The sequence below is a fragment of the Spirosoma arboris genome (genome assembly GCF_009754945.1).
Taxonomy (GTDB): domain Bacteria; phylum Bacteroidota; class Bacteroidia; order Cytophagales; family Spirosomataceae; genus Spirosoma; species Spirosoma arboris.
Genome location: NZ_WPIN01000003.1, coordinates 1 through 115,343 on the forward strand (window position 1 = coordinate 1; position 115,343 = coordinate 115,343).

110 protein-coding genes and 2 pseudogenes are annotated in these 115,343 nt (G+C 45.5%); 55 read left to right on the plus strand and 57 right to left on the minus strand.

The window, feature by feature from the left end; all coding sequences use genetic code 11:
• Positions 1-107: 107 nt before the first annotated feature.
• The 4 genes from GO755_RS07680 to GO755_RS07695 all read right to left on the minus strand — a co-directional run bounded on the left by GO755_RS07680 (position 108) and on the right by GO755_RS07695 (position 1,440).
• Complete coding sequence (locus GO755_RS07680; RefSeq protein ID WP_157584171.1) at positions 108-311, minus strand: hypothetical protein; 204 nt, start codon at positions 309-311, stop codon at positions 108-110.
• Between the two features lie 146 nt (positions 312-457).
• Positions 458-724: a hypothetical protein gene (locus GO755_RS07685; RefSeq protein WP_157584172.1), complete on the minus strand. Its 267-nt coding sequence runs from the start codon at positions 722-724 to the stop codon at positions 458-460.
• 28 nt (positions 725-752) lie between these two features.
• A complete protein-coding gene (locus tag GO755_RS07690; RefSeq protein ID WP_198174776.1) occupies positions 753-1,184 on the minus strand; it encodes a hypothetical protein in 432 nt (143 codons plus the stop codon).
• On the minus strand, positions 1,069-1,440 hold the full coding sequence (locus tag GO755_RS07695; RefSeq protein ID WP_157584174.1) for a hypothetical protein: 372 nt from the start codon (positions 1,438-1,440) through the stop codon (positions 1,069-1,071). Before GO755_RS07695 ends, GO755_RS07690 begins: the two co-directional genes overlap by 116 nt.
• A gap of 221 nt (positions 1,441-1,661) precedes the next feature.
• On the opposite strand from GO755_RS07695, the gene GO755_RS07700 reads away from it, so the two are divergent.
• A complete protein-coding gene (locus GO755_RS07700; protein WP_157584175.1) occupies positions 1,662-2,651 on the plus strand; it encodes a hypothetical protein in 990 nt (329 codons plus the stop codon).
• A 210-nt stretch (positions 2,652-2,861) separates the two neighbouring features.
• On the opposite strand, the gene GO755_RS07705 is transcribed toward GO755_RS07700, so the two are convergent.
• The 8 genes from GO755_RS07705 to GO755_RS07740 form a co-directional block, all read right to left on the minus strand.
• Positions 2,862-3,164, minus strand: a complete 303-nt coding sequence (locus GO755_RS07705; protein ID WP_157584176.1) for a hypothetical protein — start codon at positions 3,162-3,164, stop codon at positions 2,862-2,864.
• Positions 3,165-3,208: 44 nt separating this feature from the next.
• Positions 3,209-3,619 (minus strand): hypothetical protein, encoded by a 411-nt coding sequence (locus tag GO755_RS07710; protein WP_157584177.1) that lies wholly within the window; start codon positions 3,617-3,619, stop codon positions 3,209-3,211.
• A 251-nt stretch (positions 3,620-3,870) separates the two neighbouring features.
• A complete protein-coding gene (locus tag GO755_RS07715; protein WP_157584178.1) occupies positions 3,871-4,125 on the minus strand; it encodes a hypothetical protein in 255 nt (84 codons plus the stop codon).
• The gene (locus tag GO755_RS07720; RefSeq protein WP_157584179.1) at positions 4,112-4,291 is read right to left on the minus strand and encodes a hypothetical protein; all 180 of its coding nucleotides are present in this window, start codon (positions 4,289-4,291) and stop codon (positions 4,112-4,114) included. Before GO755_RS07720 ends, GO755_RS07715 begins: the two co-directional genes overlap by 14 nt.
• Positions 4,288-4,638 (minus strand): hypothetical protein, encoded by a 351-nt coding sequence (locus GO755_RS07725; RefSeq protein ID WP_157584180.1) that lies wholly within the window; start codon positions 4,636-4,638, stop codon positions 4,288-4,290. Before GO755_RS07725 ends, GO755_RS07720 begins: the two co-directional genes overlap by 4 nt.
• Before the next feature lie 4 nt (positions 4,639-4,642).
• Complete coding sequence (locus tag GO755_RS07730) at positions 4,643-5,374, minus strand: hypothetical protein (protein ID WP_157584181.1); 732 nt, start codon at positions 5,372-5,374, stop codon at positions 4,643-4,645.
• 647 nt (positions 5,375-6,021) lie between these two features.
• Positions 6,022-6,273, minus strand: a complete 252-nt coding sequence (locus GO755_RS07735; protein ID WP_157584182.1) for a hypothetical protein — start codon at positions 6,271-6,273, stop codon at positions 6,022-6,024.
• Entirely contained in the window at positions 6,237-6,794 is a 558-nt protein-coding gene (locus GO755_RS07740) for a transposase (protein WP_227686893.1), read from the minus strand. Before GO755_RS07740 ends, GO755_RS07735 begins: the two co-directional genes overlap by 37 nt.
• A 73-nt stretch (positions 6,795-6,867) precedes the next feature.
• Here GO755_RS07740 and GO755_RS07745 point away from each other — a divergent pair, with 73 nt between their 5' ends.
• The 8 genes and pseudogenes from GO755_RS07745 to GO755_RS07785 all read left to right on the plus strand — a co-directional run bounded on the left by GO755_RS07745 (position 6,868) and on the right by GO755_RS07785 (position 12,576).
• Entirely contained in the window at positions 6,868-7,233 is a 366-nt protein-coding gene (locus GO755_RS07745; protein WP_157584183.1) for a hypothetical protein, read from the plus strand.
• 313 nt (positions 7,234-7,546) lie between these two features.
• Complete coding sequence (locus GO755_RS07750; RefSeq protein WP_157584184.1) at positions 7,547-7,924, plus strand: hypothetical protein; 378 nt, start codon at positions 7,547-7,549, stop codon at positions 7,922-7,924.
• Between the two features lie 233 nt (positions 7,925-8,157).
• Positions 8,158-8,904 carry a hypothetical protein gene (locus GO755_RS07755; protein WP_157584185.1) on the plus strand — a complete coding sequence of 249 codons (747 nt, stop codon included), beginning with the start codon at positions 8,158-8,160 and terminating at the stop codon, positions 8,902-8,904.
• Between the two features lie 391 nt (positions 8,905-9,295).
• Positions 9,296-9,587: pseudogene (locus GO755_RS07760) on the plus strand (transposase); the annotation flags it as partial.
• A gap of 451 nt (positions 9,588-10,038) precedes the next feature.
• Positions 10,039-10,389, plus strand: a complete 351-nt coding sequence (locus GO755_RS07770) for a YrhB domain-containing protein (RefSeq protein WP_157584188.1) — start codon at positions 10,039-10,041, stop codon at positions 10,387-10,389.
• A 21-nt stretch (positions 10,390-10,410) separates the two neighbouring features.
• Positions 10,411-10,872: a hypothetical protein gene (locus tag GO755_RS07775; RefSeq protein ID WP_157584189.1), complete on the plus strand. Its 462-nt coding sequence runs from the start codon at positions 10,411-10,413 to the stop codon at positions 10,870-10,872.
• Positions 10,873-11,246: 374 nt separating this feature from the next.
• Positions 11,247-11,675 (plus strand): hypothetical protein, encoded by a 429-nt coding sequence (locus GO755_RS07780; RefSeq protein WP_157584190.1) that lies wholly within the window; start codon positions 11,247-11,249, stop codon positions 11,673-11,675.
• A 574-nt stretch (positions 11,676-12,249) separates the two neighbouring features.
• Positions 12,250-12,576, plus strand: coding sequence for a hypothetical protein (locus tag GO755_RS07785; RefSeq protein ID WP_157584191.1), 327 nt, complete (start codon positions 12,250-12,252; stop codon positions 12,574-12,576).
• Positions 12,577-12,710: 134 nt separating this feature from the next.
• Here GO755_RS07785 and GO755_RS07790 read toward each other — a convergent pair whose 3' ends face one another.
• The 4 genes from GO755_RS07790 to GO755_RS07805 all read right to left on the minus strand — a co-directional run bounded on the left by GO755_RS07790 (position 12,711) and on the right by GO755_RS07805 (position 14,525).
• Positions 12,711-13,118, minus strand: coding sequence for a DUF1353 domain-containing protein (locus tag GO755_RS07790; RefSeq protein ID WP_157584192.1), 408 nt, complete (start codon positions 13,116-13,118; stop codon positions 12,711-12,713).
• A 43-nt stretch (positions 13,119-13,161) separates the two neighbouring features.
• Positions 13,162-13,611 (minus strand): hypothetical protein, encoded by a 450-nt coding sequence (locus tag GO755_RS07795; protein ID WP_157584193.1) that lies wholly within the window; start codon positions 13,609-13,611, stop codon positions 13,162-13,164.
• 353 nt (positions 13,612-13,964) lie between these two features.
• Positions 13,965-14,279, minus strand: coding sequence for a hypothetical protein (locus GO755_RS07800; protein WP_157584194.1), 315 nt, complete (start codon positions 14,277-14,279; stop codon positions 13,965-13,967).
• A gap of 21 nt (positions 14,280-14,300) precedes the next feature.
• Positions 14,301-14,525, minus strand: coding sequence for a hypothetical protein (locus GO755_RS07805; RefSeq protein WP_157584195.1), 225 nt, complete (start codon positions 14,523-14,525; stop codon positions 14,301-14,303).
• Between the two features lie 393 nt (positions 14,526-14,918).
• Here GO755_RS07805 and GO755_RS07810 point away from each other — a divergent pair, with 393 nt between their 5' ends.
• The 3 genes from GO755_RS07810 to GO755_RS41810 all read left to right on the plus strand — a co-directional run bounded on the left by GO755_RS07810 (position 14,919) and on the right by GO755_RS41810 (position 17,879).
• Entirely contained in the window at positions 14,919-16,772 is a 1,854-nt protein-coding gene (locus tag GO755_RS07810; RefSeq protein WP_157584196.1) for a leucine-rich repeat domain-containing protein, read from the plus strand.
• Between the two features lie 161 nt (positions 16,773-16,933).
• Complete coding sequence (locus GO755_RS07815) at positions 16,934-17,524, plus strand: outer membrane beta-barrel protein (RefSeq protein ID WP_157584197.1); 591 nt, start codon at positions 16,934-16,936, stop codon at positions 17,522-17,524.
• Positions 17,525-17,747: 223 nt separating this feature from the next.
• Complete coding sequence (locus tag GO755_RS41810; protein WP_262886987.1) at positions 17,748-17,879, plus strand: hypothetical protein; 132 nt, start codon at positions 17,748-17,750, stop codon at positions 17,877-17,879.
• Between the two features lie 914 nt (positions 17,880-18,793).
• Here the strand turns inward: GO755_RS41810 and GO755_RS07820 are convergent.
• The gene (locus tag GO755_RS07820; protein ID WP_157584198.1) at positions 18,794-22,165 is read right to left on the minus strand and encodes an ELWxxDGT repeat protein; all 3,372 of its coding nucleotides are present in this window, start codon (positions 22,163-22,165) and stop codon (positions 18,794-18,796) included.
• An 849-nt stretch (positions 22,166-23,014) separates the two neighbouring features.
• Here GO755_RS07820 and GO755_RS07825 point away from each other — a divergent pair.
• On the plus strand, positions 23,015-23,416 hold the full coding sequence (locus GO755_RS07825; protein WP_157584199.1) for a response regulator: 402 nt from the start codon (positions 23,015-23,017) through the stop codon (positions 23,414-23,416).
• A 102-nt stretch (positions 23,417-23,518) separates the two neighbouring features.
• On the opposite strand, the gene GO755_RS07830 is transcribed toward GO755_RS07825, so the two are convergent.
• Positions 23,519-23,953, minus strand: a complete 435-nt coding sequence (locus GO755_RS07830; RefSeq protein WP_157584200.1) for a response regulator — start codon at positions 23,951-23,953, stop codon at positions 23,519-23,521.
• Between the two features lie 135 nt (positions 23,954-24,088).
• On the opposite strand from GO755_RS07830, the gene GO755_RS07835 reads away from it, so the two are divergent.
• Positions 24,089-24,469: a hypothetical protein gene (locus tag GO755_RS07835; RefSeq protein ID WP_157584201.1), complete on the plus strand. Its 381-nt coding sequence runs from the start codon at positions 24,089-24,091 to the stop codon at positions 24,467-24,469.
• Between the two features lie 102 nt (positions 24,470-24,571).
• A complete protein-coding gene (locus tag GO755_RS07840; protein ID WP_157584202.1) occupies positions 24,572-25,165 on the plus strand; it encodes an outer membrane beta-barrel protein in 594 nt (197 codons plus the stop codon).
• Positions 25,166-25,231: 66 nt separating this feature from the next.
• Here the strand turns inward: GO755_RS07840 and GO755_RS07845 are convergent, their stop codons facing one another.
• The gene (locus tag GO755_RS07845; RefSeq protein ID WP_157584203.1) at positions 25,232-25,441 is read right to left on the minus strand and encodes a helix-turn-helix domain-containing protein; all 210 of its coding nucleotides are present in this window, start codon (positions 25,439-25,441) and stop codon (positions 25,232-25,234) included.
• A 3-nt stretch (positions 25,442-25,444) separates the two neighbouring features.
• Positions 25,445-25,978, minus strand: a complete 534-nt coding sequence (locus tag GO755_RS07850) for a DUF2975 domain-containing protein (RefSeq protein ID WP_157584204.1) — start codon at positions 25,976-25,978, stop codon at positions 25,445-25,447.
• Positions 25,979-26,269: 291 nt separating this feature from the next.
• Between GO755_RS07850 and GO755_RS07855 the strand changes: the two genes are divergently transcribed.
• The 6 genes from GO755_RS07855 to GO755_RS07880 all read left to right on the plus strand — a co-directional run bounded on the left by GO755_RS07855 (position 26,270) and on the right by GO755_RS07880 (position 32,056).
• The gene (locus tag GO755_RS07855; RefSeq protein ID WP_157584205.1) at positions 26,270-26,578 is read left to right on the plus strand and encodes a hypothetical protein; all 309 of its coding nucleotides are present in this window, start codon (positions 26,270-26,272) and stop codon (positions 26,576-26,578) included.
• Positions 26,579-27,113: 535 nt separating this feature from the next.
• The gene (locus GO755_RS07860) at positions 27,114-27,461 is read left to right on the plus strand and encodes a hypothetical protein (RefSeq protein ID WP_157584206.1); all 348 of its coding nucleotides are present in this window, start codon (positions 27,114-27,116) and stop codon (positions 27,459-27,461) included.
• Positions 27,462-27,604: 143 nt separating this feature from the next.
• The gene (locus GO755_RS07865) at positions 27,605-28,129 is read left to right on the plus strand and encodes a hypothetical protein (RefSeq protein ID WP_157584207.1); all 525 of its coding nucleotides are present in this window, start codon (positions 27,605-27,607) and stop codon (positions 28,127-28,129) included.
• 46 nt (positions 28,130-28,175) lie between these two features.
• Positions 28,176-30,101 (plus strand): sensor histidine kinase, encoded by a 1,926-nt coding sequence (locus GO755_RS07870; protein ID WP_157584208.1) that lies wholly within the window; start codon positions 28,176-28,178, stop codon positions 30,099-30,101.
• A 44-nt stretch (positions 30,102-30,145) separates the two neighbouring features.
• On the plus strand, positions 30,146-31,072 hold the full coding sequence (locus GO755_RS07875; protein ID WP_157584209.1) for a sugar phosphate isomerase/epimerase family protein: 927 nt from the start codon (positions 30,146-30,148) through the stop codon (positions 31,070-31,072).
• Positions 31,073-31,117: 45 nt separating this feature from the next.
• Positions 31,118-32,056, plus strand: a complete 939-nt coding sequence (locus GO755_RS07880) for a dienelactone hydrolase family protein (RefSeq protein WP_157584210.1) — start codon at positions 31,118-31,120, stop codon at positions 32,054-32,056.
• A 481-nt stretch (positions 32,057-32,537) separates the two neighbouring features.
• On the opposite strand, the gene GO755_RS07885 is transcribed toward GO755_RS07880, so the two are convergent.
• The 4 genes from GO755_RS07885 to holA all read right to left on the minus strand — a co-directional run bounded on the left by GO755_RS07885 (position 32,538) and on the right by holA (position 37,239).
• On the minus strand, positions 32,538-32,768 hold the full coding sequence (locus GO755_RS07885) for a hypothetical protein (protein ID WP_157584211.1): 231 nt from the start codon (positions 32,766-32,768) through the stop codon (positions 32,538-32,540).
• A gap of 162 nt (positions 32,769-32,930) precedes the next feature.
• Positions 32,931-33,488 carry a hypothetical protein gene (locus tag GO755_RS07890; protein WP_157584212.1) on the minus strand — a complete coding sequence of 186 codons (558 nt, stop codon included), beginning with the start codon at positions 33,486-33,488 and terminating at the stop codon, positions 32,931-32,933.
• A 127-nt stretch (positions 33,489-33,615) separates the two neighbouring features.
• Complete coding sequence (locus tag GO755_RS07895; protein ID WP_157584213.1) at positions 33,616-36,012, minus strand: TonB-dependent receptor; 2,397 nt, start codon at positions 36,010-36,012, stop codon at positions 33,616-33,618.
• 192 nt (positions 36,013-36,204) lie between these two features.
• The gene (gene holA / locus GO755_RS07900) at positions 36,205-37,239 is read right to left on the minus strand and encodes a DNA polymerase III subunit delta (RefSeq protein ID WP_157584214.1); all 1,035 of its coding nucleotides are present in this window, start codon (positions 37,237-37,239) and stop codon (positions 36,205-36,207) included.
• 301 nt (positions 37,240-37,540) lie between these two features.
• On the opposite strand from holA, the pseudogene GO755_RS40870 reads away from it, so the two are divergent.
• The 3 genes and pseudogenes from GO755_RS40870 to GO755_RS07915 all read left to right on the plus strand — a co-directional run bounded on the left by GO755_RS40870 (position 37,541) and on the right by GO755_RS07915 (position 41,977).
• Positions 37,541-39,259 (plus strand): annotated as a pseudogene (locus GO755_RS40870) (CocE/NonD family hydrolase).
• Between the two features lie 348 nt (positions 39,260-39,607).
• A complete protein-coding gene (locus GO755_RS07910) occupies positions 39,608-41,362 on the plus strand; it encodes an SMP-30/gluconolactonase/LRE family protein (RefSeq protein ID WP_157584215.1) in 1,755 nt (584 codons plus the stop codon).
• A 225-nt stretch (positions 41,363-41,587) separates the two neighbouring features.
• Positions 41,588-41,977 carry a DoxX family protein gene (locus tag GO755_RS07915; RefSeq protein ID WP_157584831.1) on the plus strand — a complete coding sequence of 130 codons (390 nt, stop codon included), beginning with the start codon at positions 41,588-41,590 and terminating at the stop codon, positions 41,975-41,977.
• A 116-nt stretch (positions 41,978-42,093) separates the two neighbouring features.
• Here GO755_RS07915 and GO755_RS07920 read toward each other — a convergent pair whose 3' ends face one another.
• Positions 42,094-43,488, minus strand: coding sequence for a glucuronyl esterase domain-containing protein (locus GO755_RS07920; protein WP_157584216.1), 1,395 nt, complete (start codon positions 43,486-43,488; stop codon positions 42,094-42,096).
• 94 nt (positions 43,489-43,582) lie between these two features.
• Between GO755_RS07920 and GO755_RS07925 the strand changes: the two genes are divergently transcribed.
• Positions 43,583-44,320 (plus strand): carbon-nitrogen hydrolase family protein, encoded by a 738-nt coding sequence (locus tag GO755_RS07925; RefSeq protein ID WP_157584217.1) that lies wholly within the window; start codon positions 43,583-43,585, stop codon positions 44,318-44,320.
• A 14-nt stretch (positions 44,321-44,334) separates the two neighbouring features.
• Here the strand turns inward: GO755_RS07925 and GO755_RS07930 are convergent, their stop codons facing one another.
• Positions 44,335-44,715 (minus strand): winged helix-turn-helix transcriptional regulator, encoded by a 381-nt coding sequence (locus GO755_RS07930; protein WP_157584218.1) that lies wholly within the window; start codon positions 44,713-44,715, stop codon positions 44,335-44,337.
• A gap of 107 nt (positions 44,716-44,822) precedes the next feature.
• On the opposite strand from GO755_RS07930, the gene GO755_RS07935 reads away from it, so the two are divergent.
• The 3 genes from GO755_RS07935 to GO755_RS07945 all read left to right on the plus strand — a co-directional run bounded on the left by GO755_RS07935 (position 44,823) and on the right by GO755_RS07945 (position 47,565).
• The gene (locus GO755_RS07935; RefSeq protein ID WP_157584219.1) at positions 44,823-45,389 is read left to right on the plus strand and encodes a hypothetical protein; all 567 of its coding nucleotides are present in this window, start codon (positions 44,823-44,825) and stop codon (positions 45,387-45,389) included.
• A gap of 141 nt (positions 45,390-45,530) precedes the next feature.
• Positions 45,531-46,541 (plus strand): aldo/keto reductase, encoded by a 1,011-nt coding sequence (locus GO755_RS07940; RefSeq protein ID WP_157584220.1) that lies wholly within the window; start codon positions 45,531-45,533, stop codon positions 46,539-46,541.
• Positions 46,542-46,644: 103 nt separating this feature from the next.
• Entirely contained in the window at positions 46,645-47,565 is a 921-nt protein-coding gene (locus GO755_RS07945) for a helix-turn-helix domain-containing protein (RefSeq protein WP_157584221.1), read from the plus strand.
• 34 nt (positions 47,566-47,599) lie between these two features.
• Here the strand turns inward: GO755_RS07945 and GO755_RS07950 are convergent, their stop codons facing one another.
• The gene (locus tag GO755_RS07950; protein WP_157584222.1) at positions 47,600-50,131 is read right to left on the minus strand and encodes a serine hydrolase; all 2,532 of its coding nucleotides are present in this window, start codon (positions 50,129-50,131) and stop codon (positions 47,600-47,602) included.
• A complete protein-coding gene (locus tag GO755_RS07955; protein WP_157584223.1) occupies positions 50,128-50,601 on the minus strand; it encodes an Lrp/AsnC family transcriptional regulator in 474 nt (157 codons plus the stop codon). The genes GO755_RS07950 and GO755_RS07955 overlap by 4 nt, the downstream gene beginning before the upstream one ends.
• A gap of 156 nt (positions 50,602-50,757) precedes the next feature.
• Between GO755_RS07955 and GO755_RS07960 the strand changes: the two genes are divergently transcribed.
• From GO755_RS07960 to GO755_RS07980, 5 genes are all read left to right on the plus strand, one after another.
• A complete protein-coding gene (locus GO755_RS07960) occupies positions 50,758-51,822 on the plus strand; it encodes a DUF1611 domain-containing protein (RefSeq protein ID WP_157584224.1) in 1,065 nt (354 codons plus the stop codon).
• The gene (locus GO755_RS07965) at positions 51,812-52,879 is read left to right on the plus strand and encodes a mandelate racemase/muconate lactonizing enzyme family protein (protein WP_157584225.1); all 1,068 of its coding nucleotides are present in this window, start codon (positions 51,812-51,814) and stop codon (positions 52,877-52,879) included. Before GO755_RS07960 ends, GO755_RS07965 begins: the two co-directional genes overlap by 11 nt.
• A 42-nt stretch (positions 52,880-52,921) precedes the next feature.
• Positions 52,922-53,848: a heme-dependent oxidative N-demethylase family protein gene (locus GO755_RS07970; RefSeq protein ID WP_157584226.1), complete on the plus strand. Its 927-nt coding sequence runs from the start codon at positions 52,922-52,924 to the stop codon at positions 53,846-53,848.
• A 119-nt stretch (positions 53,849-53,967) separates the two neighbouring features.
• Complete coding sequence (locus GO755_RS07975) at positions 53,968-55,353, plus strand: APC family permease (protein ID WP_157584227.1); 1,386 nt, start codon at positions 53,968-53,970, stop codon at positions 55,351-55,353.
• A gap of 96 nt (positions 55,354-55,449) precedes the next feature.
• Positions 55,450-57,207, plus strand: a complete 1,758-nt coding sequence (locus GO755_RS07980; protein WP_157584228.1) for an alpha-L-fucosidase — start codon at positions 55,450-55,452, stop codon at positions 57,205-57,207.
• Positions 57,208-57,238: 31 nt separating this feature from the next.
• Here the strand turns inward: GO755_RS07980 and GO755_RS07985 are convergent, their stop codons facing one another.
• Genes GO755_RS07985 through GO755_RS07995 form a run of 3 tightly spaced genes read right to left on the minus strand, consistent with a single transcriptional unit; the run spans position 57,239 to position 58,820 of the window.
• Positions 57,239-57,688: a rhodanese-like domain-containing protein gene (locus GO755_RS07985; protein WP_157584229.1), complete on the minus strand. Its 450-nt coding sequence runs from the start codon at positions 57,686-57,688 to the stop codon at positions 57,239-57,241.
• Positions 57,685-58,290: an acyl carrier protein phosphodiesterase gene (locus tag GO755_RS07990; protein WP_157584230.1), complete on the minus strand. Its 606-nt coding sequence runs from the start codon at positions 58,288-58,290 to the stop codon at positions 57,685-57,687. The genes GO755_RS07985 and GO755_RS07990 overlap by 4 nt, the downstream gene beginning before the upstream one ends.
• On the minus strand, positions 58,287-58,820 hold the full coding sequence (locus tag GO755_RS07995; RefSeq protein WP_157584231.1) for a deoxycytidylate deaminase: 534 nt from the start codon (positions 58,818-58,820) through the stop codon (positions 58,287-58,289). The genes GO755_RS07990 and GO755_RS07995 overlap by 4 nt, the downstream gene beginning before the upstream one ends.
• A gap of 140 nt (positions 58,821-58,960) precedes the next feature.
• On the opposite strand from GO755_RS07995, the gene GO755_RS08000 reads away from it, so the two are divergent.
• Positions 58,961-59,950 (plus strand): lipid A deacylase LpxR family protein, encoded by a 990-nt coding sequence (locus GO755_RS08000; protein WP_157584232.1) that lies wholly within the window; start codon positions 58,961-58,963, stop codon positions 59,948-59,950.
• Between the two features lie 2 nt (positions 59,951-59,952).
• On the opposite strand, the gene GO755_RS08005 is transcribed toward GO755_RS08000, so the two are convergent.
• Positions 59,953-60,309, minus strand: coding sequence for a DUF5615 family PIN-like protein (locus tag GO755_RS08005; protein WP_317165816.1), 357 nt, complete (start codon positions 60,307-60,309; stop codon positions 59,953-59,955).
• Positions 60,310-60,315: 6 nt separating this feature from the next.
• Positions 60,316-60,555: a DUF433 domain-containing protein gene (locus tag GO755_RS08010; protein WP_157584234.1), complete on the minus strand. Its 240-nt coding sequence runs from the start codon at positions 60,553-60,555 to the stop codon at positions 60,316-60,318.
• A gap of 260 nt (positions 60,556-60,815) precedes the next feature.
• On the opposite strand from GO755_RS08010, the gene GO755_RS08015 reads away from it, so the two are divergent.
• The 4 genes from GO755_RS08015 (at position 60,816) to GO755_RS08030 (ending at position 65,993) form a co-directional block, all read left to right on the plus strand.
• Complete coding sequence (locus GO755_RS08015; RefSeq protein WP_157584235.1) at positions 60,816-61,778, plus strand: UTP--glucose-1-phosphate uridylyltransferase; 963 nt, start codon at positions 60,816-60,818, stop codon at positions 61,776-61,778.
• Between the two features lie 80 nt (positions 61,779-61,858).
• Positions 61,859-65,212: a UTP--glucose-1-phosphate uridylyltransferase gene (locus tag GO755_RS08020; protein WP_157584236.1), complete on the plus strand. Its 3,354-nt coding sequence runs from the start codon at positions 61,859-61,861 to the stop codon at positions 65,210-65,212.
• A 230-nt stretch (positions 65,213-65,442) separates the two neighbouring features.
• Positions 65,443-65,745 (plus strand): DUF4160 domain-containing protein, encoded by a 303-nt coding sequence (locus tag GO755_RS08025; protein ID WP_198174779.1) that lies wholly within the window; start codon positions 65,443-65,445, stop codon positions 65,743-65,745.
• Positions 65,682-65,993: a DUF2442 domain-containing protein gene (locus GO755_RS08030; protein ID WP_157584238.1), complete on the plus strand. Its 312-nt coding sequence runs from the start codon at positions 65,682-65,684 to the stop codon at positions 65,991-65,993. Before GO755_RS08025 ends, GO755_RS08030 begins: the two co-directional genes overlap by 64 nt.
• A gap of 246 nt (positions 65,994-66,239) precedes the next feature.
• On the opposite strand, the gene GO755_RS08035 is transcribed toward GO755_RS08030, so the two are convergent.
• The 4 genes from GO755_RS08035 to GO755_RS08050 form a co-directional block, all read right to left on the minus strand.
• Complete coding sequence (locus GO755_RS08035; protein ID WP_157584239.1) at positions 66,240-68,387, minus strand: hypothetical protein; 2,148 nt, start codon at positions 68,385-68,387, stop codon at positions 66,240-66,242.
• A 140-nt stretch (positions 68,388-68,527) separates the two neighbouring features.
• Complete coding sequence (gene dnaK, locus GO755_RS08040; RefSeq protein ID WP_157584240.1) at positions 68,528-70,453, minus strand: molecular chaperone DnaK; 1,926 nt, start codon at positions 70,451-70,453, stop codon at positions 68,528-68,530.
• A 199-nt stretch (positions 70,454-70,652) separates the two neighbouring features.
• Positions 70,653-71,498, minus strand: coding sequence for a class I SAM-dependent methyltransferase (locus tag GO755_RS08045; protein WP_157584241.1), 846 nt, complete (start codon positions 71,496-71,498; stop codon positions 70,653-70,655).
• 170 nt (positions 71,499-71,668) lie between these two features.
• Positions 71,669-72,211 carry a DUF937 domain-containing protein gene (locus GO755_RS08050; protein WP_157584242.1) on the minus strand — a complete coding sequence of 181 codons (543 nt, stop codon included), beginning with the start codon at positions 72,209-72,211 and terminating at the stop codon, positions 71,669-71,671.
• A gap of 123 nt (positions 72,212-72,334) precedes the next feature.
• Here GO755_RS08050 and GO755_RS08055 point away from each other — a divergent pair, with 123 nt between their 5' ends.
• Positions 72,335-72,775: a nuclease A inhibitor family protein gene (locus tag GO755_RS08055; RefSeq protein WP_157584243.1), complete on the plus strand. Its 441-nt coding sequence runs from the start codon at positions 72,335-72,337 to the stop codon at positions 72,773-72,775.
• Positions 72,776-72,873: 98 nt separating this feature from the next.
• Here the strand turns inward: GO755_RS08055 and rplT are convergent, their stop codons facing one another.
• From rplT to GO755_RS08095, 8 genes are all read right to left on the minus strand, one after another.
• Positions 72,874-73,218 carry a 50S ribosomal protein L20 gene (gene rplT, locus GO755_RS08060; protein ID WP_157584244.1) on the minus strand — a complete coding sequence of 115 codons (345 nt, stop codon included), beginning with the start codon at positions 73,216-73,218 and terminating at the stop codon, positions 72,874-72,876.
• 181 nt (positions 73,219-73,399) lie between these two features.
• The gene (gene rpmI, locus GO755_RS08065; protein ID WP_157584245.1) at positions 73,400-73,594 is read right to left on the minus strand and encodes a 50S ribosomal protein L35; all 195 of its coding nucleotides are present in this window, start codon (positions 73,592-73,594) and stop codon (positions 73,400-73,402) included.
• A 248-nt stretch (positions 73,595-73,842) separates the two neighbouring features.
• A complete protein-coding gene (gene infC, locus GO755_RS08070; protein WP_157584246.1) occupies positions 73,843-74,400 on the minus strand; it encodes a translation initiation factor IF-3 in 558 nt (185 codons plus the stop codon).
• Positions 74,401-74,601: 201 nt separating this feature from the next.
• Positions 74,602-76,545 (minus strand): threonine--tRNA ligase, encoded by a 1,944-nt coding sequence (gene thrS, locus GO755_RS08075; protein ID WP_157584247.1) that lies wholly within the window; start codon positions 76,543-76,545, stop codon positions 74,602-74,604.
• A gap of 146 nt (positions 76,546-76,691) precedes the next feature.
• Complete coding sequence (locus tag GO755_RS08080; protein ID WP_198174780.1) at positions 76,692-77,999, minus strand: tetratricopeptide repeat protein; 1,308 nt, start codon at positions 77,997-77,999, stop codon at positions 76,692-76,694.
• Positions 77,996-78,892, minus strand: a complete 897-nt coding sequence (locus GO755_RS08085; RefSeq protein WP_157584248.1) for a class I SAM-dependent methyltransferase — start codon at positions 78,890-78,892, stop codon at positions 77,996-77,998. Before GO755_RS08085 ends, GO755_RS08080 begins: the two co-directional genes overlap by 4 nt.
• A 108-nt stretch (positions 78,893-79,000) precedes the next feature.
• Positions 79,001-79,423: an EVE domain-containing protein gene (locus GO755_RS08090; protein ID WP_157584249.1), complete on the minus strand. Its 423-nt coding sequence runs from the start codon at positions 79,421-79,423 to the stop codon at positions 79,001-79,003.
• Between the two features lie 100 nt (positions 79,424-79,523).
• The gene (locus GO755_RS08095) at positions 79,524-80,099 is read right to left on the minus strand and encodes a DinB family protein (RefSeq protein WP_157584250.1); all 576 of its coding nucleotides are present in this window, start codon (positions 80,097-80,099) and stop codon (positions 79,524-79,526) included.
• Between the two features lie 422 nt (positions 80,100-80,521).
• Between GO755_RS08095 and GO755_RS08100 the strand changes: the two genes are divergently transcribed.
• A complete protein-coding gene (locus GO755_RS08100; protein WP_157584251.1) occupies positions 80,522-82,045 on the plus strand; it encodes a capsule assembly Wzi family protein in 1,524 nt (507 codons plus the stop codon).
• Between the two features lie 10 nt (positions 82,046-82,055).
• Here the strand turns inward: GO755_RS08100 and GO755_RS08105 are convergent, their stop codons facing one another.
• The 8 genes from GO755_RS08105 to GO755_RS08140 all read right to left on the minus strand — a co-directional run bounded on the left by GO755_RS08105 (position 82,056) and on the right by GO755_RS08140 (position 90,780).
• Positions 82,056-82,757: a SanA/YdcF family protein gene (locus GO755_RS08105; protein WP_157584252.1), complete on the minus strand. Its 702-nt coding sequence runs from the start codon at positions 82,755-82,757 to the stop codon at positions 82,056-82,058.
• A 1-nt stretch (position 82,758) separates the two neighbouring features.
• A complete protein-coding gene (locus GO755_RS08110) occupies positions 82,759-83,124 on the minus strand; it encodes a VOC family protein (protein ID WP_157584253.1) in 366 nt (121 codons plus the stop codon).
• A gap of 98 nt (positions 83,125-83,222) precedes the next feature.
• A complete protein-coding gene (locus tag GO755_RS08115; protein ID WP_157584254.1) occupies positions 83,223-85,937 on the minus strand; it encodes a DNA gyrase/topoisomerase IV subunit A in 2,715 nt (904 codons plus the stop codon).
• A gap of 154 nt (positions 85,938-86,091) precedes the next feature.
• A complete protein-coding gene (locus GO755_RS08120; RefSeq protein WP_157584255.1) occupies positions 86,092-87,024 on the minus strand; it encodes a D-2-hydroxyacid dehydrogenase in 933 nt (310 codons plus the stop codon).
• 108 nt (positions 87,025-87,132) lie between these two features.
• A complete protein-coding gene (locus GO755_RS08125) occupies positions 87,133-88,425 on the minus strand; it encodes an acetylxylan esterase (protein ID WP_157584256.1) in 1,293 nt (430 codons plus the stop codon).
• Between the two features lie 72 nt (positions 88,426-88,497).
• A complete protein-coding gene (locus GO755_RS08130) occupies positions 88,498-89,778 on the minus strand; it encodes a lipoprotein N-acyltransferase Lnb domain-containing protein (protein ID WP_317165817.1) in 1,281 nt (426 codons plus the stop codon).
• Positions 89,744-90,472, minus strand: coding sequence for a 16S rRNA (cytidine(1402)-2'-O)-methyltransferase (gene rsmI / locus GO755_RS08135; protein WP_157584257.1), 729 nt, complete (start codon positions 90,470-90,472; stop codon positions 89,744-89,746). Before rsmI ends, GO755_RS08130 begins: the two co-directional genes overlap by 35 nt.
• A gap of 77 nt (positions 90,473-90,549) precedes the next feature.
• The gene (locus tag GO755_RS08140; protein ID WP_157584258.1) at positions 90,550-90,780 is read right to left on the minus strand and encodes a 4a-hydroxytetrahydrobiopterin dehydratase; all 231 of its coding nucleotides are present in this window, start codon (positions 90,778-90,780) and stop codon (positions 90,550-90,552) included.
• 282 nt (positions 90,781-91,062) lie between these two features.
• On the opposite strand from GO755_RS08140, the gene GO755_RS08145 reads away from it, so the two are divergent.
• The 5 genes from GO755_RS08145 (at position 91,063) to GO755_RS08165 (ending at position 96,277) form a co-directional block, all read left to right on the plus strand.
• The gene (locus GO755_RS08145) at positions 91,063-92,376 is read left to right on the plus strand and encodes a glycoside hydrolase family 2 TIM barrel-domain containing protein (protein ID WP_157584259.1); all 1,314 of its coding nucleotides are present in this window, start codon (positions 91,063-91,065) and stop codon (positions 92,374-92,376) included.
• Positions 92,377-92,538: 162 nt separating this feature from the next.
• Positions 92,539-93,387: an FkbM family methyltransferase gene (locus tag GO755_RS08150; protein WP_157584260.1), complete on the plus strand. Its 849-nt coding sequence runs from the start codon at positions 92,539-92,541 to the stop codon at positions 93,385-93,387.
• An 860-nt stretch (positions 93,388-94,247) separates the two neighbouring features.
• On the plus strand, positions 94,248-94,667 hold the full coding sequence (locus tag GO755_RS08155) for a DUF3592 domain-containing protein (protein WP_157584261.1): 420 nt from the start codon (positions 94,248-94,250) through the stop codon (positions 94,665-94,667).
• Positions 94,668-94,825: 158 nt separating this feature from the next.
• Positions 94,826-95,416, plus strand: a complete 591-nt coding sequence (locus GO755_RS08160) for a hypothetical protein (protein ID WP_157584262.1) — start codon at positions 94,826-94,828, stop codon at positions 95,414-95,416.
• A gap of 54 nt (positions 95,417-95,470) precedes the next feature.
• Positions 95,471-96,277: an alpha/beta hydrolase gene (locus GO755_RS08165; RefSeq protein ID WP_157584263.1), complete on the plus strand. Its 807-nt coding sequence runs from the start codon at positions 95,471-95,473 to the stop codon at positions 96,275-96,277.
• A gap of 49 nt (positions 96,278-96,326) precedes the next feature.
• Here the strand turns inward: GO755_RS08165 and GO755_RS08170 are convergent, their stop codons facing one another.
• The 3 genes from GO755_RS08170 to GO755_RS08180 all read right to left on the minus strand — a co-directional run bounded on the left by GO755_RS08170 (position 96,327) and on the right by GO755_RS08180 (position 101,278).
• Positions 96,327-100,535, minus strand: coding sequence for a hybrid sensor histidine kinase/response regulator (locus tag GO755_RS08170; RefSeq protein WP_157584264.1), 4,209 nt, complete (start codon positions 100,533-100,535; stop codon positions 96,327-96,329).
• 139 nt (positions 100,536-100,674) lie between these two features.
• Complete coding sequence (locus GO755_RS08175) at positions 100,675-100,962, minus strand: hypothetical protein (protein WP_157584265.1); 288 nt, start codon at positions 100,960-100,962, stop codon at positions 100,675-100,677.
• A 49-nt stretch (positions 100,963-101,011) separates the two neighbouring features.
• Positions 101,012-101,278: a hypothetical protein gene (locus GO755_RS08180; RefSeq protein ID WP_198174782.1), complete on the minus strand. Its 267-nt coding sequence runs from the start codon at positions 101,276-101,278 to the stop codon at positions 101,012-101,014.
• 395 nt (positions 101,279-101,673) lie between these two features.
• On the opposite strand from GO755_RS08180, the gene GO755_RS08185 reads away from it, so the two are divergent.
• From GO755_RS08185 to GO755_RS08200, 4 genes are all read left to right on the plus strand, one after another.
• Entirely contained in the window at positions 101,674-102,975 is a 1,302-nt protein-coding gene (locus tag GO755_RS08185; RefSeq protein WP_157584267.1) for a spinster family MFS transporter, read from the plus strand.
• Positions 102,976-103,054: 79 nt separating this feature from the next.
• Positions 103,055-104,359 carry a serine hydrolase domain-containing protein gene (locus tag GO755_RS08190; RefSeq protein WP_157584268.1) on the plus strand — a complete coding sequence of 435 codons (1,305 nt, stop codon included), beginning with the start codon at positions 103,055-103,057 and terminating at the stop codon, positions 104,357-104,359.
• Between the two features lie 140 nt (positions 104,360-104,499).
• Positions 104,500-104,724 (plus strand): hypothetical protein, encoded by a 225-nt coding sequence (locus tag GO755_RS08195; RefSeq protein WP_157584269.1) that lies wholly within the window; start codon positions 104,500-104,502, stop codon positions 104,722-104,724.
• 159 nt (positions 104,725-104,883) lie between these two features.
• A complete protein-coding gene (locus tag GO755_RS08200) occupies positions 104,884-106,887 on the plus strand; it encodes an alpha-L-arabinofuranosidase C-terminal domain-containing protein (RefSeq protein ID WP_157584270.1) in 2,004 nt (667 codons plus the stop codon).
• Positions 106,888-107,000: 113 nt separating this feature from the next.
• On the opposite strand, the gene GO755_RS08205 is transcribed toward GO755_RS08200, so the two are convergent.
• Positions 107,001-107,390, minus strand: a complete 390-nt coding sequence (locus GO755_RS08205) for a hypothetical protein (protein ID WP_157584271.1) — start codon at positions 107,388-107,390, stop codon at positions 107,001-107,003.
• Positions 107,391-107,663: 273 nt separating this feature from the next.
• On the opposite strand from GO755_RS08205, the gene GO755_RS08210 reads away from it, so the two are divergent.
• The 6 genes from GO755_RS08210 to GO755_RS08235 all read left to right on the plus strand — a co-directional run bounded on the left by GO755_RS08210 (position 107,664) and on the right by GO755_RS08235 (position 115,235).
• A complete protein-coding gene (locus tag GO755_RS08210; RefSeq protein ID WP_157584272.1) occupies positions 107,664-108,212 on the plus strand; it encodes a hypothetical protein in 549 nt (182 codons plus the stop codon).
• 141 nt (positions 108,213-108,353) lie between these two features.
• Positions 108,354-108,599, plus strand: a complete 246-nt coding sequence (locus tag GO755_RS08215; protein ID WP_157584273.1) for a hypothetical protein — start codon at positions 108,354-108,356, stop codon at positions 108,597-108,599.
• A gap of 128 nt (positions 108,600-108,727) precedes the next feature.
• Positions 108,728-110,965: a TonB-dependent receptor family protein gene (locus GO755_RS08220; protein WP_157584274.1), complete on the plus strand. Its 2,238-nt coding sequence runs from the start codon at positions 108,728-108,730 to the stop codon at positions 110,963-110,965.
• A gap of 331 nt (positions 110,966-111,296) precedes the next feature.
• A complete protein-coding gene (locus GO755_RS08225) occupies positions 111,297-111,845 on the plus strand; it encodes a hypothetical protein (RefSeq protein ID WP_157584275.1) in 549 nt (182 codons plus the stop codon).
• Positions 111,846-112,077: 232 nt separating this feature from the next.
• Positions 112,078-114,861: a TonB-dependent receptor gene (locus GO755_RS08230; RefSeq protein WP_157584276.1), complete on the plus strand. Its 2,784-nt coding sequence runs from the start codon at positions 112,078-112,080 to the stop codon at positions 114,859-114,861.
• Between the two features lie 140 nt (positions 114,862-115,001).
• Complete coding sequence (locus GO755_RS08235; protein ID WP_157584277.1) at positions 115,002-115,235, plus strand: hypothetical protein; 234 nt, start codon at positions 115,002-115,004, stop codon at positions 115,233-115,235.
• The last annotated feature ends 108 nt before the right edge of the window (positions 115,236-115,343 follow it).

A 115,343-nucleotide genomic window follows, 5' to 3' on the forward strand; every position in this document is an offset into this window, starting at 1 on the left:
CTACCGTCGCATCCTTTTTGACGTACTTCAGGCTAAAAACGTGAGCCTTTCCACCGCCCAGGGTGTCCTGGTGGATTTCGGCAAACATGGCCCTGCGGGTAATGGTCTTAGAGGCCATACACTAAACGTTTGCTGGCATTTACCTCTGGCTCCAGAATCCGGTAGTAATGGCCCGTACAAAGGGTAATATGGCAAATCTGGTTGGGCTTGGCCATATCGGCCTCCACCGTGGCCACGTACTCCGGGTTGATATTCACGGCCCTGGTTGGCCCGTCTGAATCGGTAATGAATTTGACAAGTTTTAAGGCCATTAGCTCTGTGGGTTTTCTTGTTCGTGTTGTTTACTAGCTCAAAGTTGCACCCAGGCCAGGCCGCTGAAAAGGACGGTTTTGCAGCAACAAAAAAGCCACGACTAGTAGGCCGTGGCGGGTGATTTGGATCGAATGATTCAGAACCGTTATTTGGCTTGTGGCTCCAGGTCATTGAAATTAAACTTGGTGCGGGAGTTTTTTCCAACGCCATAGATCTGGATATACTGCCCGGTTTGGGTGTCTAAAATAAAACTCCCTCCTACGCCCGTAACGACCTGGTAGCGTCGATTCTCTGCCTGTTCGGGTTTATTGTTTGGCGAAGGGGTGAAATTAGCCAGTAGCAGAACCCCTAGCAGCGTTAGAGCACCCAGAAAGAACGAACGGAGGTCAATGGCAAAATGAAGCGTTTTCATCGTTGATAATTGGTTTAAATGTTCTTGCTTAAGGCAAAATGCCGTTTAGTTTACCCGCCAAATAGAGACCTACGGCCAGCCTCATAGCCCAAACTTCCACCCTGGCCGACTTGGTTTTTATCGCCTGTTCGCCAAGTTTTTGCTTTGTGTCGGCTAAGTCGGCAGATAGACTGCCGTTTGTTTTCGTAAGGCTGGCCAGTTCTGCTGCCTGCCGCTGGTTAGTGGCCTCCTGTTCGGAGAGTTGGGCTTTATAAACCACCTCGCGTTTAATCGCCCAATCCAATTTGATAAGATCCTGCTGGATCTGTTTGGCGTTATGGATGAACTCCACGGCCACGGCTAGACTATCGGTGTTTTGATTGCTCTTGGTAGCGCTGATTGATTGAGCGCATAGTGGCCAGTTCGGTAGCGTTAGCAGCAGAATCCAGAACGGTCTTTTCCCGTAGTTGGTTGTTTTCATTTTGGAGAGAGTTGATTTGTGTTCCCATTCGATTAATCACCTTGCTCCATTTGATGGAGTCTAAAACGGTTTGAGCGCTGGCCTTTTCCTGGAATAAAATAGTGCGCTCATCCTGGCAGGCTTTGAGTTCATTCTGGCCAGAGAAATGGCCGCTTAACCAGGTTACACCAATGGAGAGCAGGATGGCCGCAACCTCCCAGGCAAAGCGTTTGTAATTGCCTTTAATAAATTCCCAGAGGATTTTTAATATATTCATGCCTCAAAGCTCAGCATGAGAGAGGGTAGGCGAAAGGACTGTTTCGCTTACGGTAAAAAGCTATGGCTGGTCGTTAAGGATTAGGAGGCTAAACGGATGCTATTTTTACAATCGTTCAAATTTTGCAGAACGCATGTAAATTAGCTCATATCATTCATGAGACGATTTATTAATTAAGTTAAAAGATCTCAAAGAAACATCAATTCTTAATATTATATCAAATGGGCACAACAAAAACAGATCTCGACCTTAAAATGTTTTTGAGCTTGAATATTAAAGATAAAAACCAGATTGATAATATATTTTTATTCACAGATCAATATCTTAGGGAAATGCAAATCAAAAATTTCATTTCTCCTGAAATGATGTACCTAGAAGGAATAATTGATAAGTATATTCTCTATGCAAAGTACTACAAAGTGGATGATGAATTAACATCTACTTTATCAAATTCGCTAACTAGCTTCATAAGGTGTATTGGCTCTTTTAAAGATGCTGTGATAAATTTCCATTTAACGCCAGAAATAGAATATAGTGATGAAGAAAATTTAAAAACTATTAAAGAAAATATATCGCTAAAATGGTTTTGGTTAAAGGTTAAAAATTTTACTGGAGCTCTTACAAAAATCCAAGAAGATGCAATATATGATAATTCAGAGCGGGAAGTAAAATTTACACCTTTAATGGAAATATTTGTAGCTTTTCAAGCGCTTTATAGCAATACTTTTAAGATATACAATTCGGTAAAAGCTCAATACAATGAAAATGTTGATCCTGACATAATGCACATAGTTCTTGATGGAAATACAAAACAAAAACAAGAAGCGAAAGATTTGATATTTGAAGCTATCAATTTAATAAATATTGACTCTAGTTTACCTATGAAAGCTAAACAACAAATTATTGATTATTTATATAGAGCGCTAAGAGAAATTGATAGCACTAACACAGACTGGGCATCTTTTTGGGGTAGCATGAAAGAAGCTCTGATCGTAATAAGTGCTTTTGCGGCAATAATAAGTGGCGGTTCAGACATAGCACAATTACTTAAAGCCCAAGAAAAAATTGAAAAAGCTACTCAGATTGTGAATGATGCTGCTACAAGTAATATTACGCAACAAAGTCAATTTTATTTAATGCCATATAATCAACATATGGCATTGCCAAATAATAACATCAATTCTCAAAACAAAACCCAGCAAATGAAGTAAAGTAAGGTTTATCTATACTCATTTAAGTTTTAAAAATTGCCCTTTAATTGCTTTAAAGGATTAACTCATGTAAAATTAAGCAATATATTTAGGCACTCTAATCATATATAAATTTTAATCTTTTTATAAAGAGCAAGTCCCATCATCGATATTTTTCCAAGATTTACATTGTATTATGCAAGGCATTAAAAGGAAAATTTGGCTTATTAGTTACCTTGTAAGTTTATGTTCCAATAATTTTCCTATCCTAATCTGTTCCAGCATATCCAGTAGATCAATTTGGCCACTCTTCTGTATTCTACCTGAGAATTCTGTCTGTCGTTTGCCAGAACTTCTGGCAGATTTCTCTCTAATTGCATTTTCAATAAATGCCACTGGATTCTCTAGATTTGATAGTATTTGAATCACATCTATGGCCAGCTTTGAATAGATTTTTTTACCATCCTTTGCTTTTCGGCCAGAGTTGGCTGGTCTTACCTTCTTTGATCCGTCTTTATTATATCCCTTTGGCATCTTAGAAACAGGTTAAGCCTGGCCAGATCTGGCCAGGTTGGTGGTTAATCGTTTAATCCTGTTCTGTCTCTTTCGTGCTCTCCCAGCTCCACAACGATTGGCAAACGGTCTGCCTTATATCGTGCGTTAAGCTCGTTAACCATGTGCCACATAACCAGCTCAAAACAATCCGAATAGGTAACAAATGGAGCTTTTTGGATAAGTCGGCTGGCCACGTAAATGAGGTAATATGGCTTTCCTAAAATCGCCTTTTGTGATCGCTGTACAACATTTTCGCAAACCTTTGGAATGTTGATTTCTGGCCCTCTAAAGTCACAATTATTATAAAGGGTGCTTATCATATGCCGCTCATTTAGTGGCTGTATTTCCTTAAGCCCTGGAGAACTCATTATCCATCTTTCTGGCTCTGGAAACATGGCCAGATATTCTGCTAGTGTTATTGTAATCGTTTGCATCACTTCGGTTTGTTTAAGTTATCGGCGGATTTTGGTGGATATTTTGCCTCCTAATTGCGGGATAGCATTTGGCCCGTAGGTGTCGTCTGGATTGTCTAGGAGCTGGCCTGAAATCTGGTTTAGGCGTTTGCAGTGGCTACAATTGCAGGGTCTTTTACTGGTCAGCGGCAAACGGCTAAGTATTAATAAACCGGCCTGTATTTCCTGGTTGTCTTGTAGTTGTTCCTCGGTGGGTAAATTCATCAAAGTCATTAATTGAAAAGTGAAGTTTGTTTGCTTTTGGCCAGCTCAGCCTGGAGGTTGAAAATAATTGCCTGCTGCTCCTGGCAGTAGTCCACGACGGTGGCGAGTTGGTGCTGTAAATCCGTAGCCTGTTGGGTATTAATTAAGCCTTTTATAAAACCGGCCTGGATGCATCGCCAAACAGTGCCGGTGGGCTGTAAATCCTGTTTTAAGGCCTTGAGCTCCCTAGTACTTGGGACAATTAGTTGTTTAGTTGCTTCCATAATCGCAGTATTTGGAGGGTGTTTTAAACGAGTTTGAATACTTGTCGAGGAGGGACAAAAACGGGCTCATAATGAACGTTAGGGCGATTATGGCCAGCAGGAGCCAGAAGCCTAAAAACAGAGCTCCAGAAATGAGAATGGGGAGGCTTAAAAGCAGTTTAATCATAAGGAATAGGTGAGAAATTTGGGGGAAAGTCCACTGTTTACTAGTGCTCGGTCTAATTCGTTGTATACCTCCTGTAATTCGTTTTCCAAGTGAAGTCTTTTGAGTACTATTCTCAGCGCCACAGCTACCGAAAGGGGTAATTTTAAGCAGTATTTTTTGCGTCTATCGCGCAGCTTCCAGGTTAATAGGGTTTGGGGTGTTACTCGGCCCCGCCATTCCACCAGCGCTATTTCGGCCAGACTCAGCCTGTTGAGTGCTTCTCTGGTACTGTAGTCGCTGGGTAGGTGAATTAACTCCAAGAGCGCGGCCATACCAATCGGATAAATAGCCAAATCAATTTTGTGCATGGACTTATTTTCCGCGTGTAAATCTGGCCTGGAGGTTCATCATAGCCGTTTGCGCCAATTGTGCCGCCCGTTCGTTGTCTTTGTTTCCGCCAGCAACTACAGCCCCGGCAATCGGTTGTTGCTGACTTGTGCTGTAAATCACCTCTTTAGCGTTATACCAGGCTAAAACTTGATTGCGGCCATACTTCGCTAGGAGCACATTCCGGCAGTAATCGCCCAAATGGTTTTTTGTTGGAAAGCGCTCCAGCGTAAACTCAAAATCGGCCTTTCTAATCTGTTGGGGAGACAGTCGTTGTGGAAGTAAATCCTTATAATTTAGGATGCCTTGCGTATTGGTCTTGCGAGCGGTAAAGAGCCGATCTAACCAGCTAAGCGTGGAAATGTCCAGGGTTAGCGAATCGTGAGCCAAATACCCGTGGGGGTTTAGCTCCAGTATCATGGTATCCGTGTCCTTATGGGTGAATTGTCGCTTAAAAATGACCCAGTAATAGCATTTATCCAGATAGCCTTTATTGCCTAATCGGCTTATACAATCCTGGAGTAATTGCTGTTTGTCCTCCTTTTCGCAGCTGTTTACGTCCTTAGAATAGCCCTCAATTACGGTCTGTTTATCGTTGTTTAGCCATATTACCCAGCGGTAGGTGCTTAGTTCTCGGTCTCCTACGAATTTGTAGCCAGGTTGCCGGGCTGAACCGAGCGAGTGTTGTTTTGTGGCGTTGGTAGTGGTCGTTTGCATGATTGGAACTTGGTATTTTCTTCGTTTTAAGCCATTTAGGGGTTATTTGCCTAGTTGAATAGAGCAAAAAAAAGATCGTAGCGCAGGGAGGCTAATTCGGCTATAAGCGCCATTTTTTGGCTTTTGAGGTCATTTTGGGATTGCTTTTGTCTTCCTGACTTGCCCACTCAGGACAGTTATTCAGTTAGGGAAATAACTACTCAAAAAAAAGTTAATCTAATAGTTAATCTAGTTATCAATAAGTTTACAAAAAGTTTATATGTTATTGAATAACAAAGGATTAACACCTGGAGTAACTGCAAATCCGCCAAAAAAAGGTACAAAAAAGGCATAGTGGTAGCGGCCAGCCCATAAGGCTGTTTTTTTTCGCGGTTATCCTGTGATTTGCGGCTGTGTGCACCAAGCCGTAAAAAGAACCTAACGGTGAGATATATACGTAGATAGTTTGGAGGTTGATGGCCTGAATCGTTGCCGGGCCACCAATCCTACTACCTAAGTCTTATTCCTCGTTAGAATGGAAAGTTTTTCCATTGCAGGTGATAGGGAATCGAACCCAAAAAGCGCTGGCCCCTTGCCAGTTCGCTGCTCTCCACTAGAGCCAACCACCTTACCCTATATTTTTACCTATCTATCTGATAGTAAAGTTGTTAATCCTCAAAGTAATCTGGAAATTTCCGAGCTCGAAGCCATACGACTTGGCGCGTGAACGCCTGGATTTCCTCGGTGAGCTCGGCCAATAGACCACTATTATTCTGCACTCTCCTTTGCAGATTTGCCAATTGAATCTTAACGTTTTCATAAGCAGACTTAATGGCCGAATCAGGCATAGCCTCAATTTGGGCGTGGCTTAAAAATGGGCCTGTTAATTGGCCCGAAAGGTAGGATACACTGGTAGGCATGAAAAGGACGGATTTGAGGGTGTTGTCTCCATAGACCAAATGGAAGGCCTGGGCTTGAGCCGACTCATGGACGCATTAGCTTTAATGTAAGCCGAATCGATCACTTGAGTATGGCCGCTCACCAGTTCTTTCTGAATGCATAAGCCGACAATATGCGTAAAGCAGCCGGGCCGCATCCTGGTTTCAAAGATAGAAACCGGGATGCGGTGGCAGGTTCGGCAGAGGGTACTGTGCCAAGGCAAGGGCTGCTCTAACTCATAACCCAAAAACGCACAGATACCCAGATACAGGTTCGCCAGTTCCAGGCGCTTCCGATCCGAGGTAATGTTCTCCAGAGGTGCCACTAGTTGCAGCTTAACAAACACAATTGGGTCCAGCAAAGGCCGCCCCGTGGTGCTATAAAAGAGCTCAAAAAGCGGCCTGACAAAACGAAAGTCGACCGTTTTGAGCAGTTGCTGGTAAAAGTGGTGAACAGGCACCAGTTTCACCAGCGAAGTCTGGATCGAGTGAAAGCCTAGCATGAGCGAGCTGATAACTAACCTATCCCTCAATGGGTTACTTTTGCAATAGCCACCAGAATTATAAAACAAAAAAATGGCCTTTGTTATAGACAAGACTGCGGAACTAATCTTCTTACAGAAGGCATTAAGCTTTATTAAATTTCAAAGTGAAGACTATGAAGCTCACTACTTGGCAGTATCGCCTTACTCTGGTGATTTACTCAGACGAGTGCATGATGAATTGAGTGACTACTATAAGAGTAGTCGTGCAGATCACCAAACCCAATTCGGTCGTATTGAGGCAGTGCCCCATTACCTAGCAGGTTTAAGAACTCACCTGTCTCACATTGACAATTGGAGTACCTTAACGAAAGAAGTGCAGATGTCTGCTATCTTGGATTTAGCAGCCCCTTTTACCATTGATCAACAGACCCTAGATCAATTAATAGCAAGTGTCTAGCTAACTTATTGCCAGTACCTATTGCAAAAGTCGATGCCAACAAAGAAAGACTGAGTTAACAAGCCATTTTTAGCCGTTGACCAGTTGGAAATTGGCTGTGTAAACAAACACTCGGATTCCCGTCCAGGCTTTTGCAACAGCCACGTTTGTTAATGCACACGATTTATTGCAGTAATGAACTAGAAGCAACCCATAAAATAACAGTGTTAAAGAGTCTAATTGAAAAAGCCAGGCGTTTATAATACAATAGACGAGATTGTAAACCTGTAATGTTTCACATAATTAATATATTCGTACATATGCGACAATTACAATGAAGTATCATTATTTAAATGAGGTTTCTATTATTAGACAAAAACTCTCCGAGCCTGATTCATTAGAATCTTATCTAAAAGGAGTTCTGATAGATGCTAATGTTACTAATGAAAAGCGGCAAAAATCAGTTAACTTACTAGTAAATGAAGGTTGGAATAGAAGGATGTTTTATGACTTATGCATGTATATAAATCATAATGAAGACCTTCCAGAAGAACAGCACGATCTGATTCGTGAATTCATGGATGACCTTTCTGAATTCAGGTCGCTAGCCAATTTAGTAATGGTAGAAATTGCTGGTGAGACGCCCAAAGAGAAGGCAGATTTTATGGGCTTTATATATTCTCACAAGTGGTACGAAGAAAGTGAGGACTAGATACATTTATTAAACTTCCCCAAACTTACTGCCGTAATAAAAAAAATACTGACCTTCTAGCTTTAATCATATAAAATATCATGAATTATTAAACGCTAATAGAGAGAATACCATTTTTTGCCGATCAACCAAATTATACTCTTCTGAGAATTGCGCATCATTGAAATTCATAACCAAAAGTAGTATCGTAAGAAGGCAGGCTAATTTAAGTCGTGAAAATGATAAGATTATTTATGAAATCCATACTGAAGCTTTTGGCTGTAACATTTTCCATTGGAATTCAGCTTACACATGCGCAGATGAAGAGTATTGAAATACCCTTTAATAGAAGGGGCGATACAACAATTGCTTATACATTTGTAAAGGAAGATATCAAGAAAGTCGGATTGCAGGATTTGACTATGGACAGGCAAGCTCTGCACTTTCGCTTCTGGATAACAAATCAAGCTGTGGATATATGGACGACTGATAAACAAAGATTTGAGGGTAACCTAATCAGTTACACAACTCCATATAACCCCGAAGAATATAAAAAACCAAAAAAACGAAAGAAGTTTTATCATAATTCAACAAAAATAGACACCACTACCTCAAGACAGATTTACGAGTTAGCATGTAGTCTGTCGATTTTCGACATTCCGGTTCAGGATAGTATCAAAGGCTGGTCTTTAGGAAGCGATGGATATAGCGTTTCAGTAGAATTTTCTACTCCATTTCGCTATTCATTTAAACACTACTGGGGGCCTCATTTTCAACAAAATGTACGCGAAGCACATACAATTGATACTTTTTATCAATATCTAGATTCAACATTGGACATGAGTAAAGAATGGTCATCTTTTATTAGTAAATTACCTAAAGGGTGCTATCATACTGGCACCCTCAGTGTACATTGTAACAATCGGAAGAAGAGAAAAGAAACACCCCAAATTAAAACCGGAAATCTTCAATGTATAAATTCAGCTTCTTATAATAAATAAGCAAAAAAACAAGATATAATATTAGTAAATTTAGCTGACACAACTTTTCAAATTTGAAAGACTATTCAATAAAATTAAATTCATTTTCCGAGTAAAAAATCATACTTTTTCTGGAACAGTTATATAACTACCAATTTTGTTAGTTGGTCAAAGATTTTACCCAAGCCAAACACTTCTACAAGCTTTGTTTTAAGTGTTGCTATTATATACTCAGATGAATCATAGGATATGTTTATCGTCTGTTGCCTCAACCTTTCTTGCCCTAGCGAATCTAGTTCAATCACTAATTGATTGTTACCTAAGGATATCTGATGAACTCTGTAAGATTCCCCTAAAAGTGATCGGTTGAAAAATAGAGCCCCCCCCTAACTTTTCACAAAAGGGGAGAAAAATGAAAGCAAACCGATTCAGTGAAGCCCAAATCGTGGCTATCCTTAAACAACAGCAAAATGGCTACACCGTTGTACAAATCGCTCGTGAACATGGCATTAGTGAAGCCACCTTCTACAATTGGAGGCAGAAATACGGCTGCATGGAAGCTTCCGAGTTGAAACGGCTCAAAGATTTCGAAGACGAGAACCGACGGCTGAAGAAAATGTATGCCGAACTGAGCCTGGACCATGAAGTCATAAAAGAAGCCCTCAAAAAAAGGGGTAGGGCCTGCTCAACGTCGTCAGTTGGCTCAGTGGATTGACAAATCCTATAGCCAGCTCATAATAGGAGATGGTGCCCGCCATTACCTGGAGTCCTGTTGTCAACAGAATGGGCCGAATGGCCAGGCTAGGGTGCTCCGAGATTAGCCCTGGTGCAATTGGCTCTTTCCCGGCCAGGATCCGTGGCCTGGCTATTGCTTCCATTCGAGCTGCAAAGGAGGCTTCTACGTGCCAGAGTCCTGAGATACTTACATAACCGTTCATAGTGTTGTTTACCGCCTTACTTGGCGTTTCATTTGTAAAGTTGCTATCGCCAGTAGGCTCTGGAAAGGACATAAAAAAGCCAGCCGGTTCGGCGTTCCGATCTGGCTGGAGCTGGCGATGGATATATTCACTCAATTAATTACTTTGTGACTACTAAATAAATCGTATCAATTCGATGCTTCCTAACTTAAGATAGGATTATTCAACACTATGAGATATGCTAACTTTTGAATCAGCAAGGGAACTCGCTCAGTCTTACATTCATAAGATGAATGAGAATCATGTTGACTATGATCCGGTGTATTTATCTTATCTACGTCGAAATGACCCTACCTATACACAAGTAAAAACAACTTTAGTCTTAACAGATAGCCAAGAAGAATCCTTCGGCTGGATATTTTTCTATAATTCTAAAGAATTTTTAGAAACAGGTAATCTTAGCTATGCACTGGGGGGTAACTCGCCCATTATTATTAATAAACAAACCGGTGAATTATGGGAAACTGGTACAGCTCACCCTGTGGAATACTACATTGAGAAATATAAGGCAAAAATCAAAACTGTCTAACATAAAAGCACTTATAAAAAAATGAGAAAGAGTATGTTAATTGTGCTTACTTTGGCTGTTATATCTTCCGTAATATATTATTATCTAGCAGACACTTTTTTCTCAAAATCAGATGCTATTGAGGAATTGGCAAACATGAAAATAAAGATTAAAGATGATTTCACTGTAGTACAAAATGAGACTTCAAACGCACTTGGTGATTACTCTCACGTATTCAAGTTGAAAATATCTAAAAACGATGCACGGGCGGTTGATAAGACAATTCGGTTATCAACCGATTATGATACTACAGATCTAAACTCTTCTGCTTTTTTCCCGAAGTATACAGGTAATAGGTTGAAAACTTGGGTAATCAAAGATTACAAAAATGCACAAATGATAATACGAGATCAATATTTTCCAATTGATACAGGAATTATCGCCAGTTTTAAAAGAGTCAGCCTTAAGAGAGATACACTCACCTTTTATAACGTTATCGAGTAATTTAGACTATACTTATTTAATGAGTTAAATTGTATAATTTAACTATCTTATTTTATTTTATTGTAAGGGCCTTAATTGCAGGTTTATTCTCATAACATATTCTTAGTTATTCAACCGATTTAAGTGAAATGCAAAACGTGGCCCAGCCTGTCTCCTGAAGTTGCGCCAATTCCAGAACCCAAACAGCCGAACGGCCTCGTAATAAAACCCGTTTCGCCAGTGGCTCGTGATTTCGGTATTAAATTGTGTAGCTTTTGGCGATTAATTAGATAGTGTTGATTCGAAGCTTCTTACCATAACGTTTGATTATACAACAGGAGAATTCCCCTTTTACAGCTTTACTGTTCTAAACACATCACTCAATGAAGCACTCAATGCATACTCTTCTCGTTCTTGTGGGCGTGGCCTGCTCTACAACCTTGTTTGCTCAAGTTAAGGTCACTACCCAGATTAATGGTGACGCCACTACTGGCAAACAACTCATTCAAGCCACTGCCACTGGTGGATCAGGTAATTACAGTTACGCCTGGGGCCTCAATACGCCTGGTGTCGTTCCGCCAAATAATGCCTCGGAAGTTTTACTAGTTCCTGCTCAAGATGCGGAATACATTGTCTTTGTTAGAGACAAGCAAACTGGAGTTAGTGCTTATTCGACTATACTCGTGAAAGCACCAGTTGTCAACGAAAAGCACCTGCTCAAAATACCCGGTGAAGATTATAAAATGAAGTTTCAATACTCGGCAACAGGAGCAGTTCCGGATCAACGAGGAAATAAGTGGTTTCGCTATGACACTAGAGATTAATTAGTACCGTGAATTATAGTTAGGTTTACATATTGGTAGTTATCTAATCGATTTAAGAAAAATGCAAAATGGCCATTCCTAAATAAGATTGGCCATTTTGCATTTTATCTATTTTTCGCCTAGCTCCTGAATTTGCGCCAATTCCAGAAGCCAAACAGCCCCGTAATAAAGCCCGTTTCGCCAGTAGCTCGTGATTTCGGCATTAAATTGTGTAGCTTTTGGCGATTAATTAGATAGTGTTGATTCGAGGCTTCTTACCATAACGTTTGATTATACGACTTATAAATCTCTGGCAATTATGAAAATTAATTCTCTTGGCCTTATTGCTCTCAGCTTCGTATGTGTGGCTCTAATTGCTGTGACGGGTAATTATATATTCTCTCTACCGGCTGACTTTTTCGTTTTATTATCTATTTGGCAACGTCGTAGAGTAAATCAATAACCGCTTGGGTTTGAGCATTGACTGAATGCCAACAACGCTTGTTTTTATGTTATTAGGCTAACATATTGCCACTTATACGCCAACATTCTAGCTCAAAAATGGGTCTAGCTACAAACATGTAAATAACTGATTATGAAAACACTTACAACCTGGATAAGCTTACTGGTTTCCACAGCAGGTTTGGCTCAGCAGAGTCCAATCAAAGGACAAGGAAATTCAGTACCCAATATTGATAATATGCCCGTTCTCAAGGGTCGTGGCAGTGCATTGGATATGCCAACCCGAAATGGAAAGGGGGAAGCTATTCCCATGCCTAATCGACCTATGCCCGTTCCTACGACTTCGGAACAACAAGTTGCCACAAGTTTGAAAGCATTGGGAGAACCACTGAAGCCTTGGCCAACTGATTCATTAAATTGGCTAAACCCTACTATGACCCTACCTAGCAAGAAGAACTAAACTGTTACATTTCTTATAATGGCTAGCAGGAGTGTCAAGTTATAATCTTGAAAGAATCACCTTGCATAATCGGAGTTATTCAACTAATTTAAGAAAAATGCAAAACGGCTATTCCTAAATAAGATTGGCTCGGCCTAACGTGGCCCGGCCTGTCGCCTGAAGTTGCGCCAATTCCACCACCCAAACAGCCGAACCGCCCCGTAATAAAGCCCGTTTCGCCAGTGGCCAGGGTCAAACCGTTCCATTAGCGCTAAGTAAACATTATCTGCATACGCCCGGCCATCGGCTCCACAGAGTCCTGGATAGGTCAGGATAAACCGTTCCCATTCCAGGTACAGGCAATCGTGGGCAATGGCCGCTAAATTAGTGCGGTTGTTATAGGCAGGTAGTAGGCTCTGACTCCAGGGTGGCGTGCTGTGGCAATCGGTTAGAAAGTTAGCCTTTATCAGTACCATCCTGGTATCTTCTAGTTCTACCCAAACATCCTGTAAAACCGTCATTTGGTCGGTCTTCGGGAGCTGGCTATTGATCAGTATTGCCAAACTATAAGACCGATCCAACCGACTAATAAAAGTGCATCCATGCCTACAATTCGCCCCGGTGGTCGATGTTGGCTATTTCGCCCTGGGTAAGCGCGTAGATAAGCGTCGTGACCGGCGTTTTATCGGTTATGGGTAGGCCTATTTTCTTTAGGTCTCCTAGTGTAATTGCCTGGAAATAATCTCGCTGGCTAATGGCTCCCTCGGTTCCAGGCTCCACCACCTGGCCTGCTGCATTCACCAAAGAACCTACTGTTTGCCGGGTTACGATCTGATCGGCGTAGCGTTGCAGGCTGGCCTGACGCTGGACTGGGGTTAGGGTTTCATCGTCCGCTATGAGCTCGGTCATTGGCTTACTGGTGGCATTGTCCAGGGTGATTACCCGTACCTGTTGAACCATGTTCAAATCTGCCGTAATGACAAAATTCTCATGTTTGCCTACTCGTTTAAATCCGGTTGGCTTTTCGGGGCTGATGGATTGGCTAATTGACTCCATAAAGGGAAGTAAAAAAGGTTGTTAGAATGTAGTGAGGGCAGTCCGTTTCCAGCCTGCCGCTGTTTTGACATAGACATAGGTAGCATCCCAGGCCACTTGCCCTACTACTCCGTTGGTGTCGCTGGTGCTGGTGGCCAGTGGAGTCTTTTACGTGGAGCGCACTGGTAGGGGAGCTCGTATTGGCGCCCATTTTTCCATTGGTGGCATTGCCCGAATTAATGTTCACCGTAGACCCATCCAGGTTAAGATTCAGGTAAACACCATTCGTGCGGTCATAACACAAAATACCCCCATTCCCCGGTGAAGCCCCATAAATGATTTCTACCCCGGAATCCGAGGTGGGAACCCTGGACCTAGAGTCCTGACTGATAGAGGGCTGTAGTGCCCATTGTGGTCGCCGTCGATTGTACTTTGGTATCCAGACTGCCCGTCAGGGAAATTTTGCCCGCCCGGTAAATCGCATCGGTATTACTGCCACCAGGTTGATTATCGGATGTTCGTAGCCAGGTAGTCAGGTTGCCATTGATGGCAGTCGTTACCCAGTCAATCAGTTGATAAAGTAAATAGCGTACAAAAGAGGCCTTACTTCTCCGCTGTTGGGTCGGAGTGACATCGGGAATGTTGGAATCAATCAGGCTTTTTAACAGGGTGTCGCCGGGTGCTGCCATCGGCTGGGTTATTGGGGATTATTACGCGTTAAAAGAAATGTCAAAACTTAAGTCAAAATCGACGTCGGCAAAGATGCTGGCGCTGTCGAAGGTTTCCAGAAACCAGGTAGGGTGCCAGTTCCTGGCTTTGGCTGTTACCTGCACATAGTTGAGCGCTCCGATGGTTCGGCTTATTTCCAATCGAAAGCCATTGCCGGGCTCGCCAGCCAGATAGGCGTGGCCGTTTCGATCTAACCAAATGGCCAACCATCTCGAGGCCCGGTTCGTCTCTAGCCAGTCGGATCATATTGGATATCTGCGCTCGAATCAACGAACGCTCGCCAACATATTAAGCCACTATCGGGCTTGATACTACCAAAATCAGGGTTTAAAAAATACTTTTTTGAATGTTTTGGAACGTGTGAAACAATGCGCTTACGCATGAGTCAATTAGTAGTATTTTCATTATTAAAACGGTTAATGTCAAGACTTTAAGTGTACATAATATATTTTACATCCTACTGGTAAATTTATTTATTTACATTTTCAAATACGTAAAAGTGTAAATTTCGATCTTAATGGAAAATCTATATCACCTATTTTAATTTTGCATAACGTTTGACTATTCAACAGATTGGAAAGCCTTTTTACACACCAGCTATGAAAACTAAATTTCTATTGTCAGACCTTTTGATAGTTCTAGTTTTCCTGTGGCTATGTAGCTGCAAACACACAGACAACCTTGAGCCCAATCTACCCCCATTACCTTTTACCGTAAAGGCCACCTTATCAGCTACAAACACAGATGTGGTGTTGACTTGGAACAGCGCTAAAGACCCAAATGGCGATCCAGTCACTTACTCAGTAGTTTACAAAGATACTTTAGCAAAGAACCTGACTGATACTACATTTACCATTCTCAATGTAGGCTATGATATTTCCATCTCGGGTAGTGTAATAGCCAAAGACAGTCACGGAGCTTCAACATCCGCTATTTTTACAGTTACATCTGGCAGTAATCCATATGTACAAATACCCGATGTGAACTTTGAAAAAGCATTAATTAAACTTACTATAGATGATGTGGAAGATGGGAAGTTACTATTAGCAAGCGCTCTTAAAGTTACCGACCTGGATTTGTACTATTTAACCGGAGGCCAAATAGTTGACTTACATGGAATAGAAGCATTTAAGAACCTAAAAACGCTACGGTGTATTGGCCATAAAGTCAACGACGTGGATTTAAGTAATAATGTAGCCCTTACAAGTCTGATTATTGGTGCCAATCTCCTACAGAAGTTAGATGTATCAAACAATATAAATTTGCAAAATTTACATTGTTCTCAAAATCAGTTAACTAGTATAGATCTCTCAAAAAACACAAATTTACTAACTTTAAATTTGTGGGGAAATCAATTAACTAGTCTTGATCTTTCAAAAAATAAGCTTTTACAATCATTGGATTGTTTTAGCAATCCCTTATCAGTTTTAGATCTGAGTCAAAACACAAGCTTAACTTCATTGATATGCTATTCTACTAAACTAAATAATCTGGATGTCACGCCGTTAACTTCTTTAAAAACCTATGACTGTAGCTACACTAATACTACTAAGCTGGATTTAAGTAAGAATGTAGAATTACAGGAATTAAGTTTTTATGGCAATCCAATAACGGATTTAGACCTAAGTAAACAAATTAATTTAGTCAGTGTAGACTGTCGCTATACGAATTTAGTAAATTTAGATCTGAGCAAAAGTCCACTTTTACAAAAGCTAAAATGTTATGAAAGTAAACAATTAACCAATTTAAAATTAGGGCAAGGTCAAGCCATACTATCAGTAGAATGTTATAGCTGTCAGCTATCAACTTTAGACGTATCTGGCCGAGTAAACCTCCAAAATTTAAATTGTTATAATAATCTACTATCAAGTTTAGATCTAGGCGCTAACAGGTCATTGCAAACGTTAAACTGTTCATTTAATAAACTCACTAAATTAATATTAGAAACGAATACAACTTTACAAAACCTAGATTGTTCTTACAACAACTTAGTCACTTTAACAATCGGTGCAAATACGACTCTAAAAACTGCAAACTGCTTTTCCAATCAATTAACTACTATTGATATTAGTAAGAGTACAGCACTAGACAAATTCATTTGTAGTATTAATAAATTGACAGTGCTAGATATTACAAAAAACGTGTTATTGACTTCTTTAGGATGTTATACGAATAACTTAACTAACTTAGATACAAGTAATAATAAAAATCTAACCGTCTTAAGTTGCTCTCAAAATCAATTTACTGCATTAGACTTACGCGCCAATACCGGATTAACCACTCTCTATTGTGACGAAAATCAATTAACTGCTTTAGATTTACGCGCCAATACTAAATTGACTATTCTCTATAGTGATGGTAATAATATACAGACTATTTGCGTAGCTAATCTGAGTCAAGTTCAATATAATTGGAGAAAAGACAGTTTCACTAGTTATCAGGTATGTAATTAATTCTTAGTCTATTTTCTTTTCATAATTGACTAGTGTTATATATCACCCTTTAGCTTCATTAGTTACTGCTATTAACTTTTTTTAACTCAAGCAATTGAGTAATTAACATTTGCCTCTATATAATTGCAGAAAGATTCATCTTCATTTAAATTCGTTTAGTTATGAGAAACACTATTTTTACCGTTCTACTTCTATTAATCCAACTGTCAGTAAAGGCACAAACCCAGAAAGGCCGCTGGAATGCTGGCGTTAGTATTGGTCAGTTCTCTTACCAAAAAGACGATGTCAGTAATAGTTTTTCTGGTTCGATTAGTCCGACGGTAGGCTATTTCGTAGCGACTAATTTCTTGCTGGGAATAGGCGTTCCGCTTAGCTATAGTACTCAGAATTATTCGGGTTACTCTATTATCCGAAATGAGCATGCAATCAGTATAGGAGCTTCGCCGTTTGCCCGCTATTATGTAGGGTCATCTAAACTAAAGCCTTATGTCGGTATTTCATATTCATTGTCACACGCTAATTTTCACAATGAAAACTCTCTGAATACGCCTTCAGAATCAAATTCGGAGTCAAACTCGACAACGTTAACGCCTTCGTTGGGACTGGCTTATTTTTTGAATCAGAACATTTCACTAGATGCCCAATTAGGCTATAATTGGTATAGTTCGAAGGAAACTTTATTCGGTTCGTCTTCTTATACCTACCGAAATGCCACCCTAGGAATTGGCTTCAATATCTTCTTTGGTGGCTGATTGACTCGTTCACGTTATGGGTCAATTATTAACCTAGTACAAAACGCCCAACAAAATCTTAATGGACTTTTGTTGGGCGTTTCTATTGAATTTATTTAAGTCTCCCAAAGATGGAAATGGCGCCTATCAGGGTATCTAAACGCCCGACCTGGCTGGTATTATAAGCGGCATTGGTAGTACCATTGACCGAATCCCTTACCTGATAAACGGCCCCTCCACGGCATTGATCGAACTCTTTAAACTAGCTACCTGGCTACCCATTCCGTTTAGTCCCGTTTTGGTTGAAAAGGCCAGGTTATCCATTGCCTGCGCGTTGGATCGGGTGGATACATCCAGCGAATATTCCGATCCCTAACAACCAGTAAGTACAGGGTAATTCGAGCAAAGTCAGCGTGCTTGACCACCAGCCCACACTAATGCGTTTAGTGACTTTACGCGCTTTATCCTGCAACAGTTTATAGCCTTGGCAACTGCGAGCCAGCAGGTGAGTCTGTTTACTGCCTTTCAGGGCATGAGTCAGTAAGTGATTCCTTTTCCAGCGTACCAGAAAGTCCTGGTAAAAGGTAGCATCCACTCAATCGTCCAACTGCTGACATAGCCCCGATCCAGCACATGTAACACCGATCTTGATTTTGGTCAGCTGCTTTGCCTTACTGCTTTCGACCGAACAGAGTCACTCGACAAACTAGTTCTCAGGCTTCTCTAGGCAGCTATCGTCCCACAACAGTGGGGGCGTTTGCCCAGCGCTTATAGCTTATGGATACGTTGTTGTGCCTTGACAAAGAAGAACTCATCCACTAGGCAGGCCGTCCACTTCTTGCATCGTAAGAGGTTACTGATGCGCTTGGTTCCCGCCGGGGCATGCGCAAGGCCAGCGTGTATCCGCCTAACTCGCTAAGCAAGAGCCCCATCCTGGCATTACGGAATAGTAAGATACTCTTAAACAGGGTCGAGAAGGTGGCTACTAGCCGATTATCAATCTGCACAAGGAGTTTGCCTTCTAGGAGATAGTGCTGAACTTTGGTCTAAAAAGGTGGTACTGGTTGATTTTAGGGCATGAATAGCCGTATCTTGCGGGTATGGCTTGGCCATAAAAAGAGTTCCCTTCTGGTTTTGGCGTTGTGGCGATGCTCAAAACTAAGAAAGGAGGTTCTTTTTTAGACACCCTTACAAAATTCGGGATGACTCATGTTTCTTACCAACTAGAAAGCTCAGCCACCACTGACTAAGCTTTCTAGTTGGTAAGAAACATGTACAATTACTGGAGCCTTATTTGGTTGGGCTTAAAATTCGTAAGGTTTGCTTGCGAACTCCGTCGCTGACCTGCAATAGATAAACTCCCACCAATGAGCCTAACCGAAGCCGTACCCGCTGAACCTCATCCTGAACCTCCACAGATTGACTACTGATCTCATGCCCCGTAATGTCGTTTAAGGACAACTGTAAGGTTTGTCCCGCTGCATCCTGCACTTCAATCTCTGCATACTCATTAACAGGAGGGTTACCTAGCACCCGCACCTGCCAACTCTGAGTGGGCTCAGTGGCCGCCAGCCGAGGACTAGCCACCCCACTGACCGACATCACCACACTGGTGGTACGAGAACAGCCCGTTGCGACACTCCCCGTGACCGAGTAGGGTCCCGCTTGACTGACCACAATGGCCGGGGTGGTGGCCCCTGTACTCCACACGTAAGTCGTGGCGCCCGATGCGGTCAGGGTGGCACTGCTGCCCTGAGTGAGGGTCAGCGAGGGGCTCCCCTTAATAACGACCTTGGGCACGGCATTGACGCTCACCGTGCTACTTTTGGTGGCCTTACAGCCAGACTCATTAGTAACGGTGACTGAATAGACAGTGCTTAAGGTTGGACTCACCACCAGACTCGCCCCACTCTGGCCCGTTGACCACTGGTAGCCGACTCCTCCCGAAGCAGTCAGGGTGGTCGACTGGCCAGCACAGAGGTTGACATTGCCGCTCAGCCCAGGAGTGGGTCGGGCATTGGCGGTCACACTGATGGTGGCTGTACTGGTGGGTCCTCCTGCCGCACTGGCGACACGGACGGTGATGGTTCGAATTCCGGTGGCAATGGTGCTGGAAACTTGGCTGGTGTTTTTTGGGTTCAGGCTAACGCCGGATGGGGCCAGCCAGGTGTAGCTGTAGGGGGGCACCCCGCCGGTGACGGAGACCGACAGGATGCTCGATAAAGCGCCGGTTCCGTCCACGCAACCTGCCTGCACACTGGCTGATGGGATCAACACCAGGGGTGGAACGGTGACGGCTGTTGTTGCCGTGGCAGAGCATCCTCCCGAACTGATCCCCGTGACCGAGTAGGGGCCAGCTTGACTGACTACAATGGCCGGGGTGGTGGCCCCTGTACTCCACACGTAAGTCGTGGCGCCCGATGCGGTCAGGGTGGCACTGCTGCCCTGAGTGAGGGTCAGCGAGGGGCTCCCCTTAATAACGACCTTGGGCACGGCATTGACGCTCACCGTGCTACTTTTGGTGGCCTTACAGCCAGACTCATTGGTGACGGTGACTGAATAGACAGTGCTCAAGGTTGGACTCACCACCTGACTCGCCCCGCTCTGGCCCGTTGACCACTGGTAGCCGACTCCTCCCGAAGCAGTCAGGGTGGTCGACTGGCCAGCACAGAGGTTGACATTGCCGCTCAGCCCAGGAGTGGGTCGGGCATTGGCGGTCACACTGATGGTGGCTGTGCTGGTGGGTCCTCCTGCCGCACTGGCGACACGGACGGTGATGGTTCGAATTCCGGTGGCAATGGTGCTGGAAACTTGGCTGGTGTTTTTTGGGTTCAGGCTAACGCCGGATGGAGCCAGCCAGGTGTAGCTGTAGGGGGGCACCCCGCCGGTGACGGAGACCGACAGGATGCTCGATAAAGCGCCGGTTCCGTCCACGCAGCCTGCCTGCACACTGGCTGATGGGGTCAGTGTCAGACCGGGAACGGTGACGACTTCAACAGTGGTGGTGGCAGGACATCCTCCCGCACTGGTGCCGGTGACCGAGTAGGAACCGGCTTGTGAGACAGTGATGGATGCGGTTGTGGCGCCTGTATTCCATTTGTAGGTAGCGGCACCTGCTGCTTTGAGAGTGGTGGTAGTCCCCTGGGTGATGGTCAGGGAAGGGGTGGCGGTGATGGTTAGGTTGGGTGTCGATGCGCAGGTTGAGAACAAGCCCGGTTGGCTACCATTATTACCCCAGAAATAGTAGGTACTCCCAGCCGATATACCGTACAAATTGTCATTCGTTCCTCCATTTTCTATCTGCAAGGGTTGGCTACCCACCGGATTTAAGTCCTGAACCATTTGGGTGCCGTTGGTGGTGCCATCCGTTTTCCAGAGTTCAATACCATGAGTGCCATCATTGGCGAAAAAATAGGTAATGCCATTAACTGTGCGAAACTCACTTGGGTAAGAGTGATTTGTGCCAGGATTAATATCCTTGAGCATATACGTACCAGCTGGGGTACCATCACTCCGCCAAAGTTCGATTCCGGCAGCATCTGAATAGTTAGAGAAATAGACAATGTTACCGAAATTGAAGTCCCTTATTCCCCAAGTATCTATAAACATAGTACTAGCTACATTTGGATTACTGCCATAGGGGTAATCAATTAGCTGGATTGTCCCAGTTGTAGTCCCGTCGGTTCGCCAGATAGTATACTTTGTCTCGTTGCCAACTTGGTACTGAGCTCTGAAGTATAAATAATTACCAGCCTTGACAAATTTAGACGTATTAAGAAAAGTGTATCCAATCGGTTCAAGCGAGCAACTGGGATTGTCGTATGGATACACTTCAGCAGGGTATTTTAATATGCTCGCCACCCCATTCTCCACTTTCATCAATACGTTAGTAAGACTAGTATAACTTTCCCCCTGACAGGAAAACGTGTAAGGCATCCTGGCCGTATAAACTAGTTTATTACCGATAGCGGTCATCGCATAGGTATCGAAACCTCCATTTTCGACCTTGGTCGTACCAGCTGCTGTCCCATCGGTTCGGTATAGGGCATGACTATAGTTATAGTTCGATCCGTTGCTGGCGCATGGTCCATTGCAGGTGCCATTCCATTGCTCAGGCCCTAAAAAATAAAAGTAGCCATCCAGCACGGCTGCTTGTGGAGAATTGTAATAATAGCCATTGCCAGTACCCGGAATCAGGTCGGTCACCATATAGGTGCCAGCCTCTGTTCCATCACTCCGCCAAACCTCAACACCAGCTGCGGATGTACTAAAGGCAAATACCAGTAGGCCATTGACGTTTACCATAGGGCCACCATTGAAGCAGCAGCCTAAAGTTTTTACCATTACAGTACCTGCTACCGTACCATCCGTTTTCCATAGTTCCCTCGCCCCTTCAAACCAGAAAAAAATGGTATTACCAATCCTGCATCGATTATTACTACTGAGATCAAATCGGGCACTTGAGTTTAATCGAAAAGTACCAGCCTCTGTTCCATCACTGCGCCAGAGTTGATCATTGGCGTTAAAAATGACCAAATTATTCAGGGGCTCAAAAGGGGCAACGCGACAGCATGACCCAAACTCCTTAATTAATGAAATCTGAGCGTGTGCCGTGGTTAGTTGTAAACAGATAAAAAACAAGAGTAGATAGAGTTTTTTCATAGATACTGGGGTGTATTAAACTGGAACAATGTGTCAGATTACTGATGACATAACTGCTTTTCCATAGGCAATAAATGTGAGCGAATTAATATTAGCGAATTATACTTATTATACTTAGTTGAAATAAGTGATAGATGAGCGTGAAAATCGTTTGCTTATGAAGGTATTGGGTGACTTTAGATTAAAAAAAAACGATCAAAATTACTGAAAATGACCGACTAGAATTAGGGTATTTTTCCCCTAGTTTTTCTATTTTTTTTACCTATAAGAAGGTGGCTTAAGTATTCCTGTTAGGGCAGTAGCCTATAAGCGAGGGGAGAGAAATACTTCTGACAATGACTACCAGAGCAATCGGCGCACCAATGGGTCAGAAAAATCTTTCCGGTACGCCGTAATAAACCTGAGCAGTGGGTCAGACAGCGATTGGTTATCGAGTTTAAAAAATGGTCTTACAACTTGGCCGTGATTGCTTGTACTGGGTTAGGGCTGACAGGAAGTCAAAGAAGCCCTCAATGGTTGACCCTGGTACTTCAATGGTTGTTATCCCACTATGACCTAATCACGATTTAAACTCCTTAACCGGCAAACCGGCATAACGAGATTGAAACCAAGTAGCTCAAGGCGCGTCAATAGCGAGAGAATTCGCACGGTCTTCCAGTACGGGGTTTTTATCAGAGATTGACCAATAAACACTCGACAATTATCACCTTTTAGTAAGTATAATTACTTAAGTCATTTTAATACATTTTAATACCTAGCATTCAGTATTTCAATATCTTAGCAAATACTTAACTGCATACTGTATGAATTAGTAAGCAATTAACTGTCACAAAAACTCGCCGTACCCATATGAACCCTAAATTACCTGTCTGGATTGTTGAAGATGATGAAGATGACCAGTATATCATCAAATTAGCTTTTGAGTCTATAGTACCCCCTATTAATGTGAAGCTGTTGACGGATGGGGATCAGTTAGTGCCTACTCTAAAGCGGACTTCTGTTCTACCAAGGCTGGTTCTTCTTGATTTAAATATGCAACGCCAAAATGGCTTTGAAACATTAAAGGAAGTCCGGGCCATCCCAACTTTTCAAAGCTTGCCGATCGTCATTTTCACTACGTCAACCGATAGCAGTGATCTTGTAAAATCAATGCAATTAGGGGCCAGTGGTTTTGTAACAAAATCGTCAAATCAACTGGAACTTATGTCAACGGTAAAATCTTTCGCAGCTACCTGGGGACTACTTGAGTGACCCAATAAAGCGCCTACTGGACTGGCGCTTTATTGGGTCACTTGATTTTGGAAGACTACCAGCGGCTGGCGGCTTGTTGATGTGTTCGGCAGGCACTCCAATTCACTCTTTTTTGGCAAACTGATTCGGATATAAGCTAGTAGTCCAATAATCCAGGATTGCCTGGAATTGGCGCTTCATTTCCTCAAGACTGTGTTTCTTCTCAAAAATTCCTTGTACATGCCCCTTATAAGCTTCCTCAACCAGATGTTTATCAATTGGAGACGTGATCAGAATAAAGGGAATTGATTTAGCCTTTAAAGCAGAGAATTGATTTAAACGATCCAGTAGCTCCAGACCACTCATTAGCGGAGTAAAGACTTCGGAAATAATTAGAAACGGCGGTTCATCTGTATTATCTAAGTAATCCAACATTTGCTGTCCATTAGCAAAGTATATGATCTGATTATCAGGAGCAATTTGTTTTAAGATTGACGTAACCATTTCTTTGTCATCGTCGTCTTCATCTATAAAAATGATTGGGCCATGATTTTCCATGTTGCACTAAGTTGAGTAGATAATGCCTAGTACAACCATCTATATCGGTATTAGTTAAAAAAAGGGTTGTTTACATGCTGGAGATTTACAATCCAGCTATTACCTAACTTCAATGCTAACCAATTGCCTGTGCTTATGAAACAGGGCATCAAATACAATAAAATGAGAACGACTTCTTCGCTTTTTGCTGTAATGATCTTACTCGTAGCTGCTTGTACTAAAAGCCAGGACGATCAGGTAACATCAACTTTTGACGTGTCTGTACAAGGTATTGGCGGGGATTGTAAATTACCATTGCTCGATTTTGGGTCTCGAACCGCTGAAGTAGGCAAGCTTATTGGATTAACCTCTCCCAATACCTTGTATTACGCTATCAACCTCGACTCAATTTACTCGAAGGCTGGAACAAGCCTCCAGGTTACGATTCGTAAAGTGACAGCCAGTGAAGAGCGGGCCTGTACTACTATGGGTCCCTCCTATCCAAGTGTTGCAGTGACATCTACTCTTACTAAATAGAGGCTAGAATTAACTTTTTTTAAGTCTGGCAATAGCTCAATTAATTCTAGTTTTTATGTAATTGCACCAGAGATTTCAACTATAATCAACTACTTCTCAGTTATGAAAAACACCATTTATATAGTTCTGCTTCTCTTAATCCACTTTTCAGTAAAGGCACAAACCGAAAAAGGACGCTGGAACGCTGGTGTCAGCATTGGTTCATTTTCCTATCAAAAGAACGACTTTGGGAAAAGCTTTTCAGCATCAATAAGCCCCTCTGCGGGCTATTTTGTTGCCAAAAACTGGCTTTTAGGAATCGGTATCCCCTTTAGTTATGTTTCAGGAAACTACACTGGGTTTGTTAATAGCCAAAAGAACCAATCAACAACTATAGGCGTCTCTCCCTTCGCCCGCTACTACATCGGCCCGTCTAAGCTTAAGCCTTATCTAGACATTGCGTATACATTTTCGCATTCTAATTACCATACTGACAACAGTATTGACGAAATAAACTCGAAATCAAATTCTACGACATTGACACCCTCCTTAGGTTTGGCTTATTTTCTGAATCAGAACATTTCGTTAAATGCCCAGCTAGGCTACAATTGGTATAGCGTAAAAACGACGAACGACTCAGGTATAGGTGATGGGACCAATTATAGCTACAAAAATGCCACCTTAGGGATTGGTTTCAACATCTTCTTCGGTGGCTGATTTATGAAGATGGCTCCGCCCCCATCAGGGCTGGCTTTTTTATTAAAGATCCAGGTTGGGCTCACCTTAAACCTCATTCACATACTCCAGTAAATCGCCTGGCTGACAGTCCAATGCCTTGCAAATGGCCTCTAGGGTCGTGAATCGTATGGCTTTTGCTTTTCCGGTTTTGAGCACCGAAAGATTAGCCAGTGTAATGTCCACTTTTTCCGATAGTTCATTTAATGACATTTTCCGCTTGGCCATCATTACATCCAAGTTTACAGTAATTGGCATGGCTTATACGGTTAATTCATTTTCATTTTGGATTTCCACACCTCGTTTAAAGACCTGCGAGATAATAAACACCAGGCCAGCCATAAATAAGAAGTCATCCGTAGACCCACTGTCAAAAATCTCTCCGGTTCGTTTCAGCAACCAGGATGTGTAGGCATGGCTCAACATTCCGACAATCCAGGTTCCCAGTAAGAAGTAACTGACTTTCTCAAGGGTCTGGGCTACTTCCATTTTAAATGGATTTGCCAGGGTTATTTTAGATAAGATTTTGGTCACCAGATAAAAGACGTGTGCTTTCATCATCAATATAGCCACCATGAAGGAGACCAGCGCAGCATAGTAGGCAAAGTTTAGTTGCCGGAGGCTATCCAGATCCAGCCCCTTATAGAGATCCTTTGCGGCTTCGGGGTTTACAAAACTGACTCCAAAAGAAATCAGAATTGCGCCGGTTTTTATACAAAGCCCAATGTAAGCTATCCAGGTAATGATTTGCATTACACTCAGGATCTGTTTTGTGTTTGTTGGCTTGAGTTCCATCTTATTGATATTAAGTAAATATGCATCAAATATAGATAAATATTTATCTATAAACGATAAATTAAAAATAATTTTATTTTTTCACGGAGCGATTTCTGTAGGGTTTTCGCTGGGAGCCGTGCCACGGTTATCCAGGCAAACCAATTGAACCGTGGCACGGCTCCCAGCGAAAACCCTACTGGTATGCTGATGGGTACCTTTTCCGAAAGCATTTCAGTATTTACGAGTAGTAATCTGTTGCCTGTTTTCTTTATTTGGTGTCCTGTAGACTAGCCTACAGCCCTAATTCCAATGGAAATCCCTATTTACCAAAAAGCCGAAGTAGTCTATGCTGGTGTGAAAGAGGGGAATTATAGTTACGAGGATTTTAATGGGTTTCTGTATGAACTTCTGGCTGCGAACGTCCTCAAGGAACCAGCTCTGGCAATTGCCCAGCGAGCTTATGATCTAGGTACCGAATGCCTAAGCCCGGATGAACGGCACCTCTTAGTAGATGGAATAAAAGAGTACGGCATGGTGTATTGCGACACCTGTCGAACGGTGATCGTTGTAAAGAGAAATAGCATTAGCCCCTATCTCTTCAGTGTGCATAAACATTAATTAAAAACCTGTCTATGGCTTGTCAAGCGTGCAGGGCCCTGGAGGGTGACTGGACTTCTAAAGAGGAAGAATTTGATAAACTATTTCATATTCTGACCAGTATAGAGTCAGGGCTGGTTAGTACCGGTGTTGCCGAATGCAAAAACTGCCGACAACAAGTTGATTTTGAATTTGATTATACGCTGATCCCAAAATTGAAAGTTCAGTTTATCGAGGAAAAGGGCTAAGTCTGCGCGATAAAGAATTTATGAATTTCCAGACTGTTGATGTTTATCTGACTGCAATGTCGAAACAGTTGGATTTTATAGAACAAACAATTTTAGCCTGACATTAGCTGGCCAAATTCAGGCTAAGTGCTGTGCATTAGGCACGTACCAGTCGTAAAGTCCCGCTTTTAGAATCCATTTATTCAATTGCTCTTTGGTGATTCCGACTAGAAGTACCTTTATATAAGTTAATTTATTTGGCAGAAGCATAAATAATTTATTATCAGTTATTTCCAATAGCTTTAGAAAATAAAATTATAAAATAGCCCATGACAGATATTAATTTACACGATGCAGAAATAACTGGTATCGAGCATGATGAGGCCAGTCAAGAGCTCATCCTAAAAGCCACGCATCCTTCAGGAGAAAAATATCAGATTGTCTTTCTAACAGTTGAGTGGTGGGAGTTATGCTCTTTTGGCGTCCAAAATGTACTTTTTTCCATTGCTCCCTTCGACAAGCATTCATTAACTAAAGGAATTATAGTTGATCAGGATATACCTGATCAGTACGCAAAAATGGTTAGTGAAGGTGATTATGTATTTTTTATCATAAAGGCCTCTATAGGGCTGGAAGGATGGGTGCTTGCAGCAGAAATGCGTATCGACCCTGTATAAATTATTTACCATCTATCTATCCTAAAAAAGCTTTACTTTCTTATTTTGGCTAGTACAACGCATCCCAATGAAATAAAATAGACACATGGAAGTGTTATTGGGGCACACTATTTTGCAGAAAGCCTTTATTATTGACTTGCTTTATGAACAAGCTAACTCAACTTTCCTTCCTAAGCTTATTGCTAGTCAGCCGACTAACCATTGCTCAGTTTGCCTCTACAGCGCTGGATCAAGATCCGGTCTTTACGCAAGTAGCATCCCATCGCATTCACTATCCTGTTAACCCGGCCTCCAGAGCTATATATGGCCGCTTTTATGCTGGATTTGATATTGATCCACAGGGACACATTCGCAATATTTCAGTGCTTTACCCTAAAATGAGTACTCAAATGAGAAAACTCTATGGGTTTGACTACGAAATACAGACCGGTTTAAAACATATGCCTGCCCTAAAACCTAGTTTAGCCGGAAGCTATGTACTACCGATCGCTTTTTGTTTTACTCATTATGGAGAAGGGGCCAACCCGATTGTACCCACTAACGTACTACCTCACGGTTACCAGATAGGCGATCGTATTTTGTTGAGTGAAGTAAAGGTTTTTGCTTCTAGTCCTAGCAATTCAGCGGCCCTTAATCGATTTCCTCCCAGTAGACAGATTGGCCAATGAGCGTTGCTTTTGTTGTATAATCGTACGGTTTATTGATTGTTTACTCATGAAACAGCCTTCACCTTTTCGTATTTTCCTGCGTGTTACGCTGTTTCTAACTGTAACAGTAATTCCCTTACAGGCACAGGTAATTCAGACAGATAGTCTGTTAAGTGGTTTGCCCCAAATTCCAAAAAATGATATTAGTCGTTTGAAAGGAGCATTGAGTCAGCCTGTTAGCTCTGTTCAACTAGCTGATTCTTTGCTTACGCTAACCCGCCAGCTTGCCTATCCAGCTGGTCAGGTAATTGCTCTTTGTCAGTTAGCAGGCCTACGACTACAGCAACAGCAACCCCAGCAGGCAACAGCTCTTTTGCAGCAAGCCAGTCAAGTTGCAGAACAAATCCATGATTTAAAAGAAGCTGTCTGGACAATGAATCAGGTATCCCGGATTCAACGAACAAGCAGTCGAATTGCGCCCATATTTTCCGCATCGTTTGTCCCTGTCCTGGAATCATTGGGGTCAGCCCTAAAAGTCAGTGCATCGATGATGGGTAGAGGAAAATCCAGGTCGTTTCCTTTTGAAACGAACACGCAACCAGATAAACGACTAACTGACAGGCGCTCCTTCCAACCGAACCCCTACGAGTATACACCTCCGATACCCACAGCTCCCTACGAGCCCCCTCGGGAGCATCATTTTCATTTTAAGGCGGACATCGTCGATAGGTTACTCGACACGCTTATTCATTTTGATAAGAGTAATCCAGTGGTTGTGAGTCAACTTAAGGAACAACGGAAACGTCGTGACTCCAGTCAGGCGATGAGTAAGGCGTTCGCCCAAGAAGGTGACTATGCGAAGGCATACCAGTATTTTTTACAATACAGTGCCTATAAAGACAGCTTAACCGCCGAAACAACCACCCGGCGTCTGGCATCACTGGCTTACAAACAGAACCTACTCAAAAAGGAAGCCCAAATCAAACTACTGACTAAAGATCGGCAGTTGCGCGAACAGGAATCGAACCGACAACGGCAGTTTGTGCTAGCGCTTGTCGGAATCATCGTTCTTTTGATAGCGTTCGCGCTGATTTTGACCCGTAATAACCGGGCTAAGCATCTGGCAAATCAACAATTGCATGAGCAAAAAGAAGCCCTTCAACAAACGCTGGCCGAGTTAAAGACTACTCAGAATCAGCTTATTCAATCCGAAAAGATGGCTTCACTGGGCGAACTAACAGCAGGTATTGCCCACGAAATTCAGAATCCACTCAACTTTGTTAACAACTTTTCCGAAGTCAGCACCGAGTTAGTGGACGAATTAAAAGAAGGGCCTTTCCAACAGTTGTCTGATTCGGACAAAGAGTATGCTGACGAGATTCTAGGCGATCTTACGCTGAACCTCCAGAAAATTACGCATCATGGTGGCCGGGCCTCAGCCATCGTTAAAGGTATGCTCGAACACTCCCGCACCTCTACCGGCGAACGTGAATCAACAGATTTGAACGCACTCTGCGATGAATACATGCGGTTGTCTTACCACGGGTTACGCGCCAAAGACAAGACATTTAACGCTGAGTTAAAAACTGACTTCGATCCTGCCTTAGGTAAGGTGGCCGTCGTGTCACAGGATTTAGGTCGGGTGTTGCTCAATTTGTTAAACAATGCCTTCTACGCCGTTTCGGAAAAGAAAAAGCTGCAACCCGATAATTACCATCCATCCGTAAAAATTAGTACGAAACGACTGGGCAATCAGGTGGAGATTCGAATACGTGATAATGGGACGGGCATACCCCAGGCGGTCAAAGAGAAGATTTTCCAGCCATTCTTTACCACGAAGCCAAGTGGCGCAGGTACAGGCTTAGGCCTCTCCCTCTCTTACGATATCATTACCAAAGGGCACAATGGTTCCTTGCAGGTTCAGAGTCAGGAAGGAGAAGGTACCGAGTTCATCATCGAGTTACCTACGGCCAATGAAGCCGTTGCCGCCTAGTACATACGCAAAAACATTGTCTATAATTACCGACCCTTACTTGTATGAATTTACGAAAAACTGACCGAAGGGCTTTTTTTAGAATTGCCGTTGCCAGCCTCCCTCTGGCGGCAATTACAGAACAACCATTATTGGCGGCAGCAACGACTGGTACAGGCAAGGCAAAGAATCTCAAGCTCAGTTGCAACCTCTACTCGTTCAATGAGCCCCTGATGAGTGGTCAAATGACCCTCGAACAGGTACTCACATTTTGCGCTGAGCTTGGTTTCGACGCCGTTGATCCAACGGCCTATTACTTTCCGAATTACCCCGCTTTACCCGAGGACAATTACGTTTACCAGATCAAGCGCAAAGCCTTTCGATTAGGTCTCGACATTAGTGGAACAGGCGTACGAAACGATTTTACCCTGCCTGATCCAGGCCGAAGAAAAGCCGAAGTAGCCTTAGTTAACAAATGGACGGATCTGGCAGCTCGGCTGGGAGCACCTGTCCTGCGGGTGTTTGCCGGTATCGGCAAAGAGTTACCTGCGAACTATAATCGGGAAGAGGTTACGGGCTGGGTTGTCGATGCAATTCGTGAATGTACGGCGTATGCAGCTCAGAAAGGGATTATGATTGTTGTGCAAAATCATGCGGATTTCATTCAAACGGCCGATCATGTTCTGGACATTGTGCGTCGGGTCAATTCAGACTGGCTAGCCGTAAATCTGGATATTGGCAGTTTTAAACTAGGTGATCCTTACGAACAAATTGCCCGAGTGGCTCCTTACGCGGCTACCTGGCAACTCAAAGAAAATCTGTTTGTTGATGGTCGCGAGGTAGAAACCGACCTGAACAAGATTATGCAGATTGTTCGTAACTCAGGCTATCGGGGTTATTTGCCCATCGAAACGCTTGGCAAAGGCGATCCGCGCGAAAAAGTCCCTGTCTTTTACGAAAAAGTAAAGAAAGCATTGGCAGCCATTGGCTGAGCGAAGATTTGTAAAATTCTATAGTCAGTATAAGCGCCCTTTTTTATGTCCGGTAACTCTTCTATCCAATCGGTAGCGTCCAGCAAGGCCAAACAGCGGAAGGAGCTCTATCAGTTGTTAGGAAAACTCCCTGAACGGAAACGACCTATAACGGTAGAACTCATCTCTACGCAGGAAACCGATGAACTGATCACGGAAAAACTCCTTCTCGATATCAATGGGCTGGAAAAAGCAGCCGCTTATTTTACCAAACCAAAGAATAAACCGGGCCGACTGCCCATCGTTTTATTTAACCATTCGCATTTTGGACAGTATGGGGTCGGGAAAAATGAATTTGTTCTGGGCCGACCCGAAATGCAACAGCCACCCTATGCGCTGGCGCTGGCCCGAGCGGGTTATGCAGGCTTATGTATTGACAGTTGGTGCTTTGGCGAACGTCAGGGACGTGGAGAAATGGACACGTTTAAGGAGATGCTGTGGAATGGTCAGGTACTGTGGGGCATGATGGTGTATGACCATTTACGGGCTTTGGATTACCTGCAAACTCGCCCAGATATCGATGTCCGACGAATAGCCACAATGGGTATGTCTATGGGGAGCACAATGGCCTGGTGGCTGGCTGCATTAGACGAACGGATAAAGGTATGCGTTGACCTATGTTGCCTGACGGATTACCAGTCGCTTTTAGAGGCCAAAGGGCTTGGTTTACACGGCATTTACTATTACGTTCCCAGCTTACTGACTCAGTTTACCACCTGGCAAATCAATGGCCTGATTTCTCCCCGCCCCCATTTTAGTTTAGCTGGTCGATTCGACCCGTTAACACCATTGGCTGGTCTGGAAAAAATAAACCAGCATTTAACCGAAATTTACGCTCAGGACGGCAATCCAAGCGCCTGGAAATTAGTAATTTATGAATCTGGGCACCAGGAGACCGAAGCCATGCGGGCAGATATTATGTCCTTTTATCGCCAATGGCTATAAGCTAACGCAACCTTGAGGTTCATCCATCCGTATACTGAGTGAGTGGGCGTCACACCTTGGTCGAAACATATTGTGACGAAAGTTAGATTTGGGGTGAAAAACGCTGGGACTATTAGACCTGGCGTTTTTTGTTTTGGGTACTGCCATGTAGTCTCTTAGCTCTTATAGGACTAAATATGCTGCAAAATCTGATCAAACGGACGAGCCAATAATATATATTGGCTCAATTATTGCATATTAATTTATGCTCATTGGAAATCTGTTTACAGATTTCTTTGAGCTACATATATGGGTATATGGGAAACGCTGACTTGAATAAGGTCAGCGTTTTTTTATTATTTTATATTAAATGTTACCTTTTTACAGAAACTTAGTCTTAAATATGCGTTTCCTAAGATTGGCCCATATAAGCTTTGACAGATACGGCCCCATTATGAATAACGGGGCCGTATCTGTCAGTGAGTATTATGAACACTCGCTACTAGTAGCCAGTCTTTTTCTGCAATTCTTTCCGCACTTTATCAGCCGCAGCTAAATCCATTAGCGTAATATTAGCATTCTTCCTGAGTGTCGGAGAGGCAGTCAGTATTTCGGCTGCCATTTTAATTAGCAGGGCTGCCGTTGCCGATCCGTTTACCTTGCGACGGGTGGCGCGGGCAGGTCTCACATCTGACGTATTAGCCGCTACAGTATACAGGTGAATAGACTCCATTTTGCTTAAAAATTAGTTGTTTATGTTCTATCCTAAGAACAAAATAAACGCAACTTTCAGCATAAAAACAGGCACTTTTTAGGCAAATAAAGTCCATTATTAAGCGACTAAATCATCCTATTAACTCACTTATTATCAGCCACATAATATCCTTAATCGCTGCTATTTAACCACCACCGTAAAATCTGTATCTAAATCGGATGATCCCGGTGCAGCGGTACCATTTTTAGCGTTAGGCTGGTGTCGCAATACAACCTTTAGCTTACCAGAACCAGCAGCTCCGGTTTTCATTTCAGTTGTTAACCCGATGGGATACGGACCCGGTGAAGGATTGGTATCTATGTCAGTCAACGTTATCGTTAACAGATTCGAGGGCGTAGGTGTATATACGAATAAGTGTTCGTTCGCTTTCTCTCTAATTTCAGTTGTTGCGTCCAGCACCGGGGTTTTCGTTTTATCGAGTAAGGAGATGACGCCCGTGTAAGCCGTATTGGCCTTTAGATTCAAGGTAGCATTGCTAAAATCGGGGGTCGTATTCAGATTTTCGATGGTTGCCGTTACACTCTCAGTTGGAGTGGCCTTGTTCGTTAATGTGAGTGTAGCTGTTGTAATGGCCTCATTGTCATCGGTTGGCGCCACATTTTGCTCATCTTTATTACACGCTCCAGCCAGTAGTGCAACACCGGCGAGCCAGATCAACTGGTTTTTAAAGTACTTCATAACTTTCAAAGTTTAAACGTGAAACAGTTTGTTACTAATTGAAAAATGTTAATAAAGGCCCCTACCCTAGTTAGTCTAGGATCATCAGAAACTACAGTAAGTCATTGATTAAAAATCTGTTATCTATTCAGGAGTGTTTGCCTACAGAGAAAGGCAGCTTAATTTTCAAGAGTATATTACGGCCTGGCTCATCGGCGAAGTAGCGAAAGCGGTTCAGGTAGTCGCGGTAGGCTACATTGGCCAGATTGGACCCACTTAAACTAACATTCATTGACTGCCTGCCCACCTGCGTCATAAACCCAAGTTCGGCCCCTAACAGAAAATAAGCAGGTGGCGGAGCCAAAAAATCGCCGGTAAAGATGATCTGCCCGTTCTCCTGCCGGGTCGTTACAGCCGGAGCCCTATTCTGGCGGGCAACATACAATCCAGTCAGAGAGACGTAAAGGTTTGCTAGTTTTCCTACCCTTGACCAGTCGTAACGCAGGCTATTGTCAGACCGATTGGGTGGAATAAACACCAGGTATCCATGATCGGTGTGATTATAGGCGTACAACAGCGAGTTTTTAGTCGTTAGCGTTAGTTGATCGGTCAGTTTATAGTTCAGGGTAGCATCAATGCCGCGAAAGGTAGCCTGTACCTGCGTGTATGTATACGACGGGAAAGCACCTCGTTGCCGGATAATCGGAACCGAATCCGGTTTGAGGTAGATGTAGTTATTAATGAGGTTGTTATAGATGCCAATTTCTCCACTTAGCCGCTTGCCTGCATAAGCCAGCACAAGATTGCCATTGTAGGCCTGCTCAGGTTGGAGATTCGGATTGCCCCGTTCGTAGGCCACCGCACTTTGGTGCAGGCCATTCGAGTACAGATCTGCTACATTAGGTGCGCGCCAGGCAGTACTCAGGTTAGCCGTCAGTGTCAGATCAGGCCGAAGCTGATAGGCTACACCCAGTGAACCATTCGCGTTCTGCCAGTTGTGGGTTTCACTGTACGTTTGTTTGGTAGCTTCATCCAGAAAATAGGCCCGTAACCACCTGTAGTCGTAGCGCAATCCGCCCTCCACCGTCCAGGGACCAACAGCATACCGTTCAATGGCAAACAGACCCGCGCCATAGTTTCGGAAGTTCGGGATCAAAAACAAATACTGACGGACGTTGCCCTGGGTAATGCCATTGAAGCCGAGACTACCCGACCATTGGCCAGCGGTTTTGGTTTTGATCGGCGCGTGCTCCCAAACCAGGTCAGTGGTGTGCGTAACTAATTTGAGGTATAATTCGGGATTGAGCGCTCCACTGAATGAAACATAATCGTATTCCCGACGGGTGTTCTGCTGACGAGCGAACGTAGCGGTTAGTGTGCCTCCTTTAGCTCCATGAATATAGGCCCGCACTTTCAGCAAATCATGCTGGACATCCTGATACGGGCGGTCGAGCGCATACGAAAAACCCGGCTGCACTAGTGGTTGTGGGCTGCTAATGGCTGCGTACAAATCAGCCAGACTACCTACCTGAGCCCCTGTAAACAACCCAACTTTCGTATCGAACTGACTATAAAATACTTCAGTCCCCCAGTTTCGGTGATCGTAATGCAGATCGCCCGAAAAGTTATTTTCGTGGTAGCTGGTATTTTCCAGGTAATAATTAGGGGTTCGCACGTAGCCCGACCGCTTGACCGTTCCCTGCAACCGCCAGCTTAATCCTGCTAATTTCTTGTCGAACGCTCCTTCCAGCATACCCGATGCCACACCCAGACCGCCATTCGTCCCACCAACTACGTTTACTTCGCCACCAATTCCCACCTGGGTAGGCATTGGCTTGGGTTCAACTAAAATGACACCCCCAATGGCATCTGAACCATACCGAATGCTGGCGGCTCCTTTAATAACAGTCAATCGGGCAGCCAGAAACTGGTCTACCTGGGGCGCGTGCTCGGTTCCCCACTGCTGATCTTCCTGCCGAATACCATTGTTCAGAATAATGATCCGGTTGCTGTAAAGCCCATGAATAACCGGTTTGGAAATACTGGGACCGGTCTGAATCGAATACAAACCCGCGAGCGATTTCAGGCTCTCCCCTAGCGATTGACCTCGCGTTTGGTCGAGAGCTGCCCCCGACAAACTAACCTGCGTCTGGAGCAATTGCTGGGCTTCGGAACGGTGCTCGGTAACGATAACTTCCTGCAACGTCTGGTTTTCAGGCGCTAATTGCACTGAAGCTCCGGTAACTACTGAATCTTTCGTAACACGAACGAGCAATTCTCTCGTTTTATAACCAACAAATTGATAAACAAGCGTATACTTCCCTGGGCAAACCCGATCAATCTGAAAAAATCCGCTCGAATCGGCCACGGCACCCGTCGAAAGTTCACGCACATAAACAGTTGCACCAATCAGTGGCTCGCGGTTTTCAGTTCCTAAAATCTTCCCGCTCAGTTTAGTCGTACATGTGATCGATTGAGCAAGGCTCAATGAAACCACACTGACGAATAGACCGCTCACCAAACTAATTCTCCAAAAATTCCGCATCAGTTCCTCTCCGCCTGCTATTAACCAATAGCAAGTTTATTTATGCAACAACGTTGCAATAATAGATAAAAGAAGTGAACTCACCTACAGGCGTTCAATTTTTATTGATTTTTTTTCGGACAGGAGGTTTTAGCAGGGCCTTTTCGAAAGACCCTCAACTAAACTCAGAATCAGATTGCTTACTAGTTTGATCTAATGCAATACCTCAAATACTAACTCTCGCAGTATGTCGCTTTCGCTCATTGTTGGCGTGTCGATACCTTTACTTTGGGCGTCGGCCCGACGGATGGCGTGGATAATGCCGGCGACTTTGGGTAAGGGGAACGTACGGGCTGCCGAGAGATAATCTTTCACAAAAAACGGATTGACCCCGAGCAAGGGAGCCAGTCCTTTATCTGATTGATCTTTGGATGCCTGTACGAGTAGTACTTTACTGAAATAGCCAAATAACTGCGCCAGAATGACTACCAGTGGATTGTCTTTCGGATTGCGCCCGAAATAATCCACAATCTGGTTCGCTTTTACAACATCGCGCTGCGAAAGGGCTTTTTGCAATTCAAAGACGTTGTATTCCTTACTGATCCCCACCAGTCGCTCGACCGTAGCGGCCGAAATTTCTTCGCCAACGTGGAGGTTAATCAGAATTTTGTCGATCTCACTGGCCAGTCGTTTAAGGTCGTTGCCAATGTGATCGGCTAAGAGCTGGCAAGCTTTAGGACTGACCTTTGCACCCTGCTCGCGGCAGTACTCCCCTACCCAATCGGGTATTTTGTTGTCGTAGAGCTTCTTAACACCCAGTAACTTACCCTTCGCTCCGAAAGCTTTTACCCATGCCTTCCGCTCATCAAGGGCAGGTTTTCCATCTTCCCGCGTGTAACAAAGCATTAAAATTGTGCTGGAAAGCGGATTCAGGGCGTAGTCTTCAAAAAGCGTCTGAGCCGATTTGTCATTGATACCATTCATCTGCTGGGCTTCTTTCACAAGCACCAGCTGCCGCTCAGCCATGAATGGATAGCGCCGGGCATAGTTCAGAACGGCCCCAGCATCCGTATCTTTTCCAAATAGCACAAATTGATTAAATCCCCGTTCGGCAACCGGAACGGCCACTTTTTCAAGCTCTTCGGCAATACGGTCGATGTAAAACGGCTCATCGCCATGAATCAGATACACAGGAGCAATCCGTTTGTTACGGATGTCTTTCAAAAGGGCGTCAACGGCAGGAATCAAAACACGAACAGTTTAATGTTTCAGGTTTCAAGTTCCAGATCAATCGTAATCTGGCGCTTAAAACATTGAATCTGGAACTCACAAAAATAACGCTTAACAATCATTTGTGCCGAATTAAAACGTCGCAACCTAATTACGACGAAAAGTAGGGCCACGTTTTCTATATTTATCTCTTCACTTACAACCGCTTCCATCAATGAAAATCGTTCTCCTCTGGCTAAATGGACTACTTTTACTTTTATCCTCTTCAACAATTGCCCAAACACCTAGCCCGTATGAACGGCAGGAAGTGATGATTCCGATGCGCGATGGCGTTCGGCTGAATACGGTAATTTATACGCTCAAAGTCAGTAAAGAGCCGCTCCCTTTTTTGCTGACTCGCACACCTTACGGCGTTAGTGGAACCGAAACCCCGGATCGGATTCCGTACGTAAAAGACATGGCAGACGATGGCTACATCTTTGTGTACCAGGATATTCGAGGCCGCTATAAATCAGAAGGCACCTTTGAAATGCAGCGATTTACGCGCAATAAAAAAGATCTCAAAGCCATTGATGAAAGTACTGACACCTACGACACCATTGAGTGGCTACTGGCGCATATTCCCAACAACAATAAAAAAGTGGGCATGTACGGAATTTCGTACGCTGGCTGGACAACTGCAGTTGCGGCCATTGATCCGCACCCAGCCCTGGCAACCGTTTCGGAGCAGGCAACGCCCTCGGATATGTTTCTGGGCGACGATTTTCATCACAATGGTGCTTTTCGACTGAGTTATGGCTTCGAATATGCCTTTATGGAAGAAGCTACTAAAACGGATTCCCTGTTTCCCTTTCCAAATTATGACACCTACGACTGGTAGCTGAAACTAGGCCCACTTTCGAACGTTAACAAGCTGTATTTCAAAGAGAAATTACCAACCTGGAACGACTTTGTAAAACACCCTAACTACGACTCGTTCTGGCAGAAACAATCCTTGATTAACCGCATCGATAGTCCCAAAATCCCCACGATGAACGTAGCTGGCTGGTGGGATCAGGAAGATTTTTATGGTCCGCTAAAAGCGTATCAGCTCTGGGAAAAGCAAGATCAGGCCCATAAAAACTTTCTGGTGGCAGGCCCTTGGAATCACGGGGGATGGGGCCGGAGTGATGGGCGCACGCTGGGAAATATCAAGTTCGATACTGCTACGTCTGTTACTTTCCGAAAAGAGATTCAGGCTCCCTGGTTTGCTTATTATTTAAAAGGGAAAGGGTCAGGGAATTTTGCCGAAGCCGTGACGTTTCAAACAGGCTCCAATACCTGGAAACGCTACGAAACCTGGCCACCGAAAGAAGCCGGCAAACGTAATCTGTATTTTCAGGCTAACGGAAAACTATCCTTTGACGCGCCTAAAACTACCACTGGCTCCGACGCCTATGTTTCTGATCCAGCCCAACCTGTCCCCTATCGAACGCGTCCCATTGAAGCCACTTATGGGCCAGGTTCCCGCTGGCGAACCTGGCTGACAGAAGATCAGCGATTTGTGCACAATCGTTCAGATGTGCTTTCCTGGGAAACCGACGCGTTGCCCGAAGATGTAACGGTAACGGGTGAGGTATTGGCGAAATTATTTGCCGCCACAACCGGCAGCGACGCTGACTGGGTAGTTAAACTGATTGACGTCTATCCGGCTTACTATCCGCAACAACTCGCCATGAGTGGCTACCAGCTTATGGTGGCGAATGATGTATTTCGGGGGCGATTCCGAACTAGTTTTGAAAAACCTGAAGCGATTCAGCCCAACAAAACAGAAACGTACACGATTGATTTACATACGATCAACCACGTTTTCAAGAAAGGGCACAAGATGATGGTGCAGATTCAAAGCACCTGGTTCCCCATCATTGATCGTAACCCACAGAAATTTGTCCCGAATATTTTCGAAGCCAAAGAAACCGATTACCAAAAGGCAACTCATACTATTTTCCGTTCCGCTGCGTATCCATCCCATCTGGAGTTGAGCGTAATCGGAAAATAATTTTCCTCAACGATTCGTGATAGGGTTCTAACTCATATCACGAATCGTTAGCCAAAAATTAATGTTGGTAAAGCCGCCCCTGTTCTCTCCGTTCTCGCTTGGCTACGCCGAGTGAGAACAGGGAGACCGGGGAGATATTCATTATGTGTGACCCCGACGGGGTCAGATGTTTATAGAAAGCTGCCATTGGCTACAAACATTTGACCCCATCGGGGTCACACAGTCAGGCTAATTGATTTATAATCAAAGGGAAAATCTCATAGTTCGCGTTAAATATAGAGTAGTAGCTAAACGTCGGGCCGCTTTCTGCATGTATCATAATATACAGCAAGAATGACTCCCTTCTCCATGAAAGCGCTTTCTCTCCTTTGTCTTTTCACGTTTCTCTCATTACGGGTATATTCTCAACCAACTGAATCCTATCCTGTTCACCCCGATGCGCAAGTGAAAGAAGGGGTGCCCAAGGGAGAGGTACTCAAATTTACGTTCGACAATTCTAAAATCTTTCCGGGCACCTGGCGTGAGTATTGGGTGTATATCCCGGCTCAATACCAGCCATCCCAACCAGCCTGTGTTTATGTTAATCAGGATGGAATTCAGTGGCAAGCCCCTACCGTTTTCGATAATTTGATTCACAAAAAAGAAATGCCCGTCACGATTGGGATATTCGTGATGCACGGTCGGGTCAAAGCCGCCAATCCAGATGCTGCCCTTGATCGCTTCAATCGTAGTTTTGAATACGACGGCTTAGGTGATAATTACGCCCGGTTTCTGCTGGAAGAACTTTTTCCTGACATCGAAACAAAAAAAGCTACCGATGGACGTGCTATACATCTTTCCAAAAATGGGAATGATCATGCCATTGGAGGATCAAGCAGCGGTGCCGTTTGTGCCTTCACTGCCGCCTGGGAACGCCCGGATGCCTTTAGTCGAGTCTTCAGCACGATTGGTACTTATGTAGGTTTGCGTGGTGCAGACAACTACCATACACTTATCCGAAAATTTGAACCTAAGCCGCTTCGCATTTTCCTGCAGGACGGGACCAATGATCTAAATATTTACGCTGGCGACTGGTGGATGGCCAATCAGACGATGGAGCGCTCTCTGATATTTGCAGGCTATGAAGTACAACATACCTGGGGCGAAGGAGCGCACAATGGCAAACACGGTACGGCGATTTTTGCCGATGCCATGCGCTATTTGTGGAAAGATTGGCCACAACCTATCAAAACTGGGATGTCTAAAAATCAGATGTTTACCGATGTCCTGCTGCCCAATGAGGGTTGGCAATTGGTAGGAGAAAATTACTCAACTTCAGAAGGCCCCGCTGCCAATGCCAAAGGCGAAGTATTTTTTACGGATGGCCCAACGAAAAAAAACTGGAAAGTAGGCTTGGATGGAAAAGCCAGCTTACTTCCAGAAAAGTCAGGCAATTTTCACGGACAAGCATTTAGTCCCGACGGGCGAATGTACGCTACGACAATCGCGACACCCAAACTAATGGCTTATTCTCCCGACGGGAAACTCACGGCTATTGCCCAGGGCTTTACCGGCAATGATCTGGTTGTGGCAAATAATGGGAATTGCTATGTTACTAGTCCTTCTCAAGGTACGAATGGACTCAGTAACGTTTGGTTGATTCGCCCCAATGGACAGAAGGTTACCGTCGATGCCAGCCTTGGCCTGGCTACTGGCGTTACGCTTTCGCCCGACCAGACCTTACTCTACGTAGCTGACAATCAATCGCATTGGGTTTATAGTTTCACAATTCAACCCGATGGAACTCTGGCTAATAAACAAAAATATTACTGGATTCATACCCCAGATACAGCCGATGATGCGGGTATCGGTGGGCTCAAAACCGACCGTGATGGGCGTCTCTACGTAACGACACGCATGGGCATTCAGGTGTGCGACCAGGCAGGCCGTGTCAATCTCATCTTGCCTACTCCTAACGGAAAGGTTTCGAATATCTGTTTTGGCAGTGAGAATTTTGATATTCTTTTTGCGACCTGCGGTAACAAAGTGTACAAACGAAAACTCAATGTTAAAGGCGCTAATGCCTGGGAAAAACCCAACAAACCAACCGCTCCCAGATTATAACGCACCAAGACTCTATAGCTCTCTAAATCATTCAGGATCTACTAGACCACAGGCAAAAGTAGCCTGGTGAGTTTCCCATTTACTCACTTTAGAAAACTAACAAATTCAATTGGGGTTATAAGCCTTGTTCAATTCATGGGCTTAATCCCGTTGTGTCCTCCAGCGATAAATGGCCTGAACATCCAAAGAATCTCTCCAGAATGGTTTTTAATAGATAAAGTTGCTATGGACGAACAAAATATAAAAAAAGTGGCCAGAGTCCTTTTAGGAGGCACGTTAATTTTTGCGGGCATCAGCCATTTGACCTTTGCCCGGAAAGAGTTCAGGGCGCAGGTTCCAGATGAAATCCCTTTGCCGAAAGATGACACGGTTATTTATTCGGGCGTGGCCGAGATTGCTTTGGGCAGTAGCCTGGTATTGACGAATGATAAACATCAAAAGGCTGTGGGCAAAGTAGCAGCCGCATTTTTTACAGCTGTTTTCCCTGGTAACATTTCTCAGTTTGCTCATCATAGAAGCGCCTTCGGTTTAGATACAGACCGGAAACGATTCATTCGCCTGTTTTTTCAGCCCGTCCTGGTCTTTTGGGCTTTAAAGAGTACGGACAATCTGTAAACGATTTGCTCCATGTTGCCACTCTTTACTAAGACATAATTCCGGCAAGTGCTACCCTTCTTGGGCTAACATCTGCCGGAATTACGTCTTAGTAAAAACGACTTTAAACACAAAAATTAGTTGAAATAGCGGTCAGCAAATTTTAGAAAGGTTGGCCAGTTCGGACCTGTCGTGTGCCCACCACTGTGCTGACGAAACGCAATGTCACCATCCACAAGAGCTGTTTCCATGGGCGGAAACTCCATGGTTCCCAGATCTTTCTTACCCAATAGTTTGTAAACAGGGCCCGCATACGCACCCCCTAAAAACATCCCTTTGGCATCCACCCAGTATCCTTCCACTTTAGGCGAACCCGAACTGATAAACACCGGACGCGGTGCACAGAGAGCGACTAACTCATGCGCATCGACGGGTAAATCATTGGGAGTCAATGGACCAGCGTATTTGATAAAGTTACCCGCCATCCAGTGATATCCACCTGATGAAGCTATATTCTCAACCTGCTCACCGAATTTACGCCGGTGAATCTTAACGCCACCCTCGCCCGATGAACCTACGAAAGCAATGGCAATACGAGGCTCATAGGCCATCGTTACAATGGCGGCTTTCCCGTAGCGCGACAACCCTTCGATCCCCACCTTTTTGGCATTCACTGCTTTGTCGGTCTCAAAATAATCCATAGCCCGGCTGGCACCCCACACCCAGGCTCGTAACGCGCCCCAATCGTCGGGTTTACGCGGTTGGCCTTTGTTGATCAGCCCAATGATGCCTTTGGTCAAACCGGCGCCATTATCAGGCTGATAACTCGTTGGGTATAGGATCGCGTACCCCCAGCCTTTGGCCAGGAGTTGCTGCTGCCAGGTAGGTTCAGGTTTGGTCGCTTGTGTGGCTGTGCCCGATGTAGCAGTTGTAGATGCTGGCATTCGAAAACCGGGTGGAAAGCGGAAGCCATAGCTCATCATGACAGGTACAGCACTGGTTGCGTTGGCGGGTGTTGAGAGGATTAATTCAATATCAACGTTGATTGATGGATAGGATGAGTTATCGACATGACCTACCAGGTTTTTAGTGATAACCGGAAAATCGCCATTCATCTCCCTGGTTTCGCTGATTATTTTCCAGGTTACTTTCGGTATGTTCTTCGGAACGCGTCCATATATTTCCCGGTCGAAATCTTCCACAATTTCAGGTCGCCGTTCATTCCACCATTGTTTGGCTGTAGTTACTTTCTTGCCATTTTTCAATGTCAGGGGATCGGGCAGGCTGGTGTAAGGCGTTGCCTGTGACTCATCGATGTTCGCGTAATTGGGCGCATCTGGATTGCCCGACGGGCCGGGTCGCAGTGAAGTAATGTGCAATTGCTCCAGCATCTGGGCGTGATCTGCTGCCGACTCTTTTTGGATAATAGCCTGAGCAGCCAAAAAAGCCCGTCTTGTCGAATCCTGTTCCTGAGCGACGGCCGTCAGACTCATCAACGCGTAAATAATCAGAAAATAACCTGTCTTTTCCATAAGGCAAACAATTGGTAGGTAAGGAATTAGTTTCGATTAATTGTAATTTGCCGTAAGGGTAACAACGTTTCTCATCAATACCCAAACAACACGTATGAAACTTTGTGTAGCTCAGATAAGGTCGATCAAAGGTGACATTCTACAGAATAGCAATACCCATAAACGATTAATAGAACAGGCTATTCATAACGGAGCCGACCTGATTGTTTTCCCAGAATTGTCGTTAACTGGTTATGAACCCGAGCTGGCCAACGAACTGGCAACTACGCCAGATGATCGTCGATTTGATGATTTTCAGGCAATTAGTGACGCTAACCAAATTACGATTTGTGTAGGAATGCCAACAACGAGTGATTCAGGTATTCGAATCAGTATGCTTATTTTCCAACCTCATCAACCCCGACAAACCTACTCCAAACAATACATCCATCCCGACGAGGAACCCTATTTTAGCACTGGTCAGGGTCAGGTCTTTTTGACCGGGAACGCTACTAAAATTGCACTTGCCATTTGCTATGAATTGTCCGTGCCTGAGCATGCAGAAAACGCGGCTAAACATGGAGCCGAAATTTACATAGCCAGTGTAGCCAAATCCGCTGATGGTGTTGAAAAAGCCAGTAAGCGATTAGCTGAGATTGCCAGTACGTATTCGATGACCGTACTCATGGCAAACAATATTGGCTACTGCGATAACTTTGAAGGTGCTGGAAAATCTTCGGTTTGGACTAACAAAGGTGCATTGGTCGGTCAATTGAATGGCACCGATGAAGGAATTCTACTCTTTGACACAGTCACGCAGGAACTGGTGTCTCAAGAAAACTTAATTACCTAACCAAAGTTAGAACCTCAATCATTGATAGATTCTACCTTCGCCTGATTACTTTCGTTCGCTAACCGTTTCAAATCGTTCAGTCCCCAGTCCTGCATAACGTACAAAATAGGAATCAGTGACTCGCCGTATTCCGTGACTTTGTATTCTACCCGTGGCGGAATTTCGGCATAAATGATTCGTTCGAGAATCCCATCCTCTTCAAGCTCCCTTAATTGGTTGACCAGCATCTGCTTGCTAATGACGGGAACAGCCCTTTGCAGCATACTAAATCGGTTGCAATTTTTACTGATTGCGTAAATAAGCAATGGCTTCCATTTACCACCAATTCGGTTTAAGCAATGGGTGACAGGACAATTGTTGGGGTTAAAATGTTTGTTCTTTCGCGTATTTTCCATTAGTCTATAAAAATGTACTAGTACCGATTCTCCTGACTACTTGTCGATTCTGGACAAAGGTAACACCTTTGCTTACTCAAAGACGAGACTCTCAAAAACAGAAGACAATGACAGTAGACCAAATCAAACAATCTATTCAGGGTGACTGGGTAAGCATCGCACCCGAAATACGGCCAAGCATTGGCAAAAACGCCGATGGTAGCATGAAGCCGTTTTACCTGACACGGGCTTTTACCTATTTGGCAGGCGACAAATTTGAGTTGGTCGTAGTTAATTCGGCCGATGCATATGGCAAAGTGCCCCTGGTAAGAATCACCATTAAAGGACACATCGTATGGCAGGGTCCACATCCCATTGCAACAGGCGCCCAAAAAGTAGACTTTATTGCGGATGAGACTTATGAAGTAACCCCCTTGCTTCAAGGGTTTGCAGACGCGATGAATCAACTCGCCAGCAAAGGATTTGCCAAGTGGGAAGTGAATACTACGCAAAGCATTATGGGCAAAGCATTTGCTCCGTTTGGACTTGAAGAAGGGCAAATTTTCTCTGAGTTCGATCTGATCTACGTACTGAATGATATGCTGTTTTGGGGCGCAAGAAATGTAGATGGTCGTGGCTTTGACACAGAAGCAAACCGGCCAACTAATTTGCAAATTCCGATGATGAGAAAATAGCAATCGTTGATTGGCTGATCTGCTAAACGCCTTATCGTCCCTTCTCCAATCTGGATACAACAACAAGAGATTGGGCTACTTTTTTCAGAGTGAGTACACGGACTTTTGCATCAGTAAAACTCACGTGTAAAAAAGTAAACAATGAGCAGTCTCAAACAAATTGAATTAGGCAGCCAGGGACTTGTTGTTCCGGCAATCGGGCTTGGTTGCATGGGCATGACAAAGATTGCGGGAATGGACATTTATGGGCAAGCCGACGAAACGGAATCCATCGCTACCATTCATCGCTCGCTGGAATTAGGAGGAAATTTTCTGGATACCGCCGATCTATATGGCCCTCTGGCAAACGAACGGCTCATTGCCAAAGCCATTAAAGGGAACCGCGACAAATACATCATTGCCAGTAAGTTCGGCTACGAAATAGACGACAACGAGCAGCTTACCTGGCGTATAAACGGGCAACCAGATTATGTAAAAAAGGCGATTGAGCGTTCCCTTAAGAATCTGGGTACCGATTATATAGACCTCTATTATTTGCATCGGCTAGACCCCAATACACCCATTGAAGAAACGGTTGGCGCCATGGCCGACCTCATCAAAGAAGGGAAGGTTGGTTATATCGGTCTTTCTGAAGTATCGGCGGCTACCATAAAAAAAGCGCATCAGGTGCATCCGCTGACAGCTGTACAAACCGAATACTCCTTTTTTGAGCGAAGCGTAGAGGAAGAGGGCACGTTAGGTGTGCTTCATGAACTCGGAATCGGATTTGTGGCTTATTCACCGGTGGGCAGAGGGTTTCTTACCGGAGCGATTCAAAGCCCGGACGATTTTCCTGAAAATGATTTTAGACGGAGTATTCCCCGTTTTCAGGGCGAACAGTTTTACAAAAACATTGAGTTGGTCAATGCGATTAAAGAATTGGCTAATGCAAAAGGAATCACTCCTTCGCAGTTGGCCATTGCCTGGATCATTTCTAAAGGATATGTACCCATTCCAGGTACGAAACGCAGGACCTACGTAGCCGAAAATATCGCAGCAACTGAGATTACACTGACGACCGAAGAACTTGCGAAATTAGAAGCAATCGTTCCATTAGGCGTATCAACCGGAGATCGCTACGATGCCGCAGGTATGGCAATGGTTGGTTTGTAATTGACCTCACCCCCAGCCCCTCTCCTAAAACAGGAGAGGGGTGCATCGTGGAGCCTCTTTATAGATTAAATTTAGTAACGTCAAAAAAGCCAACTGTATAGTTATGAAAAAGGAGGTGAATCATCCCCGTATTATCAATTCCATCTCAGAGTGGCATCGGGTAACTGATTTACCCAAACCGGAGCATCCGTTAATAAGCCTGATTCATCATGCCGATGTAAAAACTATTTCCGATGAACATTTGAAAGGGGTTGTCATTAATTTTTACATTATCTCTGTCAAGAAAGACTTCAAAGGCAAGATGAAGTATGGTAAAAATTATTACGATTTTGACGAAGGCACAATGACGTTTGTCTCTCCAGGACAAGTACTTGCGGTAGAAGATGATGAGAGTAGAGATTGCTCTGGCTGGTCACTTCTTGTTCATCCTGATTTTATTAGAAGCTATCCATTGGGGAAGACGATCAAAACGTACGGTTTCTTTTCTTATGAAGTTACAGAAGCGCTACACCTTTCCGATAAAGAAGACGCCCTGATGGAATCGTTGATTAGACACATTGAACAGGAATATCATTCTTCCATCGACAATTACAGTCAGGATGTAATGGTCTCGCACCTGGATTTACTGCTCAATTATGCGAATCGTTTTTACAACCGTCAATTTATTACCCGTAAAAACGCCAGCCATGATCTATTGACCAATCTGGAAGAACTGTTATCGGATTATTTTGGCAGCAGTAAAGTGCAGGAAATGGGGCTTCCTACAGTTCAGTATATTTCTGAGACGCTCAATGTCTCCCCAAACTATTTAAGTGATCTGTTAAGAAAGCTTACGGGGCAAAGCACCCAACAACATATTCAGAATAAACTAATTGAGAAAGCCAAGGAAATCTTAACAACGACTACACTGTCAGTCAGCGAAATAGCGTATCAACTCGGCTTTGAATATCCGCAATCATTTAACAAACTCTTTAAGAGCAAGACCCACGTTTCACCACTCGAATTCAGGCAGTCGTTTAATTAACCAGTCGATGGTGCGAATGTCTTCGTTCGCGCTATCAACGCCGAATCAGCACACCCGGATGCGCCCCGGTAGCTTTCTGCCCCTGATACACGAGTTGCCCTGCCACCCAAACGGCTTCGATACCTGTTGACAGCGCACTACTCGCGCCAATACGGGCGTTGTCCGTTACAGTATCGGGATTTAACAGCACCAAATCAGCGAAGTAGCCCGGTGTAATGATGCCCCGGTTCTTCAGGCCAAGATGTTCGGCTGTCAGGGCTGTCATTTTATAGATGGCGGTTTCTAGTGGCATTAATTTCTGGTCACGCACATAGCGACCCAGCACCCGCGTAAAGGCACCGTACCCACGGGGATGACCTCCATACGACCCATCAGAGCAGATATTCGTCTGAGACCAGGCCAGAAAATTCTTTACGTCGGGTTCATCCATCGATTTGCCCATAATACCCTCTACACCCTCAGCCTCTGGATTTTTCAGGGAGAACGTCGATGCTTCGGCCACTAAACCCATCAATGTTTGAGCAGGTTTTTCATGTCGAAGTTGAGCAATATCGCCAATGGTTTTCCCGGCATAAGTCGGGTTGGCAGCAAACCGCACCAGCACCGACTGTGTCGGATCGAACAGTTGGTTCACGGCAAATTCGGCACTGGTAGCGTTGGTATAATCCCGCTTGGGAAACAGTACCCGCAACGTAGACATCCAGTAATCATAAGGGTAGCAGTCGGCAGAGATATTGATTCCTTCAGCTCGGGCACGTTCCAGCTGGGCAAGAAGTTGCGATGATTGACCCCATTTATCGCGCAGAGCGATTTTCAGGTGAGAAATCTGCACGGGCATCTTTGTTACCCGGCCAATTTCAATGATTTCGTCGATGGCATCGTCAATCATCACGTCTTCACTACGGATATGGCTGATGTATCGTCCACCCGAATCGGCAGCCGCCTGCGCCAGTTGGATTACTTCATCGCGATTCGAGAAAAACGCTTCTTCGTATTCCAATCCCGTCGATAATCCGAGTGATCCTTTACTCATTTCTGTCCGCAACAGGGCTTTCATCTTATCAACTTCTTCGGGTTTGGCTGTCCGATAAAGCCCATTGACCCCCATCGCCTGCTGGCGCAAAGTGGCATGGCCTGTATAGGTCGCAATGTTAACGGCAACGGGCTTTTGTTTCAACTGAGCCCTCAACGTATCCATCCAGTAACTACCGCCATCCTGCCCCGACACAATTGTGGTAATTCCCTGATTAACAACCGCCAGCGCATCAGGTTGCTTGTCAAACCCCGATACATGGTGACTGTGACTATCGATAAAGCCGGGGGCGAGCACAAGCCCTTTTCCATCTGTAACCGATTCATTTGGGAAAGTAGTCAACTCACCAATTTCCCAAATTCGATCATTACGAAGCCGAACAGCGGCTTTGCGGGGGGCGGTTCCGGTTCCATCAATCAGCCGAATGTTGGTAATCAACTGAGTTTTTGGCAGTTGGGGCGTTTTCCCTTCGAAAACGTCGCGGGCCACACGTCCGGCGGCATTTCCTCCATTCGTCAAGATGATCAACGTCTGTTTTTTGTCGATGTAACGAACGATCATTGTCCGAAAACCAACCCAACTGCCGGTGTGCATCAGCACCTTGCCACTATCTTCAACCATCCAGCCAAAGCCATACGGATAGGTCGTAGCATCGTTCAGTTTGACGGGAGTAAAGGCCTCTTTAAGTGTGCTGGCTTTCACCAGCTTTTCGGTATAGAGTGCCTGACTCCAGGCTAGTAAATCGTCGGCTGATGAATACACATTCCCATCACCAATAACGCCATCCAGTCGTATCAGATCATCCGGTACGTTTTTTCCATTCTCCCGCCTGAAACCGTACACTCGATTGCGGGGCGTGGTGCTGCTTTTGTGATAATAGATGTAAGTATTCTTGAGCTTGAGTGGTCGGACGATGTTTTTATCAAAAAACGTTTCGATAGGCATACCACCTACTTTCGTGATGATCGATCCGAGTAATACATAGCCCGTATTGCAATACTCCCATCGGTCGCCGGGTTGAAAAATAACAGCGGGTTGGTATTGGTGAAGCAACTGAAGCATGCTATCATTCGTCAGCGTATCGAGTGGTCCCGTATATTTCTGCGCCAGATCGAAGTATTCGGGTAGACCTGATGTATGGTTGAGCAAGTCGCGCACCGTGATCGTTGTGTAGGGAAAATCAGGCAAATACGTTTGCACAGGCTCATCATAGCTGAGTTTACCCCGCTCCTGCAATTGCATGATCATCATGGCCATAAATTGCTTTGACACCGAAGCCAGGTTAAAGGCGGAGCTTGTTGTCAGGGGTTCATTGGTGCCAATATTCCCGGTACCTAGTGCCTTCTTATAGAGAACTTTACCCTGCTCGGCTACGAGCACGACCCCGCTAAACATAGCCCGATCATGAAGCACGGTTAACGTCGAATCGAGTGTTTTTAGGCGAGGAGCCAGCACGGATGCATTCTTTTGTCCGTACGTGACTGAACAACTAACCAGGAATGCAAGCGAAAGGAAGCGTAAAATTCGATTCATAACATACTGGATTTGGGTGGGGTTGGTACAATAGTCGATTGTTTAACCGTATAGAGAGCAATGGCGCTACTATGGACACGCACCATCGGCAACTTTGCGAGTTGTTGCAGAAACTGAGCGTACTCTTTAATATCGTGCATAAGCACTTTCAACTGGTAATCGATTGTTCCGGCCAGGTGGTAAGCTTCCAGCACATCGGGCATCTGGCGGATACTCTCTTCAAATTCATTGATATTTTCGGGGGTATAATCCGGCATTGAGACGTTGCAGAAAACGACTAAGGATCGCCCTACTTTTTCGGCATTGACCAAAGCCACGTAACTGTCAATAACACCGTCACGCTCCATTCGCTTGATTCGCTCAAAAATGGGCGTCGTGGTCATACCCAGTTGCTCTGCCAGATCTTTGATTGTCAGTTTGGCATTTTGCTGCAATAAGGTCAGCAAGCGTAAGTCAATGTCATCGAGCATAGCCAGAACAGAATAGTATTCTTTTCGAGATATGGTTTTAGTAGTTAAAAAGAATAATATTCCATGCTTTCAGGAACAGCATTATTATATTCAGAAAATTAAACAATTATAAGAACGAATCTATAGATTTATCGAAAAATTCAGAACAATTAACAGATGAATAATCGGGCTATTCTTCTTACTGATGGCATACTGAGCACCCCGAATGCCAAAACCGCCCACGGTCTGATTCGTGGCTCGGATCGATACACGATTGTGGGCGTTATTGATGCGCCCACTGCCGGACAAGATGCAGGTACTGTCCTCGACGGAACGGCCCGTAACATTCCTGTATTTGCCTCGGTCGATGACGCTCTTTCGCAGGTGGGTCCTGTTGATTATGCTATTGTTGCTGTAGCGACGAGCGGAGGTTTTTTACCCCCAACGATGCTCAGTGATATTCGGCAAAGTCTGGAAAAAGGACTATCGGTTGTAAACGGTTTGCATGAATTTTTAAGCGAGAAACCCGACCTCGTTGCTTTGTCTCAGCAATATGGCGGGCAACTCATTGACGTACGACGACCGAAAACCCGACAGGAGCTACACTTCTGGACGGGCGAAATCAATCAGATAACAGCTCCCATTATCGCCGTCATTGGCACCGACTGTGCTCTTGGGAAACGCACAACTACCCGCCTGATTCGGGAAGCCTGCGAACGGCAGGGGCTCAACGCACAAATGATTTATACGGGTCAAACCGGCTGGCTGCAGGGAGGAAAATATGGGTTCATTTTCGACTCAACACTCAACGATTTCGTATCGGGCGAGCTCGAACATGCACTTGTCTCCTGCTGGCGTGAAACTAGTGCAGACGTATTGTTAATTGAAGGCCAGGCTGCCCTCCGAAACCCTAGTGGCCCCTGTGGCTCTGAGTTTTTAGTGTCGGGAAATGCCCGGTATGTGGTGCTGGTTCACTCCCCGACGCGAACGTTCTATGATCATGAGGAACACTGGGGACGTATTCCACCCGTCGAAACCGAAATCAACCTGATCAAGGCGTATGGGTCAACGGTTATAGCGTTGGCACTTAATACGGAAGGATGTAGTCGGGAAGACGCCTTTGCCTACCAGAAACAATATGCCGAACAACTAGGTATTCCTGTTCTATTGCCACTAGAAGAAGGTGTCGATTCCATTGTTCCTGTTATTCAGACTTTAACCTCTACAGTTCATGCGCATTAACGCAGTCCGCGCCTATTGCCGGGATTTGACCCTGACAAAACCATACACCATCGCTTACCAGACGATATCGACAGTCGAGAATGTTTTTCTGGAGATTGAGCTTGCCAATGGACTCGTTGGTATTGGAGCGGCTAATCCATCGCCAGAAGTAGTCGGTGAATCACCGGATCAGGCCCTGCATAATCTGCAAAGTGAATGGGTAGCCAGCCTGGTTGGGCGCGACATTCGTTTATTCAATTCCTTGCTCGACGAAGCACACCAACAATTTCCAAACGCGCCCGGTACACTGGCTGCGCTGGACATTGCCCTGCATGATGCATTTGGTCAGTTTCTGGACATTCCGATTGTCCAGTTTTACGGGCAGAAAATTCAGGCATTACCGACTTCGGTCACCATCGGCATCATGAATGTAGCCGATACGCTTGCCGAAGCTGCTACCTTTTACGAGCAAGGGTTTCGGGTGTTAAAAGTCAAAACCGGACTTGATGTTGCCGAAGATATTGAGCGTATCCTCAAACTCCGGGAGAATTACGGGAACAAGTTCACCATTCGGGTTGACGCCAATCAGGGCTATTCATTACCTGATTTGCAGCAATTTCTGGCAGCTACCCGCTCTTCTGATGTAGAACTAATTGAGCAACCGTTGCTCGTTGGCAAAGAGCAGGAGCTACTGACATTACCGACTGACACACGAAGCCTGCTTGCCGCCGATGAATCCCTGAAAGGTCCCGAAGTGGCCCTGAAGTTGGCGCAACAACCGCAACCGTTTGGTATTTTCAACATCAAACTGATGAAATGCGGAGGGATTCGGGCCGCTCTCGACATTGCTACCATTGCCAAGTCCGCCAAAATCTCCCTATTTTGGGGTTGCAATGACGAAAGCCGGGTGAGTATTGCGGCAGCGCTGCATGCTGCCTTCGCGTGCCCAAACACTCGCTACATCGACCTCGACGGTAGTTTGGACCTCGCCGAAGACATCGTATCGGGTGGATTTATCCTGGAAAACGGCCTGATGCGACCAGCCGAAGGTGCAGGACTAGGACTTACTCGTTTGTAGATGTACCCATAACACCATATATCATACATCCTACATCCATAAATGCTTCCCTACTTTCCTTTTGGCCAGCAGTTCAACGATAAAATGGGTACCTATCCATTGCTCGAAAGCGACCGGCTTATTGATGTAGACGAGCAGTATCCAAATCAGATAGCACTCAAGCGGCAACAGCTGTCAGACTTACCTGCTTATTACTACCAGACACTACCCGATTATGAAACGGCGCAATGGGAAGTCCTGGAGTTGGTTTTAGAAAATATAGCTCGGTTTTTTCCCGATTCGTTTACGCTCCATCGGCAGGACAATCAGTGGATTTGGCAAAATCATATCCTAAACGAAGAAACAGCATTTACATTCGGTGATACACAGACCCTGCCCAACGATCCACTCGATTGGGTGGGTCGACAGGTTCAGGAGGATTTAATCCTGCTTTCGGGCGACGATGTCAGGTTAGTGGCCGGTCAGCTTTGTTTTGGGAATGATTGGTGTCTGGACGAGAAGTTAGGTCTCCCCTTCTGGCAAATTCACGCGCCTATTGTCTCAATCGTGGAGCCTATGATGCGAGCCGCTCAGACGTTAATGGAGCGCCTACCCGTTGGCCGTCCGGTTTGGCGATTAAACTGGAGCGTGAAAGTGAGTGATCAACTGGACATGACGAGCCGACATATCCCAACGATGCACCAACTCCTCACCGACCACCTACCTTCTCTAATACCCGATACGATTGGCGACCAACTTTACGTTCGTGTCGAACGCCAAACCCTTACCCGGCTACCTGGTTCGGGAGCTATCCTATTCGGTATTCATACCTACCAGAACTTACTGGCTAACGAAGCCATCGATCCGGAGCGAGCGGCTCGAATGGCACAAGTCTTTAGCACTACTCCCTCCGCTATGCTTGCCTACAAAAGCATGACTCATTTTTTACCAGCGCTACTTGAGTATTTACACGCAAAGAGCCATAGGTAAACGTTTTCCGTTCTGGAGTCAGGTTTGAAAAACTGGCACTATAGCAACTAATTATTCCGTATAATTACAATTCTATAGAATCTTCCGCCAAAACTTCAGCATAAAACCAAATAACGTACATGACTAAACTTTCGCGCTCGATTGAATTACGGCCGGCCATTTTATTAGTCGTGAGCGGCATTGTCGGATCGGGGGTTTTCAAAAAAGTCGCGCCTATGGCGGCTGAACTAGGTTCTCCTCTGCTGGTACTGGCCTGTTGGGTTGCTGCTGGCGTCGTTAGTCTGGCAGGGGCACTTACCTACGCCGAAATGGCTGGCATGTTTCCCCAATCGGGTGGCGAATATGTTTACTTCAAGAAAGTTTACGGGCGCTTATTTGCCTTTCTCTATGGCTGGGGAGCTTTCACCGTTATGCGAACGGCCACCATCGCAGCACTCGCCCACATTTTTGGCCAGTCGTTAATATCCTTAACCGGCTTACAGGGTGATTCCGTTGAGCTTGCAGTCAAATGTGTGGCAACCGGACTAATTACGTTTCTAAGCCTGATTAATTATCGGGGCGTTACCTTTGCCGAAGGTCTGAGCCGGGGGCTTATCTATCTGACCTTCATAGCCGTTGCCATTATAGCGGTACTGGGTTTTACGGCAGTATCCGGCAGTATGGCCAATCTTACGCAATCCGTTCCGGTAACCGCGACGACTGCCCACAGGAGTTTACTGGGCTCACTCGTTGTTGCATCGCTGGGTGCATTCTGGGGCTATGAAGGCTGGAATCAGATTGCCTATATTGGCGAGGAAGTCAAAAATCCACAGCGAAATCTGCCCATTGCGCTTGGTGTGGGAACGGGCATCGTCGTTCTTATTTATGTGCTGTTGAATATCGTGTATGTATATGTACTGCCAATCAATGAACTAGCAGGCCTGTCTACTACACCCGGAAAAATTGCGGCTGTCGAGGTGGTGCGTCAGGCAGCAGGATGGGCAGGCGCGTTATTTATTTCGGTCTTGATTCTGGTAACGACCTCGAACTCAACGAATGCCTCTATTCTGATGCCCGCTCGGGTTTTCTATGCCATGGCCCGGGATGGTTTGTTTTTCAAAGCCGCTGCCGTCATTCACCCCCGCTACAAAACTCCATCGGTAGCCATTCTTCTCCAGTCCTTGTGGTCCATTATTATGGTCTGGTCGGGGAGTTTCGATCAGTTAACCGACATGCTGGTCTTTGCTTCGTTTATTTTCTACGGAGCCACTGCTTTTGGCGTACTGTTGCTCCGCTATAAACAACCCGACTTACATCGCCCTTACCGGGTTATTGGCTACCCGATTGTGCCTGCGTTCTTCTGTGGTTGCTGTGCGTTGCTGGTTATCATGACCCTCATTAATCAGCCACGGGAAGCGTTAACGGGTCTGGGCTTAATTGCTACCGGGCTTCCTTTTTACTGGTATTGGCAATCAAAACCTCCCGTAATCGAATCAGACCGTGTGGATGCTGTCGATACAGTTTGATTAGAACTGGGTCGTTTACATTAGGCGAAAGCATTTCCGCCCTTTGCTATCAAACAGGCGTTTCGTCAATGCGAGTTAAGCGCCGGTTTCTGATTTATGCAACGCTTCGTATTCACTCTGCTCGGTACGCTACTGGCTCTGCTATTGACAGTCAACGCCCTGGCGCAAAACGTTCTACCACAGAAACAGCGACTTGCCTGGTGGCAGGATGCCCGATTTGGCCTTTTCATTCATTGGGGACCGGTAACGCTCACGGGCAAAGAAATAAGCTGGTCGCGGAATGAGTATGGTAAAAGTAAATACGACTCACTCTATCTCCGATTTAACCCCACCCGCTTCAATGCAAAAGAATGGGTTGCTCAGGCCAAAGCGAGCGGTATGAAGTATGTTGTACTGACGGCCAAGCACCATGATGGCTTCTGTTTGTGGAACACTCAAACCACATCCTACAACATCATGTCGGCACCTTTTGGGCGTGATGTCTGTAAAGAACTGGCCGATGCCGTTCATGAGGCTGGCCTCTCGCTCGGTTGGTATTTTTCGCTGGCCGACTGGAAAGATCCGGACTGTCGCAATCCGGTCAGTAACAACGCGTTTACCGACCGGATGAAGACCCAGCTCACCGAGCTGCTGACTAACTATGGTAAGGTAAACCTGTTATGGTTCGATTATGAAGGCTCGCCATCACCGGCCAATCCCAAACCAATTTATGAACTCGTCCATCGACTACAACCGGGTATCATTCTGAATAACCGATTGGAAGCGTTTACACCTGATGAGGCGCACAGCCAACCGGGGAACTATGGCGACTATACAACGCCAGAAGGGTTTGTTGCGGGTTTCGGACAAACTCCCTGGGAGACCTGTACCAATATGGGGCATCAGTGGGCCTGGAAATTTGGGGATACGCCCCGCAGCCTGAGCGAGTCTGTTCATACATTGCTCCGTTGTGTTGGCAGCAATGGCAATTTACTGCTCAATGTTGGCCCGGATAGTCTGGGGCAGTTTCCTCCACTTTTCTCCAATCGTCTGCACGAACTCGGAGCCTGGATTGCTCCCCGTTCAGCAGTAATTTACGGAACCAAAGGCGGGCCTTACACACCCACAGATACCTATGTATGCACGCAGAAAGGCAACACTATTTTCATCCAGATTTTGTCGGGCAAGGATGAGAGAATCACGTTACCAGCACTCCCTGCGACGATTAGACAAGCCGCATTGATTGATGGCCGACCCGTGCAATTCAGTCAGGGAAAGGCTACCGTACAGTTGGTGATTCCGGCAGCAATGCACGATTCAATCGCGACCATTATTGCGCTCACACTTGATCGACTGGCTGCTACGTTGCCACTTATCCGTCCATTCACGAAAACGGGGTCATTGGCCTACACCAAAACAGCAACGGCTTCCAGTGAATTAAGTCATTTCTTACACGACGCCAGCGCTGCCGTTGACGATGATCCGAAAACGTACTGGAAATTAGGGCGACGGCCAGATGTTAATTTCGATGCTTATTATGGCCAGGATCTTTCGTTCCAATCGCCAACGTTACAGGCTGTGTATACCCCAGCCGGATGGCTGGAAGTCGATTTGGGAAAACCGCAACGAATTGGCGAAGTACTTATCAGCGATTTCTCTTCGCAACCAAATTCAGAACCAGTCGCTAAAATCGGGCGCTTTGTTGTTCAGTATCAGAAAGGGCAGCAATGGGTAACAATTGCCAACGGTCAGCAACCCGGCACTGTCTGGCGGCAGGCCGTTTCGCCTGTTACAGGGCAGCGATTTCGATTGGTCATTCAGGAGTCTACTGGCAGCATCGGCATCCGGGAATTCGAATTATTTCCACCGAAATGATGAATTTGTCTAAGCCAAATCTGAACCTGGCTTATTCGATTACCGGATAGCCTTTATCGATCCAGTCGGTCTTCAGATTTTTGCTCACATTCAGCAGTTTGTGATTCTTGAAACCCAGTTCGTTGAGTTTGGTAAACGCTGGGCGAACATTTGGACATTTCGCGAACGGGCAGCAACCGCAGTAAATCACAATCTCGCGATTTTTAGGTTCTTTGCTCAGTAATTTCTCCAGCTTAACCAGATTTTCTACTTCGCTACCTGGCCCGACACCTATCGATGTTTTAATAGTAGCCGCTGGCCCAATGCTGATAATAAGTGGCTTACTCGCATCAGTACTAGTAATGGTAGCAGCCAGATCAGCTGGTTCCAGCAGTTGTTCTGGTGTCCAGGGTTCGGCTTTTTTCCAACCGACCTGCACAATGAGTACTGTTATCAGTAACGCTACGAAAGCAAGTGAGAAACGAATTGTTTTTGTGTTCATAAGCTGGCGAGCAACGATGTCCGCGTTTGTTGAATGTGTTCGACTAAAGAAGGCCAAAAATACGCGAAATGCTCACCAATCTGGTCGTAGTAAGTCGTAAAATCCTCGATTACTGTGTCTAATCCTGATGGGTAAACCGTTCGGCGGGCAACGCCTTTTAGCGATCGATCAATTCCTTCGGTAAACTGATAATTGCTGAGCCAATCCTGCCGAGTCATATAGTCGGCCATACGGACAGCATTTAACGGCATAGCAGCCTGATTTTTCTGAAGAGTTTGATAGAAATACGGAACAAATTCAGCCAATGTTTCACCTGTCAACGACAGAAAATTGATAGCCAGGAAGTGATCAAAGAAAATATCGACGGCGGCACCGGCATATTTATGACAACGCGGATGCAACAGATCACGTACGGCGGCTACATCAGGATGTGCATCGGTGAACGTATCAATGGCGCGGTGTAGCCGAACACCCGCTACGACACCCGGTGTCAGCTGATGACGGGAACCAGCAGGGTCGCCTTTGATGAAATCGCCAATAAAGTTGCCAATTAATAGCTCTGAATGTCGGCCTGAAAGATAAGCGTGTGCCAGAATATTCATGGCACCTTCTGTTCGACAGGAGTCTCAACGCCAGACACATAGCGCTCTACAGTTACACCAAATCGGCGAAGGAAATCAACGCCCTCATCGGAGGGAATGCCTTTATATTCAGCGTAGGAATTCAGGTAAACGACACGAGCGATTTTCATACTGTAAATAATTCGGGCGCAGGCAATGCAGGGCGACAATGTCACATAGATTGTTGATCCTTCAATTTCTGAGCCATTTTTAGCCGCATACAAAATCGCATTCTGCTCGGCATGAAGCGCCAACGAACACGAACCTTTCGAATCACGAGGACAACCCACGCCAGGAAATTCTTCGTCACAATTGTGTGTACCTGCTGGGGGACCGTTGTAGCCAATCGAGATGATACGGGTATCGCGGGTTAATACAGCGCCCACTTGTGCTTTGATGCAGTGTGATCGTTTGGCCAGATTTACAGCCAAATCCATAAAAATATCATCGAAGCGAGGACGTTCCGCTTTGGGTTTGACAGGAGAAACTAAACTATCTATAGATGGTGTCATCCTGTAAAGTTACGCCCTGAATCAGGCAAATAATAGATTATCCAGGACATTAAACCTCAACCATAATCGTTTCTCCAATTTACCATCGAGTTCGTACACAAATCAATCCGCTCTAACAGGATAGGCGTAGATAGCTTATTATGCAGAAAATCAAAACCTATTTGGCCATTTTAGGGTGTTTCATCCCCCTATTGGGTTTAGCGCAACGAATAGATAATACGGCGTCGTTTCGACAAATGGGCTCCGATAATTACTTCCGCCTACACTACGACAACGACTATTTCACGGCAACTGATCAGTACTATACGCAGGGCTATAATTTTGAAGTTGTCAACCCAGGGCTCCGAAAAAATCCACTCACAAAACTGCTCATTAAAGCCAGAGACAGTCATGTACAATACGGGCTGGCATTAGAGCATTTCGGGTTTACGCCGACCACCCTTGGCAGCGATGCTATTTTGGTGGGCGATCGCCCGTTTGCAGCCTGTATTCTACTCAAAACGTTCAGTATATCAACCGATACGCTACGCCGGGTCAGGATATCATCATTGCTGAATACGGGGATGATCGGACCCGTTGCGTTTGGATACGAAATGCAGCGGGCTATCCATCGACTCATAAACGGGGTTGAACCGCATGGCTGGCAGCATCAGATTCGCAACGACGTGATTTTGAATTATAATCTTAATTACGAGAAACAACTGTATGCCTATCGCCATGCGCTGTCGGTAAGTGCCAATGCACAGGCTCAGGTGGGTACATTTGCAGATCGCTTGCAAACGGGCTTTGTGGTGATGGCGGGGCAGTTCGATTCACCCTTTGGCGCTCCCCCAACCAATCGGCGGTTGCAACTATATGTGTATGCCCAACCGTTGGTCAGTCTTGTCGCCTATGATGCCAGCTTGCAGGGCGGCCTGTTCAATCGAAGCAGCCCCTACGTAATTCCAGCCGATCAACTGGCACGTACTACGTTTCAGGCGAACTTCGGAGCAGTGTTTCGCTACAAAAAGCTGTATCTGGAATATTATCAGTCGGCGCTCACCCGAGAATTTGAAACGGGCATGCCTCACCGCTGGGGTGGCATAAAAATCGGCGTATCGTTCAATACATTTGCCCATCAGCATGGCTGATGTTAATAGCTAATAAATTGCTCCCGGCCTATAACAAGCATGCCTAAATCTTGAGTTAAAAGATCGTCAAGAATAGACCAACGAGTCTCCAGAAAAGCTGTTAGTTCCCGATTCCGAATATTTCCCAGTCGAAGGTAAACAATACGGGGTGGTGGACCTTTCAAGAAAAATGAATCAGGAAAGTCAGAATCTTTTGTCACAATAATGCGATTCTCTTCAATGGCTATTTTAGCTATGTCAGCATCTCGCAACAAATGACCTTCGGGAAAATGGGTAGTATGAATGGCATCAGTACCTTTCCAAAGCAAATATGTTGCTAACATAGGTGGTAATTGTGTGTCAACAATAAACTTTAACACAGCAGATCACGAGGCTAATGGCAGGGCAATAATGGTTCGGGCATTGGCAATATGGGCCGCATATAGCAAAGCTGCGTGAATGTCAGCTTCTTCCAAATAGGGATAATCAGCCAGAATTTCCTGATTGGTCATTCCAGCAGCTAACAGTTCGAGGAGCTGTGCCACCGTAAATCGCATATTGCGAAGCGTTGGCTTCCCCTGACTAACAGCCGGATTTAGAGTTACGCGAGCAAGTAGGTTTTCCATAATACTCAAACATTTCAGCAAAACTACGACTTTTTGAACTCTGTTTGGGATTCGTTGTCATGTGGGAGATTAGCACGACAGGAAGTTTGCAGATCAGGCTACTCTTGTGATCCAACCAGAAAATTTAAAGGTCGTTAGGTAATCCGTTAGGCTTTCTCTAATCAAACTAGTAGTATCACGACACAAAATAAATCTGCATGCATACGCTTTGGTTAAATTATGCATGTTACCCTATATTCGCTAGTAAATACTCTTGATAAATGAAAGTTAGAAAAGCAGTTATTACCGCAGCCGCTCGCGGGGAACGATTGTATCCGGTAGCCGATACGATACAGAAAGCCATGCTCCCGATTATTGATACCGATGGGCTGCATAAACCCGTTATTCAGGCCATTGCCGAAGAGGCTTTTCTAAGCGGTATTGAGGAAATCTGCATCGTTTGTGCGCCCGGTGATGGAGAACGTTACATCAATGCCTTCACGTCGTTGCGCGATAACCTGATCAAATCATACAAAAGCGTTGACTGGGCACAGGAAGAAGCCGAAAAAATTGACACCCTTATCAGTCGCATTCAGTTTACCGAGCAGCAGGAGCCTCTGGGCTATGGCCATGCCGTTTATTGCGCTAAAGACTTTGTCAATGATGAGCCGTTTCTACTTCTGCTGGGCGATTACCTATACGTGTCTAACCTCATTAGTAAACGATGCGCAACTCAACTCATCGAACTGGCGATGCAGGAAGATTGCTCTGTATCGGCGGTTAATCCCACCATTGAGCATCAGATAGGTCGATATGGTACGCTCACTGGCAAGCATGTGCCTGGCATAAATGGGGTTTATCAGATTGAAAAGCTTATTGAGAAACCATCACTAAGTGTGGCTGAGCTCGAACTGCAAACACCCGGCCTGCGCGTTGGCTACTACCTCTGTTTCTTTGGCATGCACGTATTTACGCCCACGGTGTTTAGCCTTCTTGAGAAACAACTAGCCCAGGGCAGCAAGAATACCCCGTTGACGCCCGCGCTACAGGAACTGGCCAATACTGAAAAATACCTGGCGCTGGAAGTTAAGGGCAATCGCTATGACCTGAGCGGACGACAAGGGCTTCTGCGGGCACAAATGGCACTCGGACTTGCGGGTGTGGCCCACGACGAGACGCTGACGTCGATGGTCGAACTTCTGGCCGAAGCCAATACCCGAAAGGCTCAGTTGAATGAAGAGTGAAGAATTAAGAGTGAAGAATATAAAACCTGATTATTCTTCACTCCTAATTCTTCACTCTTCACTCTTAATAATCCATCAACATGAATGTTTTTATAGAAACAATTACGTCTGCTGATCCCACTATTCGTAACCGATCCTTTTTTGACATAAGCCGAAATTTATCTGCCAATACCTTATTAAAAGCGCTGCGTGAACTGGATGGATTCCGAAAGTCCACGCCGAATTTGTACGATAAAGTCAGAGCGATTCTTTTCTTATATGCCGGTTTCCGCTTTTTCCTGATGGAAACGAAAGAAATTCCGGCGATTGGTAAAATTCCCTATGCTGGTTTCGACGATTTGTTGTCGCGCAGGTTCGAGCAGGCCATTGCCACGTTTTTGCAGGATTTGGATAAACACGGTCCCAATGCCACGCTGTTCAGTGCGTTGGCTGATAGCTATCATCAGTTGTCTTTTCAGACGCTGGCCGATCAGGTTCGTAAGAGTGTTCGTTCCAGCAAAGGCAATCAGTGGATGTTCCGCGTCGGGCATCAGACCGAGCACCCGATTCGGATTCATCCGAGTCTGTTGCAACGTCCAGATAACTCCCTCTTCTACCCTATTCTGCACGAGCAAACGTCCGTGCGGATGGACTTAACCCATAGTGGCTGGTCGGATATTTTCTTCCTCGGCATGGATTATCCTGAAGGAGCACGCGTCATCAATATCTCCATCGACCTGGGCGTTTTTGGTCGTGATAAAGACATCCGTCCACCCCTGCACTGTTATGTGCGGGTTATTTCAGAGCCCGTTCTGCGCCTGACCAGCGTCGATTTGAATACCACCAAAGATGTGCATGATCTCGCTGATCTGTTCAACTTTGGTAATGACTACTTGAGCCTTATCAAAGCGGGGGTCATTGCATCGGGATTGATTCCCCCTTCGTTTGAAGGTACGAACCAATCTCTCGCCGAAATTCTGGCTCGTATTGTGGCACCGGGCATGGGTATCGAACTCGTCACAAAAGTGAACGACATTCCTAAAGGTTCGCGATTTGCAGTGTCGACCAACCTGCTTGGCTCCATCATCAGCCTGCTGATGCGGGCTACAGGGCAAACGAAGGATTTGGAGGGAGGCCTACAGGAAAGTGAACGGCGACTGGTTGCATCACGGGCTATTCTGGGCGAATGGATTGGCGGCTCGGGCGGTGGCTGGCAGGATTCGGGTGGAGTCTGGCCGGGCATAAAAGCCATTCAGGGTACGTTTGCGCAGGAAGGTGACCCTGAATCCGGCATTAGTCGCGGCACCTTGTTGCCCCGTCACCGGGTATTGCAGGGTGAAGAGATTCATCCCGACATTCAGGAAAAAATCATGAACTCGCTTGTGCTGATGCATGGCGGCATGGCATCCAATGTTGGGCCAATCCTGGAGATGGTGACCGAAAAGTACTTGCTTCGGGGCAATAATGAATGGAATGCCCGTCAGCAAACGAACCAGATTTTCGATAATATTCTGGACGCGATAAAAGAAGGTGACATAAAAAAGCTGGGACAAAATACGGCCCGAAACTGGGAATATCCCATCAAAACAATCATTCCCTGGGCCTCAACCTATTTCACCGAACAGATCATTGCCAAAGCAAAAAAACAGATTGGCGACGATTATTACGGCTTCCTGATGCTCGGGGGAATGTCTGGCGGTGGTATGGGTATGTTTGTGAATCCGGCTCATTACGAAGAGTACAAACTACAGGTGCTGGAGATGCTCCGAAAAACAAAAAGCGAACTCTCCGACTCCCTACCTTTTGCCATGGAGCCAGTGGTATACAACTGGAGCATCAACAACAAAGGCACCTGGGCCAACCTTCAGGAAGGGAATCAGGCACTTATGCCCGAGCAGTATTACGGTATTCAGGTCTCGGAGCTGGTACGAAAAGACCCCAGTTCGATTCCCTATGTGCGCCGGGCCGAAATTGATTACTTCACCACCTACTGCGATCAGAACAATCTGGCGTATCCATTGCTACGCACCATTGTCAGTAACCTGTTCAAGGTATCGGACCCCACGTCTCAGGGCAACCGAAGCGCCGAAAACGAAAAAGCGGATCGCGTTAAGAAAGAAAACGGATTCGATTATATTCAGCATGGCGAAATTCGGGAAGAGCTGCAAAAAGGGCGTATTGGGTTATCCCGCAACCGACTGTCGGCAGAAACGACCATCGACGATGTGCTGCCCGGAGACCTTGTTTCGTTGGAGTCAGTGACGTCCGCCGTTCAAACCGGAGAAGCAGCTATTCGAGCAGGCAAGGTTGCCATTATGAGTCTGGCCGCTGGTGTCGGTAGTCGCTGGACCAAAGGGGCCGGTGTTATCAAGGCCATCAATCCATTTGTAGAAATTGAAGGGGAACACCGGAGTTTTCTGGAGATTCATTTAGCGAAGACCCGGAAAGTAGCTGAGCGATACGATGCAGCCATCCCGCACCTTGTTGCTACTAGTTACCTGACGCATGAGCCCATCCGAAAAAAGCTGGAATTAACAGGCAACTTCGGTTACCAGGGGCCAACCTTTCTGTCGCCGGGTCGCTCCATTGGGCAACGTTTTGTACCGATGGAACGGGATTTACGGTTTCTGTGGGAAGATATGCCCCAGGAAACACTTGACGAAAACAAACAAAAAGTGCGGGATGCCGTGCGTCAGTCGATGATTGCCTGGGCCAAATCGAAAGGAGAAGGCAGTGATTATGTCGATAATATTGCCGCTCAACGATTTTCGCCCTTAGGTCACTGGTACGAAGTCTCGAATCTGCTGCGCAACGGCACTCTGGCTAAGCTTCTGGCCGACTACCCACAGGTTGAAACCATCATGTTGCATAACATCGATACCCTCGGCGCCGATGTCGATCCGGTCGTCCTGGGTTATCACCTCGAATCGGGCAACGCGCTTACGTTTGAGGTCGTTCCCCGTCGTATTGAGGACCGAGGGGGTGGACTGGCGCGTGTAAATGGCCAGCTTCGTCTGCTGGAAGGCTTAGCACAACCACGTGAAGAAGACGAGCTAAACCTGAGTTATTACAACACGAATACAACCTGGATTCAGGTCGATCCACTGCTCCAGTTATTTGGCCTCACCCGTGCCGATCTGCAAACTGGCGATGAAGCGCAATTGGCTAAAGCGGTACGAAGCGTAGCGCATCGGATTCCGACTTATGTTACTATCAAAGATGTAAAATACCGGTGGGGACACGGTCAGGAAGATATTTATCCGGTGGCGCAAATCGAAAAGCTGTGGAGCGACATGTCGGCGCTGGCCGATGTGAAGTGCGGTTATATTGAGGTTCCCCGCTTCCGAGGGCAGCAGATGAAAGACCCCGCTCAGTTAGATTCGTGGGTGACCGACGGCAGCAAAGACCATGTAGCCTCTTTATGCACCTTTGCCGCTTATGCCGGAGTCAGGTAAACGAGACGTTCACTAAATAATTGAAGGCCACTTACTCAAGAGCAAGTGGCCTTTTAGTTTTAAGTTGACTCATCGACCATCCTATCTTTGGGCCGTTAAGTATAAGGTTACTTTTAGTAGTTTTAAAAATTAACAGGCACCATTGAGGGAATTCAATACTAAGATTAGCTCATTGCGCTCAAATATACGAATGTTGTTTATTGGTATATTTGCATGAAATGAATCACCGTATGCCTAAAATTTACGAATACTTTGGCTTAATATTTTTGATCTACACAAACGACCACTTGCCAATTCATGTGCATATACAATATGCTGAATATGAGAATAAAGCCGAGTTAAATTATATAGATGGGGAACTGACTGCTATTAATTTTGGTAAAGTGAAGGGAAAGAAACCGCTTCCTTCTTCACAACGCAAAGAAGCCGAACAATTCATTTTCCAGTATCATTTAGCCATCGTTGAGAAATGGAAAACCGTGATGGTGCTCAATCAAAAACCCGCGTTCGAAAAAATAACGCAAAAAGTATAAAACCTTCACTCAAGGTAGTAGACGCAAATTTTCTCGGTGATTACCGTATTGATATTCACTTCTCGGATGGTAAGCAACGAATTGTCGATTTTGAAAATGCCTTTGGCCAGTTACAAGACTACTATACTCAGTACCGTCAGCCTACCTTATTTCAAAAATTCGCCATAGACAATGGCAACTTAGTATGGGGCGACGATTGGGATGTTATCTATTCGACCCGGGATTTGTATGAAGGTAAAATTGGGTAAGCCAGTCGCCATCTGATAACATATCTTGTTTCTTCACGATCAGCGAAACCACCATATGAAAATCAACCAGCGTAACGATGTCTCGAGTGCTGCCCTAATTTATGGAGACTCTTTTTCAGTTTCTCAGCTATTATACCAAGTTCCAGTTTACAATACACCGGCTCTGACCAACAAACCCTAAGACACACGCAGTCAAGGAGTATACTGAACAGGGGCGCAAGAGCTGAATAATACGTTCATCTACATTTAGTTACTCGGTGCCACTATGTGACGGGGATCATTTGTCGGGAATAAATTCAATTGTGGACTTTTACTAATATAAACTTCTGCATTAGCTAGTTTAATTACATCGAAATCGGCACGAATAAGTAATGATAAAGTATGGTATTCTCTTTGTGTGACGTTTCTATCAACAAAAGGATTAATATTTCTGATTTTAGATTCAAACTCAGCCTTTTCTAATGCATCTCGGTCTTGATGGCGGGTATCTAAGAATCCAAATTCAATTTCCGTTTTACCTTTTACTACTTCTCCGTCTAAATCATATTTAAAATGATATTCAGCCACAAATGCGTAAAATATTAATGCATCTCTATATTGCTTATCTGTCAAATATTTAATTTCTTCAAGGTTCCTGCCAGTAAATATTGACTCATCTACTCTATTCTTCAATGAAATAAATTCTTCTGGTAGACCTTCAGCATCAGTATCAAGTGTAAAATCTACGCTTGTCAATTGCCGAAATTGCAAGGATACTTTACTCGGAATACTCTCTAAAAAGCTCATTAGAAAATGATTACGCTGCACTCTCGAAAAATCATTACTCAATAGTTTTACTGGTTTATCTTCTGCCGGTAAAATATCCATTTTCTTTAGATTGCTAACTACCTCCTTTATGATAATAGCTGCCATCTGTCTTGTTTCATTGGATGAATAAGCTGAAACAACCTGCGTTTTTCCGCTTTCCTCATTTTCCCTCCTTCCAAAAACGACTTCCCCTCTCTGCTTACTACTTACATCTGTCCAATCCTTATTTAAGTCGAATTTATTTGCCTCGAAATTTATCGCTAAATCTCCATTTTCTTTACGCTCAACTCTTAGATCATTAAGCAGTTCACAGTTGGGAAACTTCTTGGTGATTTCTTGCTTAATAACTGGAAGAGCTATAGTAAGAACCGTACTGACATCCTCTGTAATGTCACTGTTCAAGTATGTAGTAGCAAAGTTTTCGCTGTCTTCTTTCGCGGCCTGTTTACGTCTTAAAAACTCAAATTCTGTAGGAGACAATAAAGTCTTTGCAAAAAAAGGAGTAATATCTTCTTTGGCTATCTGCTTACGGGTAAATACACCACGAGCTTTCAATAAGCTTTGGAGGTCAGATTTATTGATATATGAATGATTTAAAAGCTGCCTTATCTGATCACCAAATGGCAACATTGTCTCTATATCAAAAAGCGGCTTGTGCGTAGGAGCGCCAATTTCAGCTATAAGTTCTTTAGCTTCTAATGAAAAGAAGTTCTCACTAAAATTTTTCACTTCAATCATACTAGCAAACTCATTATCTGCGAAATTCAGCAATACAGACTGTTTAATATCTTTATGCTTAACAAACTGATAATCAGGAAAAGCTAATATTATCTTTTGGCACCATCCCGAAGTGAGATTTTGGCTAAGGCCTACAATCCGTTTAAAAGTATCTTTTTCAAAACGTTCATTAGCGCATATTACCAATACCTTTTTAGAGACAATTTTAAACAAAAGTATATCTGAAGTTAAGTAGTCTATAGGCAACAAAGCTCCTGACAATTGCCTTCCACCTGTTATCTTTTCACTTATCCCTGTTTGATGATAGAAAAAATCAACCTTTTCTGATGAATAGATATTTTTGGCAAATTTCATAGAGCTATGAATAAAGTTCACTCTATAATTATCAACGATATGAATCAATTCAAAGTCAGAATGAATTTCTTGGCTTATACTTTTAAGTTCTTTAATTAATGAATAGTCGAGTTCTTTTTTATCATCAACCCAAAATATCAGAAGGTTTTGGCGCCCTCTTTTGAATGCAGAGTTTTTAAGAACCTCGTTATATTGCTTTGACAATAAAAAACAGCTCGTAGCTGTATTCAAATCATTTAGATATTTCTTAAAATCACTTTTAACAGTTTTGGAACTGACATATTTAACAGATATCATTACCGTATCGAACACATCTGCTTCTAACGGACTAAGATAAGCAGCAAAGAAATCTATACCATGTTTATTACAGTTGTGTTTCTTTCTTTGAACACAATCGAACTCAGTATTCGATATATACTGCCAACCAATACTTTTAAAAAAGTTCTCGGCTATATTTTCACCAAGTAAACCTTTAAATCTGGAGAACTCACCCATAGCGGAAAAGAATATGTAATGCAATGTAACAGTTTTAATACAAAAAAGCCCCCACCGTCTCCGGCAGGGGCTTTCGCTTTTTAAAATCAAATCAATCAGGATAATCAAAAAATCCCGCCGGGCCGCCGGAGCGGTTCTGATTACTTCACTTCTTCATAAGGCACGTCGGAGACATTATCGCCTGTGGGTTGGCCTTGACCTGCACCATCACCGTTTCCGCCGAAACCTGCACCATCAGTTGGGTTAGCACCCGCGCCGTTGGTGGCGTTATACATTTCCTGCGAAGCGGTTGCCCAGGCCGCGTTCAACCCTTCGAGCGCGGTGTCGATGGCAGCTGCATCACGAGAACCGTGTGCCGTACGAAGCGTCGTCAGAGCTGCTTCGATGGCCGACTTATTGCCTTCTGACAGTTTATCGCCGTATTCTTTCAACTGTTTTTCGGTCTGGAAAATCATCGAGTCGGCCTGATTGACTTTCTCGATTTTCTCACGTTCCGCCTTATCAGCAGCTTCATTGGCTTTGGCTTCTTCGCGCATCCGGTTGATTTCCGTTTCGGTCAGACCGCTCGATGCTTCAATCCGGATTTTTTGCTCTTTACCCGTGCCTTTATCTTTAGCCGTTACGTGCAGAATACCGTTGGCATCTACATCGAAGGTCACCTCAATTTGAGGTACACCACGAGGTGCTGGTGGAATATCGGACAGGATAAACCGGCCTAATTGACGGTTCTGAGCCGCCATTGGGCGCTCACCCTGTAAGATATTGATTTCAACACTCGGCTGGTTGTCCGATGCTGTCGAGTAAGTTTCTACCTTCTTACTTGGAATCGTCGTGTTAGCATCCACCATTTTGGTAAATACGCCACCCATCGTTTCGATACCCAGTGAGAGCGGAATTACGTCGAGCAACAGTACATCTTTCACTTCACCTGTTAACACACCACCCTGAATAGCAGCACCAATAGCCACAGCTTCATCGGGGTTAACCGCTTTCGAAGGCTTACGACCGAACAGTTTTTCAACTTCTTCCTGTACTTTAGGAATCCGGGTCGAACCACCCACTAGAATAACTTCGTCGATCTGACTAGCCGACAGACCTGAGTTTTTCAGGGCACGACGGCAAGGTTCCAGACTCCGTTGAATCAGCGAATCAGCTAATTGCTCAAATTTAGCCCGACTCAGTGTTCGTACCAAGTGCTTAGGTATACCATTTACCGGCATGATATAGGGCAAGTTGATTTCAGTCGAAGTGGAACTCGACAGTTCAACTTTTGCTTTTTCAGCAGCTTCTTTCAAGCGTTGCAAGGCCATTGGGTCTTGACGCAAATCGATGCCTTCATCTTTCTTGAATTCATCGGCAAGCCAGTTGATGATCACCTGGTCGAAGTCGTCACCACCAAGGTGCGTATCGCCGTCGGTTGATTTTACTTCAAATACGCCATCACCAAGCTCCAGGATCGAAATATCGAACGTACCGCCACCCAGGTCAAATACGGCGATTTTCTGGTCGTGATTGGTCTTATCCAGACCGTAAGCCAGAGCAGCTGCTGTTGGCTCGTTGATGATCCGTTTTACATCGAGACCAGCAATCGCACCAGCTTCTTTCGTAGCCTGACGTTCGGCATCGTTAAAGTAAGCAGGTACCGTGATAACAGCTTCTGTTACCGTTTGGCCGAGGTAATCTTCCGCAGTCTGCTTCATTTTCTGAAGAATCAGCGCCGAAAGCTCCTGTGGTGTATATTGGCGATCGCCGATTTTGACGCGTGGTGTCCCATTTGGGCCATTCTCAACGTCATAAGCAACGTTTTTAATTTCATTAGTAACCTCACTGTAGCGTTTTCCCATGAAACGCTTAATCGAGGAAATTGTATGTTTCGGGTTGGTGATGGCCTGGCGTTTGGCGGGAGCGCCTACTTTGCGTTCGCCGTTGCCGTTGTCCATAAACGCAACTACCGACGGGGTTGTGCGTGCTCCTTCGGAGTTGGGGATAACAACCGGCTCGTTGCCTTCCATCACGGCCACGCACGAGTTCGTGGTGCCTAAGTCAATACCAATAATTTTTCCCATGACTGGTTTAGTTTCTTTAATATGCTGTGTGTATTCTGACAGACATAACCTATCTATCAATACAAATGCCAGCGAGGAAAATTGTTTGATTTGCTGTCAGATTGGCAGAATAATATAGTTAACGGGGTCATAATGGCGCTTCATGTTGGGTGCAACTGAAAAACATGGCAGACCTTTTATCGACAACCAGACCGCCACCTTATTTACTACCCTGAATGATGAGTGTGCTGAATGGCAACGCTAGTTCTCCATTGCCATATTGTTCCCGAAGGCTAGTCCATACCTCTTCCTTAATCCGGGCTATTGTCGTCTGGTCAACCTGCTTTAACGCACTTACAACTGGCGCTGCGACTTCATTCATGTTGGCCCAATACTCATCGGCATCCTTATAGATAACCTGATCAGACAAAACAGATTCCGTTACTCCAGACAATCCAGCCGCTTCCAGAAACCCAGCAATGAGCCCAGGTTTGGCACAGCGGAACATACCCGGCGCTCCTGCCGGAGGGGGTGGCACCTGTAGGGCTCGATTAATAATTCCCATTAATAGACTTATCCAGGCGTTTTGCTCCGGTCCAGCCCAAACTGACGTAGCCAGCCGACCACCGGGCTTAAGTACCCGAACCAGTTCCTGAGCGGACTGCGCCATATCAGGGAAGAACATAAAACCCATTCGGCAACTAACCGCATCGAAACTGGAATCAGCAAAAGGCAATTTGCTCACATCAGCCAATTGGGTCTGGTAATTCGTTAACCCTAACTGCTTCGCTTTTTCCTGTGCAATGGTCAGCATGTTTTCGGATAAGTCTGTGCCAATCACGCTCCCCTTTGTCACAATAGAGGCAATAGTTAGGCCCGGTTCACCAGTTCCGGTGGCCACATCCAGCACGGCATCCGTATCTTTCAGATTAATAGCCTTTATAATCGCATCACCCATCGGTTGCAGAAACCGCATTGTAAAATCATCCCATTTCTTCCAGCCAGGAGCAAATTGATTCCAGACTGCCCGCTGTTGCTCACGAATTATATCTTCTGAGGTTTGCATGAGAATATGTTTAAGATATCCTCAAAAGTAAACTATCGACCGTAAGCCTACTCCTTAGTATTGACGCAACGGCATTAAGAAATAATAAAGCCTCGTAGTCATAATCCGAATAGTATCAGATTATGACTACGAGGCTTTCTACGTGAGGTAGTTATACCTCGATCTATACCTTATTTTCCGAATAGACCACCCAGCATACCGCCAAGACCGCCACCACTACCGCCACCCTGCGTAGCCACTCGAAGCAAATCATTCATATCCAATTTACCATCTGCCATTGCCGAACCAGCCATGCCCATCCAGTCAACACCATGCTGACCAGTAGCAGCACCTAAAATACTATTACCATCAACAGACGAATCGTTCGGGTCCGATGCTTTGTTCATCAACTTACTCAGCACGATTGGCACTAGTGTGCTCGCCACTGACATAGCGACCTGGGGCGAAATACCTAATTTCTCCATCAGATTCTGCTCAACATGCCCCTGCACATCCTGCGTTACTGGGTTTTGGTGCACATTTCCACCACCATTAACAACCATACCCAGCAAGTTACCCAGACCACCGCCCTGCGCTTGTTGCCCCAGTCCACTCAGGATACTGCTGGCCACTGTTTGCATAACACTGTCGTTTTGGCTATTCGGAATAGCTGGGTTGTTAATAACGGCCTGACCTGCCTGTTGCTGAACCAGATTCATCAATGTTTCTAACATGATTCGTTTGTTTAAACTGTTAAACGGAATAGGTTTAGTTATACCCCGCGTTAAAATTAGATAGATTCTAATGGATACTTCAACCTGAATCGGTTAATTTGTCTCGAATCTATTTTCACGCTTATGACGAACGAAGAGTCTAAAAGTAGCGAGCCTATTTCAGAAAATAAATTGTTTACCGAACAGGCGAAACCATTACTTACTGATTTACTTTATCCCAGCGAGTCCGACGAACCGATTGAAACAATAACCTGCTATTTAAAACAAGCTGAACCACTTACAGTCAGTCAAATTAAAGATTGGCAAATGCTACCCCCATCTATTTATGTCGAAGAAATTTCGGAGGCCGATTTTTGGGAACCAGTTATCACAGAACAGGACTGGTATGGCGATGAGGAGAAAGCACGTACGTCCAAATTTCAGCAATTGAACAAATTGGTCGTAGATGAATTAACCGTTCGGCAAGTGTTTCGAGTGGGTGAGTCGGAAATGGATGTGTATCTGCTTGGGTGCCAGAAAGATGGTGAACGGGCAGGTCTTAAGACAAAGATTGTGCAGACATAAGTAGGTTAGTAATAGAAGCGAGGAGTGCATACCAGGAGACAAATTGGCCGTGGCCACTCCTACTACACACTCCTCGCTCTTATTACTGTATTCTCTGTTTACTTCACTTGCTCCACAACGGCTGAAAATGCTTCCGGGTGGTTCATGGCCAGATCGGCCAATACTTTACGGTTGAGTTCGATGCCTGATTTATTCAGGGCACCCATCAGGGCTGAGTACGACAACCCGTGAATACGGGCACCAGCATTGATCCGCTGAATCCATAGCGAACGAAAGTTGCGCTTCTTGGCTTTGCGGTCGCGGTAGGCGTAACCCAAGCCTTTTTCGACAGCGTTTTTAGCAACTGTCCAAACATTTTTACGCCGACCGAAATAACCTTTGGCCAGCTTCATTACTTTTTTCCGACGCGCCCGTGAGGCAACGTGATTGACGGAACGTGGCATTGTATGTTAGTTGTTTTTTGACGACAGGCGGATAGATAATATAGAGTGTAGAATGAATAGTGAAGAATAAGTTAAAACTTAACCTGACTATCATTCATCATTCATCATTCATCATTCTCTTGTAAGGCCCGGCATCGGGTGAAACGTGAAACCAGGACGCAACCGCGCCCTTTTTTGTCCCTTAGATGTTCAGCAACGCTTTAATGCGACGCTCATCAGGGGCAGCAACCGTCGTATCATGCACTAAATTGCGCTTCTGCTTGGTTGTTTTTTTCGTCAGAATATGACTGTGGAAGGCATGCTTCCGCTTGATTTTTCCGGTGCCGGTCAGCTTGAAACGCTTCTTGGCCGCCGAATTGGTTTTTACTTTTGGCATTGCAGTAACCCGCTTGTATGGAAAATAAAGTAAACAGGGCGCAAAGATACGAAAAAATGTCAATCGTAATTAATCTATCCCGAATAATCCACCAACGCCACCACAACACACGCAATAATCAGGCTGTTCAGGTCAATAAATAAAAGCCTTAAGTAGGTCAATCCATTGGACCAACCTACTTAAGGCTTTCTATTAAATGATATTAATTCTCCTTTTCAGGTCAGAAAATCGCGATCAACGCAACTGCATTATTTTTTAGCAGCTACCACTTTAGGAGATAGAAACATACTCATGCGTTTGCCTTCGAGCTTGGGTTCGGATTCAATCTTGCCGTAATCTTCTAGTCCTTTAGAAAAACGCTCCAGTAATTGAAAACCGCGATCTTTAAACACAATAGCCCGGCCTACGAATTGAACGTAGGCTTTTACTTTAGCTCCTTCTTTCAGGAAGTTAATGGCGTGTTTAAGCTTGAACTCAAAGTCATGGTCGTCGGTATTAGGACCGAATCGAATTTCTTTGATAACGACTTTTGTCGCATTCGCCTTGATTTCTTTCTGCTTTTTCTTTTGTTCGTATTTGAACTTGGAGTAGTCCACAATACGACAAACAGGCGGCACGGCGTTGGGCGATACCTCAACCAGGTCGAGGTTTTGCGCTTTGGCCATCGCCTGCGCTTTATTTATGTCGTAGATTCCCTGCTCTACATTTTCACCGACCACCCGAACTTCGCGGGCAAGTATGCGTTCATTGACTTTGTAGGGTTCTTCAACCACGCGACGGGGTGGTCTGCGCTGGGGTAATGCCATAGATTGTGTTTAGGGTAACTAATTTGTTTGAAACTGACTTTTATAGTGTTTGGTCAAAAGTCGCTTGGATAACGTAATGATTCCTAAAAAGTTCGGGAAACTATTGAAAATACAGATGCTAAGCAAGTAACAATGCTGTTTCAGGTTTAAAGTTTTATGTTCAGCGCAAAGTGACATGAAACTTTAAACCTGAAACAAATACTACAGTTTAACTTCTGCCTGAAACGTCTTTACAAACTCATCTATACTCATGCTCCCCAGATCACCCTGGCCTTTTCGTCGGACAGACACTTTGCCATCGGCAGCTTCTTTCTCTCCAACAATAAGCATATAGGGTACTTTGTTGACTTCGGCATCGCGAATTTTACGGCCAATTTTTTCGTCGCGAAGATCAACGAAACCACGAATATCCTGTTCTTGTAAACTAAAATACAGGTCGTTAGCGTAATCTTCGTACTTCTCAGAAATGGGCAGAATAGCAATTTGATCAGGTGAGAGCCAGAGCGGGAAATTACCACCCGAATTCTCGATCAAAATTGCAATAAATCGCTCCATTGACCCAAAAGGCGCCCGGTGAATCATAACCGGACGGTGTTTCTGGTTATCAGCACCGATGTATTCCAGTTCGAACCGATTCGGCAGGTTATAATCGACCTGAATCGTACCCAGCTGCCACTTTCGCCCAAGCGCATCGCGCACCATAAAATCGAGTTTAGGGCCATAAAAGGCCGCTTCTCCCAATTCGGTTACGGTCGGAAGTCCTTTCTCAGCCGCGGCTTCAATAATAGCTGATTCAGCTTTCTCCCACAGATCGTCCGAGCCAATGTATTTTGTGTTGTTTTCGGGATCACGAAGGGAAATCTGGGCGCTATAATCCGAGAAACCCAGCGATTTGAAGACATACAATACCAGATCGATCACTTTCATGAACTCTTCTTTCACCTGGTCGGGGCGACAGAAAATGTGCGCATCATCTTGCGTGAAGCCTCGCACACGTGTCAACCCGTGCAACTCGCCCGACTGCTCATAACGATATACAGTACCAAATTCAGCCAGCCGCAATGGAAGGTCACGGTAAGAACGAGGTTTGGTTTTATAAATCTCGCAATGGTGCGGACAGTTCATGGGTTTCAGCAAGAACTCCTCATTCGGATCAGGAGTTTTGATCGGCTGGAACGAATCTTCTCCGTATTTCTCCCAGTGACCCGAGGTTACGTACAATTGCTTGCTACCAATATGGGGCGTTACAACTTGTAAATAGCCTGCCCGCGATTGCGCTTTCCGCAGAAAATTTTCCAGCCGTTCACGCAACATAGTGCCTTTAGGCAACCATAACGGAAGCCCCGCTCCTACTTTTTCCGAAAACGCAAACAGTTCCAGCTCTTTACCCAACTTGCGATGGTCACGTTTTTTAGCTTCCTCCAGCAAGTACAGGTAATCGTCGAGTTCTTTCTGTTTCGGATACGTAACCGCGTAAATCCGGGTCAATTGCTTATTTTTCTCGTTGCCGCGCCAATAAGCTCCAGCCACGTTCATCAGTTTAGCTGCTTTAATAAAGCCCGTATTGGGGATGTGTGGCCCCCGACACAAATCGGTAAAATCGCCCTGTGTATAGAACGTAATCGATCCGTCCTCCAATCCTTCGAGCAGGTCGAGCTTGTAAGGGTCTCCTTTTTCTTCAAAGTAAGCAATGGCATCGGCCTTGCTCATGGGCTTGCGAATGTACTGCTGTTTCTGGCGGGCCAATTCCAGCATTTTGTCTTCTACCTTCTTGAAGTCTTCCTGCGAAAATGGCTTTCCACCAAAGTCAACATCATAGTAAAATCCGGTTTCGATCGCTGGCCCAATTCCGAACTTTGTGCCCGGATATAGTGCTTCAAGCGCTTCGGCCAATAAGTGCGCCGATGAGTGCCAGAAGGTTGCTTTCCCCTCAGCATCATTCCACGTCAGCAGTTGAACGTTTGCATCCTGATCAATAGGGCGTGTAGCATCCTGCACTACACCGTTTACTTTGGCCGCCAATACATTACGGGCTAGCCCTTCGCTAATTTGAGTGGCAATATCCAACCCAGTGCTTCCTTTGGGATACTGCCGAACGCTACCGTCGGGTAGCGTCACGCGGATTTGTTCGTCCTGCGCAATCATACTTTACACTAATTTATTTGTGGGCACCCGCAGCTTACCTACAACTGTAAGCCACTTATTTTGTATTGAGTAAAGTAGTGTAGTGGGTGAAATAGGTAATTGGTGGTTAACCTATTCCACTTACTACACACACTACACCTACTACACTAATTCTGTCCTATCGGTTTCACGGTTCGTTTGAGCGAATCGCTGGCGTTGGTTGTCACCCTTGACTTCGGCTGAATGGTCGAAATATGAACACGGGTTGTATCGAGTACCGCCCGGCTTCGCGTTGGTGTCAACGGTTTAGCTACCGTATCAGGCAAAAATAAGGAGTTATACGAACTTTGCGCATATTGTCGTCGCTGAGATCGCCACAATCCAGCAACAGCCTGTTGATCTGTTGCGTTCAGCTGGGCTGCTTTTGTATAGGCTGTAATAGCCAACTCGTATTGCCCCATTTGTTCATGACAATAACCGATGTATGTATCAATACGCGGAAACTGAGGTCGAAGTTGCAGAACATGCTGGTAATTAGCCAAAGCAGAATAATAATTCCGATATTTCTGATTAATCAGGCCCATCTGAAAATACACCTGATAGTAATTGGGCTGCATCTTTACCGTCTGCTGATAATAAATCATGGCGCTATCGAGTTTCCCCTCAGTGTGGTAAATCATTCCCCGCCCATAATACAGTTTAGCATTATCAGGAAAATAGTGAAGGGCCTGTTCATTATAGACAAGGGCAGAATTCAGATCACCCAGTGTTCGGTATATGGAGGCTAATTGATTATATGTTTCCATATAACGGGGTTTTAGCCGCAAAGACTGCTCATACAGTACAAGTGCTTGTGCTGTATCGCCCTGGCGAGCAGCCATGAGTCCGTTGAAAAAATAAGCTTCTCCATCGTAAGGGGCCATTTGCAGTGCTTTTGCTACATAAAGCTTTGCCTTATCGAACTGATTTTGCTGTTGAAGTAAATCCCCTTGCAAGGTATATAACTCGGGGGTATCGACACCCAAAATTTCAGCCCTTTGAGCGTTTTGAAGCGCTTTTTCAGGCTGCTGCAATGCTCGAAGGATCTGAGCACGGGTTAAGTAAAATGAACCAATATTGTCATTCCGATTAATAGCTTCGTCTATATCGGCCAAGGCATCACTCACGCGCCCCATGGTGAGCAGAATAACTGCCCGTTTGGCATAGGCCGACGAGGACGACGACTGATTGATCGATTGCGTCAGTGCACGCAAGGCACCTTCCGCCCGGCTACTATCTCCCAACTTAGGGAAGTCTGGGATGTGCGCCGTCTGCCGATTATCATCACTACAGGCGACGAGAAGGGTGATTATAAAGAGCGAAAGAGTGAATGAGCGAATGAACGAAAACCACCTATAGGCACGCACTTCAGCACTTCGGCGGCCCGGTCTTTCACTCATTCGCTCATTCACTCTTTCGCTCTTTATACTCTTCATACGGATGCGAACCGATAAAATACACCCAAAGGTAATCGTTTATTAGCCTGGTCAGCAACGGCTAATTCACCCCATTCCGGGTTGGGTACACGACCGAATAGCGGTTGCATCAGGTTGTCCAGGATAAGGGATGAGAACCCAAGTGAATAGAGATTGATGATAAAGAAAAAATCGGATCGGTCGAGCAGATCGGCGCAGGATTTTAGCAAATCGTTGAGCTGTTCTTCGAGCACCCATTTTTCTCCATCGGGTCCACGACCATAAGCAGGCGGGTCAAGAATAATACCATTGTACTGATTACCACGCCGAACTTCTCTACGAACGAACTTCACCGCGTCTTCAACCACCCAACGGATATTATCTAACTCGCTGTGATCCATGTTTTCGCGCGCCCAGCTAATAACAGGTTTTACCGCATCGACATGGGTTACGTCAGCCCCGGCCTGACGGGCCGCCAGCGAAGCTCCGCCCGTATAGGCAAACAAATTCAATACTTTAGGCCGAGCGACATGGGCTTTTAGGCCGTTTACTTTCTCATGGATATACGCCCAGTTGTCTGCCTGCTCAGGAAACAGCCCTACGTGCTTAAAGGTAGTTAGCGCCAGTTTAAACTTTAGATTCAGCCCAGCTTGCCGAAATGTAACATACCAGGGGTCCCGCATATCGGGCGTAGTTTGCCAATCTCCCCGTTCCGGAGACTGACGATCACGGCGAAAAATGGCATGAGCACGACGTTCCCAATCCTGATCAGACAATGATTTATCCCAGATGGCTTGTGGTTCGGGGCGGGATAAAATGAACTCACCGAATCGTTCGAGTTTCTGAAAATTACCCGAGTCGATCAGTTCGTATTCAGTCCAGGGTTTGGGCGTAATTAATTGGATGTTTGACATATATCATTTTCAGTAAATCGTCGAGTAAGTGGATTAAGTGTAGTAGTCTGACGACTTCAAGCAAATAGATTGCACTACAGACCAAACTTATTTCACGCACTCCACGATTTACATTGCACTCGTAGACTGGCCCATTTTTAAGATCAATTCAAATTCATCTGGCCGAACGGGCATGACCGACAAACGAGATTGTCGGATGAGGCTAAGATTTGCCAGGAGTGGTTCGGCTTTTATCTGAGCAAGCGAAACAATTTTTTCTAAAGGCATTACCGGCTCTAACTCCACGACTACCCAGCGCAAATCGTCTGGTACAGTTGGATCTGGATACGCTTCCCGCGCCACTTTAGCCAAGCCAACAACGCCAATATTTGTTACACTATGATAAAACAATACATGATCGTCCAGTTGCATGGCTTTTAGGTTGTTGCGCGCCTGGTAGTTGCGAACACCATCCCAAACAGCACGACCTTGTTCAATAAAATGATGCCACCCGTATACGTCAGGTTCGGACTTAACAAGCCAGTAGTTCATGAGAATGTAGTGCAGTGAGTGTATTAAGTGCAGTAGGTATACTAAGCTTAGGATATACCTACTGCACTTAATACACTCACTGCACTTACTCTACTAACGATCAATAATAATCGTCGTGTTCCTGGCCACTACCAAAAGGGGAGCCAAATTCATCAATATCATCATCTGCAAAACGCGAGCCTGTTCCTTTAAAGCTCAGTGCTTTACGTAGAATCATGATCTGGCCTGTGTGGTACATATCATGGTTGATGATACCATGCAACATGTCGTAGTAGGTATAGTCACGACCAGGAACAATATCTTCCAGAAACTCATCATCATCTCGCTTGTCGAGTTCATTAATAAGTTCTTCCTGACTCAGGCTCAATTCCATTTCGAGGGCCTCCCACTCAAAATCATCAATTTTATCGGGCAGTGCACCAAAATTTTTGTCAGGCGTAGTAATATCAAACGTCTCGTCGCCCTGCATCTTTTTGACACAGAATATTCGCCAGCTAGTCATGTGAAAGACGAGTTCGGCAATGCTGTGCGTATTAGGAGCAATCCGTTTCCCTGCCATATCGGGCGTAACGCCCCGTAATACATCAACTACCGATGGGCCATGCCAGGCTTCCTCACCTTCGTACGTTGTGTTTAGTAGGTCAATGATGCGGATCAGTTCGTCGTTTGGTACCATAGTTCAATGAATGGTTGAGTTAGTAAATGCTATAGACAGTAACTATATAAGCTACCTATCCTGGCAAATAGGGTCTCTACCCTGAAATCAATTCGTTGGTTATAAAATCTGTTAGTTAGCTATGTTCAGTTTAGTTGTCTGGTTTCTACGACTTTACGTTAGTTGTAACCCAGTTCCACCATGTTGTTAACAAGCAAGGGGTAGTTTCTGAACGCTCCAACAAAGGTAGCCAATATTGATGTCCTTCGAAAACAAACAAGCTAAACACATGATTAACGTCGGCCCTATAGCCTCAGTAATCGTATAACTAGCAACCAAAAATAGAGTGGCATGTTTTGTGTACGCAACTAATCAGCATTTTTTGTTGATACAAAGTGACGAAACAAAAAAAGTAAAGACTCAAGGGAAGATGAAATAGATTTATGATTCAATTTGGTGCTCCACGTCTGCTTCTCCCTTGTCTGTTCTGGGCGTCTTTCTGTTTTGCTCAGACCTCAAAACCGTTGCGTTATCGTACCGAAGTAGGTGCCTACTTTGCCACGTCGGGGCAAACTCCATTCTGGCTACGGGCAAATCAGTACGGTATTGTTCCGCGCGATCAGGCATTTATGACTGTTCGGCAAGCGCTCCGGGTAGACTATCATGACGCGCCAAAAACTAAACTTGACAGTCTTCGGGCAGCTAATCGACGAATTGACTGGGGCTGGGGGGCTGAAGCAGTGTTTAATGCTGGCTATGACTATAAATTACTTATTCCGGAAGCTTATGTAAAAGTAAAGTTTGGAAAAAGCCTGGAAGTCTGGGCCGGGCGACGTCGGGAAATTATTGGGCTAGTCGACACAACGCTCACATCGGGATCGTATGCCTGGTCAGGCAATACATTGCCAATGGCGAAAATTCAACTAGCGGTGAATGACTATTTACCTAGAAACAGCCTGTTCGGCTTTAAGGGGTTTTACGCGCATGGCTGGTTTGAAGAAGAGCGATTTGTGAACAATACGTTACTTCACCAGAAAGCCCTCTACGGTCGATTTGGGAAACCACATTGGCGCCTTAAGCTTTTTGCTGGCATTAACCATGAGGTTATGTGGGGGGGAAGTACCGAACACCTGCCAGGATCAGTTATTAAAAATAATCAGTTACCCAATCAGTTTAGCGATTATATCAATGTTGTGTTCCCCGTCACACTGGGTAACCGGACTGATATCGATACCAATCGCGTCAGTGCATTCGACAGTAAAAATAGGATTGGTAATCACCTTGGTACAATCGATCTGGCATTTGAGTACACAGCACGCTCGTTTTCTATTTTTGCGTATCGACAAAATATCTACGAAGATGGCTCCCTGTTTTATCTCATCAATCTTCAGGATGGCTTAAATGGGTTACGGATACGTAACCGCCGACCCAGAAATCCCAATGGGTTGCAGATTCAGGACATTCTACTGGAATATCTGTATACAGAAAGCCAGGGAGGGAGTTCATTTTTAGAAAACGATCCACTTCAGCGGGGCCGCGATAATTATTTTAATCATTCGCAGTATCAGGATGGCTGGTCGCGCTACGGCCTCACGATGGGGACTCCGTTTATTAGCCCATCAACGGATAGCCGCAGCAATTTACCCCGGTATGCCTTCACAAATAATAATCGGGTATCAGTAATGCACCTTGGCTTGTCGGGGCAGGTTTTGGATTTTTTTCGATTTCAATTAAAAGCGTCGTACAGTACGAATCTCGGTACCTATGAAGTACCATTTGATAAACCTGTACGGCAGTTTTCTTCAGTTCTGTCGGTAGCGGCCCCACTTGCAATCCTCAACGGAGTAACAGCCAATGCTTCTGTAGCTACCGATATTGGCGACTTGTACGATAACAGTGTAGGTTTCTTTATCGGCATTCGAAAAGAAGGTCAAAGCAAGAAACGGCAACCAGTAGATCCTGATTAGATTTCCATATCTATTTGCGTTTCCGTTGCCAATTACCTTTTTCGGGCTGCGGACGGAATACGTGCACATCGAGCAGTGCATATGGACGAGCAAGATACTCACGGACAAGGGTTCGTAGCGAATAACCATCAGGTACATCCTGAGCTGCGAATGCAATGGCTTCCATCCCTTCGTGATTCCCGATATAAAGCGCGCGGGCGTTGTGAAAATTCTGAGAGATAATCGTAATCTTTTCCTGATTGAACTCGTCCTTGCAACGTACTACCGAATCGAAGGTTCGATAGCCCGCATAATCGAGCTGCATGACCGACACTGGAATGCCTAGCCTAATCAGCGCCCGCTGCATATCTACGGGCTCGTTATAGTATTCTGAATCGTTGTTACCGCTTAAAATCAGGTATTTCACTTTACCCTCTTTCCAGAGTCGGGCTGTAGCCTCCATTCGATAGCGAAAGAAGAGATTTTCTTTACCCGTTCGGACAAATTTACTCGTCCCTAATACTAAGCCAAAATCATTTGCGGGCAACTCATTGATGTCAAAATAAATCTGATCTTTTGTATTATAAACTACCCACCAGTTACTGATCAGTATAACCATTGCCCCTGCAAACAGGAGTGCAATAATCAATTTAATCACACGCTTGGCTACGCGAACGCCAACCGCTTCGCGGTGTGCTTCGTCGTTGTAATCGGTAGCCAAAGTCGTGTTCATTTTAAAGACTAAAATGCGGATTTTCGATTAATCCAACCACATTGCCAAACGGGTCACGAACAGTCGCGACCTTAATCCCATCACCCACATCCTGACTATCGGTGTGAGCGGTAGCGCCCAGATCAAGTAAACGCTGCACACTGGCTTCAATGTCGGAAACGCCCCAGTAGGTTACTGTGCTACCTTCAGCAATCTGTGCAGCAGGATCAAGCCCCAGTTCGTATCCGCCAACGTTAAAGCCAACATAGAAAGTCTGATCGAAATACGGCTCAAGCCCTAACGCTTTTGTGTACCATTCTTTGGTTTCGAGAAGGTTCGGAGCAGCATAAATTACCGTTCGCAATCCTAAAAAATTCGTATTCGCCATAGAGTCTGAGGTTTGTAGTTTGTAGTTTGAGGTTTGTCGCCTAACCGACTCCAACTATCAAACTACAAACTTCTTCAGCAACCTGGTTCAGCTATAAATTATGAAAACAAACCCAATTGTACTGGTTCTTTTTCGTCACTTTCCGTCGTTCCTATACTAACCGAATCGGCAACAGGGGCCACTTTTACGGCCTCTTTCACCACTTTCGGTGCTAATAACTTAACCTCTTTAACTTTGGCGAACGGCAATTTATTACCCAATGCTTTCCAACCTCGAACATCAATAAATCCATCCGGCTCCAGAATCATTTTTTCCAGTGGTCCCCGGTCTTTTACCTGATGAATAATCTCGATACGCGGATGCCGATCTGCTGTAACGGCTAGTGATTTAGATCCTTTCGTATCACCAATAAAGCTGAATTTTTTGTCTAAAGTCGTCGTTTCGACTTTGAATCGTTTTACAAACCAGGCTTTCTGGTTTGCTTCATAATAAACCGCCGACAACACTGTCTCGGGGTCAAATTTCATGAGTACGGCCACATCATTAGGCTCGTAACGGTTGGTCAGATCAAAACTCGTCAATTCGTATTGGCCATCTTTATAAACGACCAGAATGCTGTCTTTGGCGTCAAAATTCCCCAGCAACTTACCGCGCTCGTCGCGGTTAAGCCGCCCCAAGTGTTCGTCGTACCAGATATCTACGCCACCGAGCGTCGACACACCGCCCGTTTTCTGGGTAATTTTCCGAACCGGGTACTTTGTCAGGATATTCCCCTGCGCCGAGCGGTTTTTAATCCCAACACTGGCAAAATCATAATCAAACTGCTTAATCTTCGCCGAACTCTGAGCCGTCAGGTTAATAGTAATGACTTCCGCTTCTCCATTATCGTTGGCACTAAAATAAGTTAGTTTCGACTTGGGATTACCCATTGTCAGGTCATACTCACGGTCGCGGGTAACGCCCGTAACCGGAAATCGCTTAGCCATTGAAATACCTGACTTTCCATCCAGGTAAATCAGGTTATAAATCTTACGCTCATCGTTTTTCTTGAATACGGAAACGTAGAGAATATCCTTGCCGACAAATACTTTATCCTGAATTTTCGTGACCAGGCATTTGCCATCGCGCCGGAATACAATGATATCGTCGATGTCTGAACAATCGCTGACGTATTCTTCCTTTTTCAGTCCGTACCCAATAAAACCGCCTTCGCGGTCGACATACAGTTTCTGATTGGCAGCGGCTACCACACTGGCAGCAATGGTGTTGAATCCCCGAATTTCGGTTTTGCGCTCACGCCCTTTGCCGTACTTCTTTTGCAGGTCTTTATAATAGTTGATGGCGTAGCGGGTAATGTTGGCCAGATTATCCTCTGTTTCGGCCAATTCCTGCTCTAATCGGCGCATTAACTCCTCCGCTTTGAAGCCATCATATTTGGAAATCCGCTTGATTTTAATCTCCGTCAGGCGAATAAGATCATCTTCTGTAATGGCCCGATAAAACTGTTTTTTAAAGGGTTTGAGTGCCTTATCAATCGTTTCGAGTACGGCTTCAAAGGTTTCGCACTCTTCTATTTTCCGGTAGATGCGGTTCTCGATGAAAATCTTTTCGAGCGAACTATACAGCAACCGTTCCATCAGTTCACTACGTCGAATCTCCAGTTCGCGTTGCAGCAACTGCACGGTTTGGTGCGTATTGACCCGCAGGATGTCTGTTACACTAACGAAATGTGGTTTGTCACCAATGATTACGCAGGCATTGGGCGAAATGCTTACTTCACAATCCGTAAAGGCGTAGAGGGCATCAATCGTCACATCAGGCGACACGCCCGGCTGTAAGTGAACCAGAATCTCAACATCTCTCGCCGTGTTGTCAACCACAGCAGCCACGTTCCGACTAGGCGCTTTGATCCGGATTTTACCAACCTCAGCCGCCTTGACAATCGAATCGATCAATTGCGACGTGGTAACGCCAAAAGGCACATCACGTATAGCGAGGATTTTCTTATCGACTTCTTCAATTTTAGCCCGCACCCGTACCTTACCACCCCGGTGCCCATCGTTGTAATTGCTCACATCAATGTGGCCACCGGTCTGAAAATCGGGGAAAAGCGATACGGGTTTATCTTTCAGAATCTGAATGGAAGCCTCTATAAGTTCATTGAAATTATGAGGCAGAATTTTGGTCGAAAGACCAACAGCGATCCCCTCTACGCCCTGCGCCAGCAGGAGTGGGAATTTTACGGGCAGTGTAACCGGCTCTCGTTTGCGGCCGTCGTACGACAATTGCCACTCGGTGGTTTTGTCGTTGTAAATGGCATCCTGTGCAAACTTCGAGAGACGTACTTCAATATAGCGCGGGGCAGCGGCTCCATCGCCGGTACGCACATCGCCCCAGCTACCCTGGGTATCGAAGAGGAGTTCTTTCTGGCCAATGTTAACGAGTGCTTCCCCAATAGAGGCATCGCCATGCGGGTGAAACTGCATCGTTTGGCCAATCACATTGGCCACTTTGTTAAAGCGACCATCGTCCATCTCTTTCAGGGCATGCAGAATCCGGCGTTGAACCGGTTTCAGGCCATCTTCGACGGCAGGCACAGCCCGTTCAAGAATAACGTAGGATGCGTAATCGAGAAAGTAGTTTTCGTACAACCCTGACACGACAGTCTGATCATGCAGGACTTCATTAATAGGTTCAGTGGGTAATTGATCCGATCCAAGGGCGTCGGTCAGCTCAGTTTCATCGGTCGATGAAAATCCTTCAGGTTGCTGGTTGTCGTCCTCTATCGGCTGTTCATTTTCTTCGTTTGTCATTGACTTGCTTCAGGAACTGTTCCAGTGGATTAGTACGCAGATAAATCGAGCGATTGGTGTCGCGTTCGACTCCTTAAATATACAAAAAAAAGTTGAAAAACGGGCTTATTTGCCATTAAAAGGCTACTCCCAGAAAATAAGTTTAATTTATTCGTCAATACCCTCGTCCTAGTTCAACCTCGTTCTCCACAGGTTGTCCTGCCTGAAAAAGGACCAGATTTCGCAAAAACTGAGCGACCTTTCCAGCATCTTCGTCAGGCTGTCCTCCCCCAGTGTGCTGGGTAAGTAACACATTGGACAATGTCCAGAGCGGGTTGTCTGTTGGCAGCGGCTCGGTAGCGGTTACGTCCAGCACAGCACCGCCCAGCTGGCCCGACTGCAACGCCTTGATCAGCGCTGGCTCGTCGGTGGTGCTGCCGCGGCCAACGTTTGCGTATAGACTACCGGGTTGCATGGCCTCAATCAGTTCGGCAGAGTAAAAACCGGTCGCTGTTCCGGGCAGGCAATTCACTACAATATCGATTCTGGGCAAAATCGCTTTGAGTTCTTCGGCCGAATGCAAATCGGCGTGTGGATCGGTGCGGGCCAGCATATATAGTTCGCAACTGAATCCCGATAACATCTGGCGCACTGACTGCCCAATAGTTCCTGTACCCAGAATGACGACTCGCTTCTTCCACAACAAATTCGTGCGGGCGCGAATAGGCGCACCCACCCACTCGGAACGGCTTTGCAGTACGGCCAATTCTGGTATAGCCCGATAAAGCGCCAGAATGCCCGCCACCATCGTTTCGGCACAAGGCAAAGCAAAGTAATCGCCCATATTGGCGATTGTGGCGTTAAGCTGAACCGATTTATACCCATCAAAACCTGCCGAATCCAACTGCCAGAATTTTAGATTGGGCAGCGATTCTGCAAACCAGGAAGCGGGTGGATTGCCCAGAATGAAGTGGGCCGATCTGAATACAGATTGTTGTTCTACCGTAGGTACGTCATCTCGAAATATGACAGAGATGTCGGCAGGAAGTTGCTGTTGGAGTTCAGCTTTAAGCGTGGTATCAAACGCGGAGTTGACAAATAGTTGCATAAAATTAAAACACAAGGAGCGCAAAGTATGTCGCAAAGAACGCAAAGAATTTATAGCCTTGCCCCTCTCTGCGTTTTTACCTTGCGCTCACTACAGTTAAATAAATTCTTACTTCACTCCTTTCAACTGACCCAATAGCCAGTTGGTCATTTTTTCGGTTTGTTCGGGATAGGTCCAGTGGCCTGTGTCCAGCACGACGTCCAGCATTTTAGGTCCGGGGATAACGTTATAGGCTGCATACATGGACGTTGGCGGGCAGGTCTCATCGTTGAAGCCCCACGAATAATAACCCGGCACATTGACCGTTCGGGCGAAGTTAACTACGTCGTAATAGCCCGTTGTCTTGATTCGGTCAGGTTTGTTGTTGAACGCCAGATTATCGCCCGCGAATAGGTGCGGCCATCCCCCGGCACGACCATTGAGGTAACCGGTCACATCGGCAAGGGCCGGATAATAGGCCCCCAGCCATTTGATGCGTGAATCCAAACCAGCCGTAACGATCGACAGAGCACCACCCTGACTCCCACCCGTAACAGCTAGATTTTGTCCATCATACTGTGGCATACTCACCAGAAAATCTACGGCACGCACACAGCCCAGATAAACGCGTTTGTAATAATAGCGATCGCGGTCATCAAGATTAGCCGCCTGATACCCATTGAGTGGTCCTCGGCTGAGGTTGTCATACACAATGGGGTCCATCGTAACCGGAACCCCATGAATACCAACTTCGAGGGTAATAAACCCTTTCTCTGCTTCAGCAATCATCCCATTATACGGCCGGACACCCGCACCAGGCACGCGAAGAATAGCAGGGTATTTGCCCTCTTTCTTGGGTACGCACAAAATCCCATAGAATCGGGAGTTGTTAATATTTTGAAGATTGAGTTGATAAACGTTCGTGAGTTCGGTACAGCGGTCCGGCAGAAGCGTCATGCGGGCATCCATCGGAATTTTGGCCAGATCAGCCTTCGCCTGATCCCAGAACGCCTTAAAATCAGCGGGATTCGCTACGGTTGGCTTGATCGTTTGTGGTTCGAAACCAGCCGTTGTGAGCCCCCGATACTCTTTACCATCCAGTTCTACGGTAGCAATACAGCGAAGAAAGCCCCCCGTTTTCATCGTACCTCCCTCTAGTGCCAATGTTCCGTCTTTCAGCGTGACGGTTTCTTTTTTGGTCGGCTCCATCTTCTCGGGCCCGATTTCATAGCGGAGTTTTGCCCCTTTCAGCAGCACACTACTCTTATAAACCGACACGTTGAATTTGACAGGCTCACCGATTTTATAGAGCCAGTCGGCATGGTCGGGGGTGATGATTACTTTAACTAGCCGCTCAACTGGTTGAGCCAGCGCGTTTGTAAACCATAGTAGTAATAACCCAGGAAGCAACAGTTTTTTCATGGAATGTAGCGCAAGTGTTTGTTCTATCATTCACACAAAGCAACGTCGGCGGGAATTATAACCGGGGCTGACTCAATCAATACGTGCAGGCGTTCGATAAGCCTGACGAACCGGCTGCAAATTCACGATGCAGCGGATAAGCAACGTCATTGGGAACAACACATCGAAACCACCCGGTATTTTCGAGAACAGTATCCCCAGTAAAATCAGGAGCGCTGTTGTTCCAAAATACAGTGTCCGGCGTCGTGCTGTAGCCTTTGAGCTGGTGGCCCAGAAGATGAGTGGCAAGTGTAGCGGCATAAGGTATAATAGCGTGGCATTCCAGGATGTCACCCCATCATCTCTAATTAGCCAAAGCACCAGTAAAAACCAGCCGAGAAAACCTACAATACTAAACAGGAGTCGATCAAACCAGCTATCCACCTTACCCGCAACCTTATAACGACGTATGGTAAACAGCGCGACCAGAACCCCCAATATAGCAAAGACAACATCGGGATCGAGAAGCAGGGAAACCTGCTGGCGAAACGTCTCCTGAGGAGCAAAGATGGTTTGTACACTACTTACTAAAGGAACAATCTGCCCGTTCGCTTGTCGCAGCGTGGCATGAGCGAACTGGTCGAATAGCCGCTCGGGCAAATACATTGCGTGCCAGCCATCTGTTTGTTCATCAGACGGTTTTCCAATAGCGAGATTCATGCCCAACTGATACCAGGGCATTTCCTCCAGATACTCGTTCATCAAATCGCGGTACGATTTACCGGTCATGCGTGAACGTGACGGAATTGTCAGACTATCACCGCAGGCATTGGCAATCATATCCCGAGGGCGCGTGGAACAGTTATCATAATAAAACTTGTACCGATACTCCCGGTTTTGAGGCAAATAATTCTCCTCTAATGCCGAAAATAGCCGCTGCCGCTGGATGGGCGATAAATTCAGTGACTGCTCCCGAATACTTCGGTTTGTTTGCTGATAGTAGTAAAGAACCTGATATAAATTATGGACCGTTAGGTTATACGGCAGCGTACCCCGCAAAAATTTTATGATGAAATAGTCAGCCCGATAATCGAAGCCACCAAAACTATAATCCCTATCAAGGCCCAGCATTGGATCAGTAAATCGTATTTCGGTATGCCCAAAGACCGATGAAATATCGTCATTACCAGGGCCGTACGTAATCAGGCTTACACGAGCAGCGGGAGAGAGCGTTTGGCTGAATGATGAATGATGAATGATGAATGATGAATAAAGAGTAAGGACCAGGATAAAAGTCCATCGTTTTATTCCATGCTCTGAGCCCCATGCTCCACGCTCCTTATTCATCTTCGTCGTCATCAACGTCATTGTCATAAACTCGTTTGGCCTTGCCTCGGCTTGGCTCTTTTCCCTGGACACAAATAACCAGTTCACCTTTGATCGTTTTTTGGGCAAAATACGCAATAAGTTCGGACAATGGCCCGCGCTTATTTTCTTCGAATAGTTTGGTGAGTTCGCGGGAAACGCTGGCCTGTCGATCGTGGCCGAACAGGTCAGCAAATTGCTGGAGGGTTTTTAGAAGTCGATGGGGTGATTCGTAAAAGACCATAGTACGCTCCTCCCCTGCCAGTTCGGCCAGGCGCGTTTGCCGGCCTTTTTTGTGTGGTAAAAACCCTTCGAATGTAAATCGGTCGTTGGGCAAGCCGGAATTAACCAGCGCTGGCACAAAAGCTGTCGGGCCGGGCAGACACTCAACTGGAATATCGTTTTTAATGCATTCGCGCACGAGCAGAAAGCCAGGATCTGAAATTCCCGGAGTACCTGCATCCGAAACCAGGGCGAGCGTTTTTCCTTCTTTTAGCTGACCCACCAACCGCTGTACAGTCTGATGCTCATTAAAAATATGGTAGCTATGCAGCGGCTTACTGATGCTCAGGTGACGCAGCAACACGCCTGATGTACGCGTATCTTCAGCCAGAATTGCATCAACACTTTGTAGCGTTTTAATGGCTCGAAGCGTGATGTCGTCAAGATTGCCGATGGGCGTCGGCACAAGAAATAGTTTCAAGTTCGATTAGTGTTTCAGGTTCCTTCGTTAAACCGATTCTCCGGCATGGCTCAAAGTTCGGCAACCAACCTGGAACATTAAACAATTTTATCAATTGCCGCTGCCAGTTTACGATCTTTATCGGTTATGGTATCGCCAGCGTCGTGGGTCGAGAGCTTGATTGTGACCTGATTATAGACATTCGACCACCAGGGATGGTGGTTCATTTTTTCAGCAATAAGGGCCACGCGAGTCATAAACGCAAAGGCTTCACTAAAATCAGCGAACTGAAAATCGCGGGTGAGTTGGTTATCTTGTTCCTGCCACATAAACTAGTTAATAATTGATTGTTAATGGTCAACCGTGAGTGGGGCTCTTCTGTTCAGCGCCAATTGGATATTGCTGGATAGCCTCATACGTGTATGCCTGTCCGTTAGCTTTATAAAGCTATTTCATTATAGTATAGACTAAATTTTTACCTACTCAACAACTAGTAACTTATTGATTTTCATGCTATATATAGTTAATTGATTTAATTTTTCTCCAACTTAAAGTGACCAAAAGTTAATTTATTCGTCAACATATAAACTTGTTATTACTCACCGTTCCTAATGCGCCTATTGTTTGTTATAGTGTTTCTGGTAACCAGTCTAATTAATAGCGGGTGTACCGAAACAAACAAGTCTCATTCCGAAACGTCAACGGGGGTCAAGCCCACCTCTATCCATCAGAATGGCCAGTCATTTCAGTTGTTACGCTACGGGAAACCGTATTTTATTAAGGGCGCTGGAGGGGTAAGTCATCTGTCTCAATTAAAATCTTGTGGTGGTAATTCGGTGCGCATCTGGGACGATCTTGAGGCCAGTTCCATTTTAGACCAGGCTCAGTCGTTGGGGCTAACCGTATTTTTTGGGCTTTGGGTAGAACGTGAAATGGAAGGTTTCGATTATGATGATCAGACGGCCGTCGATCGTCAGTACGAGCGCATTCGCAAAATTGTGCTCAAATATCGACACCACCCTGCCTTATTAATGTGGTGCGTAGGTAATGAGTGGGCAATGGAAGCGAGCAACTTCCGGGTGTATGATGAAGTTAATCGCCTGGCGGCACTTGTTCATGAACTCGACCCCGACCATCCGGTTGCAACCGTTATTTCGCCCGATAGTGAACGAGCTATTTGGCTAGTGCAGGAACGTTGTCCAGCCGTTGATGTTTTGGCGGTTAACTCCTATGCGCTGACTGAAAAGTTGCCTCAATTTTTAAAAAAAGGCGGGTGGGATAAACCCTATTTAATTTCCGAATATGGCGCACAAGCGTATTGGGAAACGCCTGTTACTCCCTGGAAAGCGCCAATCGAACCAACCAGCCAGCAGAAATACGACTACTTAAACGGATTTTACCGTAAGTATATTGGTTCTCAACCACCTAATTGCTTCGGCTCCTATCTATTCTACTGGGGTTTTAAGCAGGAAGAAACCCATACCTGGTTTAATGTATTTGACGATCAGGGGCGATCAACCCCAATGGTAGAATTGATGCAACTCCTATGGTCAGGAAAACAGTCTCCCAATAAAGCCCCTGTGGTAAAGGCATTATTAATCGATGGAAAGCCTTCTGCATACCAGTCATATACGCCCTCGACATTACCTCATCAGGCACATATAGTGGCCAATGATCTGGATGGCGACACGTTAACTTACTATTGGGAAATTAAACGGCGTGCTCAATTTTCGGCAGATTATGCCGGCACTCCTCTGCCTGCCATAAAAGGGTTGATCTCAAGCCCTGATCACGCACTTATCTCATTCAAATTGCCTGATAAGCCGGGCGCTTATCGATTATTTGCTTATGCATATGATACGCATCGGCATGTTTCATCAGCCAATTTTTCTTTTGAAATAAAGGCCGATAGTTCGGCTAAATAATGCTTGGTTTTACCAGAATAGTCTCGTATAAATTAAGAGCGTCATCAATTTGGAAGCCTATTCATTATAGGCTTTCTGTTTTATCTATAGATACTCTGGTATTTTAATTTTCTCCTGATTTACTTTTAATAAAACTATCTACCTTTAATTGACACCGAGTTTATGCGAAATGTTATTGGAATTGCAAAAAAAGTATTAGGTATACACCCGCAACAGGGCGTAAAACCGCTCAAAGATTTAGTTCATATTGGGTCAAATTATCATGGATATTACCTCCCTGATAATTTTCTAACAAGTGATTCTATTTGCTATTGCATCGGCGCTGGTGAAGATATTTCGTTTGACACTGAATTAAAAGTTATTTATGATGCCCAAGTGTATATTTTTGACCCAATGCCCGAAGGTATCAATCATTTCCATACGCTAAAAGAGTGCACAAAACAGGGACAACTACTTACTATAGAGCCAACTGTACCATTCACTTATCGAATATCGGAAGATCAATTGGAGTCAATTACATTTGTTGAAATTGGTGTGTGGGATCGTAAAACAAATCTAAAATTTTTTGCTCCTGAACGCGATGACTATGCTTCACATTCCCTTTATTTATTCCAGGACTCCAAAGAGTATATAGAAGCTCCAGTCGACCGACTAGGCAATCTAATGAATATGTTGGGACACAGTAGTGTGGATGTTGTAAAAATAGAAATTGAGGGCGCAGAATATACGGTAATTGACACAATTATTGATGATAATTTAGATGTTAAGTCGATCTTAGTAGAATTTGATGAAGTTCATAACGCCAATGATAAATCGTTTCATTTTCGAATAAAAAAATCGTGCGATAGATTAAAAAAAGCAGGCTATGTATTAGTGCACTCTACGCAATATCTGAAACGAACATTTATTAGAGAAGATGTCTATAATTCACTAAAAAACAGAGAGCGTATATTGCCTGATGTAAAGGCGCGTAATCAGTATGAAACGTTAGAAGCTCCTGTTATAAAATAAGAAACGAGTTTATTACCCCGGTCGAATTGCCCAAGCGGTTACAACTGGCTTGTCTGAACAAAAAACGCTGATTCTACCAGAATCAGCGTTTCCTATGCTCAAATTCTAATCAATAGCACAAACCATTCACCGGATTGTACTCCACCAAACCCTAATACGCCCTGCGGAGGGTTAGCGTTGCACTATCCTATAAATAAGGGGTTCAATTCAGTAACCAAATGACTGCTTAGCTTCAAGCTAAGCAGGTCATCTTAGTAGAGCACTGACTCAGAAAATCAACTTCCAGAGATTCTCAATGACCAGCCAGAATAGCGAAGCCGAGATCATAAAAATTAGCGTCCAGGGACCAGGTACAGGCAGGGACTTCTTCTTGAATTCCATGACAATAATTTGGATGATGAAGTAAAGTCACAGCATACAAATTAAGGCTAAGTGAATATAGATAACTCTTTAACTGGCAAAAGGTTAACATTAACACAAAATCTTTACCAGCAACGACCAGTGGAGCCATTAAACTCAGGAAGACAGTTCAGGTAGGCAGCAAGTTGCCCAGGAGATAGACATTTTTTATTAATCGACGAAAAAAAAAGATTACCAAAGCAATCCGTATCGCTCCAATTATCGTACATGTGATTTTTTGGTTAAAAAGAGGAAGTTTTGAAACGCCTGGTCGAGATGAACCGGGCGTTTTTGTAAACTTGATAACGATTGTACCCAGGCTTATCAGATTCCCATAGGCAGTCAATAGTAATCTCCAGGGCCAAACACTACCGTTTAATCAGTTCATTAACGGCTAAAAGTAGTATCGATAGTAGATTGCTTTCCTGGCGGCTATCTAACAAACCTTTCATACAACTTAAATGGGCTACTTTATTACGTTCTTGCTTGGCGTTCTCCTGCTCCTGGGCTCATTATACTTTTTTTCTACATCTATTAAGTTTATTAAGACGGGCAGCCGATCCATTGCTACGGTTGAAGAACTTCAAAAAGAAAGTGGGAGAAAAGGAAAATCCACCTATCGGCCTATTTTTAGGTTTACTACGATTACGGGTAAAGAGATTCATTACCCCTACAAAGTGGCGAGTTCTCCACCCGATTGGGCAATCGGCGAAAAAGCGACTATTATTTATCAGGTAAACGACCCCGAAAATCCAATGGTACTAACTTACTTCGGGGCTTTTGGCTGGGCAGTCATTTTGTTGGCAATTGCCGCAGTACTGCTCATTATTGGGGGTGGCTATTATATATTCGAAGCTTACTCGAAGCAATTTTTATTGTAAGTAATCGCTGTAGATTCACTCGTCAATCCAACCGAGCATTAGTCTGCGGCCATTGATTTACCTTGCGCCGAAAAACTAACTAGTTCACTAAAATGTCTGGCCGATCTGTCTCTTTTCTGCTGAGGAAATTAAGCATTATCTCCCTAATTTTAATCCTATTGACTCTGGTTACCGCGAAGGCTAGTATGCGGGCTGACAGTACCATACAAAAACAATACCTTACCCAGCTTCAAACGATTGGTAGAAGCTTCAGTCGACCCTTTCGTCAGCAATACGTCCAGAACTATTCTTTACCGGAGAGTAAGTTTCTGGCCAAGATTGATTCTGCCCGAGCATTATTAGATGGCGTATTGAACCAATATCGTAGTCAGTTGGATGCTGCTTTTGTCCAGCAACAGGAAGCGGAAATTCATTATTATTTTGATCGACTCCTGGCTGATTATCCTACTAATTATGCCATCTACACAGGCCACACTTACCCTTCTCATCCGCTGATTACTAAACGACTAGAGAAAAATCTACCGGATTTTAACCGGATAGACCTGCTGGCCAATTCGGACTTTACAGATTACGTCCGGGCATTCTTTTCGTTTCAAATCGACCACGAACTAAACAAGCCCAGTTATAACAATACAGATAATCAGGAATTACAGGCGGTCTGGAAGCTTATTCCCAACTATGTGACGAACCCAACATGCAGGGAGTTCTGGTACTATAATTATCTAGTTAACCATATTGAGAACAAATGAATTAAAGGTATCCATAGCCTATACAGGGATTTCATAAAGAGATGCCAGGATACAGTGCACCTGCATAAGATCACTCAGTTATATGAAGATGATTATAAGGGGCGTCAAGGTCATTTAGTCAAAGTCTACAAAAAAGTAGGTTCCTATCAACTGGACTTGCACTTATTCCTGCCGAATAAGCCGATTCAAAAGTGCCCGTTAATGGTTTATTTTCACGGTGGTAGCTGGTCAGAAGGCAAGCCTGACTGGTTCTTCGACGCCTGTAGAAGCGATGCTGAGCATGGTTGGGTAGCTTGTGCAGTGGAATATCGAATTTATGGGCGAGAAAGAACATTGCCCTTTGAAGCAGTAAAAGATGCGCGTTCGGCCATTAGGTGGCTGAGGCAGCATGCAACTGAATTCCATATCGATACGAGTCGTATCGTCGCTTCCGGGAACTCGGCGGGTGGGCATTTAGTGCTGACTTGCGCAATGGCTGACCAGTGGAATGAAAAAACGGATGACCTGCGTTTTAGCGCAACACCCAATCTACTGCTAGTTAATTCGGGGGTTTATGATCTTACAGACCAGACTACGGCCTGGATCAGGCAAACGCTTAAAAACAAAAATCTCGTCAAACAGATATCGCCAAATTTTCTGGTCCGAAAAGGTATGCCTCCCATTTTAGCGATCCATGGCACCCAAGATGGAAATGTACCTTTTTCGGGAGCCAAACGGTTTGAAACGGAAATGATCAAAGCAGGAAACCCGCTTGAATTTCATGCCCTTGAAGGTGCCTCTCATTTTATCTGGCTCGATAGGCGATATTCTACAACTGTAGATAGCTTACAAACTAATTTCCTAAAGAAATGGGGATATTAAGTAAGCAATTGGATAGTAATTTATTGATAATCAACAACCATTTAGAGGGTCATTCTATAACCATTTTTTGTTGACTACTAAAGTGGCTTGCCTCCTGGAGAGATTGCTTCAGTAGAGCAAGAATGGGCGGCTTGGTTATGTACTCATTCATACCTGCGGCTAAACAAATCTCCCGATCTTCCTGCATTGCGTTTGCCGTCAGGGCAATAATCCATGGTTGCGGAATAGCTTGTTGACGAATTAGGCGCGTTGCCGTCAGGCCGTCCATCTCGGGCATTTGTACATCCATCAAAATGACATCAAATCCCTGAGGCAGGATCGCGAGTGCCTCCTGGCCGTTATTAGCCACCGCCGGTGAGTAGCCTAACTTAGTGAGTACCCGCATCAGCACTTTCACATTGATGGGGCTATCTTCTGCAATAAGTATTCGTAACGGATATTGCTGGGCAAAGGTCAGGCTATAGGCTGACTCCGGACGCTCGACGGCTGGCAGCGAAATGGTATGATTCGATTTCAGAGCCTGTTGGATCAATTGGGCTAACTGCTGCTGATGGATAGGCTTCGTCAGGATAGCCGCAAACAGGTCAGCATGCGTTTTTCGACTTTCATCCCCCATCGAACTCAGCAGGATAATGGGTACGTTAGGGTGCCTTGCTTTTAGTATACTGGCCAATTCAAGGCCATCCATTTGCGGCATCTGGCGATCAGTGATAATCAAATCAAACAAGACCCGCTGGTCAAGTAACTCAAGGGCCTGCTGGCCCGAGCTGGCCAGTGTAGGCTTCAACTGCCATTGTTCGAGCTGAGCCTTCAGGATGGTTCGATTCGTCTGATTATCATCCACGAGCAGTACCGATTTCCCCGCATTATCTGCCGTATGGGCATACACATAGTGTTGTCTGATCTCCTGGCTCACCCGGCTCAGCAGGGTAAAATGAAAGCTGGTGCCTTTTCCCAGTTCACTTTCCACGTGTATGCTTCCGCCCATCAGTTCAATTAAACGCTGACTGATAATCAGACCTAAACCCGTACCTCCATATTGACGAGTGTGCGAGGAGTCAACCTGGGAAAAGGCTTTAAACAGACGGTCGATTTTGTTAGCGGCAATGCCAATACCCGTATCACGCACCTCAAAGGCTAACTCGACGGCCTGATCAGGCAAGTGCTTGAGTAGATGAACGCTAACAACGATTTCGCCCTGCTGGGTAAATTTAATCGCGTTCCCTACCAGGTTAATCAGAATTTGTCGCAGGCGCAGACGGTCGCTAACGATCTGAGTAGGCACTTGATAGTCGATCTGATAAATCAGGTCCAGACCAATCTGGGCGGCTTTCCCTGCAAACATATCCAGGACTTCCTCAATGCAATCCCGCAAATCAATATCCTGCTGTTCAAGTTCGAGGTGACCAGATTCAATTTTAGAAAAATCAAGAATGTCATTTATGACCCCCAATAAGCTTTCCCCACAACTGCGAATGGTATTGGTATATTCCCGCTGTTCATCGGAGAGAATTGTGTCTTCTAAAAGCGAAGTCATACCAATAACCCCGTTCATTGGGGTACGTATCTCGTGGCTCATGGTGGCCAGAAATACACTTTTAGCCTTATTGGCTGTTTCTGCTTCCAGGCGCGCCTGTTGCTCCTGAGCCGACTGTTGGGCCAGTTGCTCATTGAGAGCTTGCAGGTGCATAGCCTGATCCAGAATCTCCTGCTTTTGCTGGGTAACTTCCTGAGTTCGCTCCAGAACTTGTTTTTGCAATGACAGTTGTTGCTTTTTAATACTGCTGACCCGTAGCCGGTAAATCGTATACAGGCAACTCAGTAAGATCAAAGCCACCAGGCTTTTAAACCACCCCGTTTGCCAAAAAGGAGGGATAATATGGAGGTTTATAAAGGTGCCCGTCTCATTCCAGACCCCATCGTTATTCGAGGCTTTTACCCGAAAAACGTAGTCTCCGGGGTCCAGATTGGTATAGTTCGCAGTTCGCTTCGTACCCGCATTAATCCAATCCTTGTCGAAGCCTTCGAGTTTATAGTCATACTGATTCTTACTGGAAACCGTATAGTTCAAAGCTGCAAACCCAAAGGAAAGGACCGATTGCTCATAAGAAAGCGTAATATCCCGAGTCTCGCTGATTGCTTTTTTCAACGGAGATTGCTCATCCTGTACCCGAACCGATTTATTGAAAATCTGGAAATCGGTGATGTACACGGGTGGAATAAACTTATTAAAGCGCAGGCTATCTGGATAAAAGCTATTGAGTCCACTTAAGCCACCAAAAAACAATTGTCCCCGAGGGCTTTTATAACAGGCCATCCGGTTAAAAGAGCTTCCCTGCAACCCATCACTTGGATCAAAATTGCGAATTGCATGGGTCTTTGGATGAAAGGCCGTCAGGCCTTTATTCGTGCTAAGCCATAGCGTCCCCTGATGATCTTCCAGTATACCCTGAATCACCTCATTGGGCAGCCCATCCTGCTGACGGTAAACCGTAAACGTTTGTGAATGGGCATCAAAGCGGTTCAAGCCTCCATTGGTACCAATCCAAAGTTCGCCAGTTGCGCTTTCGAACAGAACATTGACCAGATTGTTGCTCAGGCTTTTGGGATTTTTGGTATCATGTACATACTGGGTAAATGTGTTTTTAGCTGGATGGAATACATTCACTCCTCCACCTTCTGTCCCGATCCAGATATTGCCATCATGATCTTCCCAAAGAGTTGTAATTGTGGGGTAGTTTAACTTTCCCACCTGAGTACTGCTTGGTCGATAGCGAATTGTAGCCCCCGTCTTCTGATCGTATTGAATGAGACCCTCTTCAAAGGTACCGAGCCACATCGTTCCATTTCTGGCTTGTAGAATGGTACTGATACTGAGATCATTGAAGTCACCAACGGCGATAAAGGTACCAGTAGCCCGATTAAAAGCGCTTAATCCACCTTTAAAATTACCGGTCCAGATTTGCCCCGTGGCGTCTTCATAAATAGTCAGTACATAATTGCTGCCAATACTCGTATTCTTAAGGTCCGAGTGCATGTAAGAGCTGAAGGTTGACTTCCCTTTTTTGAGTACGTTTGCCCCACCTCCATCAGTGCCTAGCCATAAATCACCTTGTCTATCCTCCCGAATAGCGAGGATATTATTATTACTGAGGTTGTTGATATTGATTCCAGTGCGTTGATACAGGTTAAAATTCTGGGGTGCTCCATCCAGTTTGTTGACTCCGCCCGCGTACGTACCCACCCACATCGTTCCCTGACGATCGCGGTAAAGGGCATAGATAGAGCCGTTATTAAGCCCTTGATTATCTGCTTCCTGGTGTGTGTAATAGGAGAATGTACCATTTGTATGCAACACATTGATGCCGCCATTTCGCGTTCCGATCCAGAGATTCTGCTCGTTGTCTTCTGCCAGAGTAACCACGTCATTATGGGTTAACTGATAAGGCTTGGCCAGCGACCGCTGATAGTGGGTAAAGGTGCCCAATGTCGAATTAAAACGATTTAAACCACCTCCTTCCGTACCGATCCAAAGCCGACCTTTGGCATCCTCAAAGCAGATGTTTACTTTATTATGACTTAATGAGTTTGGATCAGCGGGATTATGTTCGTAATGACGAAAGGTGCTGGTCGCCTGATTCAACCGATTTAAGCCGCCCTCTGTAGTTCCAACCCAAAGCGTTCCGGCTCGGTCAATACAGATTGAACTTACTATATTATGGCTTAGGCTGGTAGTGTCCCCTGGCTGATGACTGAAGTGGGTAAACGTTTGCTGTTCAGGGTTAAATCGATCCAGTCCGCCCCCAGCAGTACCAATCCATAAGTAACCCTTCGCATCCTGCGCAATCGCCATTACCTTATTATGAGCAAGACTATTAGTACTGCCTGGCTTATGCTGGTAGTTGGTAAAACTTTCTGTATTCGGGTCAAATAAGCTCAACCCGCCTGCATCTGTACCTACCCATAATCGTCCTTGTTTATCCTCGAAGAGGGTATGAATATAGCTATGTCCCAGACTACTGGCTATCTGGGGATCATTCCGATACAGCGTATAGCTATAACCATCATATTTATTGAGTCCATCCTGCGTACCTAGCCACATAAATCCGCGCCTGTCTTGTAGAATGCAGGTCACGTTATTTTGGGAAAGTCCCTGATTGGTAGTCAAATGGGAAAATCGGACATTTTGGCGCTGCGCCTTTGCCACCTGGCCGATCAGTAGCCCTATTAGAAGTAAGTAGATAAAACGAACTGGCATTCTAATCGGTATAAATTACGGTATATGGTATTTATTTGTAAATATAGTAACATATTATATATTTATTTTACGTTAAGTAACATTAATAAAATTCTTACAGTAGATCCATCCAGTTCAGAGCAGCAAGCCCCCGACCAAGCTAAAGTTGTTTTACACCTTCTAGAATAATACTCCAAATAATCTGGGATGGCATCGCCTGTGCCTGAGGAGCGTAAATGGTGCGTTCATTATATTGTAAACCATTGGCAACCAGACTATCCCTGTCACAAGCCACAACAAAGTCGCCATTAGCTTTTAAGATAATATCAAAGTGAATGGACTTGCCAGGGGACACTTCAACCCACTTACCGCCAACGATGGAAGAGCCGTTAATATCTGGTGGAGTGATTGTGGTGGCATCGTACCAATGTGATGCTGGATTTTTCATAGTCTTTAAGTAACTTAATGATAATTAATTCGTGCCCTGATTATCAAGGCTAGTCGCGGATGTAAAGCCAGAAAAGAAGTAAACCACTACTAAGCAAGGCAATGATTTTTGTCCAGTGATAGGGTAACAGGTTCAGACCAATCAGTAGGAGCAATACCAGAATACCTGCGCCCAGAACGGCTGTCTCCAGCCCCCGCCCTGCCGCATCAGAGTGTCCTGTCTGATTAAAGGCGAAATAGAGCACTACGGCGCCCCATATACTAATGAGCCCCCAATTGATGACATTAATTACGGTGAAGATTTTCAGCATAGACATACTAAACAGTCGTTACTAGAGCCGGTGGATAGAAAGCTCATACAGTGAATAATGAATTAGCTCGTAGAACAAAAGTAGCTATGCGACCACGTATCAACTATTGATACTATCTAGCTGGCCGATATGAGGTAATAGCAGGCGCTAATAAGGGGATACTTAACACCACACATCTGTTGATCACTCTCTAACCCGACCGCACCTTCCACAACCGAATGGCCCAACACTACGACCTGCAGATCCCTGATTTCACCTGGGCTAGCTAAGCTCCCCCCGTTCAGACAGCCATCAAGCTCTAAGGTTCAGTAATGTCGCAAAAATTGTAACCGTCATATAGAGTATACAATAGAAACTATCCTGCTTTTTTAGCTCCCTAATACCGCCAATTAAACGCCTTTATGCAAACCAGGGAAACCAGTAATAATGAGGCCGTCAGTAGCCTGTACCGGAACTATGTTCTGATGATGCTGACCCTGGTATATGTCTTCAATTTTGTTGATCGGCAACTTCTTGTCATCCTTCAGGAATCGATAAAAAAGGAGTTACACTTGTCTGATACTCAGCTTGGGCTACTCTCAGGATTTACGTTTGCTCTATTTTACGTTACCCTGGGCATTCCTATTGCGCGCCTGGCCGACAAAACGAACCGTAGAAATATTGTGGCCGCATCTCTGGGCCTATGGAGTATTATGACTGCCTGCTCAGGGTTGGTGCGAAATTTCTTCCAACTGCTATTAGCCCGTATAGGCGTAGGTGTTGGGGAGGCAGGTGGAAGTCCTCCAGCTCATGCCATGATATCCGATTACTTCCCGCCCGAAAAACGGTCCACGGCCCTTTCTATTTACTCAACAGGCATTTATTTCGGGATATTGACGGGTTTTTTAATGGGTGGTTATCTGAACCAGCATCTTGGCTGGCGAACCGCTTTTTTTGTGGTGGGTCTACCTGGAATTATTTTTTCAGTGCTGTTTTATGCGTTAGTGAGAGAGCCTCGTCGTGGAGCAACCGATCTAAACCCCGCGCTGGCAATCGAATCGCCTTCCTTGCGTGAGGTGCTGAAGCGGTTGTATGCAACCAAAACCTTCGTCTATCTGGCACTGGCTACAGGATTGCATGTCTTTTGCCTCTACGGTGTGAATAATTGGGCGCCCTCTTTTCTATCGAGGCTTCACGGGATGAAGAATTCGGAAATAGGCGCTTTACTCGGTCCAATCTTCGGTATTGGTGGGGCAGTTGGTTCGTATGCCGGTGGGTTGCTAACCGATTATTTTGGAAAAACAGATAAAAGTCGGTACCTGAAAATTCCAGCTTACGCCATTATCATCTCTATTCCGTGTGTCACTGGAGCTCTCTTCTTACAGAATACAACCTATTCGCTGATCTGCTTAGGGTTAACTGCGTCTCTTCAAAGCCTGTATTTAGGGCCCTCTATTGCCGTGTCTCATAGCCTTGTTCCGCCGTCGATGCGTTCGCTTACGTCCGCTATCCTGTTTTTTGTGCTCAACTTGGTGGGGTTGGGTTTCGGACCATTGACCGTCGGAGTAATCAGCGATTGGCTCGCTCCATCTCTGGGTAATGAGTCTCTACGATGGGCGATGTCGATTGTAATCGTTATAAGTTTTGGATCGACTACCCTCTTTCTCATCGCAGCCAACAAACTGGCGGTCGATTTACGGTTGACGAGTTCAACCTCTCAATAGGTTTTCGACCCATCGTTGACCTGAATCATAACCCCTTACGCGATTCCTTTACATGTCTATTTTTGACAACCAACATACCATGATCCGTTACGTAATCGCCCTGTTTAGTCTATTTGCCTTTATCGTTTACTCAACTACCGTACAAGCCCAGCCGAAAGTCCTGACTGAAGCGGCTCCTGCGGCTGGGGGCTTTTCTGCTGCCCGCCTTGCCCGCCTGGATGCAGGTATGGAGGCTTGGGTCAACCAGAAATGGGTGAACGGTTCGGTGGTTCTTATTGCCCGCCACGGTAAAATCGTTTTCTATAAAGCGCATGGGTACAATGACCCGACCACGAAAGCACCACTCGACAAAACCGGCATCTTTCGGGTAGCCTCACAAACGAAAGCGCTCACCACCGCGGCCGTAATGATGCTATGGGAAGAAGGAAAATTTTCGCTGGACGATCCGGTTTCCAAGTTCATTCCATCCTTCGCCAATCAAAAAGTACTGGCTACCTTCAACGCAAAAGACACCACCTATACGACCGTTCCTGCTAAACGACCCGTCACGATTCGCGATCTGCTGACTCATACATCGGGGTTGGGCTATCCAGCGATTGGTCCTCCGGCAGAAAGTGCCATTTATGCAAAAAGCTACATGACGGGTGGGGTTGGTGTTAAGGGTCAAAAACTTTCCGACGCCATGACCCGCCTGGGTAGCCTGCCACTCTTTTTTCAACCCGGTGAACAATGGAAGTACGGGTTGAACATGGACGTATTAGGCTATTTAATTGAGAAGTGGTCGGGTATGAACCTGGAAGAGTTTTTTACGAAGCGTATTTGTCAGCCCCTTGGGATGAAAGATACTTATTTTAACGTGCCACCCGAAAAAGGCGCCAGACTGGTCAATTTTTTCCAGGGTGATTCTACCGGAACGATCAAAAAGCAGGCATCTGTTTTTGGTGGCTCGCTCGACATGAACTATCCGCTTCAAAAACACGACTATTTTTCGGGTGGTGGTGGCATGTCTACCACTGTTTATGATTATGCTATTTTCCTGCAAATGTTGTTAAATGGCGGAGAATATAACGGTGTACGGCTGTTGGCCCGCAATACGGTGCGCCTGATGACTATGAACCAAATTGGCGACCTTAGCCCCAATATCGGTGACCATGCCAGTGATAATAAATTTGGGTTCGGCTTTTTAGTTATTTCCGAAAACGGAAGCAAATTTACTCCCAGTCAGGCTGGTACTTATTCCTGGGGTGGCGTGTTTTCAACCTCTTACTGGGTCGACCCTAAAGAAGATATGCTGGTACTGATCTATCGGAATATGTGGGGGCCTTATGTATCTAATACAGATAAAGCCTTTAAGCCTTTGGTGTATCAGGCGCTCAATGATTGACAACTAAGTGAGTGCTTTCCTGTAAGTGACATATTGAAATTTCAACTGACATTATATTATCCTTAATTAAGGTCCCAATGTATAGAATTCCGTCTATCTTCAACTCTTAAAATGGACTCTGATTTTTATATTGACTACCTATGGAAAAAGTCGTTGATTATTCATTGGAATGGGATATAAATCCTAACCGGCCAGATTCCTGGCGTATCGTTATTACGACAGCAAAACATGACACGCCCTTTAAATTACCCATAAACTCACCCGAAGAATTCCTTGCTGCAGCCTACATGCTGAGTAAATCCTCCGTGTACTATGACCTTAACACAGGCTTATTGGTCGTGCCACAGCGGCCTGCCGGAACCTGATCAAATTTCTTTAGTTTGGGGAGCTTAGCTGGCCAAAAAGTCTCTCCTTGTTTGTTGACAAGTGTTAGCGCAAATCTCCCTTTAATCAAGCCACTGACCGAATCGTATCTGGTTACTCGTAGCCAACTAGTTTTAACGAACTCAATCAAGTTGAAAAGTATGCGCTATGTAGTAGGGTTATTATTTTTTTTGTTGCAGCCGATTTGTTCATGGGCGCAAAACAAAGTCGTTTTTACCATTCAAGCCAATAAACCAACCGCAACAGTTGCCCCTACTATGTGGGGCATATTCTTTGAGGACATCAACCTGGGAGCTGATGGAGGTTTATATGCCGAATTAGTTAAAAATCGCTCCTTTGAATTCGATGCTCCTCTGATGGGCTGGAAAATCAACAGCACCAAAGACGTGATGTATGGCTTTTATTTCGGGTCAGCGCTTCAAATCCTCAACCAACCCGACAAAACAGCTACTAATCCACGATTCATACGCGTCACGCTTCAACATACGAAAAAAGGGGAGCTTGGCCTGACAAATGAAGGATTCCGGGGCATGGGTATCAAAAAGGATCTACGCTATAATTTTTCGGTGCTGTATCGCCAGCAAACTGCAAAGGCAAAACTGCATGTGGCCTTAGTGACCGAAAAAGGCGATACTCTGGCGTCTAGTGTGTTAGCTCCTGCGCAAACCGATAACCGCTGGCACAAAGGTGAACTGAGTTTTACGGCTAAGGCAACTGAACCCAAAGCCAAATTACAACTCTGGTTTGAAGGCAATGGCGTGTTGGATCTGGATATGATTTCATTGTTTCCTACCGACACCTGGAAAGGCCGTAAGGGCGGTTTACGAGCAGATTTGGTGCAGTTGTTAGCCGATATGAAGCCTGGTTTCATTCGCTTTCCCGGTGGCTGTATCGTCGAAGGTCGGGACCTGGCCCAACGCTATCAGTGGAAAAAAACGATTGGCCCGCTAGAGGATCGAAAACTCATCATCAACCGGTGGAATAATGAAGTGCAGGCTCGACCCGTACCAGATTATTTTCAATCCTTTGGTCTGGGATTCTTTGAGTACTTCCAGCTCTGCGAAGATCTGGGTGCCGCCCCGTTGCCTATCCTGAATTGTGGCATGGCCTGCCAGGTTAACACGGCCGAGTTGACACCCGTGGAAAGCCTGGACCCGTATGTACAGGATGCTCTGGATCTGATCGAATTTGCCAATGGCAGTCAGGAAACAAAATGGGGCAGGCTACGAGCCGATTTAGGTCATCCGGCTCCCTTTCAGTTAACGATGCTGGGCGTAGGCAATGAGAACTTCGGGAGCCCCTACCTCGAACGCTTTAAAGTGTTTCAGGAGGCAGTAAAAAAGCAGTACCCTACCATCAAATTGGTTGGCAGTACAGGCCTGCTTTCGGCGGGAGAAGTATTCGATACGACCAATGTCGCCTTACGAAAACTGAATGTGGAGATTGTTGACGAACACAATTACAGTGTTCCCCAATGGTTTTTGCAGAACGCTAAGCGGTATGACACCTACGACCGAACGTCTAAAACGAAAGTGTTTGTGGGTGAATATGCGGCCCAAAGTGTGGGTATGACTGATCTGAATAACAAAAACACCTGGCGGACGGCTCTAACAGAAGCAGCCTACATGACGGGACTTGAACGGAATGCCGATATCGTTCAGCTAGCCTCCTATGCTCCGCTGCTGGCCCATGTGGATGGCTGGCAATGGAAGCCCGACCTAATCTGGTTCGATAACCTGAGTGTGATGCCTACGCCCAATTATTATGTGCAGAAGCTGTATGCTACCAACAAAGGAAGCGTGGTAGTACCTATGCTTTACAAAAATAGCCTGCCTGCCACGGGACAGGATAGTTTGTATGCATCGGCAACTATCGATAAAGCCACGCAGGAATTAATTCTGAAAGTGGTGAATACCGCCGATAAAGCTCAATCGGCCGAAATAAAGCTCGAAGGGGTAAAAAAAATAGCCCCAACAGCCAACGTGCTGACATTGCGCCATAACAGTCTGGAAGCAGAGAATACGTTTTTGTCACCCAGGGTCGTGATTCCCGCAGAAACGACGCTCCCCACCCAGCCCAAAGCAATCCAGGTTGAGTTGACACCTTATTCGTTGACAATTATTCGGGTGAAGTTATCGAGTTAGAATTGACCTCAAGATGGGCGCAACTGCATCGGAGGGTATAGCCTTATGGGGCAATTTCTGACCCATATATCCATTCCAAGTGATTATCGGAATTTAACTAGAACAACACATCGTTAGTTTGACTCGGCTCGTTCAACGGTTACGGTTGATGATCTGGTAGCGGGATTAACTTCCCCCATCTGCACCTGATTGATTGTAACGGCAGATCGGGGCTCCACTCGCTGAGAAACAACGTATTTCGCCGAGTCGATGCGGTGGTAATTGGCATCGTAATAATTGAAGCAAACCTGTATCTGATTGTAGCTATGCTGGTTTGAGGTATTCGTAATGGTAAACTTGTGCTGATTTACCAGCGAATCTGGGTGACCTTGTGTAGCTATAGGCTTCCAGAATACACGGTCAATGAGCAGATCATGAACTGCATTGGCTTCGGATTGGTCATTGTGGTTGCCGCTTTGGCAAGCCAGCACCAACAAAAAAAGAAAGAAACAGCTTACTTTCATTACATACAACAGAGAGCTCCTCTTATTCTGGCTAACAGTATACTACCTGGATTGGGAGACTATACGACTGTCAAAAGTCTGCTGAACCATCACTTTACTCGCCGTTAGGTTGAGGTTTTCACCCACCTACCAGCCTGACAGTACGAATGACTACGTGTTTTTTGCCTTGAAACAGTCATTCGAATATGAATTTTCAACCCAGATTTAGCCGCTGATGCCAACTCTTTTGGTAATTTGGTATTATTTTTGGGGTGCGTTTACTTTTAGCAATAAATGAAGAAAGCTGTTTCTATCGGTCTGTTTCTGCTGTTACTCTATCATATGCTGAGCTATGTGCTGGCGTATGTGAGTATATGGTGGCTGGCAGAGTCTGATTTGTCGGAGCGGCTGTTGGTGTATCGGGCAACGGATAGTCTGATTGAATTCCAGGTTCCTATGATCGGGCAATCAAACGATGCCCGTTCAATTGCCCGAACGACTGAGGATGGGTTCAGATACCATGGACATTACTACGATGTAGTGAGCCTGGAAATCCGTGACGATACGCTGTTCATTGTAGGAATAGAGTTTAAACGTAAACACCATTCGATTTGGCAGGCTGATTTGTTGTCGTTCCTCAACGACCATATCTCGGGTGCAGCCGATTCACATCGAAAAGCCAATCAATTTCTCAAATTATTATTGAAGGAATACTCGCCAAATCCGCGAGTCGTTTTTCGTTTTCTCTCTCTGAGCCGCCAGGAAGCCTGCCGCATTCCAAATGCGATTCATAGGTTTTCATCGCGCGCCCTTCCTGTGCATTCTCCTCCGCCCGAAGTATAGTCACTTTCTTTTGTAACACGTTAGTCCAGACCAGTCATTCTGGGTATTGGCTTGTTGCATCTAGCTAGGGCAGCTCTCAGCTATGCCCTCGGTTCTTTATGCCTTATCTTCAAACCCGTCGCTTTGGCGATCGGTGGTGCTATGTCTATTCCAATCACGAACCAATTGCTCTTCGCTTACTTTGCGGGTTGTGCAACGGATTTAGAAAAGCAATTCATTGCTGAGTGGGCTAAACACCCATCCAATCGGGAATTGTTTTTTAGCTGTTTAGCTAGTTGGGAAGACCAAAATCCCCAGTTTAAGGCCGATGTCGATCGCGCTATAGAACAGCACCAGCAACGAATGGCTAGCCGGCCTGACGATACTTCGTCAGCTGGGATGTTTTGATGGCTGGTTACGCGCCACAGGGGAGTTTAGGGGCTAACTACGTGTTTTTCATCTCGAAATCGTCCTGATGATGCGCATCATTCGAGCCCTCTTAGTAAAATAAATCAATATCAATAAATCATTTGTTCATGAAGCAACTCTTGTTACTGTTTATAAAAGACCCCCTCAGGCTTCTCGTCGCGAGTCTGCTGGGTTATATTGCCTTCATTCAGCCCGTATCCGTTGCCATCGGTCAAGACAAACCCGCTGGCGACTCCTTACGTGCTCGTACGCTAAACGCCGTTACGGTGAAGGGTGCACGCTCAATCGTCGTTGAGTCGCTGCCCGAAGTGCATGGTACGTACCTAATGGGTGGCAAACGAAGTGAAGTCATTCGAATCTCCGAGATTGACGCCAATGTTGCCGAAAAGAACCCCCGGCAAATATTTGCCCGTATTCCCGGCGTATTTATTTACGACATGGATGGCACTGGGAATCAGGTCAATATCTCGACGCGAGGACTAGATCCTCACCGATCATGGGAAAATAACATTCGCCAGAACGGGGTCATCACCAACTCGGATATGTACGGCTACCCAGCCAGCCATTACTCGCCCCCAATGGAGAGTATGGAGCGGATTGAGTTTGTTCGGGGAATGGGCTCGCTGCAATACGGAGCGCAATTTGGCGGTATGCTCAATTACGTGACCAAAAAGGCTGATACTACGCGCCGATTTGGCTTTGAGACGATTAACTCGGTTGGCACCTATGGCCTGCGGAGTACCTACAATGCGATTGGTGGCCGTGTTGGCAAGTGGACCTACTATGCCTATTATTACCGGCGTCATTCGGATGGATACCGGCAAAATAGCAACTCTGACGCTCAAGCACAGTTCGGTACGCTGCAGTATCAGGCTTCGAAACGCGTGGGGATAACGGCAGAACTAGGGCGTTCGACGTACACCTACCATATTCCTGGCCCGCTAACGGATGCAATGTTTGCTCAGGACCCACGTCAGTCAACCCGGAGCCGCAACTATTTCAACCCGGATATTTACATTCCATCGCTGAAACTGAACTGGAAAATCTCAGATCGGACTAGTCTGCTCTGGACAAACTCAGCAGTCTTAGGGGCTCGAAATAGCGTTCAGATCGACGCCTTTGCTACCATCCCCGACACAATCAACCGGGCTACAGGCCTCTATAGAAACCGGCAGGTTGACGTAGACCACTTCAATAGCTATACAACCGAAGCCCGGATACTACATCGGTATACAATAGGGGGTATTGGAGGAGCTTTAGCCGCAGGTGTTCAATTGATGAGTACCGATTTGCATCGTCAGCAACTGGGCGTTGGGACAACGGGCAGCGATTTTGATCTTACCCTGACCGCTCCGTTCAAACGGGATCTGCATTACCGAACGAAGAACTTTGCTGCTTTTGCCGAAAATCACTTCTATCTGACGGATCGCCTGACGGTTTCACCGGGTATTCGGGTCGAAAGCGGAAAGACCGAGATGCGTGGTACGATCTCCTATTATGATAACGCCAATCTACCAAGGGACATCAGCCACCATTTTGCGTTGCTGGGCATCAATGCACAGTACAAGCTTTCGAATGAAGTGAAGCTGTATGGTGGTTGGGCGCAGGCCTATCGGCCAGTCGTGTTTAAGGATATTATTCCTGCATCGGTTTATGAGCGCATCGACAATAATTTGAAGGATGCGTATGGCTACAACGCTGAAATTGGCCTCGAAGGCAATTGGCAGGGTTTACATGTGAATGTGACTATCTTCGATCTGCTGTATCGCAATCGGTTGGGAACCGTTCTATTGACAAATCCGGATGGCGATGGAGTTAATTACATCCTTCGGACGAACATCGGTGATAGCCGGAGTACCGGGGTTGAAGCGCTGATTGAAACCCAGTTATTTCGCTCCGAAAAGTTGCTGATCAGCGGCTTTACCTCAACCGCCTTTAACAACGCTCGCTACATAAATGGCCGTGTTTCGACGGGAACAGAAAACCGAAATGTGACGGGCAATCAGGTGGAGTCGGCTCCTCGCTGGACGTCTCGGAATGGAGTAACTGCTCGCTATGGTTCGGCTAGCTTAACGCTGCAATACAGTTATGTTGCCCAAACGTTTTCCGATCCATTGAATACCCCAGTTCCATCAGCCAATGGTGCGGTTGGTCCCGTTCCCGCCTATAGTCTGGTGGACCTGAATGGCACGTGGCGCATCAAACGACTACTAACCATTCGGGGAAGTATCAATAACATCCTGAACCAGCAGTACTTCACCAAGCGCCCTACGTTCTATCCGGGTCCTGGTGTATGGCCTTCCGATGGGCGTAGTGCTCAATTAACAGTTGGGCTAACGCTATAGCCGGATGTCATATTAGTTAACAAGTGGAGGTGCAGGCTACTGATCATCAGTAGCCTGCACCTCCACTTGTTATTTATTGGATAGCGAGTGAATTAGTAATCCTCTAAAAATGGTAGTCATGATATTTGCTGTCCTAAGTACTATTCAGGCACAATCGGCTACGAACACAAAAAACCCAAATACCAACACGAACGGTATAACTGTGAATAGTGGTGAGAGTAACGCCACGAATGGATTAGCGCTATAGGATTCAACAATTCCAAGATTTAATGCTACTTTATTGGTTGTTATTCATCCCAGTAATTATCTTTGCTTGTAATCACGTATCCTCATGGTACAGAAACGAGTCTCAATTGGCTTATTTGCCCTCTTCTTATGCCACACACTGGCCAGCGCCATTGTGGGTATTGGTGGTTGGTGGCAAGCTGAGAATGACTTGTCTGAGCGATTGCTCGTGTACCGTTCGGTTGATAGCATCGTAGAGTTCCAGATTCCTCTAACGGATCAAACTGACAGTAAGTCAATTGCGCGCACCACAGAGGATGGATTTCGTTACCGGGGGCACTATTATAATGTCGTTAGTTTAGAGGTTAAAGGCGGTTCGCTTCTGATTGCTGGACTCGAAACGCCTAGCCGCTCGTTCTGGCAAGACGATCTGCTCTCTTTTCTTAACGATCACCTCACGGCCTCATCGAATACCGGGCATAAAGCCAATCAACTGCTGAAATTTCTGCTCAAAGAATATTCACCCAGTTCACCTACAGTACTCCAGTTTTTGGCTGGCATAGGTTGCCAATCCATTCGGATTCCCAATGCATCCTTTGCCTTTATTACGCGCTCCGCGCCAATTCACTCCCCCCCGCCCGAATGGGCTGCTTAACGGCTAGTTACGTCTGTATGCCTGCTTCAGCGAATGCTGCTGGTAGAACTCTGTCGATACGGCTATACTTCTCTTCTATTGTTTTTACGGGCTGTCGGTAGTAAGTCATAAGCTATCATCAGCTCGGTTTAGGCTATGCATCTGCGTCAGCCTCAAAATCACTTTGGATTTAGATCACCACACGAGGTAATGACTCGTGCCGTTTCTCTGTACCCATCAATTTACATAATCAATGAAATTATTTTATCTTCCTATAGTTTTCCTCTTTTGTCTGCTAGGGCATATTGGTATTGTCTCAGCACAAAATCGTTCTATTACAGGTGTCATTAGTGATGCCGAAACGGCCAAACCATTAGGTGGAGCCACGGTTCAGATCAAAGGAACCATATTAGGCACCGTCACCGACGGGTCTGGTAATTTTAAACTCAGTGTTCCCCCAACTGCGTCACGAACCCTGCTGATTTCTATGATCGGCTACGGCCGCCAAGAGATAACCATTACCAATGATCAACCCCTAACGATAGCACTCCGACCTTCATCTGAACTGCTCGATCAGGTAGTTGTGGCGGCATCGAGAGTAGAAGAAAGTCTATTGCGCTCGCCTGTCAGTATTGAGAAACTCGATGCTAACGCTATTCGGCAGTCACCTTCGGCCAATTACTTTGAAGCGCTCAATAATGTCAAAGGCGTCGATATGGTCACCAGTGGACTGACCTACCGGCAGATCAATACCCGCGGCTTCAACTCGACAGGCAATAGCCGCTTTCTCCAACTCGTTGATGGTATGGATAACCAATCGCCAGGACTGGGTTTTGCCGTTGGGAATCTGTTCGGTGTTTCGGATATAGACGTCGAATCCGCAGAGTTAATTCCGGGTTCCGCATCAGCTCTTTACGGGCCAGTGGCGTTCAATGGGTTGCTCTACACCCGAACCAAAAGCCCATTTGATTATCAGGGGCTGAGTATTCAGCAGAAAACGGGTATCAACCATGTTGGTGATCCAACAGGCGATGGTATTAAGCCATTTACGGAAACGTCAATACGTTATGCCAAGGCCTTCGGCAATCGATTTGCGTTTAAACTAAACGCGTCGTATCTGAAAGGGCGTGACTGGTACGCATCTGATAACACCGATATCGATCCGAACACAGCGCCCGAAAAGCGAGGCAGTACCAATCCGGGTCGCGACATACTGAACATCTATGGCGACGAAGTAGCACAGACATTGCCGGGTATTGGACGTGTGTCGCGTACGGGTTATGCCGAGCGCGATCTGACCAACTACGACGTATATAGCCTGAAGTTGAACGGAGCAGTACATTACCGGATCACCAAGAACATCGAAGCGATCTATGCGTTGAATTTCAGTCAGGGAACGGCCAATTACACGGGAAGTAGCCGGTTCATGCTCAACGACTTTCAGCTAACTCAGAATCGACTCGAACTTAAGGGAAGTAACTTTTTCATCCGGGGGTACTCCACCGCTGAGAACTCCAATCATTCCTATAATACGCGTTCGCTGGGGCAACTCATCAACCGAACCTGGGTACGCGATCTGAGTGGTAATGTCGTCTCGCCCGACCAGGCCGACGCTACCTGGTTTACCCGCTATGGGGCGGCTTATAACGGAACAATCAATGGTGTTTCAGGAGGTAGCGATGTGACAGCCCGCGCCTTTGCCGATCAGGGTCGGTATTTGCCAGGTTCGGCAGATTTTAACCAACAGAAAGATCGCTACATCGGCATTGCTGGTTTACAGGGCGCCGGTGTGCTGAGTCAGAGTAAGTTATATCATCTGGAAGGATTATATGACTTTGCCCCCCACATTCAGGTGATCAGCCTGCAAGTGGGTGGAAACCTGCGTCACTACGCTATGGAAACGAACGGAACCCTGTTCGAAGACAAAGTGAATAAAGTGCGGGTCAATGAATTTGGCGCGTTTATCCAGGCATCAAAAACCTTACTGGGTGATCGCCTGAAACTGACCGTTTCGGGTCGCTACGACAAAAACCAGAACTTCACCGGTAACTTCACGCCCAGAGCATCGGCCGTGTTTTCCCCCAACGAATCACACAATTTCCGGGCTAGTTACCAGACGGGTTTCCGTAACCCGACGGTACCCGATCAATTCATTAAGCTGAATGTTGGCCCGATTATCATTTTAGGAGGAGCTCCGAGCAACTCAGCAGGATTGAATGCCTACGAAAACTCCTTCACGGCGGCCTCGGTTGGGGCATTTGGAGCTGCTTTTGGGCAGGCAGTAGCAGCGGGTACACCATTTCCTCAAGCAGTAGCTGCCAACAAAGACAAACTGGTTAAGTCAAACGTCGCTTACATCCGACCTGAGCAGTCGCAATCGTTCGAGGTGGGTTATAAGGGATTGCTGGGAAATCGGGTGCTGATCGATGTTAGTTACTATCACGGACAATATCGCAACTTCTTAATTAATCAAGTGGTAATCAGGCCAAATAGTCCTGTATTGCTGGCCGATGGTACGATAAATCCGGCTGCTGCAAGTGATGTGCTGACAGCGACTAATCGGCAGGCGTTTCAACTTTACACGAATGCCGCAGACCGCGTTTCGACGGATGGAGCGAGTGCCGGGTTAACAACATTTCTAAATAGGGGCTATCGTCTGAACGCGAACCTGACCTGGGCACAGTTTAATATTCTGGATGCCAATCCCAACAACATTCCGGCCTTTAATACGCCCCGATTCAAAACCAATGCTGTTTTGAGCAACGACAAACTGACTGACCGTTTAGGGTTCAGCCTGGCCTGGCACTGGCAGGAAGCGTTCGATTGGTACGGTACGTTTACGCAGAATCTACCCGGTCGCATACCGGCTTACTCGCTACTTGATGCCCAGGTGAACTATCGCTTGCCAGCTCTCAAAACGACGGTTAAACTTGGCGCCAGCAACCTGACCAATAATTACGTGGTGCAGGCTTATGGCTCCCCGGCAGTAGGTGGGTTGTATTACTTAACACTCACCTTCGACCAATTAATGCGATAATCAAAACAATTCATAGGTTGGTAGTTTATGTTCCCCACCGGTTTTAAGCGGTGGGGACATCCTCAAAAACTTATGATTTTATCCTATTCCTATACCGCCAAATAGTACCAATTAAACTGAGACGCCATGAAAACAAATAAGTGGAAGATGTCGCTACTGGTTTGGTCCGCAATGTTTCCCGGCAGCACGCTAGTAACCTACGGGCTGACCCAATTACCTTTTACATCACACTGGCCAGTAGTGGCCCGAACTTTTTGTTTGACCTGCCTGCTGGTTCCATTTATGGTCTGTGTGGCATTACCCTTTCTGACCAGACGCTTCCAGAAGTGGCTACATCATACTCCCCAGCAAACTCATTCCAAATCGTTGGTTGAGTCATCGGACAAAATCCAGCCTGAACCAGTTACTAGTTCACGCCAAAAATTCGCGTTACTATAAGTATGGCATTGATATATTTGTGCTTGAATTTTTCTAATTAATTC

What these genes read in the sequence shown, in the direction of transcription:
- GO755_RS07680 (WP_157584171.1), bottom strand. Translation starts at nt 311, where the DNA reads ATGGCCTTAAAACTTGTCAAATTCATTACCGATTCAGACGGGCCAACC.
- GO755_RS07685 (WP_157584172.1), bottom strand. Translation starts at nt 724, where the DNA reads ATGAAAACGCTTCATTTTGCCATTGACCTCCGTTCGTTCTTTCTGGGT.
- GO755_RS07690 (WP_198174776.1), bottom strand. Translation starts at nt 1,184, where the DNA reads ATGAAAACAACCAACTACGGGAAAAGACCGTTCTGGATTCTGCTGCTA.
- GO755_RS07695 (WP_157584174.1), bottom strand. Translation starts at nt 1,440, where the DNA reads ATGAATATATTAAAAATCCTCTGGGAATTTATTAAAGGCAATTACAAA.
- GO755_RS07700 (WP_157584175.1), top strand. Translation starts at nt 1,662, where the DNA reads ATGGGCACAACAAAAACAGATCTCGACCTTAAAATGTTTTTGAGCTTG.
- GO755_RS07705 (WP_157584176.1), bottom strand. Translation starts at nt 3,164, where the DNA reads ATGCCAAAGGGATATAATAAAGACGGATCAAAGAAGGTAAGACCAGCC.
- GO755_RS07710 (WP_157584177.1), bottom strand. Translation starts at nt 3,619, where the DNA reads ATGCAAACGATTACAATAACACTAGCAGAATATCTGGCCATGTTTCCA.
- GO755_RS07715 (WP_157584178.1), bottom strand. Translation starts at nt 4,125, where the DNA reads ATGGAAGCAACTAAACAACTAATTGTCCCAAGTACTAGGGAGCTCAAG.
- GO755_RS07720 (WP_157584179.1), bottom strand. Translation starts at nt 4,291, where the DNA reads ATGATTAAACTGCTTTTAAGCCTCCCCATTCTCATTTCTGGAGCTCTG.
- GO755_RS07725 (WP_157584180.1), bottom strand. Translation starts at nt 4,638, where the DNA reads ATGCACAAAATTGATTTGGCTATTTATCCGATTGGTATGGCCGCGCTC.
- GO755_RS07730 (WP_157584181.1), bottom strand. Translation starts at nt 5,374, where the DNA reads ATGCAAACGACCACTACCAACGCCACAAAACAACACTCGCTCGGTTCA.
- GO755_RS07735 (WP_157584182.1), bottom strand. Translation starts at nt 6,273, where the DNA reads ATGCCTACCAGTGTATCCTACCTTTCGGGCCAATTAACAGGCCCATTT.
- GO755_RS07740 (WP_227686893.1), bottom strand. Translation starts at nt 6,794, where the DNA reads ATGCTAGGCTTTCACTCGATCCAGACTTCGCTGGTGAAACTGGTGCCT.
- GO755_RS07745 (WP_157584183.1), top strand. Translation starts at nt 6,868, where the DNA reads ATGGCCTTTGTTATAGACAAGACTGCGGAACTAATCTTCTTACAGAAG.
- GO755_RS07750 (WP_157584184.1), top strand. Translation starts at nt 7,547, where the DNA reads ATGAAGTATCATTATTTAAATGAGGTTTCTATTATTAGACAAAAACTC.
- GO755_RS07755 (WP_157584185.1), top strand. Translation starts at nt 8,158, where the DNA reads ATGAAATCCATACTGAAGCTTTTGGCTGTAACATTTTCCATTGGAATT.
- GO755_RS07770 (WP_157584188.1), top strand. Translation starts at nt 10,039, where the DNA reads ATGCTAACTTTTGAATCAGCAAGGGAACTCGCTCAGTCTTACATTCAT.
- GO755_RS07775 (WP_157584189.1), top strand. Translation starts at nt 10,411, where the DNA reads ATGAGAAAGAGTATGTTAATTGTGCTTACTTTGGCTGTTATATCTTCC.
- GO755_RS07780 (WP_157584190.1), top strand. Translation starts at nt 11,247, where the DNA reads ATGCATACTCTTCTCGTTCTTGTGGGCGTGGCCTGCTCTACAACCTTG.
- GO755_RS07785 (WP_157584191.1), top strand. Translation starts at nt 12,250, where the DNA reads ATGAAAACACTTACAACCTGGATAAGCTTACTGGTTTCCACAGCAGGT.
- GO755_RS07795 (WP_157584193.1), bottom strand. Translation starts at nt 13,611, where the DNA reads ATGGAGTCAATTAGCCAATCCATCAGCCCCGAAAAGCCAACCGGATTT.
- GO755_RS07800 (WP_157584194.1), bottom strand. Translation starts at nt 14,279, where the DNA reads ATGGCAGCACCCGGCGACACCCTGTTAAAAAGCCTGATTGATTCCAAC.
- GO755_RS07810 (WP_157584196.1), top strand. Translation starts at nt 14,919, where the DNA reads ATGAAAACTAAATTTCTATTGTCAGACCTTTTGATAGTTCTAGTTTTC.
- GO755_RS07815 (WP_157584197.1), top strand. Translation starts at nt 16,934, where the DNA reads ATGAGAAACACTATTTTTACCGTTCTACTTCTATTAATCCAACTGTCA.
- GO755_RS07820 (WP_157584198.1), bottom strand. Translation starts at nt 22,165, where the DNA reads ATGAAAAAACTCTATCTACTCTTGTTTTTTATCTGTTTACAACTAACC.
- GO755_RS07825 (WP_157584199.1), top strand. Translation starts at nt 23,015, where the DNA reads ATGAACCCTAAATTACCTGTCTGGATTGTTGAAGATGATGAAGATGAC.
- GO755_RS07830 (WP_157584200.1), bottom strand. Translation starts at nt 23,953, where the DNA reads ATGGAAAATCATGGCCCAATCATTTTTATAGATGAAGACGACGATGAC.
- GO755_RS07835 (WP_157584201.1), top strand. Translation starts at nt 24,089, where the DNA reads ATGAAACAGGGCATCAAATACAATAAAATGAGAACGACTTCTTCGCTT.
- GO755_RS07840 (WP_157584202.1), top strand. Translation starts at nt 24,572, where the DNA reads ATGAAAAACACCATTTATATAGTTCTGCTTCTCTTAATCCACTTTTCA.
- GO755_RS07845 (WP_157584203.1), bottom strand. Translation starts at nt 25,441, where the DNA reads ATGCCAATTACTGTAAACTTGGATGTAATGATGGCCAAGCGGAAAATG.
- GO755_RS07850 (WP_157584204.1), bottom strand. Translation starts at nt 25,978, where the DNA reads ATGGAACTCAAGCCAACAAACACAAAACAGATCCTGAGTGTAATGCAA.
- GO755_RS07855 (WP_157584205.1), top strand. Translation starts at nt 26,270, where the DNA reads ATGGAAATCCCTATTTACCAAAAAGCCGAAGTAGTCTATGCTGGTGTG.
- GO755_RS07860 (WP_157584206.1), top strand. Translation starts at nt 27,114, where the DNA reads ATGACAGATATTAATTTACACGATGCAGAAATAACTGGTATCGAGCAT.
- GO755_RS07865 (WP_157584207.1), top strand. Translation starts at nt 27,605, where the DNA reads ATGAACAAGCTAACTCAACTTTCCTTCCTAAGCTTATTGCTAGTCAGC.
- GO755_RS07870 (WP_157584208.1), top strand. Translation starts at nt 28,176, where the DNA reads ATGAAACAGCCTTCACCTTTTCGTATTTTCCTGCGTGTTACGCTGTTT.
- GO755_RS07875 (WP_157584209.1), top strand. Translation starts at nt 30,146, where the DNA reads ATGAATTTACGAAAAACTGACCGAAGGGCTTTTTTTAGAATTGCCGTT.
- GO755_RS07880 (WP_157584210.1), top strand. Translation starts at nt 31,118, where the DNA reads ATGTCCGGTAACTCTTCTATCCAATCGGTAGCGTCCAGCAAGGCCAAA.
- GO755_RS07885 (WP_157584211.1), bottom strand. Translation starts at nt 32,768, where the DNA reads ATGGAGTCTATTCACCTGTATACTGTAGCGGCTAATACGTCAGATGTG.
- GO755_RS07890 (WP_157584212.1), bottom strand. Translation starts at nt 33,488, where the DNA reads ATGAAGTACTTTAAAAACCAGTTGATCTGGCTCGCCGGTGTTGCACTA.
- GO755_RS07895 (WP_157584213.1), bottom strand. Translation starts at nt 36,012, where the DNA reads ATGCGGAATTTTTGGAGAATTAGTTTGGTGAGCGGTCTATTCGTCAGT.
- GO755_RS07910 (WP_157584215.1), top strand. Translation starts at nt 39,608, where the DNA reads ATGAAAGCGCTTTCTCTCCTTTGTCTTTTCACGTTTCTCTCATTACGG.
- GO755_RS07915 (WP_157584831.1), top strand. Translation starts at nt 41,588, where the DNA reads ATGGACGAACAAAATATAAAAAAAGTGGCCAGAGTCCTTTTAGGAGGC.
- GO755_RS07920 (WP_157584216.1), bottom strand. Translation starts at nt 43,488, where the DNA reads ATGGAAAAGACAGGTTATTTTCTGATTATTTACGCGTTGATGAGTCTG.
- GO755_RS07925 (WP_157584217.1), top strand. Translation starts at nt 43,583, where the DNA reads ATGAAACTTTGTGTAGCTCAGATAAGGTCGATCAAAGGTGACATTCTA.
- GO755_RS07930 (WP_157584218.1), bottom strand. Translation starts at nt 44,715, where the DNA reads ATGGAAAATACGCGAAAGAACAAACATTTTAACCCCAACAATTGTCCT.
- GO755_RS07935 (WP_157584219.1), top strand. Translation starts at nt 44,823, where the DNA reads ATGACAGTAGACCAAATCAAACAATCTATTCAGGGTGACTGGGTAAGC.
- GO755_RS07940 (WP_157584220.1), top strand. Translation starts at nt 45,531, where the DNA reads ATGAGCAGTCTCAAACAAATTGAATTAGGCAGCCAGGGACTTGTTGTT.
- GO755_RS07945 (WP_157584221.1), top strand. Translation starts at nt 46,645, where the DNA reads ATGAAAAAGGAGGTGAATCATCCCCGTATTATCAATTCCATCTCAGAG.
- GO755_RS07950 (WP_157584222.1), bottom strand. Translation starts at nt 50,131, where the DNA reads ATGAATCGAATTTTACGCTTCCTTTCGCTTGCATTCCTGGTTAGTTGT.
- GO755_RS07955 (WP_157584223.1), bottom strand. Translation starts at nt 50,601, where the DNA reads ATGCTCGATGACATTGACTTACGCTTGCTGACCTTATTGCAGCAAAAT.
- GO755_RS07960 (WP_157584224.1), top strand. Translation starts at nt 50,758, where the DNA reads ATGAATAATCGGGCTATTCTTCTTACTGATGGCATACTGAGCACCCCG.
- GO755_RS07965 (WP_157584225.1), top strand. Translation starts at nt 51,812, where the DNA reads ATGCGCATTAACGCAGTCCGCGCCTATTGCCGGGATTTGACCCTGACA.
- GO755_RS07970 (WP_157584226.1), top strand. Translation starts at nt 52,922, where the DNA reads ATGCTTCCCTACTTTCCTTTTGGCCAGCAGTTCAACGATAAAATGGGT.
- GO755_RS07975 (WP_157584227.1), top strand. Translation starts at nt 53,968, where the DNA reads ATGACTAAACTTTCGCGCTCGATTGAATTACGGCCGGCCATTTTATTA.
- GO755_RS07980 (WP_157584228.1), top strand. Translation starts at nt 55,450, where the DNA reads ATGCAACGCTTCGTATTCACTCTGCTCGGTACGCTACTGGCTCTGCTA.
- GO755_RS07985 (WP_157584229.1), bottom strand. Translation starts at nt 57,688, where the DNA reads ATGAACACAAAAACAATTCGTTTCTCACTTGCTTTCGTAGCGTTACTG.
- GO755_RS07990 (WP_157584230.1), bottom strand. Translation starts at nt 58,290, where the DNA reads ATGAATATTCTGGCACACGCTTATCTTTCAGGCCGACATTCAGAGCTA.
- GO755_RS07995 (WP_157584231.1), bottom strand. Translation starts at nt 58,820, where the DNA reads ATGACACCATCTATAGATAGTTTAGTTTCTCCTGTCAAACCCAAAGCG.
- GO755_RS08000 (WP_157584232.1), top strand. Translation starts at nt 58,961, where the DNA reads ATGCAGAAAATCAAAACCTATTTGGCCATTTTAGGGTGTTTCATCCCC.
- GO755_RS08010 (WP_157584234.1), bottom strand. Translation starts at nt 60,555, where the DNA reads ATGGAAAACCTACTTGCTCGCGTAACTCTAAATCCGGCTGTTAGTCAG.
- GO755_RS08015 (WP_157584235.1), top strand. Translation starts at nt 60,816, where the DNA reads ATGAAAGTTAGAAAAGCAGTTATTACCGCAGCCGCTCGCGGGGAACGA.
- GO755_RS08020 (WP_157584236.1), top strand. Translation starts at nt 61,859, where the DNA reads ATGAATGTTTTTATAGAAACAATTACGTCTGCTGATCCCACTATTCGT.
- GO755_RS08025 (WP_198174779.1), top strand. Translation starts at nt 65,443, where the DNA reads ATGCCTAAAATTTACGAATACTTTGGCTTAATATTTTTGATCTACACA.
- GO755_RS08030 (WP_157584238.1), top strand. Translation starts at nt 65,682, where the DNA reads ATGGAAAACCGTGATGGTGCTCAATCAAAAACCCGCGTTCGAAAAAAT.
- GO755_RS08035 (WP_157584239.1), bottom strand. Translation starts at nt 68,387, where the DNA reads ATGGGTGAGTTCTCCAGATTTAAAGGTTTACTTGGTGAAAATATAGCC.
- dnaK (WP_157584240.1), bottom strand. Translation starts at nt 70,453, where the DNA reads ATGGGAAAAATTATTGGTATTGACTTAGGCACCACGAACTCGTGCGTG.
- GO755_RS08045 (WP_157584241.1), bottom strand. Translation starts at nt 71,498, where the DNA reads ATGCAAACCTCAGAAGATATAATTCGTGAGCAACAGCGGGCAGTCTGG.
- GO755_RS08050 (WP_157584242.1), bottom strand. Translation starts at nt 72,211, where the DNA reads ATGTTAGAAACATTGATGAATCTGGTTCAGCAACAGGCAGGTCAGGCC.
- GO755_RS08055 (WP_157584243.1), top strand. Translation starts at nt 72,335, where the DNA reads ATGACGAACGAAGAGTCTAAAAGTAGCGAGCCTATTTCAGAAAATAAA.
- rplT (WP_157584244.1), bottom strand. Translation starts at nt 73,218, where the DNA reads ATGCCACGTTCCGTCAATCACGTTGCCTCACGGGCGCGTCGGAAAAAA.
- rpmI (WP_157584245.1), bottom strand. Translation starts at nt 73,594, where the DNA reads ATGCCAAAAGTAAAAACCAATTCGGCGGCCAAGAAGCGTTTCAAGCTG.
- infC (WP_157584246.1), bottom strand. Translation starts at nt 74,400, where the DNA reads ATGGCATTACCCCAGCGCAGACCACCCCGTCGCGTGGTTGAAGAACCC.
- thrS (WP_157584247.1), bottom strand. Translation starts at nt 76,545, where the DNA reads ATGATTGCGCAGGACGAACAAATCCGCGTGACGCTACCCGACGGTAGC.
- GO755_RS08080 (WP_198174780.1), bottom strand. Translation starts at nt 77,999, where the DNA reads ATGAAGAGTATAAAGAGCGAAAGAGTGAATGAGCGAATGAGTGAAAGA.
- GO755_RS08085 (WP_157584248.1), bottom strand. Translation starts at nt 78,892, where the DNA reads ATGTCAAACATCCAATTAATTACGCCCAAACCCTGGACTGAATACGAA.
- GO755_RS08090 (WP_157584249.1), bottom strand. Translation starts at nt 79,423, where the DNA reads ATGAACTACTGGCTTGTTAAGTCCGAACCTGACGTATACGGGTGGCAT.
- GO755_RS08095 (WP_157584250.1), bottom strand. Translation starts at nt 80,099, where the DNA reads ATGGTACCAAACGACGAACTGATCCGCATCATTGACCTACTAAACACA.
- GO755_RS08100 (WP_157584251.1), top strand. Translation starts at nt 80,522, where the DNA reads ATGATTCAATTTGGTGCTCCACGTCTGCTTCTCCCTTGTCTGTTCTGG.
- GO755_RS08105 (WP_157584252.1), bottom strand. Translation starts at nt 82,757, where the DNA reads ATGAACACGACTTTGGCTACCGATTACAACGACGAAGCACACCGCGAA.
- GO755_RS08110 (WP_157584253.1), bottom strand. Translation starts at nt 83,124, where the DNA reads ATGGCGAATACGAATTTTTTAGGATTGCGAACGGTAATTTATGCTGCT.
- GO755_RS08115 (WP_157584254.1), bottom strand. Translation starts at nt 85,937, where the DNA reads ATGACAAACGAAGAAAATGAACAGCCGATAGAGGACGACAACCAGCAA.
- GO755_RS08120 (WP_157584255.1), bottom strand. Translation starts at nt 87,024, where the DNA reads ATGCAACTATTTGTCAACTCCGCGTTTGATACCACGCTTAAAGCTGAA.
- GO755_RS08125 (WP_157584256.1), bottom strand. Translation starts at nt 88,425, where the DNA reads ATGAAAAAACTGTTGCTTCCTGGGTTATTACTACTATGGTTTACAAAC.
- GO755_RS08130 (WP_317165817.1), bottom strand. Translation starts at nt 89,778, where the DNA reads ATGACAATGACGTTGATGACGACGAAGATGAATAAGGAGCGTGGAGCA.
- GO755_RS08140 (WP_157584258.1), bottom strand. Translation starts at nt 90,780, where the DNA reads ATGTGGCAGGAACAAGATAACCAACTCACCCGCGATTTTCAGTTCGCT.
- GO755_RS08145 (WP_157584259.1), top strand. Translation starts at nt 91,063, where the DNA reads ATGCGCCTATTGTTTGTTATAGTGTTTCTGGTAACCAGTCTAATTAAT.
- GO755_RS08150 (WP_157584260.1), top strand. Translation starts at nt 92,539, where the DNA reads ATGCGAAATGTTATTGGAATTGCAAAAAAAGTATTAGGTATACACCCG.
- GO755_RS08155 (WP_157584261.1), top strand. Translation starts at nt 94,248, where the DNA reads ATGGGCTACTTTATTACGTTCTTGCTTGGCGTTCTCCTGCTCCTGGGC.
- GO755_RS08170 (WP_157584264.1), bottom strand. Translation starts at nt 100,535, where the DNA reads ATGCCAGTTCGTTTTATCTACTTACTTCTAATAGGGCTACTGATCGGC.
- GO755_RS08175 (WP_157584265.1), bottom strand. Translation starts at nt 100,962, where the DNA reads ATGAAAAATCCAGCATCACATTGGTACGATGCCACCACAATCACTCCA.
- GO755_RS08180 (WP_198174782.1), bottom strand. Translation starts at nt 101,278, where the DNA reads ATGTCTATGCTGAAAATCTTCACCGTAATTAATGTCATCAATTGGGGG.
- GO755_RS08185 (WP_157584267.1), top strand. Translation starts at nt 101,674, where the DNA reads ATGCAAACCAGGGAAACCAGTAATAATGAGGCCGTCAGTAGCCTGTAC.
- GO755_RS08190 (WP_157584268.1), top strand. Translation starts at nt 103,055, where the DNA reads ATGATCCGTTACGTAATCGCCCTGTTTAGTCTATTTGCCTTTATCGTT.
- GO755_RS08195 (WP_157584269.1), top strand. Translation starts at nt 104,500, where the DNA reads ATGGAAAAAGTCGTTGATTATTCATTGGAATGGGATATAAATCCTAAC.
- GO755_RS08200 (WP_157584270.1), top strand. Translation starts at nt 104,884, where the DNA reads ATGCGCTATGTAGTAGGGTTATTATTTTTTTTGTTGCAGCCGATTTGT.
- GO755_RS08205 (WP_157584271.1), bottom strand. Translation starts at nt 107,390, where the DNA reads ATGAAAGTAAGCTGTTTCTTTCTTTTTTTGTTGGTGCTGGCTTGCCAA.
- GO755_RS08210 (WP_157584272.1), top strand. Translation starts at nt 107,664, where the DNA reads ATGAAGAAAGCTGTTTCTATCGGTCTGTTTCTGCTGTTACTCTATCAT.
- GO755_RS08215 (WP_157584273.1), top strand. Translation starts at nt 108,354, where the DNA reads ATGTCTATTCCAATCACGAACCAATTGCTCTTCGCTTACTTTGCGGGT.
- GO755_RS08220 (WP_157584274.1), top strand. Translation starts at nt 108,728, where the DNA reads ATGAAGCAACTCTTGTTACTGTTTATAAAAGACCCCCTCAGGCTTCTC.
- GO755_RS08225 (WP_157584275.1), top strand. Translation starts at nt 111,297, where the DNA reads ATGGTACAGAAACGAGTCTCAATTGGCTTATTTGCCCTCTTCTTATGC.
- GO755_RS08230 (WP_157584276.1), top strand. Translation starts at nt 112,078, where the DNA reads ATGAAATTATTTTATCTTCCTATAGTTTTCCTCTTTTGTCTGCTAGGG.